The sequence below is a fragment of the Lentzea albidocapillata subsp. violacea genome (assembly GCF_900100275.1).
In the GTDB taxonomy this organism is placed as follows: domain Bacteria; phylum Actinomycetota; class Actinomycetes; order Mycobacteriales; family Pseudonocardiaceae; genus Lentzea; species Lentzea violacea.
The window spans coordinates 115,225-230,567 of the sequence record NZ_FNET01000001.1; the positions used below are offsets into that span (position 1 = coordinate 115,225).

The 115,343-nt window shown below is 69.3% G+C and carries 83 protein-coding genes (2 of these 83 only partly in view); 50 read left to right on the plus strand and 33 right to left on the minus strand.

The window, feature by feature from the left end:
- The 5 genes from BLR21_RS00465 to BLR21_RS00485 form a co-directional block, all read left to right on the plus strand.
- Nucleotides 1–1,135, plus strand: the 3' portion of a protein-coding gene (locus BLR21_RS00465) for an ABC transporter substrate-binding protein (protein ID WP_090003648.1). Its footprint begins 176 nt before the window's first position; only the last 1,135 of its 1,311 coding nucleotides appear in the window; the start codon falls outside the window, past its left edge; its stop codon occupies nucleotides 1,133–1,135.
- Nucleotides 1,132–2,214, plus strand: coding sequence for a Gfo/Idh/MocA family protein (locus tag BLR21_RS00470; protein WP_090003649.1), 1,083 nt, complete (start codon nucleotides 1,132–1,134; stop codon nucleotides 2,212–2,214). Before BLR21_RS00465 ends, BLR21_RS00470 begins: the two co-directional genes overlap by 4 nt.
- Nucleotides 2,196–3,089 (plus strand): DUF6807 domain-containing protein, encoded by an 894-nt coding sequence (locus BLR21_RS00475; protein ID WP_090003650.1) that lies wholly within the window; start codon nucleotides 2,196–2,198, stop codon nucleotides 3,087–3,089. Before BLR21_RS00470 ends, BLR21_RS00475 begins: the two co-directional genes overlap by 19 nt.
- On the plus strand, nucleotides 3,089–3,796 hold the full coding sequence (locus tag BLR21_RS00480) for a cupin domain-containing protein (protein WP_090004398.1): 708 nt from the start codon (nucleotides 3,089–3,091) through the stop codon (nucleotides 3,794–3,796). Before BLR21_RS00475 ends, BLR21_RS00480 begins: the two co-directional genes overlap by 1 nt.
- A 74-nt stretch (nucleotides 3,797–3,870) precedes the next feature.
- Nucleotides 3,871–4,653 carry a family 16 glycosylhydrolase gene (locus BLR21_RS00485; RefSeq protein WP_090004399.1) on the plus strand — a complete coding sequence of 261 codons (783 nt, stop codon included), beginning with the start codon at nucleotides 3,871–3,873 and terminating at the stop codon, nucleotides 4,651–4,653.
- 43 nt (nucleotides 4,654–4,696) lie between these two features.
- Here BLR21_RS00485 and BLR21_RS00490 read toward each other — a convergent pair whose 3' ends face one another.
- Nucleotides 4,697–8,347, minus strand: a complete 3,651-nt coding sequence (locus BLR21_RS00490; RefSeq protein WP_256334349.1) for a glycoside hydrolase family 2 TIM barrel-domain containing protein — start codon at nucleotides 8,345–8,347, stop codon at nucleotides 4,697–4,699.
- A 278-nt stretch (nucleotides 8,348–8,625) separates the two neighbouring features.
- Between BLR21_RS00490 and BLR21_RS00495 the strand changes: the two genes are divergently transcribed.
- The 3 genes from BLR21_RS00495 (at nucleotide 8,626) to BLR21_RS00505 (ending at nucleotide 14,755) form a co-directional block, all read left to right on the plus strand.
- On the plus strand, nucleotides 8,626–10,026 hold the full coding sequence (locus tag BLR21_RS00495; RefSeq protein ID WP_090003652.1) for a BNR repeat-containing protein: 1,401 nt from the start codon (nucleotides 8,626–8,628) through the stop codon (nucleotides 10,024–10,026).
- Between the two features lies 1 nt (nucleotide 10,027).
- Nucleotides 10,028–12,865 (plus strand): glycoside hydrolase, encoded by a 2,838-nt coding sequence (locus BLR21_RS00500; protein ID WP_176929390.1) that lies wholly within the window; start codon nucleotides 10,028–10,030, stop codon nucleotides 12,863–12,865.
- A gap of 126 nt (nucleotides 12,866–12,991) precedes the next feature.
- On the plus strand, nucleotides 12,992–14,755 hold the full coding sequence (locus tag BLR21_RS00505) for a rhamnogalacturonan lyase (protein ID WP_090003653.1): 1,764 nt from the start codon (nucleotides 12,992–12,994) through the stop codon (nucleotides 14,753–14,755).
- A gap of 71 nt (nucleotides 14,756–14,826) precedes the next feature.
- On the opposite strand, the gene BLR21_RS00510 is transcribed toward BLR21_RS00505, so the two are convergent.
- Both BLR21_RS00510 and BLR21_RS00515 read right to left on the minus strand, forming a co-directional pair.
- On the minus strand, nucleotides 14,827–15,828 hold the full coding sequence (locus tag BLR21_RS00510) for an SGNH/GDSL hydrolase family protein (RefSeq protein WP_090003654.1): 1,002 nt from the start codon (nucleotides 15,826–15,828) through the stop codon (nucleotides 14,827–14,829).
- Complete coding sequence (locus BLR21_RS00515) at nucleotides 15,825–18,068, minus strand: rhamnogalacturonan lyase (RefSeq protein ID WP_090003655.1); 2,244 nt, start codon at nucleotides 18,066–18,068, stop codon at nucleotides 15,825–15,827. The genes BLR21_RS00510 and BLR21_RS00515 overlap by 4 nt, the downstream gene beginning before the upstream one ends.
- A 184-nt stretch (nucleotides 18,069–18,252) precedes the next feature.
- Here BLR21_RS00515 and BLR21_RS00520 point away from each other — a divergent pair, with 184 nt between their 5' ends.
- Nucleotides 18,253–20,412, plus strand: a complete 2,160-nt coding sequence (locus tag BLR21_RS00520) for a glycosyl hydrolase family 95 catalytic domain-containing protein (protein WP_176929391.1) — start codon at nucleotides 18,253–18,255, stop codon at nucleotides 20,410–20,412.
- Nucleotides 20,413–20,472: 60 nt separating this feature from the next.
- On the opposite strand, the gene BLR21_RS00525 is transcribed toward BLR21_RS00520, so the two are convergent.
- The gene (locus BLR21_RS00525; RefSeq protein WP_090004401.1) at nucleotides 20,473–21,765 is read right to left on the minus strand and encodes a jacalin-like lectin; all 1,293 of its coding nucleotides are present in this window, start codon (nucleotides 21,763–21,765) and stop codon (nucleotides 20,473–20,475) included.
- Nucleotides 21,766–22,142: 377 nt separating this feature from the next.
- On the opposite strand from BLR21_RS00525, the gene BLR21_RS00530 reads away from it, so the two are divergent.
- Nucleotides 22,143–24,407, plus strand: coding sequence for a cellulase family glycosylhydrolase (locus BLR21_RS00530; RefSeq protein WP_090003657.1), 2,265 nt, complete (start codon nucleotides 22,143–22,145; stop codon nucleotides 24,405–24,407).
- A gap of 141 nt (nucleotides 24,408–24,548) precedes the next feature.
- Nucleotides 24,549–27,668, plus strand: a complete 3,120-nt coding sequence (locus tag BLR21_RS00535; protein ID WP_090003658.1) for a family 78 glycoside hydrolase catalytic domain — start codon at nucleotides 24,549–24,551, stop codon at nucleotides 27,666–27,668.
- 56 nt (nucleotides 27,669–27,724) lie between these two features.
- On the opposite strand, the gene BLR21_RS00540 is transcribed toward BLR21_RS00535, so the two are convergent.
- The 9 genes from BLR21_RS00540 to BLR21_RS00580 all read right to left on the minus strand — a co-directional run bounded on the left by BLR21_RS00540 (nucleotide 27,725) and on the right by BLR21_RS00580 (nucleotide 38,678).
- Complete coding sequence (locus BLR21_RS00540) at nucleotides 27,725–28,960, minus strand: SGNH/GDSL hydrolase family protein (RefSeq protein ID WP_090003659.1); 1,236 nt, start codon at nucleotides 28,958–28,960, stop codon at nucleotides 27,725–27,727.
- A gap of 109 nt (nucleotides 28,961–29,069) precedes the next feature.
- The gene (locus tag BLR21_RS00545; RefSeq protein ID WP_090003660.1) at nucleotides 29,070–30,365 is read right to left on the minus strand and encodes a rhamnulokinase; all 1,296 of its coding nucleotides are present in this window, start codon (nucleotides 30,363–30,365) and stop codon (nucleotides 29,070–29,072) included.
- Nucleotides 30,362–32,386, minus strand: coding sequence for a bifunctional aldolase/short-chain dehydrogenase (locus BLR21_RS00550; RefSeq protein WP_090003661.1), 2,025 nt, complete (start codon nucleotides 32,384–32,386; stop codon nucleotides 30,362–30,364). Before BLR21_RS00550 ends, BLR21_RS00545 begins: the two co-directional genes overlap by 4 nt.
- Nucleotides 32,386–33,540, minus strand: coding sequence for an L-rhamnose isomerase (gene rhaI, locus BLR21_RS00555; protein WP_090003662.1), 1,155 nt, complete (start codon nucleotides 33,538–33,540; stop codon nucleotides 32,386–32,388). The genes BLR21_RS00550 and rhaI overlap by 1 nt, the downstream gene beginning before the upstream one ends.
- An 18-nt stretch (nucleotides 33,541–33,558) precedes the next feature.
- A complete protein-coding gene (locus tag BLR21_RS00560; protein WP_030478608.1) occupies nucleotides 33,559–33,870 on the minus strand; it encodes an L-rhamnose mutarotase in 312 nt (103 codons plus the stop codon).
- 1 nt (nucleotide 33,871) lies between these two features.
- Nucleotides 33,872–34,933 (minus strand): rhamnose ABC transporter substrate-binding protein, encoded by a 1,062-nt coding sequence (gene rhaS, locus BLR21_RS00565; RefSeq protein WP_218130694.1) that lies wholly within the window; start codon nucleotides 34,931–34,933, stop codon nucleotides 33,872–33,874.
- Nucleotides 34,930–35,889 (minus strand): ABC transporter permease, encoded by a 960-nt coding sequence (locus BLR21_RS00570; RefSeq protein ID WP_090003663.1) that lies wholly within the window; start codon nucleotides 35,887–35,889, stop codon nucleotides 34,930–34,932. Before BLR21_RS00570 ends, rhaS begins: the two co-directional genes overlap by 4 nt.
- Nucleotides 35,882–36,931, minus strand: coding sequence for an ABC transporter permease (locus BLR21_RS00575; protein WP_090003664.1), 1,050 nt, complete (start codon nucleotides 36,929–36,931; stop codon nucleotides 35,882–35,884). Before BLR21_RS00575 ends, BLR21_RS00570 begins: the two co-directional genes overlap by 8 nt.
- Before the next feature lie 229 nt (nucleotides 36,932–37,160).
- Complete coding sequence (locus BLR21_RS00580; protein ID WP_143027606.1) at nucleotides 37,161–38,678, minus strand: sugar ABC transporter ATP-binding protein; 1,518 nt, start codon at nucleotides 38,676–38,678, stop codon at nucleotides 37,161–37,163.
- Between the two features lie 108 nt (nucleotides 38,679–38,786).
- Here BLR21_RS00580 and BLR21_RS00585 point away from each other — a divergent pair, with 108 nt between their 5' ends.
- A complete protein-coding gene (locus BLR21_RS00585; RefSeq protein WP_256334351.1) occupies nucleotides 38,787–39,800 on the plus strand; it encodes a LacI family DNA-binding transcriptional regulator in 1,014 nt (337 codons plus the stop codon).
- Here BLR21_RS00585 and BLR21_RS00590 read toward each other — a convergent pair whose 3' ends face one another.
- Entirely contained in the window at nucleotides 39,801–40,262 is a 462-nt protein-coding gene (locus BLR21_RS00590; protein ID WP_090003666.1) for a hypothetical protein, read from the minus strand.
- A gap of 169 nt (nucleotides 40,263–40,431) precedes the next feature.
- Here BLR21_RS00590 and BLR21_RS00595 point away from each other — a divergent pair, with 169 nt between their 5' ends.
- A complete protein-coding gene (locus BLR21_RS00595; RefSeq protein WP_090003667.1) occupies nucleotides 40,432–41,544 on the plus strand; it encodes a serine/threonine-protein kinase in 1,113 nt (370 codons plus the stop codon).
- 3 nt (nucleotides 41,545–41,547) lie between these two features.
- On the opposite strand, the gene BLR21_RS00600 is transcribed toward BLR21_RS00595, so the two are convergent.
- The 5 genes from BLR21_RS00600 to BLR21_RS00620 all read right to left on the minus strand — a co-directional run bounded on the left by BLR21_RS00600 (nucleotide 41,548) and on the right by BLR21_RS00620 (nucleotide 48,127).
- On the minus strand, nucleotides 41,548–43,134 hold the full coding sequence (locus BLR21_RS00600; RefSeq protein ID WP_090003668.1) for a CocE/NonD family hydrolase: 1,587 nt from the start codon (nucleotides 43,132–43,134) through the stop codon (nucleotides 41,548–41,550).
- Nucleotides 43,131–43,703, minus strand: coding sequence for a TetR/AcrR family transcriptional regulator (locus BLR21_RS00605; protein ID WP_090003669.1), 573 nt, complete (start codon nucleotides 43,701–43,703; stop codon nucleotides 43,131–43,133). The genes BLR21_RS00600 and BLR21_RS00605 overlap by 4 nt, the downstream gene beginning before the upstream one ends.
- A 40-nt stretch (nucleotides 43,704–43,743) precedes the next feature.
- Entirely contained in the window at nucleotides 43,744–44,739 is a 996-nt protein-coding gene (locus tag BLR21_RS00610) for a TerC family protein (RefSeq protein WP_090003670.1), read from the minus strand.
- Nucleotides 44,740–44,808: 69 nt separating this feature from the next.
- On the minus strand, nucleotides 44,809–47,106 hold the full coding sequence (locus tag BLR21_RS00615) for a beta-xylosidase/alpha-l-arabinosidase (protein ID WP_090003671.1): 2,298 nt from the start codon (nucleotides 47,104–47,106) through the stop codon (nucleotides 44,809–44,811).
- 7 nt (nucleotides 47,107–47,113) lie between these two features.
- Nucleotides 47,114–48,127 carry a LacI family DNA-binding transcriptional regulator gene (locus BLR21_RS00620; RefSeq protein WP_090003672.1) on the minus strand — a complete coding sequence of 338 codons (1,014 nt, stop codon included), beginning with the start codon at nucleotides 48,125–48,127 and terminating at the stop codon, nucleotides 47,114–47,116.
- Between the two features lie 121 nt (nucleotides 48,128–48,248).
- On the opposite strand from BLR21_RS00620, the gene BLR21_RS00625 reads away from it, so the two are divergent.
- The 4 genes from BLR21_RS00625 to BLR21_RS00640 are packed head-to-tail and all read left to right on the plus strand — an operon-like array spanning nucleotide 48,249 to nucleotide 52,328.
- On the plus strand, nucleotides 48,249–49,526 hold the full coding sequence (locus tag BLR21_RS00625) for an extracellular solute-binding protein (protein WP_090003673.1): 1,278 nt from the start codon (nucleotides 48,249–48,251) through the stop codon (nucleotides 49,524–49,526).
- Nucleotides 49,526–50,497, plus strand: a complete 972-nt coding sequence (locus tag BLR21_RS00630; protein WP_090003674.1) for a carbohydrate ABC transporter permease — start codon at nucleotides 49,526–49,528, stop codon at nucleotides 50,495–50,497. Before BLR21_RS00625 ends, BLR21_RS00630 begins: the two co-directional genes overlap by 1 nt.
- 1 nt (nucleotide 50,498) lies before the next feature.
- Nucleotides 50,499–51,314, plus strand: a complete 816-nt coding sequence (locus BLR21_RS00635; protein ID WP_090003675.1) for a carbohydrate ABC transporter permease — start codon at nucleotides 50,499–50,501, stop codon at nucleotides 51,312–51,314.
- An 18-nt stretch (nucleotides 51,315–51,332) separates the two neighbouring features.
- Nucleotides 51,333–52,328: an endo-1,4-beta-xylanase gene (locus tag BLR21_RS00640; protein ID WP_256334352.1), complete on the plus strand. Its 996-nt coding sequence runs from the start codon at nucleotides 51,333–51,335 to the stop codon at nucleotides 52,326–52,328.
- A gap of 6 nt (nucleotides 52,329–52,334) precedes the next feature.
- Here the strand turns inward: BLR21_RS00640 and BLR21_RS00645 are convergent, their stop codons facing one another.
- Together BLR21_RS00645 and BLR21_RS00650 are read right to left on the minus strand one after the other, a co-directional pair.
- Nucleotides 52,335–53,234, minus strand: coding sequence for a cellulose binding domain-containing protein (locus BLR21_RS00645; protein ID WP_090003676.1), 900 nt, complete (start codon nucleotides 53,232–53,234; stop codon nucleotides 52,335–52,337).
- A gap of 154 nt (nucleotides 53,235–53,388) precedes the next feature.
- A complete protein-coding gene (locus BLR21_RS00650) occupies nucleotides 53,389–54,390 on the minus strand; it encodes a LacI family DNA-binding transcriptional regulator (RefSeq protein WP_090003677.1) in 1,002 nt (333 codons plus the stop codon).
- A gap of 202 nt (nucleotides 54,391–54,592) precedes the next feature.
- Here BLR21_RS00650 and BLR21_RS00655 point away from each other — a divergent pair, with 202 nt between their 5' ends.
- Nucleotides 54,593–55,624: a LacI family DNA-binding transcriptional regulator gene (locus BLR21_RS00655; RefSeq protein ID WP_090003678.1), complete on the plus strand. Its 1,032-nt coding sequence runs from the start codon at nucleotides 54,593–54,595 to the stop codon at nucleotides 55,622–55,624.
- A gap of 154 nt (nucleotides 55,625–55,778) precedes the next feature.
- Nucleotides 55,779–56,468 carry a GH12 family glycosyl hydrolase domain-containing protein gene (locus tag BLR21_RS00660; RefSeq protein ID WP_090003679.1) on the plus strand — a complete coding sequence of 230 codons (690 nt, stop codon included), beginning with the start codon at nucleotides 55,779–55,781 and terminating at the stop codon, nucleotides 56,466–56,468.
- A gap of 8 nt (nucleotides 56,469–56,476) precedes the next feature.
- Here the strand turns inward: BLR21_RS00660 and BLR21_RS00665 are convergent, their stop codons facing one another.
- The gene (locus BLR21_RS00665) at nucleotides 56,477–57,451 is read right to left on the minus strand and encodes an acetylxylan esterase (protein WP_090003680.1); all 975 of its coding nucleotides are present in this window, start codon (nucleotides 57,449–57,451) and stop codon (nucleotides 56,477–56,479) included.
- A gap of 30 nt (nucleotides 57,452–57,481) precedes the next feature.
- Nucleotides 57,482–60,301, minus strand: coding sequence for a glycoside hydrolase family 3 protein (locus BLR21_RS00670; protein ID WP_218130695.1), 2,820 nt, complete (start codon nucleotides 60,299–60,301; stop codon nucleotides 57,482–57,484).
- A 160-nt stretch (nucleotides 60,302–60,461) separates the two neighbouring features.
- On the opposite strand from BLR21_RS00670, the gene BLR21_RS00675 reads away from it, so the two are divergent.
- The 9 genes from BLR21_RS00675 to BLR21_RS00715 all read left to right on the plus strand — a co-directional run bounded on the left by BLR21_RS00675 (nucleotide 60,462) and on the right by BLR21_RS00715 (nucleotide 74,135).
- Complete coding sequence (locus BLR21_RS00675; protein ID WP_090003681.1) at nucleotides 60,462–62,144, plus strand: type 2 periplasmic-binding domain-containing protein; 1,683 nt, start codon at nucleotides 60,462–60,464, stop codon at nucleotides 62,142–62,144.
- Complete coding sequence (locus BLR21_RS00680) at nucleotides 62,141–63,097, plus strand: ABC transporter permease (protein WP_256334353.1); 957 nt, start codon at nucleotides 62,141–62,143, stop codon at nucleotides 63,095–63,097. The genes BLR21_RS00675 and BLR21_RS00680 overlap by 4 nt, the downstream gene beginning before the upstream one ends.
- 5 nt (nucleotides 63,098–63,102) lie before the next feature.
- Nucleotides 63,103–64,071 carry a carbohydrate ABC transporter permease gene (locus BLR21_RS00685; protein WP_090004407.1) on the plus strand — a complete coding sequence of 323 codons (969 nt, stop codon included), beginning with the start codon at nucleotides 63,103–63,105 and terminating at the stop codon, nucleotides 64,069–64,071.
- A gap of 6 nt (nucleotides 64,072–64,077) precedes the next feature.
- Nucleotides 64,078–65,106, plus strand: coding sequence for a LacI family DNA-binding transcriptional regulator (locus BLR21_RS00690; RefSeq protein WP_090003682.1), 1,029 nt, complete (start codon nucleotides 64,078–64,080; stop codon nucleotides 65,104–65,106).
- Between the two features lie 39 nt (nucleotides 65,107–65,145).
- On the plus strand, nucleotides 65,146–67,182 hold the full coding sequence (locus BLR21_RS00695) for a glycoside hydrolase family 31 protein (RefSeq protein WP_090003683.1): 2,037 nt from the start codon (nucleotides 65,146–65,148) through the stop codon (nucleotides 67,180–67,182).
- Nucleotides 67,179–69,146 (plus strand): beta-galactosidase, encoded by a 1,968-nt coding sequence (locus tag BLR21_RS00700; protein WP_218130696.1) that lies wholly within the window; start codon nucleotides 67,179–67,181, stop codon nucleotides 69,144–69,146. Before BLR21_RS00695 ends, BLR21_RS00700 begins: the two co-directional genes overlap by 4 nt.
- A complete protein-coding gene (locus BLR21_RS00705) occupies nucleotides 69,143–70,597 on the plus strand; it encodes a glycoside hydrolase family 43 protein (protein WP_256334354.1) in 1,455 nt (484 codons plus the stop codon). Before BLR21_RS00700 ends, BLR21_RS00705 begins: the two co-directional genes overlap by 4 nt.
- Before the next feature lie 12 nt (nucleotides 70,598–70,609).
- Entirely contained in the window at nucleotides 70,610–72,607 is a 1,998-nt protein-coding gene (locus BLR21_RS00710) for a cellulase family glycosylhydrolase (protein ID WP_090003684.1), read from the plus strand.
- Nucleotides 72,608–72,716: 109 nt separating this feature from the next.
- Nucleotides 72,717–74,135: a cellulose binding domain-containing protein gene (locus BLR21_RS00715; protein ID WP_090003685.1), complete on the plus strand. Its 1,419-nt coding sequence runs from the start codon at nucleotides 72,717–72,719 to the stop codon at nucleotides 74,133–74,135.
- Between the two features lie 3 nt (nucleotides 74,136–74,138).
- Here the strand turns inward: BLR21_RS00715 and BLR21_RS00720 are convergent, their stop codons facing one another.
- The 6 genes from BLR21_RS00720 to BLR21_RS00745 form a co-directional block, all read right to left on the minus strand.
- Complete coding sequence (locus BLR21_RS00720) at nucleotides 74,139–74,564, minus strand: nitroreductase family deazaflavin-dependent oxidoreductase (RefSeq protein WP_090004410.1); 426 nt, start codon at nucleotides 74,562–74,564, stop codon at nucleotides 74,139–74,141.
- 29 nt (nucleotides 74,565–74,593) lie between these two features.
- Nucleotides 74,594–75,400 carry an expansin EXLX1 family cellulose-binding protein gene (locus BLR21_RS00725; protein WP_256334355.1) on the minus strand — a complete coding sequence of 269 codons (807 nt, stop codon included), beginning with the start codon at nucleotides 75,398–75,400 and terminating at the stop codon, nucleotides 74,594–74,596.
- Nucleotides 75,397–76,359, minus strand: a complete 963-nt coding sequence (gene yjfF, locus BLR21_RS00730; protein ID WP_090003686.1) for a galactofuranose ABC transporter, permease protein YjfF — start codon at nucleotides 76,357–76,359, stop codon at nucleotides 75,397–75,399. The genes BLR21_RS00725 and yjfF overlap by 4 nt, the downstream gene beginning before the upstream one ends.
- Nucleotides 76,356–77,339, minus strand: coding sequence for an ABC transporter permease (locus tag BLR21_RS00735; RefSeq protein WP_090003687.1), 984 nt, complete (start codon nucleotides 77,337–77,339; stop codon nucleotides 76,356–76,358). Before BLR21_RS00735 ends, yjfF begins: the two co-directional genes overlap by 4 nt.
- Nucleotides 77,340–77,391: 52 nt before the next feature.
- Nucleotides 77,392–78,924 carry a sugar ABC transporter ATP-binding protein gene (locus tag BLR21_RS00740; protein WP_090003688.1) on the minus strand — a complete coding sequence of 511 codons (1,533 nt, stop codon included), beginning with the start codon at nucleotides 78,922–78,924 and terminating at the stop codon, nucleotides 77,392–77,394.
- Between the two features lie 144 nt (nucleotides 78,925–79,068).
- Entirely contained in the window at nucleotides 79,069–80,034 is a 966-nt protein-coding gene (locus BLR21_RS00745; protein WP_176929392.1) for an ABC transporter substrate-binding protein, read from the minus strand.
- 165 nt (nucleotides 80,035–80,199) lie between these two features.
- Here BLR21_RS00745 and BLR21_RS00750 point away from each other — a divergent pair, with 165 nt between their 5' ends.
- From BLR21_RS00750 to araA, 6 genes are all read left to right on the plus strand, one after another.
- Nucleotides 80,200–82,668: an alpha-L-arabinofuranosidase C-terminal domain-containing protein gene (locus BLR21_RS00750; protein WP_218130697.1), complete on the plus strand. Its 2,469-nt coding sequence runs from the start codon at nucleotides 80,200–80,202 to the stop codon at nucleotides 82,666–82,668.
- Nucleotides 82,665–84,101, plus strand: a complete 1,437-nt coding sequence (locus BLR21_RS00755; RefSeq protein ID WP_090003689.1) for a family 43 glycosylhydrolase — start codon at nucleotides 82,665–82,667, stop codon at nucleotides 84,099–84,101. The genes BLR21_RS00750 and BLR21_RS00755 overlap by 4 nt, the downstream gene beginning before the upstream one ends.
- A gap of 108 nt (nucleotides 84,102–84,209) precedes the next feature.
- Nucleotides 84,210–85,196 carry a LacI family DNA-binding transcriptional regulator gene (locus BLR21_RS00760; RefSeq protein WP_090004414.1) on the plus strand — a complete coding sequence of 329 codons (987 nt, stop codon included), beginning with the start codon at nucleotides 84,210–84,212 and terminating at the stop codon, nucleotides 85,194–85,196.
- Between the two features lie 797 nt (nucleotides 85,197–85,993).
- The gene (araB, locus tag BLR21_RS00765) at nucleotides 85,994–87,667 is read left to right on the plus strand and encodes a ribulokinase (RefSeq protein WP_090003690.1); all 1,674 of its coding nucleotides are present in this window, start codon (nucleotides 85,994–85,996) and stop codon (nucleotides 87,665–87,667) included.
- Nucleotides 87,667–88,320 (plus strand): L-ribulose-5-phosphate 4-epimerase, encoded by a 654-nt coding sequence (locus BLR21_RS00770; RefSeq protein ID WP_030478566.1) that lies wholly within the window; start codon nucleotides 87,667–87,669, stop codon nucleotides 88,318–88,320. Before araB ends, BLR21_RS00770 begins: the two co-directional genes overlap by 1 nt.
- A 17-nt stretch (nucleotides 88,321–88,337) precedes the next feature.
- Nucleotides 88,338–89,840: an L-arabinose isomerase gene (gene araA / locus BLR21_RS00775; protein ID WP_090003691.1), complete on the plus strand. Its 1,503-nt coding sequence runs from the start codon at nucleotides 88,338–88,340 to the stop codon at nucleotides 89,838–89,840.
- Here the strand turns inward: araA and BLR21_RS00780 are convergent.
- Nucleotides 89,813–90,637 carry an alpha/beta fold hydrolase gene (locus tag BLR21_RS00780; protein ID WP_090003692.1) on the minus strand — a complete coding sequence of 275 codons (825 nt, stop codon included), beginning with the start codon at nucleotides 90,635–90,637 and terminating at the stop codon, nucleotides 89,813–89,815. The genes araA and BLR21_RS00780 overlap by 28 nt on opposite strands.
- 154 nt (nucleotides 90,638–90,791) lie before the next feature.
- Here BLR21_RS00780 and BLR21_RS00785 point away from each other — a divergent pair, with 154 nt between their 5' ends.
- The 3 genes from BLR21_RS00785 (at nucleotide 90,792) to BLR21_RS00795 (ending at nucleotide 94,732) form a co-directional block, all read left to right on the plus strand.
- Nucleotides 90,792–91,601 (plus strand): hypothetical protein, encoded by an 810-nt coding sequence (locus BLR21_RS00785; protein WP_090003693.1) that lies wholly within the window; start codon nucleotides 90,792–90,794, stop codon nucleotides 91,599–91,601.
- Between the two features lie 156 nt (nucleotides 91,602–91,757).
- Entirely contained in the window at nucleotides 91,758–93,734 is a 1,977-nt protein-coding gene (locus tag BLR21_RS00790; RefSeq protein ID WP_090003694.1) for an RICIN domain-containing protein, read from the plus strand.
- Between the two features lie 59 nt (nucleotides 93,735–93,793).
- Complete coding sequence (locus tag BLR21_RS00795) at nucleotides 93,794–94,732, plus strand: cellulose-binding domain-containing protein (RefSeq protein WP_090003695.1); 939 nt, start codon at nucleotides 93,794–93,796, stop codon at nucleotides 94,730–94,732.
- Here BLR21_RS00795 and BLR21_RS00800 read toward each other — a convergent pair whose 3' ends face one another.
- Nucleotides 94,733–95,716 carry a LacI family DNA-binding transcriptional regulator gene (locus BLR21_RS00800; RefSeq protein ID WP_090003696.1) on the minus strand — a complete coding sequence of 328 codons (984 nt, stop codon included), beginning with the start codon at nucleotides 95,714–95,716 and terminating at the stop codon, nucleotides 94,733–94,735.
- A gap of 73 nt (nucleotides 95,717–95,789) precedes the next feature.
- Between BLR21_RS00800 and BLR21_RS00805 the strand changes: the two genes are divergently transcribed.
- From BLR21_RS00805 to BLR21_RS00830, 6 genes are all read left to right on the plus strand, one after another.
- Nucleotides 95,790–96,962 carry an MFS transporter gene (locus BLR21_RS00805; protein WP_090003697.1) on the plus strand — a complete coding sequence of 391 codons (1,173 nt, stop codon included), beginning with the start codon at nucleotides 95,790–95,792 and terminating at the stop codon, nucleotides 96,960–96,962.
- 207 nt (nucleotides 96,963–97,169) lie between these two features.
- On the plus strand, nucleotides 97,170–99,353 hold the full coding sequence (locus tag BLR21_RS43085; RefSeq protein WP_218130698.1) for a pectinesterase family protein: 2,184 nt from the start codon (nucleotides 97,170–97,172) through the stop codon (nucleotides 99,351–99,353).
- A complete protein-coding gene (locus BLR21_RS00815; RefSeq protein WP_218130699.1) occupies nucleotides 99,350–100,225 on the plus strand; it encodes a carbohydrate ABC transporter permease in 876 nt (291 codons plus the stop codon). The genes BLR21_RS43085 and BLR21_RS00815 overlap by 4 nt, the downstream gene beginning before the upstream one ends.
- The gene (locus tag BLR21_RS00820; RefSeq protein ID WP_090003698.1) at nucleotides 100,222–101,103 is read left to right on the plus strand and encodes a carbohydrate ABC transporter permease; all 882 of its coding nucleotides are present in this window, start codon (nucleotides 100,222–100,224) and stop codon (nucleotides 101,101–101,103) included. The genes BLR21_RS00815 and BLR21_RS00820 overlap by 4 nt, the downstream gene beginning before the upstream one ends.
- Nucleotides 101,104–101,113: 10 nt before the next feature.
- Nucleotides 101,114–102,385 (plus strand): ABC transporter substrate-binding protein, encoded by a 1,272-nt coding sequence (locus tag BLR21_RS00825; protein ID WP_090003699.1) that lies wholly within the window; start codon nucleotides 101,114–101,116, stop codon nucleotides 102,383–102,385.
- Nucleotides 102,382–103,527, plus strand: a complete 1,146-nt coding sequence (locus BLR21_RS00830) for an enolase C-terminal domain-like protein (protein ID WP_090003700.1) — start codon at nucleotides 102,382–102,384, stop codon at nucleotides 103,525–103,527. Before BLR21_RS00825 ends, BLR21_RS00830 begins: the two co-directional genes overlap by 4 nt.
- 34 nt (nucleotides 103,528–103,561) lie before the next feature.
- Here BLR21_RS00830 and BLR21_RS00835 read toward each other — a convergent pair whose 3' ends face one another.
- Entirely contained in the window at nucleotides 103,562–104,326 is a 765-nt protein-coding gene (locus BLR21_RS00835; RefSeq protein WP_256334357.1) for a pectate lyase, read from the minus strand.
- Between the two features lie 173 nt (nucleotides 104,327–104,499).
- Here BLR21_RS00835 and BLR21_RS00840 point away from each other — a divergent pair, with 173 nt between their 5' ends.
- The 7 genes from BLR21_RS00840 to mmuM all read left to right on the plus strand — a co-directional run bounded on the left by BLR21_RS00840 (nucleotide 104,500) and on the right by mmuM (nucleotide 114,394).
- Nucleotides 104,500–105,432 (plus strand): pectate lyase family protein, encoded by a 933-nt coding sequence (locus BLR21_RS00840; protein WP_090003702.1) that lies wholly within the window; start codon nucleotides 104,500–104,502, stop codon nucleotides 105,430–105,432.
- A 241-nt stretch (nucleotides 105,433–105,673) separates the two neighbouring features.
- Nucleotides 105,674–108,550: a glycoside hydrolase family 48 protein gene (locus tag BLR21_RS00845; protein ID WP_090003703.1), complete on the plus strand. Its 2,877-nt coding sequence runs from the start codon at nucleotides 105,674–105,676 to the stop codon at nucleotides 108,548–108,550.
- Between the two features lie 11 nt (nucleotides 108,551–108,561).
- Nucleotides 108,562–109,833 carry a lytic polysaccharide monooxygenase gene (locus tag BLR21_RS00850; RefSeq protein ID WP_090003704.1) on the plus strand — a complete coding sequence of 424 codons (1,272 nt, stop codon included), beginning with the start codon at nucleotides 108,562–108,564 and terminating at the stop codon, nucleotides 109,831–109,833.
- A complete protein-coding gene (locus tag BLR21_RS00855; RefSeq protein WP_090003705.1) occupies nucleotides 109,818–110,285 on the plus strand; it encodes a hypothetical protein in 468 nt (155 codons plus the stop codon). The genes BLR21_RS00850 and BLR21_RS00855 overlap by 16 nt, the downstream gene beginning before the upstream one ends.
- A 20-nt stretch (nucleotides 110,286–110,305) precedes the next feature.
- Nucleotides 110,306–112,054 carry a glycoside hydrolase family 6 protein gene (locus BLR21_RS00860; protein WP_090003706.1) on the plus strand — a complete coding sequence of 583 codons (1,749 nt, stop codon included), beginning with the start codon at nucleotides 110,306–110,308 and terminating at the stop codon, nucleotides 112,052–112,054.
- Between the two features lie 235 nt (nucleotides 112,055–112,289).
- Entirely contained in the window at nucleotides 112,290–113,315 is a 1,026-nt protein-coding gene (locus BLR21_RS00865; RefSeq protein WP_218130700.1) for a LacI family DNA-binding transcriptional regulator, read from the plus strand.
- A 182-nt stretch (nucleotides 113,316–113,497) separates the two neighbouring features.
- A complete protein-coding gene (gene mmuM, locus BLR21_RS00870) occupies nucleotides 113,498–114,394 on the plus strand; it encodes a homocysteine S-methyltransferase (protein WP_256334358.1) in 897 nt (298 codons plus the stop codon).
- Nucleotides 114,395–114,493: 99 nt separating this feature from the next.
- On the opposite strand, the gene BLR21_RS00875 is transcribed toward mmuM, so the two are convergent.
- A protein-coding gene (locus tag BLR21_RS00875) for an extracellular catalytic domain type 1 short-chain-length polyhydroxyalkanoate depolymerase (RefSeq protein WP_090004416.1) crosses the window boundary here: on the minus strand, nucleotides 114,494–115,343 show its 3' portion. The gene runs 479 nt beyond the window's last position; only the last 850 of its 1,329 coding nucleotides appear in the window; its start codon lies off the right edge, out of view — the gene reads right to left on this strand; its stop codon occupies nucleotides 114,494–114,496.

The window sequence follows — 115,343 nt, forward strand, 5'->3', positions numbered from 1 at the left end:
CATCGAGATGTTCCAGAAGAAGCACCCGAACATCACCGTCAAGGGTGAGTTCAAGGAGTGGAACGGCTACTGGGACAGCCTCGCCACCACCATGGCGGCCAACGACGCGCCGGACATCATGCAGATGGACGAGCAGTACATCGCCTCCTACGCCGAACGCGGCGCGCTGCTGGACCTCAACGAGGCCAAGAAGCACCTCGACACGGCGGACTTCGACCAGAAGGCGCTCGCGACCGGCGCTGTCGACGGCAAGCAGTACGGGCTGCCGGTGGGCCTGGCCATGTACTCGATGGTGGTCAACACCGACCTGCTCGCGAAGTACGGCATCCCGGTTCCCGACGACACGAAGTGGACGTGGGACGACGTGAGGTCGATCGGGGAGCAGGTGTCCAAGGCGGGTGGCGGTCAGGTGTTCGGCGTGCAGTCGCCGGGGATCAACGACACCGCGGGGTTGAGCATCCGCGCGCGGCAGCAGGGCAAGGCGTTGTTCGATGCCGAGGGCAAGGTGGTCCTGCCGCCCGAGATCGCGACGAAGTACTGGACCTACATCCAGGACCTCGCGAAAGCCGGGATCGCGGCACCGCCGTCGGTCACCGTGGAGAAGGCCTCCGCCGGGCTGAACCAGTCCGCGACCGCGACCAACACCGCGGCGTTCGGCCTGTGGTGGAACACCCAGCTGACCGCGCTGACCGCCGCGAGCGGTGCGAAGCTGAAGCTGCTGCGGCTGCCTGAGGAGTCGCAGGCCAAGTCGCCCGGCGCCTACTACAAGCCGTCCATGTTCTGGTCGATCTCCTCGCGGTCCGAACACCCCGCGGAAGCGGCCGCGTTCGTGAGCTTCCTCGCCAACGACGAGGAGGCGGCGAAGGTGCTGCTGACCGAGCGTGGCGTGCCCGCGAACGTGAAGATCCGCGCGGCGATCGCCGGTCAGCTCAAGGAGACCGACAAGGCCGCCAAGGAGTACCTCGACACGGTGCCGGTCAGCGACCCGCCCAGGATCACGCCGAACGGCGCCAGCACGACCGACGCGATCCTCAAGCGGCACACCGAGGACGTCCTGTTCGGCCGGACCACGCCAGAGGCCGCGGCCGCGTCGTTCATCAAGGAAGTCCAGTCCGAAGTGGACGCGGCGAAGTGAGGCGCGCTGCCATCGTCGGCACGGGCGGGATCGCCACGTCCCACGCCAGGGCGTTGCGCGCGGCGGGAGACCGCATCGAGCTGGTAGCCGTGGTGGACGTCGACGACCAGCGTGCGGCCGCGTTCGCCAAGGAGTGGGGTGTCGCGCGCGTCTACCCCGGTGTGGCGGCGTTGCTCGCCGTGGAGCCGCTGGACGTGGTGCACATCTGCACTCCGCCGCGCGCTCACGTGCCGCTCGCGCTCGAGTGCCTCGCGGCGAACGTGAACGTGCTCGTGGAGAAGCCACCGGCGTTGTCGCTGAGCGAGATCGACATGCTGGTCGCGGCCGAACGAACCTCGACCGGCCGGGTCGCGACGGTGTTCCAGCACCGCTTCGGTCCCGCCGCGATCCGGTTGCGGCGGATGATCGGGGAAGGTGTCCTCGGCAGGTCGCTGGTGGCGAAGTGCGACACTCTCTGGTACCGCGACGACGCCTACTTCGACGTGCCGTGGCGCGGTTCGTGGGACAGCGAGGGCGGTGGCCCGACGATGGGTCACGGCATCCACCAGTTCGACCTGATGCTGTCCGTGCTGGGCCCGTGGCAGGAGATCCGTGCCTTGGCGGTGCGGCAGGTACGTGACGTCGCGACCGAGGACGTCTCCATGGCGTTGGTGACCTTCGCCGACGGCACGGTGGCCTCGGTGATCAACTCTGTGCTGTCGCCCCGGGAGACCTCGGAGCTGCGGTTCGACTTCGAGCACGCCACGGTCGAGGTCGAGCACCTCTACGGCTACACCGACGCTCAGTGGACGGTGACTCCCGCGCCCGGCCACGACGACGTCGTGACGCGCTGGCGGGAAGAGCAGTCCGAGATCGTGAGCGGCCACCAGTGCCAGATGGCCGAGTTCCTCGACGCACTGGACAGTGGTGAGACGCCACCGGTGACCCTCGCGGACACCAGGAACACCATGGAGTTCATCGCGGCGCTGTACGCCTCGGCGTTCACCGGCACCGTGGTGAAGGCCGGCCAGATCGGACCGGACAGTCCGTTCTACGCGACGATGGAAGGAATCGGTGCTCCATGGGCGAACGACCGGTGATCACCAGGCAGGACGACGAGGCGCTTGTCGTGTCGGTGGGTGACGTCGAGCTGTTCGAGTACGTGTTCCGGCCGTCGACACCCGCGTTCGAGGGCCCGAAGCCCTACCTGCATCCGGTGCGCACGCTCGCCGGTGACGTGGTGACGGCGTTCCGGCCGCATGACCACCGCTGGCACAAGGGCCTGCAGATGACCGCGACCGACGTGTCGGGGGAGAACTTCTGGGGCGGCAACACGTACGTCCGCGACCAGGGGTACCTGGCGCTGCCCAACGTCGGCACCATGCGGCACGAGGACTTCACCGTCGCCTCGCCGGAAGGCGAGGTGCGGATCGACGAACTGCTGTCCTGGTTCACCGAGTCCGGGCAGCACTGGGTGCGCGAGATGCGCCAGTTCACCGTGCGCGACGTCGAGGACGACTCGTGGACGCTGGATTTCGCCACCACCCTGACGAATCTGCGTGCCGAGCCGCTGGTGTTCGGCAGCCCGACCACCAACGGGCGTGAGCTCGCCGGCTACACCGGGTTCTTCTGGCGCGGCCCGCGTTCGTTCACCGACGGCCAGGTCATCGCGGCCGATGGGGGAGCCGGCCAGGAGATGATGGGCAGGGCCGCGCGGTGGCTCGCGTTCGTCGGGCACCACGACGAGGTGGAGCGCTCGTCGACGATGCTGTTCCTGGACCACCCGGACAACAAGGGCACGCACTGGTTCGTGCGCAGCGCTCCGTTCGCCGCGGTCAACCCCTCGTTCGCCTTCTTCGAGCCGGTGGAGGTGGCGCCCGGCGAGGCGCTGACCCTGCGCTACCGGCTCGTCGTCGCGAACGGCGAGTGGAACCGCGACCGACTGGAGTCCTATGTGGAGGTGCACCCGTGGTGATGCCGTTTCCTGGGGGGATCGGCATCTCCGGTCTGCGGGTGTACGACTGGCCGACGGTGGACGGGCTGTGCGGCGGCTCGCCGCACGTCCACCTCACCTGCGCGGAGTGCTACTACGTGATCGGCGGTCAGGGCAGCGTCCAGACCCTGACCCGGCGCGGGTTCGCCGAGACACCGCTGCGCGAGGGCACGGTCGCCTGGTTCACGCCCGGCACGATCCACCGCCTGGTCAACGACGGCGACCTGCGGATCATCGTCGTGATGCAGAACAGCGGCCTGCCGGAGGCGGGAGACGCGGTGTTCACGTTCCCCGCCGAGGTGCTGGCCGACGCGGAGAACTACCCCGCGCATGCTCAGGCCGGTGACGAGGAGTCCGCCCGTCAGCGCAGGGATCTCGCTCTCGAAGGGTTCCTGGAGTTGCGGCGACGCGTCGAGGAGGGCGAGGGCGCGGCGCTGGACGACTTCTACCGTTCCGCCGTGCAGCTGAAGCAAGACGTTCTGGACGCCTGGGAGAAGCGGTGGCGCGCCGGCGCGCTGGCGTCGGCCGAACGCACCGGTGAGCAGCTGGACCGGTTGCGGGACGGCGACATCGGCCACCTCGGCGCGGCGGACATCCACGTGATGCGCGCGGAAGGACCGCAGCGGTTCGGCATGTGCGGCCGGCTCGACGTCCACGACCCGGCCGAGGGCAGCTCGCCGCACGACTGATGCCGTCGATCGAACCGTCCGTCGAATCGACGGAACTGTTGTGTGGCAACGAGTCTGTCCAGGACAGTAAGGTGATGAGAATCGCAGCAGGCGCACTCGTCGTCGTCCTCACCGCCGCCTCCACGACCTCCGCGAACGCGGCGGCGTGGGAAGAGGTGATCGGGACAGGTTCCTTCAGCGGCTACGGCGCGCTGGAGTCGGAATGGAACTACCGTTACCCGTGGGGTTCCGACCACAACGGCACGGCCAGGATGTACGCGAGCTCCAGCGACCACAACCACGTGTCGCTCTCCGGCGGCGTGCTGACGGTGAAGGCGACGCGCATCTCCTGGGACGAGGGCTACAGCTCGGCCGATCCGCACCTGCCCATCCGCTACCACTCCGGCGCGATCCACGCGAAGGAACACGTGGTGGTGAACGACCAGTTCCCGAACTGGGAGGTGAAGGGCGACTTCCAGGCGCCGTCCACCCGCGGCACCTGGCCCGCGTTCTGGCTGACCGGCGTAAACAGCTGGCCACCCGAGAGCGACATCCTGGAGTTCAAGGGGGACAACCGGAACTGGTTCAACACCTTCCGGACGTCCAGTGACGTGTCGAGCTCGATCGTCAGCGTCTCGTCGCCGGGCTCGTGGCACACCTACCGCGCCTGGATGACCAAGGTGAACGGCACCGACGTCGACATCCACTACTACCTCGACGGCAGGTGGATCGCCAGGCACACCGCGAGGAACTTCGTGGGCAAGCGGCTCTGGGTGATCATCAACCTGCAGATGGAGGGCTCGTCCGGCAGCCCGGGCCCTACCGCGGAGACCGTCTACCGGGCCCGCAACGTCTACATCGGACGCACGCGGGCGTGAAAAGTGAGGTGGCCCCGGCGAACACCGGGGCCACCTCCACCGGTCAGGCTCCCGCCGGAAGGCCGGACCTGGCTTCCTGCGAGGTCAGCGGCCGCATCGTGATCGTGTACTCGTAGGTGCTGTCAGGCCGGACCTGGCTGCGCTGCCGCACCGGGTTCGGCGTGTCGCCGACACCGGTCACGGCGTGGTCGGCGTGCAGCGTGAAATGCCCCTTGTTGCGCTGCAACATGAACGGGTACGCGGCTCGCTCGATGTCGTCGTACTGCGTCACGCTGACCTCGGGGGCACCCGACACCAGCAGACCGGACGTGCGTCCGTCGGTGAGCAACGCCCACCGGGTGTCGGTGTGGTTGCCGTGGTCCTGCGGGCGGTGGTACTCGACGTACTGGTCGGCCACGGAGGTGGAGTGCACCCCGATCGGCGTGCCGTCCTTGCGGTCGACGTAGCTCTCCGCCTTCCTGCCGTACCAGGAGAACTCGGAGAAGCGGTCGGGCACGGACAGCTGGACGCCGATGCGCGGCAGGTACGGCAGCGTCCGGATGGAGCCCTGCGGCGTCACCCGGTGCCCGAGTCGCAGCACACCGGCCGAGTCCACCGAGTAGACCATCGTCTGGTCGAACCACGCCCCGCTCACACCGGGCGCGGCCACCTTGCTGTCCACGATGATGCGGGTGGTCTTGTGCCCGTCCTTCTCCACGCGCACACCGGACACCGTGGTCTCGAGGCGGTCCAGGCCTGCCTTGCGCCAGTCCTCGCCTTCCGCACGGCCCCACGTGTAGGTCTCGTTGCTGATCGGCGCACGCCACGCGTCGAGCTTCGGACCGCTGGCGAGCAGCTCGCGGCCCCACGACTTCATGGATGTCAGCGCACCGGACTTCTTGTCCACCGTGTAGGCCGCACCTGCTGCCGTGGCGGTGACCTTCTGGGCGTCCTCGTGGGTGAACACGACGGCCCAGTCGAGCGGCGCCTTGTCCAGACCGGGAACGCGGCTGCCGCCCAGTGTGAACTGGTCGTGCGCGAGCACGTGCCCGGCCGGGAGCAGCGGTGCCGCCGACGACGTGACCGTTTCGACGGTCAGGAACCGTTCCCGGTCGGCGTCGTTGACCGGCACCGGCAGCGAGATCGTCGCGGTCGATCCGGCGGCGACCCGCAGCGGCTGTTCACCGCTCTTGACCACCCGCGAGCCTTCGGTGACGCGCCAGCGCAGGGTGAGGTCGTCGGTGCCGGTGAACTGGCGTTCGTTGGTCACCGACAGCACGCCGCCGGAGTAGCCGAACCGGATCGGCTGGTGCGCCCACGCCATCTGCGTGGTCTCCGGCTGGGGCTTGCGGTCCGTGCCGATCAGACCGTCCACACCGGACAGCGTCGACCCGTACGCGAAGTGCGTGCCACGTTCCCGCACGCTGTCGAAGTCGAGCGCCAGCACGGCGCCGCCGGCCGGGGCGGAGGAGACACCGAGTTCGGCTGCGGGCAACGCCCGGTCGTAGACGCGGACGTCGTCGACCTCACCGCGAGCCATCCAGCCGACGGTCGACGGGTCGTTCCACGACATCTCGAAGTCGCGGCCGATGTTCACGTCCGCTGCCGAGTAGTCGATCGCGCCGGTGAACGGCAGGGTGCCGACCTCGGTGCCGTCGATGTACAGCCGCAGCGCGGTGCCGTCGTAGGTACCGCTGACCCGGTGCCACTTGCCGTAGAAGTCGGCGGGCACCTTCGCCTGCACGGCGCGCCATGTGCCGCTGTGGATGAAGAACTCGAGCGTGGTCTCGTTCTTCATCTTGAGCGTCCACTGGTGGTCGCCTTTGGCGATGACGGGGAACTGGCCGGTCCACTTGCCGGGCTTGATCCACGCGTCGAGGGTCAGCGCCGTGCCGGTGATGTCGAGCTTACGGTCGCGGTAGACCTCGACGAAGTCGTCGAGCCCGGACAGCGACAGCGCCTTGCCACGGTGACCGTCGACGAGCTTGGGCGCACCGGACAGCAGAGCCGTGATGTCGTTGCCGGAACTGTCCGGTGCGATGCGGGTCTTCTGCTTGATGTTCTGCTCGGCCCAGTCCCAGATGAAGCCGCCCTGGGTCTGCGGGTTGGCCCGGATGATGTCCCAGAACTCCCGGAAGTTGCCCAGGCTGTTGCCCATCGCGTGGGCGTACTCGCCGAAGATCAGCGGCTTGGTCGTGCTCTTCGCCTGCTCGGCGAACCGCTCGGGCGAGGGGTAACGCGGTCCCCAGATGTCGGCGAACGGCGCGTCACCGTCGGGGTTGTTGGACTGGTGGTAGATCGGCCTGCTGGGGTCGTTGGCCTTGAGCCACTTCGCCATCTCGAAGTGGTGCGCGCCGAGCCCCGCCTCGTTGCCGGTGTCCCACAGGAAGACGCTCGGGTGGTTCTTGTCCCGCTCGACCATGCCGATCAGCCGGTCCAGGAACGTGTCGCGCCACTCCGGCTGGTTGGCCTGGCACCACCGGGCGCAGTTCTCGTGGTTGTGGGTCTCGATGTCGACCTCGTCGCCGATCCAGATGCCGTGCTTGTCGGCGAGGTCGTAGAAGTACGGGTCGCTCGGGTAGTGCGAGGTGCGCACGGCGTTGACGTTGAGCTGCTCCATCAGCGCCACGTCGCGTTCCTGCGCCGCACGGGGAATGTGCCGGCCGTGGTCCGGGTTTGTCTCCGCGCGGTTGACGCCCTTGAACAGCACGCGCTTGCCGTTGATCAGCAGCGTCCTGTCCCGGATCTCGATCTCGCGGAAACCGGTGGTGTCACTGGTGATGTGCGTGATCCTGCCGTCGGGCGCGGTCAGCGTCAGCACGACGGTGTAGAGGTTCGGCGTCTCGTCGGTCCACTTGGCCGGGTTGCGCACCGGCAGGGTGAGACGGGCGGTGCTGCCGTCGGTTTCCTGGCTCGCCGAACCGACTTCGGCTCCACGGGAGTCACGCAGGCTGGCGGTGACGCGGTGCGTCCCGGTGGTGCCGCCGGGTTTGTGGCCGAGCTCGACGTCCGCGGTGAGGGTCGCGTCGGTGTAGGTGGCGTCGAGGTCGGTCTTGAGGGTGACGTCCTGGATGAACGTGGCGGGCGTCGAGTACAGCGACACCGAGCGGAAGATGCCCGAGTACCGCCACTGGTCGTAGTCCTCGAGGTAGGAACCGGCGCTCCAGCGGTGCACCTGGACGGCGATCTTGTTGTGGCCGGGCCGCAGCGCGGAGGAGATGTCGAACTCGGCCGGGGTGTAGCCGCCCTGGTCGTAGCCGATGTAGGTGCCGTTGACCCACACGAAGTAGCCGGACGTCACGCCCTCGAAGCGCACGAACGTGGCGCGCTTCGTCCAGTCGGCCGGCACGTCGAAGTCGCGGACGTAAGCACCGGTCGGGTTCACGTCGCGGGGCACGCGGGGCGGGTCGTCCGGCTGCACCTCGGTGGCGATGTTGCGGAAGATCGGGTGGTCCAGGCCGTCGGTCTGCCAGGTGTGCGGCACGGTCACGGTGCGCCAGCCGGACGTGTCGTGGTCGTCGGCGTAGAACCGCGCCGGAACGTCGGCGGGCCTGTCCGCCATGGAGATCCGCCATCTGCCGTCCAGCGACTGCGTGAACGGGGTGCGCTCGTCGCCGCGAACGGCCGAGGCGACATCCGCCTGCGGGAGCAGCAACGCGTGGTGCGGCTCCTGCCCCTCGGCGATCCTGCGCGGATCCTCCAGGTAGGTGTGCACGTCCGGAGGTGGATCGACTGCGGAGGCGACCGGTGTCGTCGAACCAACCGCAACTAACAGCACCGTGGCAAGAACAATCGCGCGCCGCACGCTGAACCTCCATGTTCAGACAGAACTGAACACAAGTGAACAGCCGGGGCGGAGGGGCGACAAGAGGCCACGAGGTCCGTGCCGTTCACAGGGCGTCCACTGTTATCGAACAACTCGACGCTTGCGTTCGATTTTGTTCGACCTCACGCTCCGTGGAACATGCCGAACCGCGACCAGCCGGGGGAACCGTGAAGAGGATCGTTCTGAGCTTGGTGACGGTGCTGCTGGCGTCGTCCGGAACCGCGGCGGGTGCGCCCGCGGCGGCACCGTCGGTGAGCCTCGTGGCCGACACACTGCTTGATCCTTCGGCGCTGTACTTCGTGTCCTACGACGGGGTGGTGAACAACAACTCGTTCCAGCAGGACGCGATCCTGACCTACCAAGGACGTCAGTACGCCACCTGGTACACCGCGAGCCGCAACGCCGTGGTGGCGCGGCGAACCGTGGGCAGCACGCGGTGGGAGAGCGTGGTGCTGCCGCACCGGCTCAGCGCCAACGACTCGCACAACGTGATCTCGCTGGGAATCTCCCCGCAGGACAACACGATCCACGTCGCGTTGGACACGCACAACACGCGATTGTTCTACTTCCGGTCCCAGCCCGGCCTCGCGACCGGCGCCCAGCAGTGGAACGCCGCCGCGTTCGGTGCTGTGCAGCGCACGCTCGGCGGCGTCGAGCTCGGTTCCATGACCTACCCGCAGTTCGTCGTGACACCCGAGGGCAGGCTGCAGTTCAGCTACCGCACCGGTGGCTCCGGCAACGGCGTCAACGAGCTGGCCGAGTACTCCGGCGGCACCTGGCGCAAGCTCGGCGGCTGGTCGTCCGCGACCGGTTCGTACACCGGCCCGAACGGCGTGGTGTCCACGACCCGCAACATGTACCTGCACGGCCTGACCTATGACCGAAGTGGACGGTTGCACGCCGCTTTTACGTGGCGTGAAGGCAACACCGGCGTGCTGTGCAACGCGGGCGGCCTGACCAACCACGACACCGGCTACGTCTACAGCGACGACCGCGGCCGGACGTGGCGCAACGGTGCCGGAACCGTGGTGGGCACGACCGGTGGCGCGCGGGTGAGCGTCAACTCGCCCGGTCTGGTGGCGGATCCGCTCGACCCGAACCACGGCCTGATGAACCAGGAGAGCCAGGCCGTGGACGCGCAGGGCCGGCCGCACGTCGTGATCAGCTATGTACCCGGCCGGTTCACCCAGTGCGTGTCGAACTACGCGCAGCAGCGCACGCAGTACGGCCGCACCTTCCACGTCTTCCGCGGAGCCGACGGCAGGTGGACCAAGATGGAGGTGCCGATCCCGCCGAACCACACCCAGCGCACGAAGATCGTGTTCGACCGGGCCGACAACGCGTACCTGGTGCTGCCACGCGGGAGGATCGTGGCGGCGAGCAAGGCCAGCGGCTGGACGGACTGGACGACGTTGTTCGACCGCCCGTCACTGCGGGCGTTCGGCGAGGTGAACGTGGACACGTCCCGCGTCGCGTCCCAGGGAATTCTGTCGGTGCAGTACCAGCAGACCTCCAGCGGCACCACGCCGTCGCCGATCCGCGTCGCCGACTTCCGGCTGGGGGCCTGACATGGCGCGACTTCTGCTGGTTCTCGTCCTACTGACCGCCGGTCTCGCCACGCCGGCAGCCGCGGAACCGTTGCCGCAGAACGGGGTTACCGTTCGCGTCGACCCGTCCTACCAGCAACCGGAGTTCGAGGGCTGGGGCACCAGCCTGGTGTGGTTCGCGAACATCACCGGGGGCTATCCGGAGCCCATCCGCCGCAAGCTCGTCGACCTGCTGTTCGGTGAGGACGGACTGCGCCTGAACATCGCGCGGTACAACATCGGCGGCGGCAACGCGCCCGACGTCCGCAAGGATTACATGAAGAAGGGCGCGACGATGGAGGGCTTCTGGAAAGCCCCTCCTGGCACCACGCGCGCCGATGTGGACTGGTGGCAGCCGGACAACCCGGACCACTGGGACTTCGCCGCGGACGCCAACCAGCGCTGGTGGATCGACCAGATCAAGCGCGAGGTCACGAAGTGGGAGGCGTTCAGCAACTCGCCGCCGTGGTTCCAGACCGTCAGCGGCTACGTCTCCGGCGGGTTCGACGCGAACACCGACCAGATCCGCCGCGACCGCGTCGAGGACTTCGCCACGTACCTGGCGCGGGTGACCCAGGAGATGGAACGCGCGCACGGCATCAAGTTCGACACGCTCGCGCCGTTGAACGAGCCCAACACGAACTACTGGGGCACGCAGATCGGCCCGGACGGCCAGCCGACCGGTGGACGCCAGGAGGGCGCGCACGCCGGACCCGAGTTGCAGCAGGAGGTTCTGCTCGCTACCCGACGCGCGCTCGACGAGTTGCGGTCGCGGGTGAAGGTGTCCGCGATGGACGAGACGAACCCCGGCACGTTCGTGCGCAACTGGAACGGCTACGGCCCGGCGCGGGACGTGGTCGACCAGCTCAACGTGCACACCTACGGCACGGGCCAGCGCACCAGCGTCCGCGACATCGCCAAGGGCGCCGGCGAGAAGCTCTGGATGAGCGAGGTCGAGGGCACCTGGGGCAACGGCACCACGGACTACACGAGCATGGAACCCGGTCTGGGCATGGCGACCAGGATGCTCGAGGACATCCGCGAGCTCGAACCGTCCGCCTGGGTGTTCTGGCAGCCGGTCGAGGACACCATCCCGCAGACCGCCGCCGGCAAGAACTGGGGCAGCATCCACATCCCGTTCGACTGCACGGCGGACGACACGCTGGAGTCCTGTCCGATCAGGACCAACACCAAGTTCCACACCATCCGCAACTTCACCCACTTCGTCCGTCCGGGCGACCGGTTCGTCAAGACCGACGACCCGTCGAGCGTCGCCGCGGTGAAGCGGTCCGGTCTGGACGCGACGGTCGTGCACGTGAACAGCGGCAACACCGGCCGTGCGGTGACGCTGGACCTCTCGCGGTTCGGGCTCGTCTCGCCGTTGGCGAAGGTGACGCCGGTCGTCACCGACGCGTCCGGGGCCCTCGTGCGTGGCAAGCCCGTGCGCGTGGCCGGGAAGTCGGCGACGGTCACGGTGCCGGCGAAGTCGGTCACCACGTTCCTCGTCGACGGTGTGGCGGGGGTGTCCGGTGACGCCGCGCTCGTCCAGCCCGGTCACGTGTACCGGATCGCCACGGGCGGGAGGTCCCTGCAGCCGTCCGACGACTGGGCGAAAGCGGTCCTGCGGACCACCGACACCGCGAGTGCCCGACAGCTGTGGGCGGTGCGGAAACTGGGACACGGCAACGGAAACCGCGAGCGGTACGAGATCGTCAGCGCCGTGACCGGAACCCGGCTGGCCGCATCGGGTGACGCCGTCGTGCTGCGGTCGGCCAGGGGCACCGCCGCTCAGTGGATCATGTCGACGACCGGTGACGGCAGCTGGACTTTTGTGAACGTTGCCACCGGCATGCTGATCGAGGCGACCGGTGAGGCGGTGTCGGCGAAAACCCCGACCTCGGGCGCGAGCCAGCGCTGGACCCCGGTCGACGAGACCGTGCAACGGGTTCAGGACACCGCTGTGTTCACGGTTCCCAAGCTTCGGCCCGTGCTGCCGCAGACCGTGACGCCGGTGTACCCGGACGGAGCGCGAGGTGCTCTGCCCGTGGTCTGGAACCTCCCGCCGGACTGGCGCTGGCAGCAACCCGGCACCGTGCGAGTCCACGGCACGGCGACGGACGTGCTCGGGCGCAAACTGCCCGCACTGGCCGTGGTCACCGTCGACACGATCGCCACGACACTGCCGGCTCGCGCGAAGACCTACGTCGGCGGACGGCCCGAGTTGCCGGCCACCGTCACGGGCATCGGCAAGCGTGGCGGCAGGGCCGAACTCCCCGTCGTGTGGGACAGCGCGGTGTTCGACCACGTCGGGACGGTGACGGTGACCGGGCGTGCCCAGGTCGTCGACGGCAGCACGGTCGCCGCTACCGCGGTGGTGCAGGTGACCGAGCCCGTGGAGGTGAACGCGGCGCTGGACGCGGCTGTCGCGGCGACCTACACCGAGTCCGGCTACTCGGCGGAACGGCTGCGCAACGGCGTCACGGAGGAGAAGGCGTGGTCGAACTGGAGGTCCGGCACCAAGAACCCGTCCGACACGATCACCTTCACCCTGCCCGGAACCCGTGATCTCACGCGCGTGGCCGTGCATTCGCATCGCGACGGTGAGGGCGGCATCGCCCAGAGCCTCAAGGTCCAGCTGCGCACGGCCGAGGGCACGTGGGTCGACGCGAGCGGCGACGTCGAAGTCACCGCGCTGCGGACAGAGGTCGTGCTGAACCCCTCGCCGCCGGCGACCGCCGTGCGAGTCGTCCTCACCGCGCGTCCGTCCGGATACCTCACCCTCGGCGAGATCGAGGTTTTGGCGAAGGCACCTGCTTTGTGAGCGTCGAATTCAGGTCGAAGAAATTACCCTCCGCGCATTCGACCTGTTCGACGCTACTGTTTCTCGCAGTGAAACGTTTCAATTCTGCGAAGGAACAATTGTTCGGTGTCAGGAGGGTGATCGACAATGAGGCGGACAACGATGTCGGCGCTGCTCGCGGCGATACTCGTCGCGAGCGGCGTTCCGGCGGTCGCGGCCGAACCGGCGGGTGCGGCCGACCGCGGACTGGTCAGCATCCGGTCGGTGCGCGGCGACGGCAACTTCGTGTCGTGGCGGCTGCTCGGTTCCGACGCCACCGATGTGGCGTTCAACGTCTACCGCGACGGGGTGAAGGTCAACCGCGCGCCGGTGACGACGGCGACGAGCTATCTCGACGCGGGTGCGCCCGCGACGGCGTCGTACTCGGTTCGTCAGGTGAGCGGAGGCGTGGAATCGGCGGCGGCCACGCGTTCCGTGGGCACCCTGGCGACGAGCAGGGACGTTCCGATCCAGAGTCCGGGCTCGGGCTATGTGGCGAACGACGCGTCGGTCGGCGACCTCGACGGCGACGGCGAGTACGAGATCGTCCTGAAGTGGGATCCCGCTGACGCCAAGGACAACTCGCAGGCGGGTCGCACGGGCAACGTCTACCTGGACGCGTACAAGCTGAGCGGCACCCGGTTGTGGCGGATCGATCTCGGCCGCAACATCCGGGCGGGCGCGCACTACACGCAGTTCCAGGTCTTCGACTACGACGGTGACGGCAGGGCCGAGATCGCCGTGAAGACCGCGGACGGCACGCGGTCGGGAACTGGTCAGGTGATCGGCAACGCGAACGCCGACCACCGCAACAGCAGCGGTTACATCCTGACCGGGCCGGAGTTCCTCTCGGTGTTCCGCGGCACGGACGGCGCGGTGCTCGACACCGAGAACTACGTGCCACCACGCGGAAACGTCTCGTCGTGGGGTGACAACTACGGCAACCGGGTCGACCGCTTCCTGGCCGCCACCGCGTATCTGGACGGCGCGCGGCCGAGCATCGTGATGGCCCGCGGGTACTACACCCGCAGCGTGATCTCGGCATGGGACTTCCGGGGCGGCCAACTGACCCGGCGCTGGACGTTCGACTCGGCGTCCCAGTCGAACCGCTCGGCCTGGGAGGGCAAGGGAAACCACAACCTCTCGATCGCCGACGTGGACGCCGACGGCCGCGACGAGGTCGTCTACGGCTCGATGACCATCGACGACAACGGCCGCGGCCTGTGGCAGAACAACACCCACCACGGCGACGCCCTGCACGTCGGCGACTTCATCCCGGGAAGGCCGGGACTGGAGGTCTTCAAGCCGTCGGAGTGGAAGACCGAGGTCACGCACTGGATGGGTGACGCGCGCACCGGCCAGATCATCTGGAGCGCGCCGTCGTGCGGCTGCGACAACGGCCGTGCGGTCGCCGCGGACGTCTGGGCGGGCAACCCCGGCGCGGAGGCGTGGTCCTCGTCCGTCGGAGGTCTGCGCAGTGCCACCACGGGCGCCCAGGTCGCCGCGCGGAAACCGGGGTCGACCAACTTCGTGATCTGGTGGGACGGTGACGCGCAGCGCGAGCTGCTCAACGGCACCACCATCGACAAGTACGGCCCCAACGGCGACACGCGGCTGCTCACCGGTTCGGGCGTGGCCTCCAACAACGGCACCAAGTCCACGCCGGCGTTGCAGGCGGACATCCTCGGCGACTGGCGCGAGGAGGTCATCTGGCGGACCTCGGACAGCCGGGCGTTGCGGATCTACTCCACCACCGAGCCGACGACCATCCGGCGGGCCTCGCTGATGGAGAACCGGCAGTACCGGGAGGCGGTGGCGTGGCAGAACACCGCCTACAACCAGCCGCCGCACCCGAGTTTCGCCTCGCCCTGATGTGACGGAATGCCGAATTCGCGAACGGGGACGCCCCGTTCGCGAATTCTTTTGGTTCCTGTGAATTGCTTTTAGATTCTTGCTGCCACGATCGGTGCCAGCCGGTCGGCGATCTTGCGGTGGCCCTGGTCGTTGGGATGCACGTTGTCCGTAGTGTCGGTGGCCTCGTTGATCCAGCCCAGGGTGTCGACGAAGTGCACGTTGCGGTCGCCGCCGTCGGTGAGCGTCTTCACCGCCGCCTGGGTCTCCGGGACGTACCGCTTGCGGAACGTGGCGAGGGCGAAGATCGCCGCTGTCGGGTACTTCTCCCGCGCACGCCGAAGAAGCGTGACGTAGGAGGAGCGGAACTGGTCCTTGGTGACGCTGTGGCCTACGTCGTTCGTGCCGAGGTTGATCACGACGGCGTTCGCCCGGTACCGGCCGAAGTTCCACGCGGGGGCGTTCAGTGCCAGGCCGGTGCGCAGGAAGCCCTCCCGCATGCTCAGGCACCCGTCCGCCGCCGGGTGCAGACAAGCGCCGCCCACCGCGATCTGCGTGTGGCCGGCCTTGAGCTTCTCGCCGGTCAGCCAGCCGTACGCGGTGAGCGCCTGCTTCGACGACCGCTGGCCGACGGTGATCGAGTCGCCGACGAACTCGATGGTCTTCGAGGGCACGGCGGGTGTGAACGTGCGCGCGCCGGTGTCGATCTCGATGCCCTGGTACACCGCGTCGCCCCTGTAGGAGCCCGCGATCGGGCGGTAGGAGACGCGGAGGGTGTGGTTGCCCGCGGCCAGTGGTGTCGGGGTGAGGTTCACCGTGCCGGTTCGGTTCACATAGGACACGTCGGGCCCGCCGTCGATGCTCACGAAGAAGTCGATCGCGCGGCGTTGCTTGAGCTTCACCGTGCGGCCGGTGAAGCCGACGACGAGGTAGGCGCCCGCCCATTCGGAGACGTAGGCGCTCGACGAGCTCGTGTTCCAGCGGCCGAAGTACTTGACGTTCGGGTCGGTGGGCGAACTCGTGGTGGCGGCGGACGCCGGCGGGGCCGCGGTGCTGACGAGCACCGCCACCGTGACGAGAAGTACCTTGATCATGATCCGGCCAATCGGTGCGAGGGCAGGGGAACGCGCGACCAGTCGACGTCCGAGGCGAGGTAGAAGCCCGGGTACGACGGCTGGTTGTAGGTGGTCTGCTGACGGGCGACATCGACGCGGTACTGGCGGTCGTGCATGAGCGTGTACATCTTGTGGTTGGTCGGTTCGGTGCTGAGGTAGAAGCGCAGCGCGGTGCTGTCCTGCGTGCGCACGACCAGTTCCTCGCGCCAGTCGCCGAACACGTCGGCCACGAGCGACGGGTTTCCCTTGGTGCCGTTGTTGGTGCGCGTTCCGGTGGCGGTGAGCAGCGTGCCGCGCCGCCAGTCCTCGACGGCCGGTGTCGCGTCCTGGGCTCCGGTCACGATCTGGGTGGTCAGGTCACCGGCCCAGCGGATGCTCATGTTCGTTCCGGGAGAACGGGTGTCGATCCGGCGGCCGTCCGCGCTCCAGAGGCCTGCGGACGCGGAGCCGTTCGGCATGGACGCCCACGTCTCGATGCCGGGCACGTCGGGGCGGACGTCGCCGATCATGCCGCGGCCGGTGTCCATTCCGGAGTAGGCGCCGTAGATCGTCGCGCCGGTGCGGGCGTCGCGCATCGCGTAGCCGTACGGGGCGGAGCGGGCGCCCTCGTGGACCATGAAGATCTCGAGGCCGGGACGGTTCGGGTCGATGTCGGTGACGTGCAGGGCGTCACCGTGCCCGACCCGGACCGTGGCTCCCGGTTCCACGCTGCCCGGTGGCAGCACACCGACCGAGCTGTACAGCAACGAGCCGTCGTCGTCGAGTGTCGCGCCGCCGTAGATGATCTCCTGCTTGCCGTCGCCGTCCACGTCGGCGACGCTCAACGAGTGCGAGCCCTGCGTGGTGAGCTTGGCATGGCTGGGGTTCGTGCCGTCGCGGCCGTGCGGGGAGTCGCGGAACGGGTTCGTCATCGGCACCCAGCCGCTGTCGGCGAGCCAGCGCTTCTTGAGCCGCCTGCCGTCCCAGTCGTAGGTCGCTACCGTGGAACGGGTGTAGTAGCCGCGCGCGAAGATCGCGGACGGGCGCTTGCCGTCCAGGTAGGCGACTCCCGACAGGAACCGGTCGACGCGGTTGCCCGGTTCGATGCGGGACATCGCGTAGTCGCCCCACAGGAGCCCGTCGTCGGTGCGGCCGGGTTCGTAGCGGACGGTCTGCAGCTCGCGTCCCGTGGCGCCGTCGAACACGGTCAGGTACTCCGGGCCGTCGATGACGAACCCGGCGAACTGGCGCAGTTTGTTGTTGGCACTGCGGGACGGCGCGTACACGTCGATGAAGTGGTCGGCCAGCGCGGCTGCGTCCTCTGTGGACAACGGATAGGGGTACCGCTGCTCGATGCCGAACGCCTGCTCCAGCGTCGCGGGCCACCGGCCGGCGACCACCTCGGGATGGGAGTCCCAGCCGCGGAACACGCCGACGAGGTGGTCGCGGTAGCCCTCCGGGCTGAGCCGGTAGTCGTCGGTGTGCCGGTACCCGGCGCGCACGTCCTCGCGCGGCATCGTGATGAACCGCTCGCGGCCGTCACGCGTGCCCGGCGCGGTCTTGGTCATCAGCTCCGCGCGGCCGTCACCGTCGAAGTCGTAGAACAGGAACTGGGTGTAGTGCGCGCCCGCCCGGATGTTCACGCCGAGATCGATCCGGTGCAGCAACGTGCCGTCGAAGCGGTACGTGTCGAGGTACACCGGCCCGGTGTAGCCGACCTGTGAGACGTCCTTGGAGTTGCTGGGATCCCATTTGACGACGTACTCGTACTGGCCGTCGCCGTCCACGTCACCGACGCTGACGTCGTTGGCGGAGTAGGTGTAGTGCTCACCGGCCGGCGTCACGCCGTCCGCGGGCTTGCGCAGCGGCAGGTCGTGGTGGGACCCCGTCCACGCCGTCACGGGCCTGCTGCGCCCCAGCGGGACACCGCGTCGTACGGGAGCGACCTGGTACCGCGCACCAGGTGCCGCGCCGGTGTCGACGTACGTGGTGCTGTCGGTGACGGTCGCGATGCGCTTGCCGTCCCGGTACACCGCGAAATCCGGACCCGACAGGCCCGTGGCGGTCGCGCCGGTGGCCTCCCGGCCCAGCAGGCGCCAGCTCAGGTGCACGCCACCCTCGACGGAGGCCGCGACGAGCCCGCGGTGTTCACCCGGTGTGGGGTGCGCGGCCGCCGGCAGTTGCCCGGCCAGGACGGCTGTGAACACCAACGGCAGCAGAACCCCTCGTCGCAGATCCACGACGGCTACGATGGACCCTGTCCAGCACCTGACGCAAGGGCCTGAATGTGTTGCTACGTAATACGGAAAGCGTTTTCCAGATCGCCTGTCGAATCGAGCCCGCCGTTCGACGGAAGAGGTGTCGAACGAGTCGAATCGACGTCATCGCCTCCGCGAACCGTCCACGCACAGAGATGGTGCCGCGGTGACCCGCCTGTGGTTCGAGGCCCCCGCCGAAGCGTGGGAGGAAGCGTTGCCGCTGGGCACCGGCAGGCTCGGCGCGATGTGCTTCGGCGGCGTCGGCACCGAACTGGTGCAGCTCAACGACGACCGGCTGTGGACAGGGTCGCCGCTGCCGGCGCCCTCCGGTGATCCAGGTCTGATGGAGCAGGCCCGTTCGCACGTGCTGGCCGGCTCACCTCGTGCGGCGGAAGAGGTGTTGCGACGCGTCCAGGGCCCTGACACCGCGAAGTACCTGCCGCTGGCCGACGTCTCGCTCGTCGGTGGGCCCGGCCCGGCCGAGGCCTACCGGCGTGAGCTCGACCTGCGCACCGGCGTGTACTCGGTCTCCTACCGGACCGGGGAGACGGTGGTGCGGCGGGAAGCCGTGTGCCACGCGGGCCTGCACGTCCTGGCACTGCGGGTGACCGGTGCCGCCGTGAGTCCGGTGCTGAGCGGGTCGTTGCCCGGCGAGCACTTCACCGCGTCCGGCGGGATCGTCGGCGTGCGGGGCGTGGTGCCGTCCGGAATGGCCTGGGCGGCGGTCGTGGCGGTGGACGGCGACACGGTCTACGTCACCACGGAGGCCGGCTACCGCGGGCCTGGCACCGCGCCGGTGGACGATCCCGCCGAATGCTCCCGCGTGGCGGTCGAGCGGGTCGAACAGGCGCGCGGGCTGGGCTGGCCGACGTTCCTCGACCAGGCCGTCCAGGCCCACCGGACGTTGTTCGACCGGGTGAGCCTCCAGCTGGGCCCGGTGCCGGACCTGCCGACCGGCGAGCGGATCGCGCGGCCGGACCGGGCGTTGCCCGCGTTGCTGTTCCAGTACGGCCGCTACCTGCTGATCACGAGCTCCCGGCCGGGCACGCTGCCCGCGAACCTGCAGGGCATCTGGAATCCGCACACCGATCCGCCGTGGCGCGGCAACTACACGCTCAACATCAACCTGCAGATGAACTACTGGCCGGCCGAGGTCACCGCCCTGCCCGAGTGCCACGAGCCGCTGCTGGAGTTCGTCGCGCAGCTGGCCGGACCCGGTGCGGCGACGGCGAAGGCGCTCTACGGCGCGCCGGGCTGGGTGGCGCACCACAACAGCGACCCGTGGTGCCTCACCACCCCGGTCGGCGCCGGCGATGGCGACCCGGCGTGGGCGAACTGGCCGATGGCCGCGGCGTGGCTGTGCCGGCACCTCCGCGACCACTACGCCTTCACCGGTGACGTCGACTGGCTGCGTGACCACGCGTGGCCGGTGCTGCGCGGAGCGGCCGAGTTCTGCCTGCACTGGCTGATCTCGCGCGACGGCGTGCTCACGACGGCGCCGTCGACGTCACCCGAGAACCACTACCTGGCCGGGGGAGAGCCGGTCGCGGCCGGCATCGGGTCGACGATGGACCTGGCGTTGACGGCGGACCTGTTCGCCGGTCTGGTCGAGATCGCCGAGGTGCTAGGGCTGCGCGACGACGTGGTGGACGCGGTGCGCGAGGTCGAACTTCCGCCACCGCCGATCGGATCGCACGGCGGGCTGCTGGAATGGGCCGACGAGGTGCCCGACGCGGAGCCGGACCATCGGCACGTGTCGCACCTGTTCGGTCTCTACCCCGGTGATCAGATCGATCCCGTGCTCACCCCGGAACTGGCCGAGGCCGCACGGCGTGCGCTCGTCGCCAGGGGAGACGCGGGCACGGGCTGGTCGCTGGCCTGGAAAGCCGCGCTGTGGGCCCGGCTCGGTGACGGCGAACGCGCGCACGCGTTGCTGTCGATGTTGCTGACGGAGGCGACGGACGGCAGCCCGCACGGGGGAGGGGTGTACCGCAACCTGCTGTGTGCGCACCCTCCGTTCCAGATCGACGGCAACTTCGGCGCCACCGCCGCGATCGCGGAGATGCTGCTGCAGAGCCACACCGGCGAGCTGCGCCTGCTGCCCGCGCTGCCTTCGGCGTGGCCGACCGGGGTGGTGCGCGGACTGCGGGCGCGGGGCGGCGTGGTGGTGGACCTGTGGTGGGACGGAGGGGAGTTGCAGGCTGTCGCGTTACGGGGTCTGCACGCTTCGAAGACAGTTGTCGTGACGTGCCAGGGCCATGCGGCGGAAGTGACGGTTCGGCCGGACGTTCAGCTGATGCTCGGCGAGAAGCTCGTCCCGCGGTGACGAACGGCCGCGCCCCGCATGGGGGCGCGGCCGTCTTGTGCGAAACACCGCGCGGGTCTGTCAGGCGGGCACGAAGATCGCGCCGAGCCGGTCGATCTCGGTGCCCGACCGGCCGGTGAACCCGGCGATGCGCCAGCCCGCGGGTGCGGTGACGGTGACCGTCTCCCCGGTCGGCTGCCCCGCCGAGAGCGTGCGCCCCCGGCTGGTGGTGAAGGCGGCCGAGAACACCCGCGTGTGGCCGTTGTGCTTGCTCTGGCTCAGTTTCGCGGACACGAAGTGTTCACCCGGCTCGAGCGTGAGCGACGTCGCCGTGCCGCCGGAGCCGCCGTGGGTGAGCGTCGTGCCGTTCGTGAGCGTGGCCGCGATCTGGTCCAACCTGCTGCCACCGCGCAATGTGAGCGTGCGCACGGCGCCCAGGTCGACCGCCGCGATGTCGGTGAACGGGCTTCCGTGCGGACCGCCGGCTTCGGCACTGAGCTGGATGTTGTCGTCCGCCGTCCAGTCGAACCGGGTGGCGATCGGGTAGTGGTCGGACAGCGGCCTGCCCTGGGAGTCGAGAAAGGCCGCGTTGTCGTTGCGGTAGTCCCGCGCGGTCAGGGTGATCTGCCGGTTGCCGCGGTAGAGGATCTTGTCGACCACCTCGCAGGAGTCGGTGACCGCGGCCGGGTCGCACACGAGTGCCGGAGCGCCCGCCGCAGGTGCCTGGCCACCGCGTTCGAGCTGGACCCACGCGTCGGTCAGGTCGTTGGTGGTGACGAGCTCGCGGATGTTGTCGTCGGCACGGGTGTAGCGGGTGTTGGTGTCGCCCATGACGATGACCGCGTTGCCCGCCGAGTTCGCGGCGATGTACCGGGAGAGCTGGGTGATGTTCGACCTGCGCGCCGCGAGGTCGGCGGTCTCGACGCCCGCGTTGGGGTGCAGGTTGTACAGGTCGACGCTCACCCCGGCCGCCAGCGTGATCCGCTTGTAGGTGAACCCCTTGGGCGTGAGGCAGTCCGTGCCGTTGCAGGACGACCACTTCGTGCGTTCGAGGTCGCTGTACGGCCGGTGCGACAGCGTGTTCAGGCCGCTGCCGAACGGGACGCCACCGCTAGTGGGCGTGCGATGGGCGTGGTTGTCGCCCGCGTACAGGGCCGCGTGGTAGTTGAAGTCCTCCTGGACGTTGACGACGTCATACGGCGCTAGACGCGGGCTGATCAACGGAGTGTTCACGGCGGGGTCGCCGGACGACAGCGGCTCCGGCAGACCCGCCACGTTGTAGGTCAGCACCTCGAAGCTGCCACCGGTGGCAGCGTGGGCCGGCGTGGTGAGTGCTGCCAGCACCACGGGGATCAGGAGCAGGGGTCTGATCATCAGTTGTGCGTCCACTTCTGATTGACGGCGCCGTCGCGAGTGAGCGTTAACAGCATTGGTGCAGGCCGACTTTCATTTTGCAGGGAGTTTCGAGAGAGAAGCGTTCTGAAAATGATGTGAGCGCTGACATACTGAGGCGGCGGAGTGGGGCCGTCAACCGCCTGGCGGACGTTCGCGAAAGATTCGACGGACGCCTTCGACGGTGTGGCAGAGGTTGTCCGGCAGGACAAACCCGACGTCAGCCGCGTGTCCGCACCGGACAGGTTCCGGCGGTGGGCCACTCGGCGGTGTCCTCGGGTGATCGGCTGGCTAGTGTCCGGATTCTGGGAGCGCTCCCAGAATCCTTGAGTTCAGCGAACATTTCCCTGGAGGTCGTCGTGACCTTGCGATTTCTCCGAGCGGTGGTGACCGGTCTGCTGCTGGCGGCCTGTGTGGTCATCGCTCCCACCGCGGCGAACGCCGCCGCTCCCGCACGAGTGATGGCGCTCGGTGACTCCATCACCGGCTCCCCGGGGTGCTGGCGGGCGCTGCTCTGGAAACACCTGCAGGACACCGGGTACACCGACGTCGACTTCGTCGGCTCACTGCCGGCGCCGGGCTGTGGCTTCACCTACGACGGCGAGAACGAGGGCCACGGCGGCTATCTCGCGACTAACATCGCGCGGGACAACCAACTTCCCGGCTGGCTCTCCTCGGCGCGGCCGGACGTCGTGCTCATGCACCTGGGCACCAACGACGTCTGGAACAACATCCCCGCGAGCACGATCCTGAACGCCTACAGCACGTTGCTCGGTCAGATGCGAGCGAGCAACCCGGCGATCAAGCTGGTCGTCGCCCAGATCATCCCGATGAACCCGTCGAACTGCTCCGCGTGCGGGCAGCGCGTGACCGACCTGAACGCCGCGATCCCCGGCTGGGCACGGGCGAACAGCACGGCGGCATCGCCGATCACGGTGGTGGACCAGTGGACCGGGTTCAGCACCGCGGCCGACACCACCGACGGTGTGCACCCCAACACCTCCACCGGTATCCAGAAGATCGAGAGCCGCTGGTACCCGGCGCTCGTGTCCGCGCTGGGGGCCGAACCCCCGGCCGCCGTGGGCCTGCACGTCGAGGGCGCGCGGGTCGTCGAGGGCGACGGCACGCCGTTCGTCATGCGCGGCGTGAACCACGCCCACGTCTGGTACCAGTCGCAGACGAGGGCCTTCGCGGACATCAAGTCCTTCGGCGCCAACACGGTGCGTGTCGTGCTCGGCAGCGGTCAGCGGTGGGGCCCGACCCCGGCGGCGGAGGTCGGCAGCGTCGTCGGGCTGTGCAAGCAGTCGAAGCTGATCTGCGTGCTGGAGGTCCACGACACCACCGGTTACGGCGAGCAGAGCGGGGCCGCGACCCTCGACCAGGCGGCCAGTTACTGGATCAGCGTGGCCAGCGCGCTCAAGGGACAGGAGAACTACGTCGTCATCAACCTGGGCAACGAGCCGTTCGGCAACAACGCCCAGGTCAGTGCCACGTGGGCGAGCGCGACGAGCAGCGCGATCAGCCGGTTGCGCGGAGCCGGGCTGCAGCACCTGCTGATGGCGGACGCGCCGATGTGGGGCCAGGACTGGGGGAACATCATGCGCGACAACGCGGCGTCGGTGCTCAACGCCGATCCGCAGCGCAACACCGTGTTCTCCATCCACATGTACGGCGTCTACAACACCGCGGACAAGGTCAACGCCTACTTCGACGCGTTCAGGTCGGTGGGTCTGCCCCTGGTGGTGGGGGAGTTCGGGCACAACCACAGCGATGGTGACCCGGACGAGGACACGATCCTGGCTCAGGCGCAGGCCCGCGGCCTCGGTTACCTCGGCTGGTCGTGGAGCGGCAACAGCAGCGACGTCGGCTACCTCGACATGGTCAACTCCTTCGACCCGGCGAGCCTGACCTCGTGGGGTCAGCGGATCCTCAACGGCACCAACGGAATCCGGCAGACCTCGAAGGAGGCCACGATCTACGGCGGCGGCAACCCGGGTGACACCCAGCCGCCGTCGACGCCGGGCACTCCGACGTCGTCGGGCGTGACGTCCACGGGCCTGACGCTGAACTGGACGGCGTCGACGGACAACGTCGGCGTCACCGGTTACGACGTGCTCCGCGCCGTGGGCAGCGGGTCCTTCACGCAGGTGGGCTCGACGGCGACGACCTCGTTCGCCGACAGCGGCCTCACCCCGTCGACCACCTACCGGTACCAGGTGCGGGCGAAGGACGCCGCCGGCAACGTGTCGGCCAGTTCCGGCATCGTGTCGGTGACGACCAGTGCGGGTGGCGGCACCGGTGCCTGCAAGGTCGGCTACTCGGGCCAGAACTGGGGCGGCGGCAACGGCTTCACCGCCAGCATCGCCGTCACCAACACCGGCACGAGCGCGATCAACGGCTGGACGCTGGCCTTCAGCTACGCGAACGGCCAGCGCGTGACCCTGCCTGGGTGGGGCGCGACGTTCGCCCAGTCCGGCGCTGCCGTCACCGCGACCAACCTGACCTGGAACGCCACTCTCGCACCGAACGCGTCCACGACCATCGGGTTCAACGGCACGTTCAGCGGGTCCAACCCGGCACCGTCGTCGTTCACACTCAACGGGAGCACCTGCACGGTCGGCTGAGTCTGCGTTTACACGATTCAACAGGCTGTCCGATTGCGGACAGCCTGTTGTCGTGTGCCTTGACACACCTCCTCTCACCCAACACGCTGGGCCCGCTGCCGCGATTGAAACGTTTCATCCAGCGACGAAGGTGGAGGCGACGTGCGCAGACGGGTGTTCCTCAGGACGTCGGCGGTCGGGCTGACCGCCACCGCACTGCCGGTCGGGACGGCACACGCCGCACCACCGGAGCGCGCCGGTGGGGTGCGCGTGGTGCGCACGAGCGTGGAGTACGCGGAAACGTTGCTGGGCACGGACGTCACCGCGCCCCGGCTCGGCTGGGTACTCGCGGCCGGTGGCACCGGTGCCCGGCAGACCGCCTACCAGATCGAGGTCGGCACCGCGCCCGGCCGCGCGGACGTCTGGCAGTCCGGCAAGGTCGGCTCCGACCACACCACGGGAGTCGCTTACGCGGGCAAGGAACTGCAGCCGCGCACCCGCTACCACTGGCGCGTCCGGGTGTGGGACGGCGCGAACCGGCCGTCGGCATGGAGCACCACGAACTGGTGGGAGACGGCGCTGCTCGGCACGCCGTGGCAGGCGCGGTGGATCGGCGCCACGGACACGTCGATCGGCTTCACCGGCGCGAGGTGGATCTGGTCGGCCACGACACCGGCCGCGAGCCGGTGGTTCCGCACGTCGGTCGAGCTTCCGGCGGACGCGGTCAGGGCCAGGCTCGTCGCGACGGCGGACGACGACTTCACCCTGTACGTCAACGGGTCCGAGGTCCTGCACGTGCCCGAGCAGGTCGACGTCTGGAAGGTCGGGCAACGCGCCGACGTGACCCGCCTGGCCGGCCGGCGGATCGTGCTGGCCGCCCGTGCCACCAACAGGTCGGCGGGACCGGCCGGTTTCCTGCTGCGCCTGCTGGTCGATCTGGCCGATGGTCAGCGCGAGGTGGTCACCGGCCCCGGCTGGAAGGTCGCCGAGACAGAGCAACCCGGCTGGCAGGCACCGGACTTCGACGACTCGGCGTGGGGTCCGGCGACGGTGCTCGACCCGTACGGCCAGGGCCCGTGGGGTGCGAACGTCACGGTGAAGGAGCAGCCGGCGCCGTTGCTGCGCAGGGAGTTCGCGCTCACCAAGCCGGTCAGGCGGGCCCGGCTGTACGTCAGCGGCCTCGCCTACCACGAGACCGAGATCAACGGCCGCCGCGTCGGCGACCGAGTGCTCGACCCCGGCTTCACCGACTACGACAACACGGTCCTCTACGCGACGCACGACGTCACGAGTCTCGTTCGCAGTGGCCGCAACGCGATCGGCGTGACGCTGGGCCGCGGCTTCTACGGCATGAAGACGCCGAACGTGTGGCGGTGGGAGCGCCCGCCGTGGCACGACGAGCCGAAACTGCTGGCACAGCTGGAGATCGACCACCCGGACGGCACGCGCACCACCATCACGTCGGACGACCAGTGGCGCCTGACCGACGGCCCCACGGTGTCGAACTCGCTCTACACCGGCGAGACCTACGACGCCCGCCTCGCCCCGCGCGACTGGACAAAACCCGGCTTCGACGACGGTGCGTGGCAGCGCACTTCCGTCAGGCCCGCACCGAAGGGCACGCTGAAAGCCCAGGAGCACGAACCGATCCGCGTGATCGAGTCGATCAGGCCGACTGTGAGCGTTCTCAAGCCCGGGGTCTTCGTGGCCGACATGGGCCGCACGATGTCCGGCTGGACCCAGCTCACCGTCACCGCTCCCGCGGGCACGACGGTGCGGCTCAAGCACGGTGAGACGCTGAACTCCGATGGCAGCGTTCACATGGAGAACGGTCACGTCAGCGGTGGCCGGATCCAGCTCGACGAGTACATCTGTGCCGGGGGCACGGAGACCTGGGAACCGAAGTTCTCCTACAAGGGCTTCCGCTACGTCGAGGTGACCGGCCTGACGGAGGCACCGAAGCTGGTCGGGCGCCTGGTGCACTCGGACGTGCCGCAGGTCAGCACGTTCCGCTGCTCCGAGCCGTTGTTCGAGCAGTACGACGCCGCGATGCGCCGCACGGTCGCGAACAACCTGCACGGCATCCCCACCGACACCCCGACCTACGAGAAGAACGGCTGGACCGGCGACGCCCAGGTCGGCGCGCCGTCGATGCTCGCCGAGTTCGGCATGGCGAAGTTCTTCACGAAGTGGCTCGGCGATCTCGCGGACAGCCAGGACGCGGCCGGCCAGCTACCGGTGATCGTGCCGAGCGGCGGCTGGGGTTACCGCGAACTCGCGCCCGCGCCCGAGTGGACGACCGTGTACCCGTTCGTGCTGCGGGAGATGTACCGGACCTACGGCGACGACCGGTTGCCCGCGCAGCACTGGCCGATCCTCACCCGCTACCTGGACTGGGAGATCGGCAGGCTGCGCGACGGCCTCGCGGTCACCGCGCTCGGCGACTTCCTGCCACCCGGCTCCGGTGGCATCCCGCCGGAGGACACCCGGCTCACCGCGACCGCGTACCTCTACCGGGCGCTGCTGCACACCGCCGAACTCGGTGACGTGATCGGCAAACCCGTCCCGCGCTACCGCGAAGTGGCGGCCGGCCTGTTGTCAGCGTTCAACAAGGCGTTCCTGGACGGCCACTACCGCACCGCCAAGGACAAGGACTACCGGCAGACGTCCAACGCGATCCCGCTCGCGTTCGGCATGGTGCCCGCAGGCTCCGTCCAGACCGTCGCGGACAAGCTAGCGAGCGAGGTCCGGGCGAACGGCAACCACGTCAACGTCGGCTGCCTCGGCGCCAGCGTGCTGCTACAGGCGTTGGGCGACAACGGTCACGCCGACGTCGCGCACGCCATGGCCACCGAGCGGTCGTACCCGAGCTGGGGCCACTGGTTCTCGAACGGCGCCGACACCATGTGGGAGATGTGGGACACCGGTACCCGTTCGCGCAACCACTACTTCAAGGGCACCATCGCGCAGTGGCTGTACGAGCACGTCGCCGGTCTGCGACCGGGCGACGCGGGCTACCGGACGTTCGTGGTCCGGCCTTCCGCGACCGCCCTGTCGTGGGCGCGGATCGAGTTCGAGAGCGTGCGCGGACGCATCAGCGTGGCGTGGGCGAAGGTCGACGGCGTGCTGCGGCTGACCGTCGAGGTGCCCGTGGGGTCGACCGCTGAGGTGCATGTCCCGCATGCCGGTGGTGTGGCGGTGGTGAAGGTGCCGCATGGGCGGTGGAGGTTCAGCGGGGGAGGTAGTGCTGCAGCGGCTGCGACCGCTGTACCGGCTTCCTGAGGTCGGCGGCACCGCGAGGTTCCGTCCGCCCCTCATCTGCTCCGGTGGAGGATCGGCTACCGGAACAGCCGGGCCGGCACCGCCTCTGCGAGCATCCGGTAGCCGGCCGGGTTCAGGTGCAGGTGGTCACCGGCGTCCGCGGCGGCCAGGAGTCGCCGCGGATCGGCCGGATCGCGCACGGCGGCGTCGAAGTCGACGACCGCGTCGAAGCGGCGGCTGGTGCGGATCCAGCGGTTGACGGCCTGCCTGGCCGACTCGCGGAAGCCGCCGGGGTCGTCGTAGCCGCTGCCGCCGAACGGGAGCAGCGTGGCGCCGTAGACCTTGATGTCGTGGGCGTGGGCGCGGTCGGTGATCTGCCGGTAGGCGGCGATCAGGTCGTCGGATACCTGCTTCTGCGCCGTTTCGTCCGGTGCGGCGGTGCCGATGTCGTTGACGCCCTCGAAGAGGATCAGCCACCGGACGGCGCACTGTGCGAGTAGGTCGCGGTCGAGCCGGGCCAGCACGCTGGGACCGAGGCCGTCGTTCAGCACGCGGTTGCCGCCCGCGGCCTGGTTGAGGACCGCGATGTCCTTGCCCCGCAACCGGTCGAAGAGCTGGTTGGGCCAGCGGTCGTTGCCGTTGGTGGTCGAGCCGCGGCCGTCGGTCAGCGAGTCGCCGATCACGACCACGCTGGAGGCGTCCGCGCGCACCTCGACGCCGCTGAGGAAGTACCAGTGGTCGGTGGGAGTCGCGTCCGGCAGGCCGGGGGAGTCGACGTGGTTGCCCGCCATCAGGTGGGACGTGGTGCGGGAGCCGGGGTGCGAGGTGATCGCGGTGGACGCCTGGCCGTTCGCGAGGTAGACGGTCACGGTGATGTTGGTGCCCGGAACCAGCGTGAAGGCGAGCGGATCGGACAGGACCAGCGCGCCGACCGGAACGTTCGCCGAGGCCCTGCCGTTGAACGTCACGGGCCGTACCGTGCCCGGCTGGATGGCGCTGACGCCCGCGCGGCCGTCCGCCGGCAGTGCGACGGTGACCGCGGTGATCGGCAGCACCGCCCCGCCGAACGCGTTGGAGAACCGCAGCCGCATCCGCCGCCCGCCGACCGAGACCTGAACGGTCTGGCGCAGCGTGGCATCCGCCAGCACCAGGCCTTCCTGGGTGAACGGCGGCGGTGGCATGTTGTGCGGTTCCGTCAGCTGTGGCATCGACGTCCACGTGGTGACCCAGCGTTCGCTCCGGGCATCGGCCGGGGCGACGGTGGGGACGAGTACGCCGGTGGCGGCCAGGCCGAGGAACGAACGCCTGCGCATGTCTCACATCCCTTTCGAGAAGGGGTTGGAAGACGAACGTAGGAGCGGGCGCGAACGGGAGTCAATCGCTTGGGCCGTAAGAATAAGTTTCGAAACTTCTCGGGGAGGATCAACGCGGGAGGTAGCGGCGCAACGCCTGTGATCGCTGGACGAGCATCCTGAGGTCCGCGAGCGTGCCGCGGGCGGCGCCCATGGCACGCGCCTGCACCAGGACGTTGCCCAGTGCGGTCGCCTCGGCCGGACCCGCGACCACCGGGAGGCCGCACGCGTCGGCGGTGAGCTGGCACAGCAGCTCGTTGTGTGAGCCGCCGCCGACGATGTGCACGACCTCGACCTCCTTGCCGGACAGCCGTTGTGCGTCGACGATGGCGTCGCGGTGGGCGAGCGCGAGACTGTCCAGAATGGATCGGACGATCTCGGCCCGAGTCATGCTCTTCCCGCACCACCGCTCGATCCGGGCGGGCATGTCGCCGGGCGGGAGGAACACCGGGTCGTTGGGGTCGAACACCGAGCCGGCCGCGTGCGCGGCTTCGCGCAGCAACGGTGCCAGCTCGGTGTCCCAGGTCTGCAGGCATTCCTGTAGCAGCCACAAGCCCATCACGTTGCGGAGGTAGCGAATCGTGCCGTCCACGCCGCCCTCGTTGGTGAAGTTGGCGGCACGGCTTTCGGCGGTGAGGACCGGTTCGGAGAGTTCGACGCCGACCAGTGACCAGGTACCGCAGGAGATGTAGGCGAACCGGTCCGTCTCGGCGGGCACGGCGACTACGGCGGACGCGGTGTCGTGCGATCCGACCGCGATGACCGGGACTCCGTTGTACGTACCGGCGGGGTCGCCAGGTCGGCGCAGCGCAGGGAGAAGGCCCGGCAGTGCACGGGTCAGCTCGGGTGACCACTGTCCTGTTCGGACGTCTATCAGGCCGGTCGTGGTGGCGTTGGTGTACTCGGCGCCACGTTCGCCGGTGAGCCAGTAGGAGATCAGGTCGGGGATGAGCAGCAGCTGGGAGGCCTGGGGGAGCAGCGGTTCGGCCATGAGCTGGAACATCGTGTTGAACGGCTGGAACTGCAGCCCGTTGATCTCGTACAGGCCGTCGGGCGGCTCGATCCCGTCGGTGCGGGAGTCGCGGTAGTGCACCGGGTCGTCCAGCAGTCCGCCGGACGCGTCGAGCAGGCCGTAGTCGACCGCCCAGCTGTCGATGCCGATGCTGTCGATCTCACCGGCGAGCCGCAGCCCGGCCAGCACCTCGCGGTACAGGCCGGGCAGGTCCCAGTGCAGCGAGCCGCGCCGGTGCACCGGACCGTTGGCGAACCGGTGCACCTCCTCGATGTGAACGTGGCCATCGGTGACGACGCCTCGCACCACCCGGCCACTCGACGCACCGAGGTCGACCGCCGCGACCGCCGTCATCGCAGGAACGCCGCGGCGACACCGGCGTCGACCGGCACGTGCAGGCCGGTCGTGAGCGACAGGTCTCCCGCTGTGAGCGCGAACACCGCCGCGGCAACGTGTTCGGGCAGCACCTCGCGCTTCAGCAGGGTGCGCTGGGCGTAGAACTCGCCGAGCTTCTCCTCGGGCACGCCGTAGACGGCGGCGCGCTGGGCGCCCCAGCCGCCGGCGAAGATCCCGGAGCCGCGGACCACGCCGTCCGGGTTGATGCCGTTGACGCGGATGCCGTCCTCGCCGAGTTCGGCCGCCAGCAACCGGACCTGGTGCGCCTGGTCGGCCTTGGCCGCCCCGTACGCGACGTTGTTCGGGCCGGCGAAGACCGCGTTCTTGCTGGAGATGTAGATGATGTCGCCGCCCATGCCCTGAGCACGCATGACCCTGGCGGCCTGCTGTGAGACCAGGAACGAGCCCTTGGCCATCACGTCGTGCTGCAGGTCCCAGTCGGCCTCGGTGGTCTTCTCGAGCGGCTTGGAGATCGACAGGCCGGCGTTGTTGACCACCAGGTCCACGCCGCCGAACGCGAGTGCCGCCGCGCGGAACGCCTCGGCGATGCCTGCCGCGTCGGTGACGTCGACGGTCACCGGCACCGCCACGTCGGAGGAACCGATGCCTGAAGCGACCTCACGTGCGGCGTCAGCGTTGCGATCGGCGACCACGACGCACGCGCCCTCGGCCGCCAGCCGTTCGGCGACCGCCCGGCCGATGCCCGAACCGCCGCCGGTGACGAGTGCGACGCGGGTGGCCAGGGGCTTGGGCTTCGGCATCCGCCGCAGCTTGGCCTCTTCGAGGGCCCAGTACTCGATGCGGAACTTCTCGCGCTCGTCGATCGGCGCGTACCGCGAGACCGATTCGGCGCCCCGCATGACGTTGATAGCGTTCACATAGAACTCGCCCGCCACCCGCGCGGTCTGCTTGTTCCGGCCGAAGCTGAACATGCCGACGCCCGGCACGAGCACGACGGCTGGGTCTGCGCCGCGCATCGGCGGGCTGTCCGGTTCGGCGTGCCGCTCGTAGTACGCCCGGTACTCCTCGCGGTAGGCGGCGTGGAGTTGTCGCAAGCGTTCCACGACTTCTTCGACCGGCGCGCTCGGCGGCAGGTCGAGCACCAACGGCCGGACCTTGGTGCGCAGAAAGTGGTCGGGGCAGGACGTGCCGCGCGCGGCCAGTTCCGGATGCCGTTCCCGCGACAGGAAGTCCAGCACCACGCCGGAGTCCGTGAAGTGGCCGACCTGCGGAGTGTCCGCGGAGGCCAGGCCGCGGATCACCGGCGCCAGTTCGGCGGCCCGCACCCGGCGCTCCTCTGTGGACAGTGGCTCATGGACCACCGGTCCGAACGGCTCCGCGCGGCCGTGGTCGTCGAGGTAGCGCTGCGCGGTCTGGATGATCTCCAGCGAGTGCGCCTCGCACTCCTCGCTCGTCGCACCCCACGCGGTGATGCCGTGCCCGCCCAGGACGACGCCGATGGCCTGCGGGTGGTCCCGCCTGATGGCCGCTATGTCCAGTCCCAGCTGGAAACCCGGCCGCCGCCACGGCACCCAGGCCACGCGGTCGCCGAAGCACGCCTTGACCAGTGCCTCGCCGTCCGCCGCCGTCGCGAACGCGATACCGGCGTCCGGGTGCAGGTGGTCGACGTGCGCCGAGTCCACGAGACCGTGCATGGCCGTATCGATCGACGGCGCCGCGCCTCCCTTGCCGTGCAGGCAGAAGTCGAACGCGGCGACCATCTCGTCCTCGCGCTCCACACCCGGATAGACCTCGGTCAGCGCGCGGAGCCGGTCGAGCCTCAGCACCGCGAGCCCGGACTCCTGAAGCGTCCCCAGGTCACCGCCGGATCCCTTGACCCACATCAGTTCCACGGGCTGCCCGGTGACCGGGTCAGTCTCCGAACCCTTGGCCGAGGTGTTGCCACCCGCGTAGTTGGTGTTGCGCGGATCGGCGCCGAGCCGGTTGCTCCGCCCCAGCAGCGCTTGGACCTGCTCCATCACGCACCCCACCCGGCGGCCTCGCCACCGACTCGTTCCCGGACGATCTGCTCGGCGTACCCGGACCGCCGGTACGCGGCCATAGGATCGGGATCCAGCCCCATGTCCTCGCGCAACTCCCGCAGAAGTGGCCGCACGTCGGTGTTGTAGGCGTCCATCAACGCGGCGTTCGCCTCCAGCACGTCACCGGCCCGCTGGGCCGCGTCCAACGCGCTGTGGTCGACGAGCAGCGCCTTCGCAGTGGCCTCCTGGACGTTGAGTACGGACCGGATGATCGCCGGGATCTTCGGCTCCAGGTTGTGGCACTGGTCGAGCATGAACGCGATGCCGGCGGCGGGCTTCAGCGCGTCGGCCAGCACGATCTCGTGCATGATCCGGAACAGCTGGAACGGGTCGGCCGCCCCGGCCATCAGGTCGTCGTCGGCGTAGAAGCGCGAGTTGAAGTCGAACGCGCCGAGCTTGTCCGCCCGCAGCAGGAACGACACGATGAACTCGATGTTCGTGCCGGGGGCGTGGTGCCCGGTGTCGATCACGACCTGCGCACGTTCGCCCAGCTGCAGGCAGTGCGCGAACGCCGTGCCCCAGTCCGGCACGTCCGTGGCGTAGAAGGCGGGCTCGAAGAGCTTGTACTCCAGCAACATCCGCTGATCAGCGCCGAGCCGGTCGTAGGTCTCCCGCAACGCCTCGGCAAGCCGGTCCTGACGCGCGCGGAGATTGTCCTGGCCGGGATAGTTGAGGCCGTCGGCGAACCACAGCTTGAGATCGCGCGACCCCGTCTGGTCCATGATGTCGACGCACTCCAGCAGGTGCCCGACCGCCTTGCGCCGCACCGTCGCGTCCGGATGGCAGACGCTGCCGAGCTTGTAGTCGTCGTCCTGGAACACGTTCGAGTTGATGGCCCCGAGCGCGACACCCCGGTCCCGCGCGTAGGAGGCTAGCTTGCCGTAGTCGTCGACCCTGTCCCACGGGATGTGCAACGCGACGGTCGGCGCGACGCCGGTGAGCCGATGCACCACGGCGGCGTCGTCGATCTTCTCGTACGGCGTGCGCGGAACTCCCTGCTGCGCGAACACCTTGAACCGGGTACCGGAGTTGCCGTACGCCCACGACGGCGTCTCGATCCGCTGCTCGCGCAGCGCGTCCTTCACGCTCATTGTTCTCCCCAAAGCTTTTCAGTCGAGGTGGAAGACCTCGTCGAGCGGGCGCATCCGTTCGTCGGCGTTGCCGTCGCCGACGAAGAACTCCGCCATCTCGGTCTGCCAGCGCGCGTTCACCTCGGTGCGTGCCATCTCCGCGAGCGCCGCGTCGAAGTCGTCGCACTCGAGGTAGCCGACGAGCAGGCCGTCCTCAGCGAGGTAGAGGGAGTAGTTGCGCCATCCCGCTTCGCTGAGGGCGGCCCGCATCTCCGGCCACACCTCGCGGTGCCGCGCCCGGTAGTCGTCGAGACGATCCGGGCGGACCCGCAAGGTGAAGCAGACGCGCATGTCAGAAGTCGAACTTGTCGATGTTGTCCTTGGTGAACACCGTCGGCGGGCCGAGCACGACCTCGCCCTTGGCGCCGACCGTGTACTCGCCGAGCTCGCCGGCCTGGTACTTCTCGCCCTCCGCGCCGGTGATCTGCCCGGACGCGAGCGCGGCGGCGGTGTGGGTGGCGAGGTAGCCGAGCTTCGTCGGGTCCCACAGCGAGAACGACTTCACCGTGCCGTCCTGAACGAACTTGCGCATCTGGTTCGGCGTGCCGAGACCGGTCAGCTGCACCTTGCCTTTGTACTCCGACGAGCTGAGGTAACGGGCGGCCGCCGCGACACCGACGGTGGTCGGCGAGATGATGCCCTTGAGGTTCGGGTGCGCCTGCAGCAGGCCCTGGGTCTTCTGGAACGACGTCTGGTCGTCGTCGTTGCCGTACGCGGTCTCCACCAGCTTCAGGCCTGCGTACTCGGGCTTCGCGAGCTCGGTCTTCATGACCTCGATCCACGCGTTCTGGTTGGTGGCGTTGGGAGTCGCGGACAGGATCGCGATCTCACCGGACCCGCCGACGGCCTCGGAGATCAGCTTCACCTGGCCCGCCGCGATCTCGGTCGAGGTGGCCTGGTTGATGAACACGTCGCGGGCGTCCGGGGCGGCGTCGGAGTCGAACGTGACGACCTTGAGCCCTTGTGAACGTGCGCTCTTCAGCGCGGGCGCGACGGCGTTGGCGTCGTTGGCGGAGATCACCAGCGCGTCCTGCTTCTGCTGCGCGGCGGTGTTGATGTAGGTGACCTGCGAGGAGGCGGCCGCGTCGGATGGTCCGGTGGCCTTCACCTCGGCCTTGATCGCCGTACCCGCCTGTTCGGCACCCTTCTGCGCCACGGTGAAGTACGGGTTGTTGACCTGCTTGGGCAGGAACGTGATCTTCAGACCCTCTTTGAGCGCCGCGTTGGGATCACCCTTGGCGGCGTTGGTGGCGCCGCCGGTCTGATCGCCGGCGCTGTCCTTCGTGGTGCCACCGCAGGCGGTGAGCGCGACGGCCCCGGACATCACCAGGGCGAGCACTAGACGTGTGTTCATGGCGCGGCCTTTCTCAGACTTCCGACGCGACGGGTGACGGACGGGGCGAGCACGCTCACCAGGAGCAGGAGCCCGGTGACGATGGTGAGGACCTCGGTGGAGGTGTCCTGCAGGATCAGGAGGTTGCGCAGGCCGCCCAGCAGCAGCACGCCCGCGAGCACGCCGAAGAGCGATCCCTTGCCACCGAAGATGGACACGCCGCCGAGCAGCACGGCGGCGACGACGGCCAGTTCGAGCCCGACGCCGTTGTCCGCGCGGGCGCTGGAGAAGCGGAACGTGTAGACGATGCCCGCGATCGCGGCCACGGCTCCGGCGAGCACGAACAGGCTGAGCTTCACGCGCTTGACCCGGATGCCGGAGAAGCGCGCACCCTCTTCGTTGGCGCCGATCGCGAAGACGGACCGGCCGAACGAGCTGGCGTGCAGGGCGACGCCGAACAGGACGGCGAGGACAGCGGCCAGCACGATCGGATACGGGATGTCGGTGCCGGGCACCGGGGTCGTGCCGAACGACGTGTAGCTCGCCGGGAAGTCGGCGACCGCGGTGTCGCCCAGGACCACCAGCGCGAGGCCGCGGTAGAGCGCGAGCGTGCCGATGGTGACCGCGAGCGACGGCAGACCGAGTCTCGTGACCAGCAGGCCGTTGACCGCTCCGCACACCGCGCCGGCGACGATCACGGTCGGCAGGATCGTCTCCAGCGACCAGCCCGCGTTCCACAGCCAGCCGATCAGCGCGCTGGACAGGCCCAGCACCGACGCCACGGACAGGTCGATCTCGCCCGCGACGATCACCAGCGTGAGCGGCAGCGCGATCAGCGCGATCTCGCCGATGTCGAGGCCGAGGTAGAAGAGGTTGCCGCCGGACAGGAACGAACCGTCGGTGCTGATCTGACCTGTCAGCGCTACCACGACGAGCAGGAACACCAGCGCGGTCTCCCACCGCAGGAGGTTACGCATGGCTGGTCCCTTCGGAGGTGCGCAGGGCTTTGGCCAGCCGCAGTGCCAGGAGCCGGTCGACGGTGATCGCGCTGAGCAGGAGCGCGCCCGCGATCGCCTGCTGCCAGAACGCGGGGATCTGCAGCACCACCAGGCAACTCGTGATCGTGCCCAGCAGGAGCGCGCCCAGCGCGGCCCCGGTCACCGTGCCGGACCCGCCGAAGATCGCGACGCCGCCGACGACGACCGCCGCGACGACCTGGAGTTCGAGGCCGGTGCCCGCCGCCGCGTCGACGGTGCCGTAACGGGCCACCCACAGCGCACCCGCGAGCCCGGCGATCAGTCCGGAGACGGCGAACGTTGTGAGCGTGCGCCTGGCGACCGGGATGCCCGCGAGCGTGGCGGCCTCCGGGTTCGAGCCGATCGCGTACAGCTCGCGGCCGGACCGGTAGGAACGCAGGTAGACGGCGGCCACCACGATCACCACGACGGCGACCAGCACGAGGATCGGGATACCGAGGATGCGGCTGCTGCCGAGGTCCAGCAGGGCGTCGGGCAGGTTGGCGGCGTTGACCTGCTTGCCTTGGGCCAGCGCGTAGTCGATGCCCCGGAACACGTACAGCGTGCCGAGCGTGACGACGAGGCTGGGCACGTTGCCCAGCGCCACCAGCAGTCCGTTGAGGAGCCCGCAGGCGAGGCCGACCGCGACGCCGAAACCGATGCCCAGCAGGAGCGGGGTGCCGGGGTTGTCGGCGAAGTGCTGGGCGGTGAGGAACGCGGACAGGCCCAGGACCGAGCCGACGGACAGGTCGACGTTGCGGGTGATGACCACGAGAGTCTGGCCCACCGCGAGGAGAGCGACGATCGAGGCGTTCAGGAGGAGGTCGCGCAGGCTCTGCGGCTGGATGAACCGCGGGTTGACGATCGCGGTGGGGATGACCACCAGGGCCAGCGCCACGACGATGCCGAGCTCGCGGACCCGGCCGACGCGGGTGGTGAGACGGCGGGCGGCGGTGCGCCGGGAGGTGGGTGGGGTGGCGGTGGGGGTGAGTTGGGTGGTCATGGCGCCACCGCCCGCCCGCAGGAGCGACGACGCGCCGGTGCTGCGGTCATTTCGCCGCCGGCTGTCCGGCGGCGGGACGTGGTGCGTCGGGCGGGTGGGGTGGCGGTGGGGGTGAGCTGAGTGGTCATGGTGCCACCGCCTGTCCGGAGGCCGCCATCGCCACCGGCTGTCCGGCGGCGGGACGTGGTGCGTCGGGCGGGTGGGGTGACTGTGGGGGTGAGTTGGGTGGTCATGGCGCCACCGCCTGTCCGGCGGCCGCCATCGCCACCCGTTCCTCCGTCGCCTCGGCCCGTGCCAGCTCCTTGACGAGCCGGCCCTCGTGCATCACCAGCACGCGGTCGGCCATGCCGAGCACCTCCGGCAGTTCCGACGAGATCATCAGCACCGCCACGCCCTGCCCGGCCAGTTCCGACAGCAGCCGGTGCACCTCGGCCTTCGTGCCGACGTCGATGCCACGCGTCGGTTCGTCGACTATCAGCACGGACGGGGTGCGCGCCAGCCACTTCGCCAGCACGACCTTCTGCTGGTTGCCGCCGGACAGCACGCCGACGGGGTCGCTCAGCTTCGAGAACTTCAGCCGCAGCTTCACCGCCCAGTCCTGCGCGAGTGCACGTTCACTACGACGGCGCAGCAACCCGAACGTCGACAGCCGGCCCAGCGAGGCGAGCGCGGTGTTGCGTTCGATGGACGCGTCCATCACAAGTCCCTGCTGGCGGCGGTCCTCCGGCACGAACCCGATGCCCGCGGCCATCGCGGCGGTGGGTGAGCCGTACTTCAGCCGCCTGCCGTCCACGTGCACGGAACCGGCGTCGGGACGGTCGATGCCGAAGATCGCCCGTGCCACCTCGCTGCGTCCGGCGCCGACCAGCCCGGACAGGGCGACAATCTCGCCCGCGCGGACGTCGAACGACACGTCGGTGAACACGCCCTCGCGGGTCAGCCGTTGCACCGAGAGCAGTACGTCACCCGCTGTCGTGTCCTGCTTGGGGAAGAGTGCCGACAGCTCACGGCCGACCATCCGGCGCACCAAGGAGTCCGGTGTCTCATCGGTGAGTTCGCCGGACCACACGAACTCGCCGTCACGCAGCACCGTGGCGCGCTGGCACAGCTCGAACACCTCGCCGAGCCGGTGCGAGACGAACAGCACGGCGGCGTCCTGCGCGCGCAATGCCTGCACCACACCGAAAAGCCGCTGCACCTCGTGCGCGGACAGGGCGGCGGTGGGTTCGTCCATGACGATCACGCGGGCGTCGAACGACAACGCCTTGGCGATCTCGACGAGCTGCTGGTCCGCAATGGACAGTCCGCGCGCCGGACGTGCCGGATCGAGCCTGACTCCCAGCCGGGAGAACAACTCCGAGGTGCGGGCGTGCATCTCGGCGACGTTGATGCGACGGCCGAACCCGAGCGGCTGACGGCCCATGAACACGTTCTCGGCCACCGACAGGTCGCCGAACAGCGTCGGCTCCTGGTAAATGATCGCGATGCCCGCCGCCAGTGCGTCGGCCGGACCGGAGAACCGCCGCGCGGAGCCGTCGACCAGCACCTGGCCCGCGTCCGGGCGGTGGACCCCGGCGAGTGTCTTGATCAGCGTCGACTTGCCGGCGCCGTTCTCCCCGAGCAACGCGTGGGCCTCGCCGGGCAGCAGTCGCAGCGACACCCCGGACAACGCGCGGACGGCGCCGAAGGACTTGCTCACCTCGTCCAGTGCCACCACGGGAGGTCGGTCCACGTCCGTCTCCTCGATGTTGAAACGTTTTAAAGCCTGAGTTACGAGCACTCTGGGTGTGTTACGCCATTGTGTCAAGAGTTCCGGGGTACGATCTGTTGTCACGTTTCAACAAAGGAGCCACCGGTGAGGCCGTCAGTGGGCATCCGCGACGTCGCGCAGCACGCCGGCGTGTCCAACGCGACCGTTTCGAACGTGTTGAACCGGCCCGATGTCGTCGCTCCCGCCACGCGCCAGCGGGTGCTGGCCGCCATCGAGGAACTTGGCTTCGTGCGCAACGAGTCCGCGCGCCAGCTGCGCGCGGGCAGCAGCCGGGTGATCGCCTACGTCGTGCTGGACGCGGCGAACCCGTTCTTCACGGACGTGGCCCGCGGCGTCGAGGACGCGGCACGGGAAGCGGGCCTCGCGTTGTTCCTGTGCAACAGCGCCTCCGACGGCGGCAGGGAACGCGAGTACCTGGAGCTGCTGCACGAACAACGCGTCGAGGGCATCCTGATCACCCCGGTCGACGCGGAGAGCGCGCAGATCGCCGAACGCGGCACGCCCGTCGTGCTGGTCGACCGCGAGGCGACGGACGGAACGCGCTGTTCGGTGGCCGTGGACGACGTGCTCGGCGGCGAGCTGGCGGTCACCCACCTCATCGAGAACGGCCATACCCGCATCGCGATGGTCGGCGGACCGCTGTCCATCCAGCAGGTGCGCGACCGGCGCCAGGGCGCGTTGCGAGCGCTAACAAACGCCGGCCTGCCTGCGGATTCACTCACGTTCCTCGAAACGAGGAGCTTGCAGGTAGCGGAAGGCCGGGGTGCGGGGGAGCGGCTGGTGGGCCTGCCCGCCTCCCGGCGCCCCACGGCGGCGTTCTGCGCCAACGACCTGCTCGCGCTCGGCCTGCTGCAGTCGATGACGCAGCAGGGCCTGCGCGTACCGGACGACCTCGCCGTCGTGGGCTACGACGACATCGAGTTCGCCGCGGCCGCCGCCGTTCCGCTGACGTCGGTGCGCCAGCCGCGCGAGCAGCTCGGCCGCACCGCCGCCCAGTTGCTGTTGACGGAGAACGAGCCGGACCACGAGCACCGGCACGTGAAGTTCCAGCCGGAGCTCGTGGTCCGCGCGTCCACCGCGATCAAACGCCGGCCGTGACTACCGGACGAGCATCATTTCCCGGTCACTTTCGACAATGCTCGAACTGTCCGGCGGAAGATAGACGTTCAGCGAAGCTGAAGTGAATGCGATGCCCGGCCGGAACGCTTTCGTGCGGGCCACCACGGTCACGTCGACCTGGTGGTGATCGCCGGTGCACGGAACGTTCGCCGTGTATTTGTCACCGGTCGCGAGCTCACCCCGCACGTTCTGCGTGACCTGCACCCACAACGACCCGGTGGCGCCGTTCTGGCACATCACCCGCAGTGGCACGACGACCGCGGCGCCTCGCGCCTCCAGCCTGCCCTGGGACTGGAGGGCCACCGCGGCCTCCACCGTCCCTGCCGACGCCGGCAATGCGGTGGCCAGTAATGCGGCCGCGGTCAGCACGAACGCCGAAATTGCACGCACGATTTTCACCTCGTTCTTGTGGAAGAGCGGAATGCGGCCGCACACCGACATTAGCCACGGGGTGTTCAGCTGTGCGAGGGGCCATTGATCGTCGAGCGAATCCAGTCCGTGCCGGCACGCCCGAGGAGTGATCGACGAGGGCAGCGGTCATGCTCCACGGTTGGATCCCGATCGGGTGGGCACCCCACAGCGGTACCGCCCGAACGGAAAGGCCGCGCCCATGTCGAACACGAGTCTCCTGGCCGACCGGTACCGGCTGGGCGAGGTGCTCGGCACCGGCGGGGTCGCGCAGGTGCGCCGGGCCAGGGACGTGCTGCTGGCGCGTGACGTCGCGGTCAAGCTGTTCCGGCCGGGCGAGGACCTCTCCGACGCACGCCGGATCGACAACGAGATCTGCGCGCTCGCGGGACTGTCCCATCCCGGCCTGGTCACGGTCTACGACGCGGATCCCGGCGGCGAGACGCCGTACCTGGTGCTGGAGCTGATCGAGGGCCGGACGCTGCGCGAACGCGTCGAGGACGGGCCGATGGCCGTCGAGGACGTGCGCCGGCTGGGGGCGGCCCTGGCCGACGCACTGGCCCACGTGCACGCCCGCGGTTTCATCCACCGCGACATCAAGCCCTCCAACGTGCTGCTCGACGACGACGAGATCCCCCGCCTCGCCGACTTCGGCCTGGTGAGCATGGCGGGCGGGGCCGGTCTCACCAGGACCGGCCAGGTCGTCGGCACGGCCGCCTACCTCGCGCCGGAACAGGTGCGCGGTCAGGAGGTCACCGCCGCGGCCGACGTGTACGCGCTGGGGCTGGTGCTGCTGGAGTGCCTGACCGGGCACCGCGAGTACCAGGGCACGGGGGTCGAGGCCGCCGTCGCCCGCCTGCACCGGCCGCCGGTGGTGCCGGACCACCTGCCGTTCGACCTCGTGCGGCTGCTGTCCAGGATGACGGCTCTGACCGTGGCCCGTCGCCCGACGGCGCGCGAGTGCGCCGAGGCCCTGGGTTCTCCGGTCGCGGAACCGCCGACTGTCGTCGTGGCCCGGCCGCCCCGCGCACGAGGACTGCTCGCGGCCGCGTCGGCCGTGGCGCTGATCTCGGCCATCGGCACGGGGATCAACGCGTGGAACGGCGTCACCTCGTCGGGTTCCGAGCCGCCGGCCACGAACGCGCCGGCGTCCAATCCCGCGCGCACCGCCGACTTCGTTCCCACGCCCGTCGTGGTGCAGCCGACCGCTCCGGTCGTCGCGCCGCCGGCGGTCCAGGTCGTGGACAGGGACACGCCGGCCGGAGCGGGCAACAGCGGAAAGGGCAAAGGCAAGGGCAAGAAGGGCGGAGACTGACCGTCAGCGCACGGGTAGCACGATGGCGGACGGCCTCTCCGGTCCGGAATGGACGGACTGGGTGGCCGCGACCATCCTCGTGGCCGTTGCGCGTGGTTCACCGGTGCCGGGATTGCGGGCGTACCGGGGGAACGCGCCACTGGAGACCTGCACACGGATGCGGTGCCCGCGCCGGAAGCGGTACGCCGTCGGCCACAACCGGACTGCGGCGCGCTGCGCTTCCTCCGCCGACGTAAGACTCACCAGCCCGTCGCAGACGTTCCACGAACGTCCCTCCGGATCGACGTCGCACAGCCGGACGAACACGTCGGCGTGCGCGAGGCTGGACGAGAACCAGATCTCGGAGCTGACCTCACCGACCACCTCGACGTCCTCGCCGAGAACGGGTGTGGTGTAGGTGAGCACGTCCGGCCGGGCTTCCAGGGCGGTGTTGTCGACGCGCCCGCCGTCCCGAGCCAGGCGCACCCCTCCGGACGCCGGGGTGGGGTCGGCCGGGTCGTAGCGGAATCTGTCCACTGAGGACTCGTCTGGCGTAGGACCGAGCACACCGCCCGAACCGAGGTGGAAGCGCGTGGGCGAGTAGCCGGCGGGCGGCCAGGAGTCGAACGGGCGCCACGCGTTCTCGCCCATCACGTACAGCTGAACGGGAGCGCGGTCCGGAGGCTCCTCGCCGCGAGCATGCGCCAGTCCGAACTCCACGGCTTCGCGGATCGGCGCTGCCATGACCTCCGTGTGGGTCCACGGCCCGACGGTCAGCCGCGCGGAACGGCCGTTGTCCTGCAAAGTCCGGAAGTCACGCAGCTGGCCCGGCAGGAAGATGTCGTACCAGCCGCCGATGGAACTGACCGGCACGGTCACGCCGGCGACCCGGTCGCTGTGGTCGAACTCCTCCCATCGCGTGGAATTCGCGTCGTGGACCAGGATGTCCTGCACGTAGCCGGAACGCGAGCCGAACGCCACGACGTCGGCGTCCCGCAACGGCAGCGTGTGCATCGCCCGTGCGGTCTTCCTGTCCTGGAACGGTTTGCGCAGCATCGACAGCGGGCGTTGCTGGGTGCCGACGAGCACGCCCCACTCGAACGGCGTCTCCAGCGACATGCCGTCCGCGCGCAGGAACTCCAGCGTCAAAGCGGATTCCGTCACCACCGGGATCATCGCCTTGACCTGCGGCGGCAGCCGGTCGGCGACCGCCCACTGCACGTGGCCGAGGTAGCTCAGCCCGTACAGCACGATCGCGTCGCTCCACGGCTGCTCCACCAGCCACTCGAGGGTGGCGAGGCCGTCCGCGCGTTCCTGGCGCATCGGGTCGAACGTGCCGCCGGAGCCGAAGCCGCCGCGCACGCTCTGCATCACCACCTGGTAGCCGCGCTCGGCCAGTGGCCTCGCGATCACCGCGCCGAACATGCGCCGCCCGTACGGGGAACGGATCAACGCCGTCGGCAGGCCGTCACCACCTGAACGCGGCATCCACCGGTCGGCGAGCAGGTCCACGCCGTCGGGCATGGGAACGCGCAGATCCCGCTGCACCACGACATCGCGGGTCAGCGGCGGCGAGAGCCTGAGCCCGCGCTGGAGGAGACGGCTGATCATCGATGCTCCAGGAGTAGGGAGAGCACACCCAGCAGGCGGTCGGTGAACGTCTCCGGATCGGGCGCTCCCGCGACCACCCAGGACGTGACGAACGATCCGGCGCCGCCCGTGATGAACGCGGCGAGGTCGTCGGCGGTCTGGTCAGAGAGACCGCGCAGGTGCTCGACGGCCTGCCGGTTGACCGGCAGGAGCAGGCTGATGAGCCCCCGGTCCAGCGCGAACGCGCACGAGCCGGTGAACAGGGCGCGGTAGAACACCCGGTGGCCGGCGAAGTGCCTGGCCACGGCGAGCGTCTCGGACCGTGCGTCCACCGGCGGGGTGAGGTCGGAGAGGCGGGGCAGCAGTTCACGGCGGGCGAGATCGAGTCCCGCCTCCAGCAGCAGCGAGTCCAGGTCTCCGAAGTGCTGGTAGACGACCCGCCGGCTGACGTCGGCCGACTCCGCGACCTCGGACACCGTGATCGCCGTCGTGCCCCGTTCCGTCACCAGGCCGACCACGGCCGCCAGGACGGCCGCGCGGGTGCGGCGCACCCGGCGGTCGCGTGGCGGCTCGACCTCGCGCAGTTCCATGCGCCAGATCGTGTAACAGCTGTTACTAATTAGTCAAGTGTTACTTATCGTCGTCGCGGTGACCGCGCAGCGAACCGGCGTGCGCCTTCGCCGAGGGGTCGTTGCGCGTCTTGACGAGGCTGGCGACCGTGACGACGACCAGGATCGCGATGATCACGCCGAGGCTCACCGGCGTCGGGATCTCGGGCACGCTCGCGGAGATGTCCACGTGCGCCCAGTGCAGGATCAGCTTGACGCCGATGAACGCGAGGATGATCGCCAGCCCGGCCGACAGGTAGACGAGCCGGTCGAGCAGGCCCTTGACGAGGAAGAACAACGCGCGCAGGCCGAGCAGCGCGAAGGCGTTGGCGGTGAAGACGATGTAGGGCTGCTCGGTCACGCCGAACACCGCGGGGATCGAGTCGAGCGCGAAGAGCAGGTCGACGCCGCCGATCGCGACCAGTACGACGAACAGGGGAGTGGCCATCCGCCTGCCGTCGACGCGGGTGAAGATCTTGCCGCCGACGTAGTCGTCCGTGACGGGCAGGAGCTTGCGCGCGGTCTTCACGACGACGTTGTTCTCGACGTCGGGATCCTCGTCGCGGTGCCGGAACAGCTGCACCGCCGTGAAGATCAGCAGCAGCCCGAACAGCAGGAACATGAACGAGAACAACGACAGCAGCGTCGCGCCGACCGCGATGAAGATGCCTCGCATGATCAGCGCGAGCACGATGCCGAACGTCAGCACCTTGTGCTGGTGCTCCTCGGGCACGAGGAACGTGGTCATGATGATCACGAAGACGAAGAGGTTGTCGACCGACAGGCTTTTCTCGACGATGTAGCCGGCGAAGTACTCCGCGCCGAACCCGCCGCCGTGCGCGCTCGCGAACCACACGCCGAAGCCGATGGCCACGAGGATGTAGAACACCGACCACAGACTGGCTTCGCGGAAGCCGATCCGGTGTGGCCGCCACGCCGCGAGCACGAGGTCGACCGCCAGCAGCGCGACGATCACCCCGATCGTGACCGCCCACGTCAGTCCGCTGATCTCCAGCACCGCAAGTCCCTCCAGCCGCCCGGTCCGTCCGCAATGGACGTTACCGGGCGGTGAAGGCGGGCCACACCCCTAGGGTGTGTCGAACTCGGGAGTCAGGACGCGGTCGAACCCGACCTGCCGCGCGGGCCCGGTCAGCGTGAGCTTCAACGAGGTGTGGATGTTCGCGCTCGACGTGCCGACGTGCAGCTCGGCGTCGCCGGGGTCGACCTGGCGGCGGCCCGCCCGGCCGGTGTAGGAGGTGAGGTCCGCGTGCAGCCGTGCGGTCACCGTGCGGGTCTCGCCGGGAGCGAGGTCCACCTTCACCGCGCCGATCAGCTGCCGCACGGGCCGGGCGACCTCCGCCACCGGGTCGTGCAGGTAGATCTGGACGACCTCGGCGGTCGCGACGTCCGTGTCGTTGCGCAGGACGACGTGCACCGCGCAGGTGCCGTCGGTCGGCCACTCGCGTTCCTCGCACCCCGCCGTCACCCACGTGACGGGCACGTAGGACAGGCCGTGGCCGAACGGGAACAGCGGGGTCGGGTCGACCGTGCTGACCTCGCTGCGGGTGCCGAGCGGGGCGCTGAGGTAGGTGGACGGCTGGGTGGAGCCGGCGCCGGGGAAGCTGACCGGGAGCCGGCCGGACGGGTCGACGCGTCCACTGAGGACATCCGCCAGCGCCGCCGCGCCCTCCTGGCCGGGGTAGAAGCCGCACACGACGGCGGCGAGCCGGTCGACCTGCCGGGACAGGTCGTAGGGCCGGCCCGACAGCAGCACGAGCACCACCGGCTTTTCGGTGCCGAGCACCGCTTCCAGCAGTTCCTCCTGGCGGCCGGGTAACTTCAGGTCCGCGACGTCGCAGCCCTCACCGGACGTGCCCTTGCCGAACAGGCCGGCCTGGTCGCCCAGCACCACGACGCAGGTCTCCGCCTGCCGCGCGGCCTCGACCGCTTCGGCGATCTCGTCGTCGGTCCCGCCGAGCACCGGACATCCCCGCGCGAACACCACGTCGTGGTCCGCGCGCAACGCCTCCAGCACGGTGGCGACCTCGATGCCCATCTCGGCGTCCGGGTGGTGCACGCCGACGTGCAGCGGGAACGAGTAGCAGCCCATCATCGCGCCGGGCTCGTCCGCGCGCGGGCCGACGACGGCCAGTCGCCGGCCGGTCAACGGCAGCACGCCGTCGTTCTGCAGCAACACGATCGAGCGTTCCGCCACCTCGCGGGCGAGGGCGCGGGACTCGGGGTCGTCCAGGTCGAGGTCCGCGTCGGGCGCGGGGGAGTAGCCGGGGTCGAGCAGGCCCAGTTCGAACTTCTGCGCCAGCACCCGGGACAGCGCCCGGTCGACGACCGCCGTGTCCACCCGGTCGGAGCGGAGGCCTTCGAGCAGCGGCTCGCCGTAACAGTCCACAGTGGGCAGTTCGACGTCGATTCCGGCGGTCAGAGCCTGTACGGCCGCGTCCTCGCGGCCCGCGGCGACACCGTGCAGCTTGTGCAGGAACGCCACCGAGAAGTAGTCGGCGACCACGGTGCCGGTGAAGCCGTACTCGCCGCGGAGCAGCTCGGTGAGCATCGCCGGATCGGCGGCGACGGGCACACCGTCGTTGTCGGAGTAGGAGTTCATCACCGACCTGGCGCCGGCGCGCAGCGCCATCTCGAACGGCGGCAGGATCACGTCGGCGAGTTCGCGCGGCCCGATCGACACCGGCGCGAGGTTGCGTCCCGCGCGCGAGGCCGAGTACCCGGCGAAGTGCTTCAGCGTCGACACGATCCCGGCCGACTCCAGGCCCGCGACGTAGGCGGCGCCGATGGTGCCCACGAGGTGCGGGTCCTCGCCGATGGTCTCCTCGACCCGGCCCCAGCGCAGGTCGCGCGCGACGTCGAGGACGGGGGCCAGGCCCTGGTGCACGCCGAGGCGGCGCATCGAGTCGCCGAACCGCGCGGCCATGCGCCGCACCAGGTCCGGTTCGAAGGTCGCACCCCAACACAGCGGTGAGGGGTACACGGTCGCCTGCCACGCGGCCAGCCCGGTCAGGCACTCCTCGTGCGCCACCGCGGGAATCCCGAAGCGGCTCGCCTCGATGATCTGCCGCTGGGTGCGCGCGAGCGTGCGCGCGCCGACCTCCGGCGCGATCGGCCGGGTGCCGAAGACGCGGGTGAGCTGGCCGATGCCGTGGCGGATCAGCTCGTCGAAGTCCTGTGGTGTCACGGCGAACTCGTGCTGGTGCGGGGCCATCTCGCCGGCGGCGTCGATGCCGGCCCAGATCCCTTGCAGCTGTGCGATCTTCTCCTGCGGGGTCATCCGCGCGACGAGGTCGCGCACACGGTCTGCCACGGGGGCATGCGGGTTCCGCCAGAGTTCGTCCGGCGTGGTGGCTTCTGTCGTCACAAGAACCTCAGGGGGTCAGTGGGCGGGTCGACTGCCGGACGACCAGTTCGGTGCCCAGGGTGATGTGGGTTTCGTCGGGCTCGGTGCCGTTGATGAGTCGCACCAGCAACTCGACGGCGCGGTGGCCCATCTCGCGGATCGGCTGCTGCACCGTCGAGAGCGGCGGTGTGCACAGCGCGGACTCGGGGATGTTGTCGAAGCCGACCACCGACAGGTCCTCCGGCACCCGCAGGCCGAGCTCGCGGGCGGCGTCGATGGCGGCGATGGCGGTGGTGTCGTTGGCGGCGAAGATCGCGGTCGGCCGGTCGGGACGGCTCAGCAGGTACCGCGCGGACGCGGCGGCCACGTCCGCGTCGTAGTCGCCGCGCCGGACCAGGGTCTCGTCCACCGTGACGCCCGCGCTGGCGAGGGCTCCCCGGTACCCGGTTTCGCGCTGCTGCGCGGATTTCAGGTCCTCGCGGCCGGTGAGCAACCCGATTCGGCGGTGGCCGAGTTCGAGCAGGTGCTCGGTCGCGAGCCGTCCGCCGTGCAGGTTGTCGGAGTCGACCGTGGGCAGCGCCGCGCGCCCGGTGTGGGGGTCGACGGCGACGACGGGTGTGCCGGGCAGGCCTTCGAGGTCGACGGCCGGCGTGACCAGCACGGCGCCGTCGACGAGGGTGCCGCTCAGCCGCGTGAGGTACCGCTGCTCCCAGCCGTGGGGGTCGCCGGTGCGGCCGCCCGCCGAGTACACGACCAGCTCGAAACCCGTGCCGCGGATGGCATCCGCCGCACCCTTGAGCAGTTCGGTGCTGAACGGCTCTATGTCGGCGACCAGGATCCCGATGACGTTCGTGCGGTGGTTGCGCAGGCTCTGCGCGACGAGGCTCGCCTCGTACCCCAGGTCCTTGATCACGGCGGTGACCCGCGCGAACGTCTCCGCGGAGACGCCGTACCGCTGGTTGAGGACTTTGGACACGGTGGCTACCGAGACGCCGGCCTGAGCGGCGACGTCCTTGATCGTGACGCGAGAGCGTGGAGGCACCGGGACAGGCTAGCCGTGTAAAACGTTATCGACAACGATTGACACGAGCCGGATTTCGCGCCAGTCTCTGGCCCCAACACAGCAGTCCAACTCGGCCGACGTCGTCAGGAGTGGACCTGAAATGCGTTCGAGAAAGCCCCTTGCCCTCTTCGCCGCCGCGGCTTTCGTGCTGGCCGGATGCGGTGGTGGTGGCGGTGACGCCTCCACGGAAGGTCCCGTCACGCTCACCTGGTGGCACAACCGGACCACCGAGCCCATGAAGTCGAAGTGGCAGCAGATCGCCGACGACTTCCACAGGACCCACCCGAACACCTCGTTCACGATCGAACCGCTGCAGAACGAGCAGTTCCAGACCAAGGTGCCGCTCGCCCTGCAGGGCAACACCCCGCCGGACCTCTTCCAGCAGTGGGGCGGCGGAGCGCTCGCCGACCAGCTGAAGTCCGGCAAGCTCGCCGACATCACGCAGGCCTCGTCGGGCTGGATCGGCCCGCTGGCCAAGAACGCCGACGGCTGGAAGGCCGGCGGCAAGCAGTACGGTGCGCCGTACCTGATGCACGCGGTCGGGTTCTGGTACCGCAAGGATATCTTCGCCACGGCGGGAATCACCTCGGCACCGACCACTGTGGACGAGCTGAACGCGGCGGTCACGAAGCTGAAGGCCGCGGGCGTCGTGCCGATCGCGCTCGGCGGCAAGGACCGCTGGCCCGACGCGTTCTACTGGGCCTACTTCGCGGTGCGCCAGTGCTCGGTCGACACGCTGAAGAAGGCGGTCGAGAAGACCGAGCTCACCGACCCGTGCTTCCTCAAGGCGGGCGAGAACCTCAAGAGTTTCCTGGACACGAAACCGTTCCAGGACGGGTTCGTCGGGACGCCCGCTCAGCAGGGGGCGGGCAGCTCGGCGGGCCTGGTGGCCAACGGCAAGGCGGCCATGGAACTGCAGGGCGACTGGAACCCCGACGTGATGCAGGCGCTTACGGAGGACAAGGAGATCGGCTCGAAGATCGGCTGGTTCCCGTTCCCGAGCGTGCCGGGCGGGCAGGGCGATCCGAGCGTGCTGCTCGGCGGTGGTGACGGGTTCTCCTGCACCACCCGCGCTGCCAAGGCGTGCGCGGAGTTCCTCGGGCACCTCGTCGGCGACGACGTGCAGAAGATCCTCGCCGAGACCAACTCCGGTCTGCCGGTGACCCCTGCCGGGGTGGCCGCGCTGAAGAGCGAGCCGCACAAGACGATCGCCGAGGCCATGACCAAGGCGTCGTACCTCCAGTTCTACTTCGACACCGCGTTCCCGACCAAGGTCGGTCAGGCCCTGAACGACACCATCGCGAACTTCTTCGCGGGTCAGGGCGGACCCGACACCATCGTGAAATCGGTGAGCGAAGCAGCAGCCGGGAACAAATGATGAGTGCCGCGATCACCACGCGGCCGCCGACCGCCCCCGTGCCGCACGCGCCAGCGGCCGGGGGCACCCGGCGGCGGTCCCGGCTGCGGACCCGCCTCGAACTCGCCCTGCTGCTCGTCCCGGCACTGGTGCTGTTCGTCGGGTTCGTCCTGATCCCCATCGGCGTCGCCGGGTACTACAGCCTCTACTCGTGGAACGGCTTCGGCCCGCTCACGGACTTCGTGGGGCTGGACAACTACGTCGAGGCCTTCTCCGGTGACGTCTTCCAGGGCGCCATCGGGCACAACCTGATCATCGCCACGCTCTCGATCGTCGTTCAGCTGCCGCTGAGCATCGGTCTCGCGTTGCTGCTCAACCGGAAGCTGCGCGGCCGGACGTTCCTGCGGATGGTGGTCTTCGCGCCGTACGTGCTGTCCGAGGCGGTGACCGCGGTGATCTGGCTGCTCATGTTGCAGCCCGGCGGGTTCGTCGACGAGATCCTGCGCGGTGTGGGCCTGGGCGGTTTCGTGCAGCTGTGGCTCGCCGACCAGTCGCTCGTGCTCTACACGCTCTTCGTGGTGATCACGTGGAAGTACATCGGGTTCGGCGTGATCCTGCTGCTGGCCGGCCTGCAGGGCGTTCCGCCCGAGCTTCGGGAGGCCGCCGCGCTGGACGGCGCGAGTGCCTGGCAGACCACCCGGCACGTCGTGCTCCCGTTGCTGGGACCGACGATCAGGATCTGGGTGTTCCTGTCCGTGATCGGGTCGCTGCAGCTCTTCGACCTGGTCTGGATCATGACGCTCGGCGGTCCCGCCAACGCGTCGACGACCATGGCCACCTACCTGGTCGACCACGGCTTCAAGCGCTACGAGTTCGGTTTCGGCAGCGCGGTCGCGGTGATCCTGTTCATCATCTGCTTCCTGTTCGCGTTGCTGTACCAGAGGTTCGCTCTGCGTCGCGACACCCAGGGCGCGTTGACGGGAGTGCGCTGAGATGTCACGTCGTAACACCGTCGGCTACCTCGCCGCGTTCGCCGTCATCGGCGTGACGGTGGTGCCGCTGTTGTTCGTGGTGCTGGGCGGTTTCCGCACCACGGCCCAGATCAACTCCTCACCGGCCGGGTTGCCCGGCCCGTTCGTGTGGGACAACTACATCGAGGTCGCGACGTCGCTGCAGTTCTGGCGCCTGCTCGGCAACAGTATGCTGATCGCGGTGATCGCGACCACGCTGGCGGTCGTGCTCGGGTCGATGGCGGCGTTCGCGTTGTCCCGCTACGTGTTCCGGGGCCGCGAGGCGTTCTACACGTTGTTCACGCTGGGTCTGCTGTTCCCGCTCGGCGTGGCCACGCTGCCGCTGTACCTGTGGTTGAGAGAGCTGAACCTGCTGGAGAACCCGCTCGGGGTCGCGATTCCGGAGGCGGCGTTCTCACTGCCGGTCACGATCGTGATCCTGCGGCCGTTCATGAACGCGATCCCCGGTGAGCTGGAGGACGCCGCCCTGCTCGACGGCGCGGCCAAGCTCGGCTTCTTCTGGCGGATCCTGCTCCCGCTCTCGCGGCCGGCGCTGATCACGGTGTCCGTGCTCGCGTTCGTCACCAGCTGGAACTTCTACCTGTTGCCGTTGCTGGTGTTCAACGACTCCACGAACTTCACGCTTCCGCTCGGCGTGGCCATGTTCCAGTCCGAGCACACCCAGGACACCGCGAAGGTGCTCGCCTTCACCGCGCTGTCCATGATCCCCGCGCTCACGTTCTTCGTGTTCGCCGAACGTCGGATGGTCGGGGGCCTCACCGGTTCCGTGAAGGGCTGACTCACAAGGGAGTGAATCGTGCGTACCCGCTTAGCTGCCGGCATCGCCGTTCTGGTGGTGCTGTCGCAGACAGTTCCCGCTTCGGCGGCAGGGCCGTTGAAGAGTGTCACGAACAGGTACGTGGGCAGCGCGGTGGCCGCCCAGCACCTGAACGCCGAGGCCGACTACAGAAAGGTGCTGACGCGCGAGTTCGACAGCGTCACGCCCGAGAACGAGATGAAGTGGGGCGTGGTCGAAGCCGTTCGCGGCCAGTACGACTGGTCCGGCGCGGACGAGATCGTCAAGTACGCCAAGAAGACCGGCAAGTCCGTGCGCGGGCACACGCTGGTCTGGCACAGCCAGCTGCCCGACTGGGTCGACGACCTCGAAGCCGCGGAGCTGCGGGACGTGGTCAAGAACCACATCAGGACCGAGGCGGGCCGCTACCGCGGGAAGATCCGCGCGTGGGACGTCGTCAACGAGGCGTTCAACGAGGACGGCACGCGCAGGCAGACGGTGTTCCAGGAGAAGCTCGGCGACCGCTACGTCGCCGACGCGTTCCGCTGGGCCCACGCGGCCGACCCGAAGGCGAAGCTCTACATCAACGACTACAACGTCGAGGGGCTCAACCCCAAGAGTGACGCGGTGTACGAACTGGTGAAGTCGTTGAAGAGGCAGGGCGTCCCGATCCACGGCGTCGGCATCCAGGCACACCTCTCGCTGATGTACGGCTTCCCGGCGGGCGTCAGGGAGAACATCGCCAGGTTCGCCGCGCTCGGGCTGGACGTCGCGATCACCGAGGCGGACGTGCGGATCCCGCTGCCCGTCACCCCCGAGAAGCTCGAAGCCCAAGCGGACTACTTCGAACAGGTCTGGGACGCCTGCCACGCGGTGCGGCGGTGCGTCGAGTTCACCACGTGGGGCTTCACCGACCGTCACTCGTGGGTGCCGGACGTGTTCCCCGGTGAGGGCGCGGCCTGCCTGTTCGACGAGAACCTGAGGCCGAAGCCGGCCTATGCCCGGCTGAACTCCTAGCGGGTTTCAGGCGAGCGAGCAGGCGTGCCCGTTGAGAGTGAACGCGCGCGGCGTGGTGCTGCTTCCGGACGCGGTGAAGCCCATCAGCAACGACGATCCCGCGGGAATCGTGACGTTGTACGGCACGGCGGTCGCGTAGACGTCCCTGCCTGTCTGCCGCTGGGTCGCGTTCCACATCTCGGACACCGTCTGCCCGCCCGAGAAGGTCCACCGCAACGTCCAGCCGTTGATCTCCGCGGTACCGGTGTTGCGGAGGGTGACGTCGGTGCGGAAGCCGCCCTGCCAGGTGTGGGTGACGACGTAGGCGACCGAACAGCCGGTCACCGGCTTCGGCGCGGGCGGGGCGGCGGGTGTGGACGCGGCCGGGGTGGTGGGGGCCGGTGCCGGGGTGGCGCTCGGAGCGACGCACGGCGGCCCCCACCGCCCGAGCCGCTTGGTGGACGCGGACGCCTCCGCCTCCCGCATCGCGCGGTCGTCCGGATTCTCGTTGCGCGTCATGCCCATCTCGACGGCGAGCGTCGCGTAGTCGGTGCCGTCCGCCAGGCGTAGCGACGCCACCGGTTCGCCGTCCGGGGTCCGCTCGACCGGCTTTGCGAGCAGCATCGTCTTCGCGAACGTCGTCGACGCTTCGGCCCAGCACGCGTCCGCCGCGGCGAGTCCCTGGACGCGCACCTCCTCACCGTCGGAGAACCGCACCGTCCGGACGTCCACGACGTCCTGCACGGTCGAGGAGTACGCGGTCTTGCGCGGCGGCTCGATGATCGAGGGGAACGCGGGCGGCGTCGTGGTGGAGACCGGTGGGGCCGGCTCCCCGCCGCAGCCGGCGACGCCGATCAGCAGAACCGCGGCGATCGCCGGCAGCCTGGTCGCCCGAGCGGGCCGCGCGTCGCCTCGTGATCGTCTCATTGTTCCTCGTGTACGCCCGAACGGTCGATGTGGTCCCGGGAGGCTACGACCTTTCGGAGGAACACGGAAGATCTTTCGGGTCGACGAAAAGTGTTCTTCGACGCTTTTCAGTCGAATTCCGGTCGAACGCGTGGCGCGCGTGAAAAACGCGGGTTCAGCGGACGGCGGTGCTGCCGCGATCGGTGAGCAGCGGCTGGAGGAGACGCACCTCCGGCGCGAGTTCGCGGCCCAGGCGGGCCATCACCATCTCGACGGCGATAGCGCCCAGTTCCTCCGCGGGAACGGCGATCGAGGTGAGCGGGACGGGCAGGGTCGCGGCGACGTCGTCGGGACACAGCGTGATCACCGACAGGTCGCCGGGGACGTCGAGCGACCGGCGCCGCAGTTCGAGCAGCAACGGGCCGAGGACCGCCTCGTTGTGCACCACCAGTCCGGTGGTGCCCCGGTCCGGGTGCAGCACGTCGTCCAGGCACCCGGACACCGCGTCGTAGCCGGCCGCGCACGAGTGGACCGAGGTGAGCACACCGCGTTTGGCGGTCTCGCCCTGGAACCCGGCCAGCAGCCGCGCGGCGAAGCTCGTGCCGCGTTCGTAGACCGGGGGAGGCGAGCCGATCAGCGCGATCGAACGGTGGCCGCGATCCGCCAGGTGGCCCGCCAGCTGCCTCCCGGCGGCGGTGAAGTCGAGGTCGAGGCAGCTCAGGCCCTCGTGGTCGTCCGGCACGCCGAGCAGGACCACCGGCGCGTCGACGGCACGCAGTTCCGGCACGCGCGGATCCGCGCTCTCGACGTCCATCACGACGATCGCGTCCGCCATGGACCGCGCGATGACGCGGTGGGCCTCGCCGGGGCCCGCCTCCTTGGTCAGCAGCAGCACGTCGTAGTCGTGGTCACGGGCGCGTGCCACGATCGACGACACGAACCGCATGATGATCGGCAGGTTCTGGTCGGAGTGCAGCGGCACGACCAGGCCGACCACGCGCGACCGGTTCGAGGCGAGCGCCCGCGCGCCGGCGTTCGGGTGGTAACCGAGGGCCACGATGCTCTGCTCGACGCGGCGCTTGGTCTCCTCGGAGATGCTGCGCTTGCCGCTCAGCACGTACGAGACCGTGCTCATCGAGACGCCGGCGTGGTGGGCGACCTCCTTGATCGTGATCATGCCCGCCCTTCGCGCCGGTTCGTCGCGAGCATCGTAGTGCGGTGGTCGAACAGCTGTCGAACGCCCGCGCGAATTTGGTCGAACTCGTCGAACAGCCGGAGTGTGCTTGACGTGCGGGTTTCGCCTGTGTCACATTCTGAAACCACGTTCGAAGCGCTTCGATTCAATTCTGCTCAGGCGCTGCGGGACCGGAGGTGTCGGCGTGGTCACCATTGTGGACGTGGCGAAGCACGCGGGTGTCGCGCCCAGCACGGTCTCCTACGTGCTGACCGGCAAACGCCCGGTTTCGGCCGAAACCCGAATGCGGGTGGGGGAAAGCATTCGGCAGCTCGGCTACCAGCCGCACGCGGGAGCGCGGGCCCTGGCGGGCAGCCGGACGAACGTGCTGGCCCTCGTCCTGCCGCTGCGGGAGGGCGTGCACCTGCCGGTGGTGATGCGGTTCGCCTCCTCGGTCGTCACCACCGCCCGCGAGCACGACATGGACGTGCTGCTGGTGACCGCGGACGAGGGCGCCGCCGGCCTGCGACGAGTGGCCGGCACCGCCAGGGTGGACGGGTTCCTCGTGATGGACGTGGGGCTGGACGACGAGCGGGTGCCGGTGCTGCGCGATCTCGGCCGCCCGGCCGTCCTGCTCGGGCATCCCACCGTGGCGAACGGCCTGACCTGCGTCGATCTGGACTTCGAGGCGGCGGGCGCGCGGTGCGTCGACCACCTCGTCGAGCTCGGGCACCGCACCATCGGCTTCCTCGGGGCGCCGGGAGCGGTCTACGCGCGCAACACCGGCTTCGCGCAGCGCACCCTCGCGGGGTTCAGCAGCGCGGCCATGCGGCGTGGTGTCGCCTCGACCGCCCTGCCCGCCGAACGGCAGCGTGAGGCCGTGCGCGCCGTGGTCGGGACGCTGCTCAGGGAACTGACGCGGATGACCGCGCTGGTCGTGCACAACGAGGCGGCGCTGGGCTGGGTCGTGGAATCCCTGCGGGCCGAGGGGCGCCGCGTGCCGGAGGACGTCACCGTGGTCGCGATCTGCCCGGACGAACTGGCCGAACAGCTGCGGCTCACCTCGGTGCAGCTGCCCGCCGACGTGCTGGGACGGCGCGCGGTCGAGCTGCTGATGGCCAAGTTGAACGGGCAACGGCCTCCCGCGCTCACGTTGCTGCCGCCGAAACTGTTCAGCCGGACGGGTCAGGCCGGTCCCAGACTCGTGGTGGCGCCCCCGCCCCGGCAGGTCGGCTGAGCCGCGAATCGGATTCGGGTGCGCACTGCATTCCCGTCGAATTTTTTCGCTCAGGTGTGTTCGATGATTTCGATGTTAGGTTCAATTCGACGAACCGCTTCGGCTTCTTGGGCGGTGCGAATTCCGTTCAATGGTGTGCGGAAGGAAAACAAAGATGAAAATCGTGCGTGCACTTGTTGTCGTGATGGCCGCCGTCCTGACCGTCCCGCTGGCGGCCGGCTCCGCGTCCGCCGCGGCCTGGAGTTCCTCGGACAGGTGGGGAACGTGGTCGAACGGCGGCTACACGGTGCGCAACAACATCTGGGGCAGCGGGTACGGGCCGCAGACGGTCTGGGCCAACTCCTACAGCAACTGGGGCGTCTGGGCGAACCACCCCAACACCGGTGGCATCAAGTCCTACCCGCACTCGGAACGGCAGGTGAACCGGCGGCTCAGCTCTCTCGGGAGCCTGTCGAGCAGCTTCAACGTCTCCTATCCGAGGTCCGGCGCCTACACGACCGCCTACGACATCTGGGCCGACAACCACGCCTACGAGATCATGCTGTGGATGAACAAGGTCGGCCCCGTCGGCCCGATCGGGGCGCGCCAGACGACGGTGTCGGTGGGCGGCCACACCTGGGACGTCCACCGCGGCTCGAACGGCTCGAACCAGGTGTTCTCGTTCGTCCGCACGTCCAACACCGGGTCCGGCACGGTCAACATCAAGGCGGTGATGGACTGGATCCGCAACCGCGGCTGGTTCGGTGACGTCACGGTCGGCACCGTCCAGTTCGGCTACGAGATCACCTCGTCCAGCGGCGGTCTCAACTTCAACACCAACAGTTACTCCGTCTCCTTCCGCTGACGCCGGGATCACGGAGCCAGCGCCCGGTCGCGCAGCCACTCCAGCTGCGTGACCGGGTTGGACCCGTATCCGCCACCGTGGTCGGCGAACGGCCACACGGTCATGGTCCGGTCCTCGCCCGCGTAGTGGTTGAAGGCGGCGTACACAGTGGACGGTGGGCAGATCGGGTCCATCAGCCCGACGCTGAACAACGCCGGAGCCGTCGCCCGCTGCGCGAAGTGCACACCGTCGAAGTAGGACAGCGTGGTGAAGGCCGGCTCCACCCCGTGCCTGCTGTGCCAGCGCAGGTACTCCGCGATCTCCACGTACGGGCCCTCACCGCACAGCTCGGCCCCCCGCCGGAAGTGGCACAGGAACGGCACGTCCGGCAGTGCGGCCGCGACGCGGTCCCGCGCCAGCCCGGCGACGGCGATCGTCAGCCCTCCGCCCTGGCTGCCACCCGCGACGACCACCCGTTCCGGGTCCACGCCAGGCAGGTGCCCGACCGCGTCCACGGCGCGGACGCAGTCGGTGATGAGCCGGCGGTAGTAGTAGTCGTCCGGAGAGTCGATGCCACGGGTCATGAAGCCCTTGGCCCACTGGGTGCCGCCTGCCGTGCGGTCCGGGGTGTCGTGGCCCTGGCCGCGGCTGTCGACCACGAGCTGGGCGTATCCGGCGGCGGACCACAGCAGGTGGTCGGTGGGCAGGCCGCGACCGCCGCTGTAGCCGATGTACGTGATGACGACGGGCAGTGGGCCGGCGCTGCCGCGCGGGCGCAGCAGCCAGGCGGCCACCGGCTCGCCGCCGAAACCGGGGAAGCGGACGTCGGCGACCTCGACGGTGCGCAGCAGGTGCCGGTCGGTGACGTCGGCGGCCTCCACCACGCCACCGGCCGACCGCGCCTCGGCGAGGGTCCGTTCCCAGAACTCGTCGAAGTCCGGCGGTGCCTGCGTTTCCGGGCGGTAGACGACGAGTTCGTCGAGCGGGGCGTCCGTCAGCGGCATCGAGGCTCCTTCAGGCGGGTCTGGTGGATCTCATTCTGCGGACATGCGGAAGGACGTGAGCCGGAAGGAGCCGTGCAGAACCACCCGCAGGTCGTGGACCCCGGTCACCGGTGAGGGCAGTGCCGCCGAGATGGTCGTCCACTCGTAACGGCCTCCGGTGGTCGGCACCGGAAGTTCCGCCAGCACTCCCTCGTCCGTCCTGAACTCCAATCGTGCCAAGGAGTTCTCCGAAGAGACCTCCGCCTCGACGCGGACCGCACCCGACAGATCGGTCCGCCCGAACCACAGCGTGGCCGGCCGGTCGGCGTCGGCGGGGGTGACCGCGTCACCGGTCACGCGCGTCGCGTCGACGAGGCTCACGTTGTCGTAGTCGTCGAAGTCGGCGGCGATCACATGGCGGCCGGCGCGAGGTGAGGGCGCCGGTCCCGCCACCGTGAGCGGGGCGGTGAGCACGACGTCCCCGGCCGAACGGGCGACGAGAACCTCGTAGGCGCCTGGATCCACCGTGAAGGCACCGGTCGCGACGTCCCAGTGGACGAGCCGGTCCATGGGCAGCCGGAAGGACAGGACCGTGCTCTCGCCGGGATCCAGCGTGACCTTGCGGAAGTCGGCGAGCCGCAGCAGTGGGGCCTCGTACCGGGCTTGCAGCGCGCGGACGTAGAGCTGGACGACGTCGCTGCCGGTCCTCGTGCCGGTGTTGGCCAGCGTCACCGAGAGGTCGATGGCGCTGCCCGGGGTGGCGGTGTTCGACGACAGGATCAGGTCGCGGTGGGCGAAGCCGGTGTAGGACAGGCCGTGGCCGAAGGGGTACAGCGGCGTGGCCCGGTGGTACTGGTAGGTCCAGCCCGCCTTGATGACGTCGTAGTCGAGCGGGTGCGGCAGCGCGTCGTCGCCGCGGTACCAGGTCTGCGGCAGGCGCCCGCCGGGATCGGCCTCGCCGAGCAGGACGGCGGCCAGAGCCCTGCCCGTCTCCTGCCCGCCGTGCGACGTCCACACCACCGCGGGCAGGTGTTCGTCCGCCCAGTCCAGGGCATAGGGGTAGCTGCTCATCACGACCAGCGCCGTCTCCGGCCGGACTTCCGCGACCGCGCGCAGCAGCGTGTCCTGGGCTGCCGGGAGCGCGATTCCGGCGCGGTCCTCGGTCTCCCGGCCGTGGATCAGCGGGTGGTTGCCGAGGACGACCACGGCGACGTCTGCCGACAGTGCTGCGGTCAGCGCTGCCGCGGTGCCGTCCCGCAGGACCTCGCGCTCCCAGCGTTCGGCGGCGTCGGCGGTCTCCGCGGTGACGGTCACCCGGCCGTCGACGGGATCGACGACGGCGTACCGGCCCGTGAGCACGTTCTGCAGCAGCACCGAGTCCTCGACGGGCACGAGGCGGAACGTCTCGCGCACCTCCCAGCTCTTGATCCGCTCCTGGTCGGCGGCGAGCGAGGTGTCCTGGAGGCTCAGGTAGCGCCCGGACTCCACCGAGCGCAACGTCAGCACGCCGTCGCCCCAGTCGACGACGTCGAACGCCGTCTTGCCCAGCAGTTCACCGCTCGTGTGCGAGCGCAGCGCGATCCGGTCCGAGCCGTCCGCGACGACCACCTCGCCGCCTTCGCCCAGGACGGACCGGAGTCCACTCGCGACAGTGACCTCGTACGGAAGTGTGCCGCTGTACCAGTCCTCGCACACCATGTCGGCGAGCGGGCCGATCACCGCGATCCGCGACGCCTTGCCCGCGTCCAGCGGTAGCAGGCCTTCGTTGCGCAGCAGCACGACGGACTCCGTCGCCGACCGCAACGCCAGGGCGCGGTGTTCGGTGCAGCCGACGACCTCGGGGCCGATGGTGGCGTACGGGTCGAGATCGGGGTCGAACTCGCCCAGGCGGAAGCGGAGCTCCAGCTGCCGGCGCACGGCGCGGTCCACGTCCTCCTCGTCGATCAGGCCACGCTCCAGCGCCTCGCGGAGCCTGCCGATCGGGACGGCGCTGTCCTGCCCGTGATCGGTGAAGCTGTCGATGCCCGCCTTGAGCGCGGCGGCGTGGGACTCGGCGTGGTCGTCGAAGTAGTGCTCCGGGTCCACCAGGTTGGATGGCGCCTCCGCGTCGCTGACCACGAAGAGCTCGCGCCCGGTCGGCTCGGCCCAGCGGCGCAGTTCCGTCTCGATGAGCGGCGTGACGTGGCACGGGCGGCCGTTGACGAGGTTGTAGCCGGCCATGGCACCGGTGGCGGCGCCCGAGGCGACCACGGGACGGAACGCCGCGAGGTCGTACTCCTGCAGCACGCGCGGGCGCAGACCGGAGGAGGTGACGCAGCGGTCGTCCTCGTTGTTGTAGGCCAGGAAGTGCTTGAGCACGGGGGCCGTGCGCAGGAACCGGTGGTGGTCGCCCGTGAGGCCGAGGCAGAACGCCGTGCCGATCCGCGCGGTGTGCACCGGGTCCTCGGAGTAGCCCTCCTCGTTGCGGCCCCAGCGCGGGTCACGCAGCAGGTTCAGCACCGGAGCCCACGCCTGCAGGCTGTTCCGGCCCGTGCCGACGGCGGCCGGGCGGTGGTAGTGGAACGCCCTCAGCTCGACCGAGGTGGCCTCGGCGACGCGGCGCACCAGTTCCTCGTCCCAGGTCGCGCCGAGCCCGACCGCCTGGGGGAACACCGTGGCGGGACCCAGCCACGCGACGCCGTGCAGTGCCTCCGATCCGGTGCGGAACGCGTCCACACCGAGCCGGGGCACGGCCGGTGAGTACTGGTGCAGCATCGCGATCCGCTCGTCGAGCGTGAGTCGCCCGAGCAGGTCGTCGACGCGCTTGCGCATGGACAGCGCGGGGTCGCGAAAAGGCAGCCGATCGACGGCGGGCACGGACTCGGAAACCACGTGGTGACCCCTCAGCTCAGAGCTAGCGTTGAAGCGTTTCGACGGTGTCACGCTGTGGTTTCTGCTGTCAACGGTCTTGTTTCAAGCGACCTGCGTCACTAACCTCCCCGACATCTGTTTAAGCGCTTCGACACTTCAACGATGAAGGATCGGTTCCGCCATGGGCAACGAGTTGAACCGCAGAAGCTTCCTGAACGTCGCCGTCTCGGCGGCCGGGCTCGTCGCGATGGGACCACTGCTGTCCGCCTGCGGGAGTGGCCCGGCGCAGCGGGCCGGAGTCGGTTCGGAAGCCGCCCTCAAGGCCGTGTTACCGGCGTACGTGCCGAACACGGCGATCAAACCGGACATCGCCTCCATCGCGGGCGGTCCCGACGTGATGACGAACCCGGGCTTCCTCAGCTACCCGGCGAACCGGGTCGCCACGGTGTCCGGCATCCCGGGCAAGGGCGGCACGTACTCGGCGGTCACGCCGCTGTGGGGAACCATCCCGCCCGCCGACAACGCGTTCTACACGGCCATGAACAAGGCTCTGGGCGTCCAGCTGCAGATGAAGCCGGCGGACGGCAACAACTACAACACCATCATCCCGACGATGACCGCCTCGAAGCGGCTGCCGGACTGGATCCAGCTGCCGACCTGGTGGAACTCCCAGATGAACGTCGGCGGGCTGGTGGGGAACCAGCTCGCGGATCTGACGCCCTACCTGTCCGGCGACAACATCAAGAAGTACTCCAACCTCGCGGCCATCCCGACCGCCGCGTGGCGCGCCGGCGCGTGGGGCGAGAAGCTGTACGGGATCCCTTCCTTCGCCACCGGCTTCCAGATCGCGGGCACTCTCTACTACCGCCGTGACATCCTCGAAGCCAAGGGCATCACCGCCGACCAGGTGAAGTCGGCCGACGACCTGATGAACCTCGGCAAGGAGCTGACCGACGCCAAGAACGGCGTCTGGGCCTTCGACGACGTCTACCGGTACCTCTACACCTCCTTCGGCGCACCGCTGAAGTGGCGGGTGGACAACGGGAAGCTGGTCCACCTGTACGAGACCGAGGAGTTCTACGCGGCGCTCGACTGGAACAACCGGCTCGCCACCGCCGGGTACGTGCACCCCGACGCGCTGGCCGGCGACAACGCCAACGGCAACACCCGGTTCTTCGGCGGGAAGACACTGATCTCGAGTGGTGGCACGGGGACGTGGAACCTCGCCGACCACCAGTCCGGCCAGGCCGCCAACCCGAACTACCGGCGCGGGGCCCTGAACATCATCGCCGCCGACGGCAAGAGCGCACTGCGGGTCGACATGGGCCCAGGCGCCAACATCATGAGCTACCTCAACATCAACCTGAAGCCCGAACAGATCGAGGAATGCCTGGCCATCGCGAACTACCTCGCCGCGCCGTACGGCTCGGCCGAGTTCACGATGGTCAACTTCGGGGTCGAGGGCACCCACTTCACCGTGGTCGACGGCGTGCCGACGGCCACCGAGGCCGGCAAGAAGGAGGTCCAGGCGCAGACCTTCCCGTTCCTGGCCGCACCGGCCGCCGCGACCAACAGCCCCGGCGTGCCGGCCGTCACCAAGGACTACCTCGCCTGGCAGGCCGCCAACGTGAAGGCGCTGGCCAAGCCGGTCTTCTGGAGCATGAACATCAGCATGCCCCAGGCGCAGGCCACGGCGGACGCCGGACAGCAGGTCGAGGACGCGATGAAGGACTGCATCCACGGCAAGAAGTCGGTGGCCGAGGTCAGGGAGGCCGTCGCGAGCTGGAAGACCAGTGGTGGCGGCGACAAGCTGATCCAGTGGACGAACGACAACGTCCTGCAGAAGCACGGCACCGGGCAGTGACCACGGCGACCCCGACGCGGCCGGACCGCGGAACGCGACCGGCGCGGCAGAACTGGCGGGTGAGGTTGCGCCGCGACCGGTCGCTGATCCTGATGACGCTGCCCGCCGTCGTCCTGCTGCTGGTCTTCAACTACGTCCCGCTGTTCGGGCTCGTCACCGCGTTCCAGGAGTACGACCCGCTGGCCGGGATCTGGTACAGCACGTGGGCGGGTCTCGACCAGTTCCAGCGGCTGTTCGGTGACGCGCTGTTCTGGAACGCGGTGCGGAACACGCTGTACCTGAGCTTCGTCCAGCTCATCCTGTTCTTCCCGGTGCCGATCGCGCTGGCCCTGTTGCTCAACTCCGTGCTGTCCCAACGGGTGCGCAACTTCATCCAGTCGGTCGTGTACCTGCCGCACTTCTTCTCGTGGGTGCTGGCCATCACGATCTTCCAGCAGATGCTCGGCGGCGCGGGCGCGCTCAACCACTTCCTGCGCAACAACGACATCGGTACCTGGGACGTCATGACGAACCCGGACACCTTCGCGTTGCTGGTCTCCGCCCAGGTGATCTGGAAGGAGGCGGGCTGGGGGATCATCGTCTTCCTGGCCGCGCTCGCCGCCATCAACACCGACCTCTACGAGGCGGCGGCGGCGGACGGTGCCGGGCGGTGGCGGCGGCTGTGGCACATCACGCTGCCCGGCCTGCGCGGCGTCATCGTGCTGATGCTGGTGCTGCGCCTGGGCAACGCGCTGACCGTCGGCTTCGAGCAGTTCCTGATCCAGCGCGACGCCGTGGGCTACGACACGGCCGACGTGCTGGACACCTTCTCGTTCTACTACGGCATCGCGACCGGCGACTACAGCTACGGCGCGGCGGCAGGGTTGTTCAAGAGCGTGATCTCGCTGTTGCTCATCTGGGGTGCGAACAAGCTGGCGCACGCCTTCGGCGAAGACGGGTTGTACCGGAGGTGACCGACATGCTCACGATCGAACGCACGCTCGAGGCCGCGGAAACTCCTGCACCGCAAGCGGTGCGCAAGAAGAAGCGGAACACGAGGCCGGCGTGGGAGGAACCGCCGACCATCGCCGGCGAGACCGCCAAGGGCATCACCCTCGGCGTGGTGCTGCTGGTGATGCTGGTGCCGTTGTGGATCATCGTGGTGACCAGCCTGTCCACCCAGGGGGCGGTCAACCGCGCCGGTGGGCTCGTGATCTGGCCGGACGGACTGACCTTGGAGGCCTACCGGGTCATGCTGGGCGACACCACGGTGCGCACCGCGCTGCTGGTGAGTCTCGGCATCACCGCCGTCGGCACCCTCGTGTCGATGGCTGTCTCGGTCATGTGCGCCTACGGCCTGTCCCGTTCGCGTTCGTTCGCGCACCGCTTCCTGCTGACCCTGCTGATCCTCACCATGTTCGTCAACGGCGGCCTGATCCCCACCTTCCTGGTCGTCACCGGCCTGGGCGGCTACGGCCAGTGGTGGTCACTGATCCTGCCGAGCGCCATCTCCGTCTTCAACATCCTGATCCTGCGGTCGTTCTACTCCAGCACCTCGGCCGACCTGATCGAGGCCGCGCGCATCGACGGCGCGGGGGACTGGCGGATCCTGTGGTCCATCGTGCTGCCGACCTCGCGCGCGGTGACCGCCGTGATGGCGCTGTTCTACGGCGTCGGCTACTGGAACTCCTTCTTCAACGTCATGTTGTACATGCCGACGGACAGTGAGAAGTGGCCGCTGCAGTACGTGCTTTACACGTACGTCAACCGCGGCAACGGCATGCCGGGCTCGGTGAACGCGGGCTTCGGCACGGCGCTCTCCCAGACGGCGCCGCTGTCGTTGCAGATGGCCGTGGTGGTGCTGACGCTCGTGCCGTTGCTCATCGTTTACCCGTTCGTGCAGAAGCACTTCCGCACGGGCGTCCTGACCGGCGCGATCAAGGGCTGAACATCCATGGTGACCATTGCCGACGTGGCCAGGCACGCGGGCGTGTCGTCCAGCACGGTCAGCTACGTGCTCAGCGGCAAGCGTGCGATCTCCGAGGAGACCCGCCGCCGGGTGCGGAGTTCCGTGCGGGAGCTCGGGTACCACCCCAACGCCGGTGCGCGGGCGCTGGCCGCGCGGCGGTCGCACATCATCGCGTTGATGGTGCCGTTGCGCACCGACGTCTACGTCCCGGTCATGATGGAGATCGCGATCTCGGTGACCACGGCGGCCCGTCAGCACGGGTACGACGTCCTGCTGATCACCAACGACGAGGGGCCTGGCGGCGTCCGCAGGATCGCCGCCAGCGGCCTGGCGGACGGCCTGATCCTGATGGACGTCGAGCTGGACGACGAGCGCATCCCGGTGCTGCGCGCGCAGGGCACCCAGGCCACGCTCATCGGGCTGGCCGACGACGCGCGCGGACTGTCCTGTGTGGACCACGACTTCGTCGCGGCCGGCGCGTTGTGCGCGGACCACCTCGCCGATCTCGGCCACCGTGAGATCGCGTTCATCGGGTACGGCTCCGGGGTCTACCACCGGCACGCCGGGTACGCCGAACGTACGCTCGCCGGATTCCGCGACAGGGCGGGGCAGCGCGGTCTGCGCTTCCTGCACCGGACCTGCGAGGGCACCTACGAGAGCACCGCGGGCACGCTCGCGCGCGTTCTCGCGGACCGTCCCGGCACGACCGGGTTCGTGGTGCAGAACGAGGGCGCGATCGGCCCGTTGCTCACCCTGTTGCGCACCAGCGGGCGGACGGTCCCCGAGGACGTCTCGGTGATCGCGTTGTGCCAGGACCAGCTCGCCGAGCAGTTCGCGCCGAGGCTCACGGCGGTGACCGGGTCCGCGCAGGAGCTCGGCCGGGTCGCCGTTGAGCAGATCGTGGGCAGGCTCGCCACGTCGAGCGACGGCGGCCGTCCGGACGATGACCGGGCGCTGCTCACCCCGACGCTGACCGTGCGCGAGAGCACGGGATCCGCGCCACTGCTTCCCTGACCTTCTCCGCACTCATCCAGGAACGTGAGGAGCTTCCGCATGCCCCAGTACTTCCGAGACCTCGGCACCGCGCTCGAATGGCGGGCCAGGGGCGAGACGCTCCGAGTCGAGGCGTGGGGCTCCGACGGGGTCCGCGTGCGCGCCACTCCCGCCGGTCCGCTGCTCGACGACCTCCCCGGCGCGTTGCTCGGCACGCCACCGGACGGCGGCGCGGTGGAGATCAAGATCTCCGAGCACCACGCCACCCTCGTCCACGGTGCGCTCACCGTGCGGATCGACGCCGGCACCGAAGGCGCCCTGACCCCGGAACTGGGGGCGACCGCGGGCACGCTGACGTTCACCAGGACCGAGGACGGCACCGAACTGCTCGCGGAGGAACCGGCGCACTTCTGGTGGCCGGGGCCGCGGCTTGCCACCGCGACGGGCAACGGCCACCACCGGCTGGAGCAGCGTTTCCGCGCATACCTTGGGGAACGGCTCTACGGCCTCGGCCAGCACACCCACGGCATGCTCGACCAGAAGGGCGCGGTCATCGACCTCGTCCAGCGCAACGCCGAGGTCACCATCCCGTTGCTGGTCTCCGACCGCGGCTACGGCCTGCTGTGGAACTCACCCGCCATCGGACGGGTGGAGCTCGCGGAGACCGGCACCCGCTGGGTGTCCGACAGCGCCCGCCAGATCGACTACTGGATCACCGCGGGCAAGCCTGCCGACGTGCTGCGGCGCTACGCGGACGTGACGGGGCACTCGCCCGGCCTGCCCGAGTGGGCCTCCGGTTTCTGGCAGTGCAAGCTGCGCTACCGCACCCAGGAGGAACTGCTGGAGGTCGCCCGCGAGTACCGGCGGCGCGGCCTGCCGTTGTCCGTGATCGTGTGCGACTTCTTCCACTGGACGCACCTCGGCGAGTGGGAGTTCGACCCCGCCGAGTGGCCGGACCCGGCGGCGATGGTCCGCGAGCTGGACGAGATGGGCGTCAAGCTGATGGTCTCGGTCTGGCCCTCGGTCAGCCCGGCCAGCGAGAACTACCACCCCATGCTGAACCAGGGCCTGTTCGTCGGCACCGAGTTCGGGCCGATGGCGCACGCGGACTGGCCGGACAAGGGCCTCGGCGCCTACTCCGCCCAGGTCGCGTTCTACGACGCCACGAACCCCGAGGCGCGCGAGTACGTCTGGGACCGGATCCGGCGCGGCTACCACGACCTCGGCATCACGGTGTTCTGGCTGGACGCCGGCGAACCCGAGCTCAAACCCGGTCACCAGTACAACCTGCGCTACCACGCCGGTCCCGGTCTGGAGGTCGGCAACCTCTACCCGCGCGAGAACGCCCGCACCGTCCACGACGGACTGCGCGCGGCGGGGGAGACCGAGATCATCTCGCTCAACCGCTCCTCGTGGGCGGGCGCGCAACGGTACGGCGCCGCGCTGTGGTCCGGTGACATCGGCACGGACTTCGCCACACTGCGCACCCAGATCAAGGCCGGGCTGAACGTGATGATGTCCGGCATTCCCTGGTGGACAACGGACATCGGCGGCTTCCACGGCGGTGATCCGGACGATCCCGCCTACCGCGAGGTCCTCGTGCGCTGGTTCCAGTACGGCACCTTCTGCCCGTTGTTCCGCCTGCACGGCTTCCGCGGCGACGAGCAGGTGCTGGAGCCCGCGATGACCGGCCTGGCCAACGAGGTCTGGTCCTACGGCGACGAGGCGTACGAGATCCTCGCGGGGCACCTGCGGCTGCGCGAACGTCTGCGCCCGTACGTGATGGAGCAGATGCGCACGGCCTCCGAGACCGGCGTGCCACCGATGCGGCCGGTGTTCCTGGAGTTCCCGGACGACCCGGCGGCGTGGCAGGTCGAGGACGCCTTCCTGCTCGGCCCCGACCTGCTCGTGGCTCCGATCACCGAGGCAGGCGCCCGCGAACGCGACGTCCACCTGCCCGCCGGTGCGCGGTGGACCGACGCGTGGACCGGCGAGGAACACGACGGCGGCCGGACGGTCACCGTCGCGGCCCCGCTCGACCGCATCCCGCTGTTCCTGCGCGACGGTACCCGGCTGCCCGTGCGGGAGGAGGCGTGATCGCGGATCGGCTGGGCGGCTTGGCGTTCGGCGGCGACTACAACCCCGAGCAGTGGGACGAGCCGGTGTGGAAGGAGGACGACGAGCTGATGCGCGAGGCCAGGGTCAACCTGGCCACGGTCGGCGTCTTCTCCTGGGCCCTGCTCGAGCCGGAGGAAGGCCGTTACGACTTCGCGTGGCTCGACGCGCACCTGGACCGCCTGCACGCCAACGGGATCGCGGTCGACCTGGCCACACCGACCGCCTCCCCGCCGCCGTGGTTCACGCTGGCCCACCCGGACGCCATGCCGGTCACCCGCGACGGCACCAGGCTGGTGCACGGCAGCCGTGACACCTACTGCCTCAGCGCCCCGGCCTACCGCACGGCGGCCCGGCGCATCGCCTCCGCACTCGCGGAACGCTACGGCGACCACCCGGCGGTCGCGATGTGGCACGTGCACAACGAGTACGTGACGTTGTGCTGGTGCGAACACACCGCCGCCGCGTTCCGGGTCTGGCTGCGCGCCCGGCACGGTTCGCTCGACGCGCTCAACGAGGCGTGGGGGACGGCGTTCTGGAGCCAGCGGTACGGCAGCTGGGAACAGGTCCTGCCGCCGCGCGCCACCCAGTGGCACCGCAACCCCGGCCTCACGCTGGACTTCAGCCGGTTCTTCTCCGACGAGGTGGTCGCCGCCTACTCCGAGCAGCGGGACGCCATCCGCGCGCACAGCGACCGGCCCGTGACGACGAACATGATGCAGCCCGGCTACCAGAACGTGGACCTGTGGGCGCTGAGCCGTGAGGTCGACCTGGTCGCGATCGACCACTACCCGGACCGGCCGGGCCTCGACGCGGCGGCCGACGTGGCGTTCGCCGCGGACCGGGCCCGCTCGTTCGGCGGCGGCAGGCCGTGGCTGTTGATGGAACAGGGCACCAGCACGGTCTACGAGCAGGGCCGGACGCTGGCCAAGGAACCTGGCGAGATCCTGCGGCACTCGCTCGGCCACATCGCCCGCGGCTCGGACGGGGCGCTGTTCTTCCAGTGGCGCCAGTCGAAGGCGGGCGCCGAGCAGTGGCACTCGGCGATGGTCCCGCACGCCGGTCCGGACAGCCGTGTCTTCACCGAGGTGAAGGCGACAGGCGAGGCCGTGTCCCGGCTCGGAGACCTCGCGGGCTCGACCGTGACCGCCGACGTGGCCGTGCTGCACGACTCCGACGCCTGGTGGGCGTTGAACTCGGACGGCCTGCCCTCGTCCGAACTGGGCTACCACTCCGCGCTGCGCAACGCGCACCGGGCGTTGTGGGACAACGGGGTCGTCACCGACTTCGCGCACCCGGAAGCGGACCTGAGCCGGTACCGGCTCGTTGTCGCCCCGGCGCTGTACCTGCTCTCCGACGCGGGCGCGGAGAACCTGCGCCGTTACGTCGTCGACGGTGGAACGTTGCTGGTCCAGTACTTCAGCGGAGTCGTCGACAGCCGCGGGCACGCCCGTCTCGGCGGCTACCCGGCCGCCCCGCTGCGTGAGGTGCTGGGCATCCGGGTCGAGGAGTACCGGCCGCTGCGGCACGAGGAACGGATCGTCCTCTCCGACTCCTCGCACGGCACGGTCTGGAGCGAGTCGGTGCGGGCGCAAGGCGCGGAAGTCATCGCCGCCTACACCCACGGCGCGCTCGCCGGTTCTCCCGCGCTGACCCGGAACCACTGTGGCACAGGCGATGCCTGGTACCTGTCCACCCAGCTCGACGACGCGGACTACACGGCACTGATGTCCAGGCTGCTGGACGCCGCCGGTGTCGGCCCGGTCCGGCCGCCCGGGATTGAAGTCGTTGTCCGCCAAGGCGAGGACGGCCGCTGCTGGCAGTTCGTGCTCAACCACCTTGCCGAACCCGTGCCCCTGCCTGAGGCCCACGACGTGCTGACCGGCGGACCGGTGCGGGAGCTCCCACCCGGTGGGTGCGCTGTGCTGACGGGAGGTCCGCTGTGAACCCCGTGATTCCGGGGATGCACCCCGACCCGAGCGTGTGCCGGGTGGGGGAGGACTACTACCTGGTGTGCTCCAGCTTCGAGTACTTCCCCGGTATCCCGGTCTTCCACAGCCGGGACCTGCGGAGCTGGACCCAGATCGGCAACGCCCTGGAGCGCCCGAGTCAACTGCGCCTGACCGCCGAAACACCGTCGTCGGCGGGGATCTACGCGCCGACGCTGCGCCACCACGACGGCCGGTTCTGGCTGATAGTCACGAGTGTGAGCCACGGCGGTGGCAACATGGTGTTCACCGCCACGGATCCGGCCGGACCGTGGTCCGATCCGGTCCCGCTGCCCGGAGTCGCCGGCATCGACCCGGACCTGGCCTGGGACGACGACGGCAACTGCTGGTGCACGGTCGCCGGGGTGCAGCAGTACCGCGTCGACCCGGCCACCGGCGAGACGTTCGGTGAGCCGCGACGGCTGTGGTCCGGCACCCCCGGCGCCAAGGCACCGGAAGCGCCGCACCTGTACCGGATCGGCGACCACTGGTACCTGCTGATCGCCGAGGGCGGCACCGAACGCGGCCACGGCGTCTCGATCGCCCGTGCCACGTCGCCGAACGGCCCGTTCGAGCCGTGCCCGGCCAACCCGATTCTGAGCCACCGCAGCACTGACGAGCGCGTCCAGAACACCGGTCACGCGGACCTGGTGCAGGCACCGGACGGCGCGTGGTGGATGGTGCTGCTCGGCGTGCGGCCCGGCGGCGGCACCCCCGGCTGGCACGTGCTCGGCAGGGAGACCTTCCTGGCACCGGTGACCTGGATCGATGGCTGGCCGGTGGTCGGCGAGCTGACGTCCGGCGAGCCCGGTTCCCCCGCGCCGGAACGGGACGACTTCGACCTCACCGAACTCCGGCCGTCCTGGATCTCCCTGCGTGACCGCTCCGAGCAGCACTGCACGACGAAGGAACGCCCTGGCTGGCTCACGCTGCGCGCCCGCGGGTCCGGAATGGACGATCCCGCCGTCGTGTTCGCCGGGCGGCGCCAGCAACACCTGTCCTGCCTCGCCCGCACGCTGCTCGACCCGGCGGAGGGTCGCGGTGGTCTGGCGGTCCGGCTGGACGAGGAACACCACTACGAGATCGAGGCCGCGTACGGAGGGGTGCGGGTTCTCGCCCGCATCGGGCCGGTGGCCACCGTGGTCGCGTCCCGGCCGGTGCCGGAGGGACCGATTGTGTTGGTGGTGCGGGTGGATGAGGCCCGAACGCTGCAGGACGCGCGTTCCGGGCCCGACACCCTGTCGTTCGGCGTGGAGGAGCCCGACGGCACCTTCACCGCGCTCGCCATGCTCGACGGCAAGTACCTCTCGACCGAGGTGGCCGGCGGGTTCACCGGCCGCGTCATCGGTCTGTACGCCGCGGCGGGGACCGTCCACTTCGACTGGTTCGAGTACCAGCAGCTCAACTGAGAGCGAGGGTTCATGAACGGATCACGCAGGGCAGTGCTCGGCGCGGTGGTCGCCCTGGTGGCCACCTTCGTGCCGGTGACGGCGTCCGCGGCCGCCGAGACCGGGTGCGAGATCACCTACTCCACCACGAGCCAGTGGCAGGGCGGCTTCGTCGCCGACGTCGCCGTGACCAACCGCGGCGCGGCTCTCGACGGCTGGGAGCTGAGCTGGGAGTGGCCGTCCGGCCAGCAGGCGGGCCACGGCTGGAACGCGAAGATCGTCGAGTCCGACCACCAGGTCACCGCCGAGGACGCCGGGTACAACGCCAGGATCGCGACCGGTGCGACGGTGAAGTTCGGCTTCTACGGCACCTGGGCGGAGGCCAACACGGCGCCGTTGTCGTTCTCGCTCAACGGAGTCACCTGTGTCCACGGCGGCCCGCGCCTCAGCGCGATGCAGCACACCGCGGCGATGCAGCCGGGATGGAACCTCGGGAACACGCTCGACTCGACCGGCAGCGACGAGACGTCGTGGGGCAACCCGCGCATCACGGAAGCCTTGCTGGACAACGTGAAGGCACAGGGCTTCAAGAGCGTGCGCCTGCCCGTCACGTGGAGCGCCCACCTGGGTTCCGACGACGTGATCGAGCCGGCGTACCTGGCCCGTGTCAAGGAGGTCGTGCGCTGGGCGTTGGCGCGCGACCTGTACGTGATGGTCAACATCCACCACGACTCGTGGCAGTGGATGCTGAACATGCCGGCGGAGCACGACCGCGTGCTCACCCGGTTCAACTCGATCTGGACGCAGCTGGTGGGCGCCTTCGCGGAGTTCGGGCCCAAGCTGACGTTCGAGAGCTGGAACGAGCCGCAGTTCACCGGCAGCACCGGCAAGCCGCAGGAGATCGAGCTCAACCGCGAGCTGAACGCGTCGTTCCACGACATCGTGCGCCGGTCGGGCGGCAACAATGCCACCCGACTCCTGGTCCTGCCGACCCTGCACACCTCGTCCGAGCAGACGTACGTCGACGCGCTGGGCGAGCAGATCCGCGCGCTCGCCGACCCCAACCTGATCGCGACCGTGCACTACTACGGCTACTGGCCGTTCAGCGTGAACGTGGCCGGTGGCACGCGCTTCGACGCGACCGTGCAGAAGGACGTCACCGACTCGTTCGACCGCGTGCACGACAGCTTCGTCGCGCGCGGCGTCCCGGTGATCATCGGTGAGTACGGCCTGCTCGGCTTCGACCGGCACACCGGCACCATCGAGCAGGGCGAGAAGCTCAAGTTCTTCGAGTACCTCGGCCACTACGCCCGCGCCAAGCGGCTCACCACCATGTTGTGGGACAACGGTCAGCACCTCAACCGCACTTCTGGGCAGTGGAACGACCCCGAGCTCTACGCGCAGATCAGGTCGAGCTGGACGACCCGCTCCGGCACGGCCTACACCGACCAGATTTTCAACGAGAAGTCGAGCCCTATCACCGACAGGACCATCGCGCTCAACCTCAACGGCACGAAGTTCGCCGACCTCTGCCACGGCTCCACGAAGCTGACGCGCGGCCGTGACTACACGATCTCGGGCGACCAGCTGACCCTGACCGCGCCGGCGCTGACGAGGCTGAGCGGGTCCCGGGGCTACGGCACGAACGCGGTGCTGACGGCCCGTTTCTCCCAGGGCGTGCCGTGGCGGCTCTACGTCATCACCTACGACACCCCGGTGCTCTCCAACGCCTCCGGGACGACGGAGAAGTTCGAGGTCCCCACAGCGTTCCGCGGTGACCAACTCGCCACCATGGAGGCCAAGTACGACGACGGCACCAACGCGGGACCGCACGACTGGACGTCCTTCAAGGAGTACGACCGGGCCTTCCGCCCGAACTACACCGACGGGCACACCACTCTGACGCCGGACTTCTTCGCCGCTGTCAGGGAGAACGCGCGGGTGACGCTGACGTTCCACTACTGGAGCGGCGTCAAGGTCACCTACTTCGTCGTCAAGTCGGGCAGCTCGGTGACGGGCACGACCGCCTGACCCGTCGGGGCGTCGAACGGGATCGCTCTCCCGTTCGACGCCGTTCGACACTACCGTTGGTCTGCAACGAGGTTCGCGCAGCAATCCACAGTGGACTCTAGGAGCACAGGTGTACCGGTTCAAACCGGCGGCGGCCGCCGTCCTCACCGCCGCACTGACCGCGGCGGTCACGCTCGGCAGCGTTCCGCAGGCCGGAGCCGCCGCGGGCTGCCGAGTCTCCTACGAGGTCACCCACGAATGGCAGGGCGGCTTCAGCGCGGACGTGAACGTCACGAATCTCGGCGACCCGGTCACCGGCTGGCGGCTGACGTGGTCGTTCGGCGCCGGGCAGACGGTCACCCAGCTCTGGAACGGGACCGTGCGCCAGTCCGGCGCGGACGTGACGGTCGGCAATGCTGGGTACAACGGTTCCCTCGGAACCGGGGCGAGCACCGGCCTGGGGTTCACCGGCACCAAGAGCGGCGCGAACCCCGTCCCCGCCGGCTTCGCGCTCAACGGCACGGCGTGCACGGGGACGACGCCGGACCCGCTGACCCAGGCGCATACGGCGGGCCGGGTCACCGCGTCCGGTCAGTACACCTGGCCGGGGATCTACTTCGAGGGCCGCTTCCGGGGCACCGGTGTCGGGATCGTCCTCAACGACTCGGTGAACGACTACGACGTGCAGATCGACGGCGCCACCGTCGCGACGCTGGTGACGCCGGGCAGGACGACGCACTGGGTCCGCGACCTGAGCAACACCGACCACCGCGTGCGACTGGTCAAGCGGACCGAGAGCACCTGGGCGGCGGGGGAGTTCGGCGGCTTCGTGGCCGCGAACGGCGGGTCGATCCTCGCCAAGCCCGCCGCACGGTCCCGGCAGATCGAGTTCATCGGCGACTCGCTGACCGCGGGCTACGGCAACCTCTCGACCACCCGTGACTGCTCCGCGAACGGCGGCGTCGCCCGCAACACCAACACCGACATCAGCTTCGGAGCTCTCGCCGCGCAGGCGCTGAACGCCGACTACCAGGTCAACGCGTTCTCCGGGCTGGGCATGGTGCGCAACTACAACGGTCACACGCCCGGAACCAGCTACCGCACCTACTACGACCGCGCGTTGCTGCACGTCGACGGCGACGTGTGGCGCAACCCCGGCACGTGGCGGCCGCAGCTGGTCGTGGTCGGCCTGGGCACCAACGACTTCTCCACCGCGCTCAACCCCGGTGAGCAGTGGCCCACCCAGGAAAGCCTGGTCACCGCGTACAAGTCCGCGTACCAGGGCTTCCTCGACAAGCTGCGCACCCGGTACGGCCGGGCCACGACGATCGTCGTGAGCGTCCCCGAGGCGTCCGGCGCGTTCGCCGACGCGGTCCGCCAGGTCGTGCAGGACCGCAACGGCCAAGGAGACAGCCGGGTCCGCCACTGGAACTACAGCGATCCGGCGCTGGACCGCCTCGGGTGCGACTGGCACTTCTCCGCGCGCGACCACCGGCTGATCGCGGGGAAGCTCGGCGACTACCTCGCCGCGCTTCCCCTGGCCTGGTGACGCCTACTTCGGGTCGAGCACGAACACCGGGATCTGCCGGTCGGTCTTCTCCTGGTACTCGGCGTAGCTGGGGTAGGCCGCGACAGCGCGTTCCCACCACTCGGCCCGCTCGGCGCCGTCGACCTCACGGGCGACGTAGTCCTTCACCGCGGTGCCGTCCTGCAGGACGATCTCCGGGTGGGCTTTGATGTTGAAATACCAGGTGGGGTGCTCGGGCGCGCCGCCCTTGGAGGCGACGACCGCGTAGCTGCCGTCGTGCTCCACGCGCATGACCGGGGTGTAACGCAGGGCACCGCTCTTCGCGCCGCGCACAGTCAGCAGCACGATCGGTTTGCCGAGGACCTTGATGCCCTCGGTCGTCCCGGTCTCGAGGATCTTCTTCGTCTGCTCCTGGACCCACTCGGTCGGGCTGAGCTTCACATCTGCCATGTCCAGGATCAACGACGTCCGCGCCGGTCTCATTCCCCGGCGCGGGCGAACTGCACGTTCGTGGCCTGGACCGCGTCCGGCCTGACCGGCAGGGCGTTCACCACCAGGCGTTCGCCGTGGATGTCGGTGACGGCGATGGCCCCGCCGCAGCCGGCGCCGTTCTCGGAGAGGAAGTAGTTGTACTCGAATCGTTTCAGCTGCCGCCACTGCCCGCCCGCCTTGACCTCCAGCCGGGCCACGGGGTTGCGGTGGTCGAGCACCTGGATCCCGCACCAGTACTGGCTGGAACCGGTCTTGTAGCGGATCGCGATGGTCTTGGCCGTCTCCGGGCTGACCAGGGTCCAGCTGACCGGGATCTCGCCCTTCACGGGTGGTGCCAGCAGTGCGAACGCCTCCGCGCTGAGGTCCAGCTGCCCTGGACGGCACGGCGCGGGGCAGAGGTTCGTGATCCGCACCGTGATGCTCTTCCCGCCGGCCTGAACCAGGACGTGCGCGCCGCACGCGGCCGAGCCCTCGTAGTCCGCCTCGTTCATCGCGGCGGTCAGCGGGTCGGGGCCCGGATCGTACGAGCACGCGCCGCCACCGTCGGAGTCGTAGAACGTCGCGACTCCCTGGCGGGGCTCGCCCGGCTTGATCTTCCCGGCCAGGGGAGCGCCCGTCCGAGTGGTGGTCGTCGCCGGACTTGGGGCCGACGTGGTCGTGGTGGTTGTGGGCGCGGCGCTGGGGCCGGCCACGGGGGTGCCCGCGACGCCCTGAGGATCACGCAGCACGACCACGCCGACGGCCGCCACCAGCAACGCGAGCAGGACGAACAGCAGTGGGCGGGTGCGTCTCACCGCCGAACCATAGTCCGCTGCACGGCGATGAACACCAGCAGCAGCACACCGATCACGATCTTCGTCCACCACGAGCTGAGCGTGCCCTGGAACGAGATCAGCGTCTGGATCGTGCCGAGCACCAGCACACCGGCCAGCCCGCCGAGCACGTACCCGACACCGCCCGCCAGCAGCGTCCCGCCGATCACGACGGCCGCGATGGCGTCCAGTTCCATGCCGACGGCGTGCAGGCCGTAGCCGGACAGCATGTAGAGGCTGAACAGCAGACCGGCCAGCGACGAGCACAGGCCGCTGATGACGTAGACGCCCACCTTCACGCGGGTGGTCGGCAGGCCCATCAGCAGCGCGGACGACTCGTTGCCGCCGACGGCGTAGACCGTGCGGCCGAAGCGGGTGCGGTGCAGCACGTACATCGCCGCGGCGACGACCAGCAGTGCGATCACCACGTTGTAGGTGATGGTCACGCCGCCGGGCAGTTCGATCGCGGTGGTGGCGACGTCGCGGAACGTCCTGTCCTTGATGGACACCGATTCCACGCTGATCAGGAAGCACAGGCCGCGCGCGAGGAACATGCCGGCGAGCGTGACGATGAACGGCTGGATGTCGAACTTGTGGATCACCAGGCCCATCAGCAGACCGAGCGTGGAGCCGGTGAGCAGCACCGCGAGGATCACCAGCGGCACGGGCCACCCGGCCTGCAGACCCGAGGCCGTGACCATTGTGGACAGTGCGACGACCGAACCGACGGACAGGTCGATGCCGCCGCTCAGGATCACGAACGTCATGCCGGCGGCGAGCACGATCAGGAAGGCGTTGTCGATGAACAGGTTCGCGATCACCTGACCGGACGCGAACCCGTCGTAGCGCACCGAGCCGAAGCCGAACGCCAGGACGAACAGCACGACGGTCGCGAGCACCGGCAGGAACCGCGAGGGCACCCGTTGGGTGAGAGTGGTCATGATGGGACGGCCACCTTCCGGAAGCTCAGTGCGGCGCGGGCCTTCGGTGCCTGGACCAGGCACACGGCGATGACGACGATCGCCTTGAAGACCAGCGTCACCTCCGGGGCGACGCCGATCGTGTAGACGGTGGTGGTGAGGGTCTGGATGATCAGCGCGCCGATCAGCGTGCCGGTGAGCGAGTAGCGCCCGCCGGCGAGAGACGTGCCGCCGATGACGACGGCGAGGATCGCGTCCATCTCGATCCACAGCCCGGCGTTGTTGGCGTCGGCCGCGCTGACGTTGGAACTGATCATCAGCCCGGCGATGCCCGCGCACACCGCGGCGAACACGTAGACGGTCCAGATGATCGTGCGGGACCGCACCCCGGCCAGCCGCGACGCCTCGGGGTTGACGCCGACCGCCTCGATCAGCATGCCGAGCGCGGTCCGCCGGGTCGCGAACGCCACCAGCCCCAGCACCAGCAGGGCGATCAGGATCGAGACCGGCAGCACCACGAACCCGGCGCCGACCTGCCGGTAGGCGGTGTTGTTGACCGTGACGATCTGCCCCTCGGTCACGAGCATCGCGACGCCACGTCCCGCGGTCATCAGCACCAGCGTCGCGATGATCGGCTGGATGCCGAGCCCCGCCACCAGGAACCCGTTCCACAGGCCCAGCACCGCGCAGAGCACCAGCGCGAGCGCCATGCCGGCGAACGCGGTGGCGGCGCTGCCCGACGTTCCGATGTGGACACACGTCACGGCCCCGGCGATCGCGGCCACCGCGCCGACGGAGAGGTCGATGCCGCGGGTGGCGATCACCAGCGTCATGCCGAGGGCGATCAGCAGGGTCGGCGCGCCGTTCTTCAGCACGTCGACCAGGCCGCCGTAGAGGTGGCCGTCCTGCATGCGCAACGCGAAGAAGGACGGCGTCACGGCGAGGTTGAGCAGCAGCAGCGCGACCAGCGCCAGCAGCGGCCACAGCAACCGGTTCTTCATGGGGTCACCTCTTCCGGTGCGGTCTGGCTGTGGGCGGGTTCGTCCGGGCGGTTCACGACACGACCTTCTCCGGTGCGGCCCCGCCCGCGATCAGCTCGACGACCTCGTCCACGCCGGTCACCGCACCGTCCAGCTCGGCGATCTTGCGCCGGTCGCGCAGCACGACGATCCGGTCGGCGATGCGCACGACCTCCTCCAGTTCCGCGGAGATGAACAGGATCGCGGTGCCCTCCGCGGCGAGCGTGGTGACGAGCTGCTGGATCTGGGCCTTCGCCCCGATGTCGATGCCCCTGGTCGGCTCGTCCAGGATCAGCAGCCGCGGCTCGGTGACGAGCCAGCGCGCGAGGAGGACCTTCTGCTGGTTGCCGCCGGACAGGGTGCGCACCAGCGCGTCCGGGTTGGCGGGCCGGATGTCCAGTGCCTTCAGGTACTTCTCGACCAGGTGGTCCTTGGTCCTGCGCGGCAGCGGACGGGTCCAGCCGCGGGCCGCCTGCATCGCGAGCACCAGGTTGTCGCGGATCGACAGGTCCGCGACGAGGCCCTCGCCCTTGCGGTCCTCCGAGCTGAACGCGATGCCCGCCGCGATCGCCGAACGCGGCCCGCGCAGCCGCAGCGGTGCGCCGTCCACGAGCAGCCTGCCCGAGTCCGCGCGGTCGGCGCCGAACAGCAGCCGGGCCAGTTCCGTGCGGCCCGACCCGAGCAGACCGGCGAGGCCGACGACCTCACCCGCCCGGATGTCGAGGTCGAACGGTTCGATCGCGCCGCGCTTGCCGAGTCCTTCGGCCCGCACCAGCGCCGGTCCACCGGGCCTGCGCTTCTCCGCGGCGTCCTCGATCGCCTCCAGCGTGCCGAGGTCGCGGCCGATCATCTGCGCGATGAGCGAGCGCCGGTCCACGTCGGCGGTGAGGTGCTCGCCGACGAGCGTTCCGTTGCGCAGCACCGTCATCCGGTCGGAGATCTCGTAGACCTGGTCGAGGAAGTGCGACACGAACAGGATCGCCACGCCCTCGTCGCGCAGCACCCGCATGATCCGGAACAGCTCCGCGACCTCACCGGCGTCCAGACTGGACGTTGGCTCGTCGAGCACGAGCACGCTGCAGTCGACCGCGATCGCACGGGCGATGGCGACCAGCTGCTGCACCGCGATCGGGTGCTCGCTGAGGCTCGACGCCGGGTCGATGTGCACGCCGATGCGCGCCAGCACCTCCGCGGCACGGCGCCGCATCGCCGGGAAGTCGATGCCGCCGAGGCGGCGAGGTTCCCGGCCCAGCAGGATGTTCTCCGCGACCGTGAGGTTCGCGCAGAGGTTGACCTCCTGGTACACCGTGCTGATCCCGGCGTGCTGGGCCTCGCCGGGGGAGGAGAACGCCACGTCCTCGCCCGCCAGCACGACCTGGCCGGCGTCGGGCCGGTGCACGCCGGTCAAAGTCTTGATGAGGGTGGACTTCCCGGCGCCGTTCTCGCCCATGAGGGCGTGCACCTCACCGGGGAACAGCCGGAAGTCGACGTCCTGCAACGCCTTCACGCCGGGAAACGCGAGGCTGATGCCCCGCATCTCGACGACAGGTGGCGGTGACTCGGTCATGTGCTCTGGCCTTCGTCGCTGGGGCCGCGGAACCCGTCACGCGGATGCGCGCGAATGACGGGCCCCGCGGGGTCTTTGGGGGTCAAGGTCCTGTCCTGCAAGTCTCGTTCGAGACTTACAGGACAGTGCCCAACTGCCGAGAACTCAGTACTGGCGCTGCGGGAGCACGGTCTTCGCCTGCTCCTGCGTGAACGTGCCCTCCTCGGTCACGACCCGCTCCGGCACCTGCTCGCCGGCCACGACCTTCTTCGCGAGCTCCATCAGCTGCTTGCCCAGCAAGGGGTTGCACTCGACGATAAAGTTGATCTCGCCGTTGGCCAGCGCCTGCATGCCGTCCTTCACCGCGTCCACGGTGATGATCCTGATGTCCTTGCCGGGCACCTTGCCCGCGGCCTTGATTGCCTCGATCGCGCCCAGGCCCATGTCGTCGTTGTGCGCGTACACCACGTCGATCTTCGGCTGGGACTTGAGGAAGGCCTCCATGACCTGCTTGCCGCCGGACCGCGTGAAGTCACCGGTCTGCGACGCCACGACCTTGATGTCCGGCTTGGAGGCGATCTTCTCCTCGAAGCCCTTCTTGCGGTCGATCGCCGGCGCCGCGCCGGTGGTGCCCTGCAGCTCCACGACGTTCGTCGGGCCGGAGGTGTTGGCCACCAGCCAGTCGCCGGCCTTGCGACCCTCCTCGACGAAGTCCGAACCGAGGAACGTCTTGTACAGCGACGTGTCGTCGGAGTCGATCGAGCGGTCGGTGAGGATCACCGGGATGTTGGCACGCTTGGCTTCCAGCAGCACGGTGTCCCACCCGGTCTCCACGACCGGGCTGAACGCGATCACCGACACCTTCTGCTGGATGTAGGAGCGGATCGCCTTGATCTGGTTCTCCTGCTTCTGCTGCGCGTCGGAGAACTTCAGTTCGATCCCGGCCGCCTTGGCCTCGTCCTGGATCGACTTGGTGTTGGCGGTGCGCCAGCCGCTTTCGGCGCCCACCTGGGCGAAGCCCATCGTGATGGTGCCACCGGTCGAACCGGTCTCCGCACCGCCTCCCGAGCCGCACGCTGTGAGCGCGCTCAGCAGGACCACGCTGGCGACTGTCGTGATCTTCTTCAGCACTGGGATTCCTCCGGGGTGACGACGGTGTCGCGGAGCTCGACCGCGTGTCCGCGGTTGTCAGGTGGACAAGAGTGAACGCTCACAACTGTTGTCGTCAAGGCCTTGCTCGTAACGAGTTCGCAGCCCTATGTTAACGCTCACTTCCGAGCCAGGGGAGGAAACCCCGTGCCCCGCAGACACGTCCTGTTGAGCGCCGCACTCGCGGCCAGCCTGCTCGTCGCCGTTCCCGGATCCGGAGCGGCTGCCGAAACCGACTACACGCTCAAGATCGACGCCACGAAGAAGGGTCCGTCGATCGACGACTCGATGTACGGCGTCTTCTTCGAGGACATCAACCGCGCCGCCGACGGCGGCCTGTACGCCGAGCTCGTGCAGAACCGCTCGTTCGAGTACGACCCGGCGGACAACGCGAGCTACCACGGCCTGACCTCCTGGGCACCGCACAGCGGCACCGTAGACCTCGCCGACGACACCGGCCGGATGAACGAACGTAACCGCCGTTACCTGAAGCTGGGCCTGCCGGCCGGGGTCATCAACTCCGGCTACAACAGCGGCATCGCGGTCCAGAGCGGCCAGCGCTACGACTTCTCCGTCTGGGCCCGAGCCGATCAGGCGGCGCAGCTCACCGCCACGATCACCGATCCCGCCGGAGCCGCCCTGGGCGACCCGGTGAAGGTCCAGGTCAACGGCGACGGCTGGGCCCGCTACACCGGAACGATCCGCGCGAAGAAGTCCACCACCACGGGCAGGCTGCTGGTCACCGGCGGCGGCACCGGGACCCTGCGCCTCGACATGGTCTCGCTGATGCCGCAGGACACCTTCAAGGGTCACGGCCTGCGCCGCGACCTGGCCGAGAAGATCGCCGCGCTCAAGCCCGGCTTCGTCCGGTTCCCCGGCGGCTGCCTGGTCAACACCGGCAGCCACTACGGCTACGACGCGCCGGACTTCGAGCGCCGCCGTTCGTACCAGTGGAAGGACACCATCGGCCCGGTCGAGCAGCGTGCCACGAACTGGAACTTCTGGGGCTACAACCAGTCCTACGGGCTCGGCTACTACGAGTACTTCCAGTTCTCCGAGGACATCGGCGCCATGCCGCTGCCCGTCGTCCCCGCGCTGGTCACCGGCTGCGGCCAGAACCGAGCCACGGACGACCCGGCGTTGCTGGCCAGGCACGTCCAGGACACGCTCGACCTGATCGAGTTCGCCAACGGTCCCGCCGACTCCACCTGGGGCCGCAAGCGCGCCGAGATGGGGCATCCCAAGCCGTTCAAGCTGACCCACGTCGGGGTCGGCAACGAGGAGAACCTGCCCGACGAGTTCATGGCCCGCTTCACCCAGTTCCGCGACGCCATCAACGCGAAGTACCCGGACATCACCGTCGTCAGCAACTCCGGCCCCGACGACACGGGCGGCAACTTCGACCGCCTGTGGCAGCTGAACAAGCAGGCCGGCGTGAAGATGGTCGACGAGCACTACTACAACAGCCCGAGCTGGTTCCTGGAGAACAACAACCGCTACGACTCCTACGACCGCAACGGCCCCAAGGTGTTCCTCGGCGAGTACGCCTCGCAGGACAACAGGTACTTCAACGCGCTGAGCGAAGCGGCGTTCATGACCGGTCTCGAACGCAACGCCGACGTCGTGAAGCTCGCCTCGTACGCACCGCTGCTGGCCAACGAGGACTACGTCCAGTGGCGTCCGGACATGATCTGGTTCAACAACCACGCGTCGTGGGGCTCGGCCAGCTACGAGATGCAGAAGCTCTTCATGACCAACGTGGGCGACCACGTCGTGCCGAGCACCGCGTCCGCCACGCCGTCCACCCAGGCACCGATCACGGGCGCGATCGGGCTCTCTACCTGGGCGACCGCGGCCACCTACGACGATGTGAGCGTTACCAGCGCGTCCGGTCAGGCGTTGTTCAGCGACGACTTCTCCGGCACCGACGCGCAGTGGACGAAGTCCGGCCGTGGCGCGTGGAACGTCGTGAACGGCGCCTACGTCCAGTCCGACGCGGCCGCCGAGGACACGCTGGTCACGGCGGGAGACAGGACCTGGCGTGACTACACGCTGAACCTCAAGGCCACGAAGCAGTCCGGCCGCGAGGGCTTCCTCGTCGCGTTCGGCGTGCAGGACACCGGCAACTACTACTGGTGGAACCTCGGTGGCTGGAACAACACCCAGTCGGCGGTCGAGAAGGCCGTCGGCGGGGCCAAGAGCACGCTGATGACCAACGGCACCCGCATCGACGCCGGCCGCACGTACGACGTGCGCGTCGAGGTCCGCGGACGTCACGTCGCGCTGTTCCTCGACGGCCAGAAGTGGGGCGAGTTCACCGATGACAAGCTCGCCGAGCCGTTCCGGCAGGTCGTCACCCGCGACCTCGCCACCGGGGAGCTGATCGTCAAGGTGGTCAACGCCCAGGACAACGCCGCCCGCACGCGTATCGACCTCGGCGTCCCGGTGGCGTCGACGGCGCGGGCGACCGTGCTGCAGGGCCGTCCCGACGACGTGAACACCGAGTTCAGCCAGCCGATCCGCTCGCGTGCCGAGCAGGTCAGGGTGGCGAGCAGCTTCACCCACACGTTCCCGCCCAACTCCGTCACGTTCCTCCGGATCAGGAGCCGCTCGTGATCACCCGACGATCTCTGCTGGCCACGGGCGGCGTGCTCGCCGCGACCGGGGCGCTCAGCTCCGCCGCGCCCGTCGCCACCGCCGCCGAACCCGAGGCAGGGCTGCCGACCCGCAACCCGCTCGTCGAACAGCGCGCCGACCCGTTCGTCACGCCGCCGACCGACGGCATGTACTACCTGACCGGGTCCGTGCCCGAGTACGACCGCGTCGTCATCCGTGGCGCATCCACTCTGGACGGTCTGTCCGCCGCCCGTGAGCGCACCATCTGGCGGCGGCCCGCGTCGGGCAGGATGGGCGGCTACATCTGGGCGCCTGAACTGCACCGCATCGACGGCAAGTGGTACGTCTACTTCGCCGCCGGCGACAAGGACGAACCGTTCCGGATCCGTACCTACGTGCTGGAGTCGCCGAACGCCGACCCCCGCGAGGGCGGCTGGGTGCTGCGCGGGCAGATGGTGACGGCGTGGGACACGTTCACACTGGACGCGACCACCTTCACCCACCGGGGCAAACGCTACTTCCTGTGGGCGCAGAGCGAACCCGGCATCGCCACCAACACCAACCTCTACATCGCCGAGATGGCCTCGCCGCTCGCGCTGAAGACCGCCCCGGTGCGCATCGCGACGCCGACGCTGCCCTGGGAGGTGCAGGGCTTCAAGGTGAACGAGGGGCCCGCGGTGCTGGTCCGCAACGGCCGCGTGTTCGTGACGTTCTCCGCGAGCGCCACCGACGCCCGTTACTGCATGGGCCTGCTGACCGCCGATGAGAACGCGAACCTCCTCGACGCGCGGTCGTGGACGAAGTCGCCGAACCCGGTGTTCGCGACTCACGTGCCGACATCGCAGTACGGGCCGGGGCACAACTCGTTCACCACGGTCGGTTCCACCGACGTGCTCGTCTACCACGCCCGCGACTACCGCGACATCACCGGCGACCCGCTGTTCGACCCGAACCGGCACACCCGCGTTCAGAAGCTCCACTGGAACGCGGACGGCACACCGTCGTTCGGTGTTCCCGTCGGGCGTGGCGGGCCGATCGTGCGGCTGTCGCCGGTGGATGCGCCCTCGCTGGTGGTGCGGCACTACGAGTACCGGCTGCGGGTCGACGGCAACGTCCGGGACCTCGGCGACAGCCAGTTCCGCTTCGTACCGGGGTTCCTCGGGGCCGGCACGGTCGCGGTGCAGTCGGTGAACTTCCCGGACCGGTACGTGCGGGTGGACGGCGACATGATCCGCATCGACCCGTTCGAGGACACCGACGCGTACGGCCGCGCGGCGAGTTTCGTTCGTGTACCGGGACTTGCGGATCGTGGCGCGGTGTCGCTGCGGGCCGGCGCGGACACGTACCTCGCCCACGACAACGGCCGTGTCGTGTTGTCCAGACCAGGAAGCGACCGCGACGCGCGCCGACGTGCCACATTCCGACTCGAATAAGTGGACAATGAGCACTGCATCGAAGCCGACCTGGTGTTATCGCTAACATCACCGGCTCAGATCGAAGATCGGAGACCGCTCGTGGAGAAGACGTCGCGTGACGCCGCGATGACCGATGTGGCACGACTTGCCGGGGTGTCGCACCAGACGGTCTCGCGTGTGCTCAACAACCACCCGAACGTTCGCGAGCAGACCCGGCTGCGGGTGAAGGCCGCCATCAAGGAGCTCGACTACCGGCCCAACCGCGCGGCCCGCGCGCTCGTCACCGGCAAGACGCAGCTCATCGGCGTCGTCGCGCAGAACTCGACGCTGTACGGCCCGGCCTCGTTGCTGTCCGCCTTCGAGGAGGCGGCGGGCGAGGCCGGGTTCGCGGTCAGCGTCGGCAGGGTGAAGGTGCTCGACCGCGACTCCATCGCCGCCGCCGTGGAACGGCACCGCGACCAGCGCGTGGCCGGCATCGTGGTGATCGCGCCGAACTCGTCCGCGGCCGACGCGCTCGCCGACGTACCGGCCGGCGTGCCGCTGGTGACCGTGGACGGCGACCCGGACCGCTCCACCCCACTCGTCACCGTCGACCAGGCGAAAGGCGCGTTCGAAGCCACGAAGCACCTGATCGACGCGGGCCACGAGACCGTCTGGCACGTGTCGGGCCCCGCCGACTGGTTCGACGCGGCTGGCCGAGTGGAGGGCTGGCGCGCGGCACTCGACGCCACCTCGGCCGAGGTGCCCCCGGTCGTGGCGGCCGACTGGAGCGCGGCGTCGGGCTACCGGGCAGGGCAGATGCTGGCCAGGATGCCCGAGGTGACGGCGGTGTTCTGCTCGAACGACCACCTCGCCCTCGGCGTACTGCGGGCGATGAGCGAGCGCGGCAGGAGGGTGCCGCACGACGTGAGCGTCGTGGGCTTCGACGACGTGCCCGAGGCGGCCTACTTCATCCCGCCGCTCACCACCGTGCGCCCGGACTTCGCCGCGGTAGCGCACGAGACGCTCGGCCTGCTGCTCGAGCAGGTCAGCGACGGGGAGACGACCCGGCCGCGGCGGACGGTCGCGCCGACCCTGGTGAAGCGGGACAGCGTGGCGCCGCCACCCCGATAACCCACACCGAACCGCGCCGCTGCTTGCCGCACGCGGGGTCTTTCGTCCCGCAGTACGACGGCTCCCCGGGTACTCGCTTCGCGGCGGGCGCGGGTCGGTTGGTTCGTCCCGTCTTGACTGGCGTGTCGTGTCGTTGACACGCCAGTCGGGGATTGCACGCGGGGTCTTCCGTACGGCAGTACGAAGGCTCCGTGTACTCGCTTCGCGGGGGGCGCGGCTCGGTTGGTTCGTCCCGCCTTGACTGGCGTGTCGTGTCGTTGACACGCCAGTCGGGGATTGCACGCGGGGTCTTCCGTACGGCAGTACGAAAGCTTCCCGGGTACTCGCTTCGCGGCGGGCGCGGCTCGGTTGGTTCGTGCTGTCCCGACTGACGTGTCGCGTTGTTGACACGCCGGTCGCGGATTGCATGCGGGTCCTTCCGTCCCGTAGGAGAGTACGAAGACTCCTCGCGTACTCGCCTCGCGGCGGGCACGGGATAGCTCCTCAGCTTCGCCCGGCGAGTCGCGGTCTCGACACGCCGTTTCGTACCCCCGCGTGAGCCGCGGACAGCGGGGCTTGGGGGTGCGCGGCCGGAGCAGGCCACCCCATGGGCGTGGCCCTCGCGGCATCGGCCACGCGGGCGCCGCTGCGCGGCCAGGCGGTCCCAGCGCGGCGCCTGCGCCGTACCGGTCCCGGAGTGGACCGGTTTGTCGTGCGCTCACGTCGCACCCATTTCCCTCCCTCACAGGGAAATCACGATGTTTCGGGCACGTCTTGACTCCCTGATTGTTAGCGATAACACTCAGGTCGTGACTGACATGACGATCGACCGCGACGCGTGCGTGGTGGGTGTCGACTTCGGCACGCTGTCCGGCCGCGCCGTGGTCGTGCGCGTCCGCGACGGCGCCGAGCTCGGCACCGCTGTGCACGAGTACCGCCACGGAGTGGTGGACCAGGTGCTGCCCGCCACCGGCCGGCCGCTGCCGCCGGAGTGGGCGCTGCAGGTCCCGGCCGACTACCTCGACGTCCTGCGCACCGCCGTCCCGCAGGCTGTCGAGGCGGCCGGGATCTCCGCGGACCAGGTGATCGGCATCGGGACCGACTTCACCGCCTGCACGATGGTGCCGGTCACCGCGGACGGCACGCCGCTGTGCGACCTGCCGGAGTTCGCGGAGAACCCGCACGCCTACATCAAGCTCTGGCGCCACCACGCCGCCCAGCCGCAGGCGGACCGGATCAACGAGCTCGCCCGTCAGCGCAAGGAGCCGTGGCTCGCGCGCTACGGCGGGCTGATCTCCTCGGAGTGGGAGTTCGCCAAGGGGCTGCAGGTGCTGGAGGAGGCACCGGAGGTCTACGCGGCGATGGCGCACTGGGTCGAGGCCGCCGACTGGATCGTCTGGCAGCTCACCGGCACCTACACGCGCAACGCCTGCACCGCCGGCTACAAGGGCATCCTCCAGGACGGCCGGTACCCGAGCGACGACTTCCTCGCCGAGCTCAACCCCGAGTTCGCGGCCTTCGTCGCGGACAAGCTCGACCACCCGCTGTCCGCGCTCGGCGACCGGGCCGGCGCACTGACCGCGCAGGCCGCGGAGTGGACCGGGTTGTCCCAGGGCATCGCGGTGGCGGTCGGCAACGTCGACGCCCACGTCACGGCGCCCGCCGCGCAGGCCGTCGGGCCCGGCCAGATGGTCGCGATCATGGGCACCTCCACGTGCCACGTGATGAGCGGAGACGTGCTGCGCGAGGTGCCGGGCATGTGCGGCGTCGTCGACGGCGGCATCGTGCCGGGGCTGTGGGGGTACGAGGCCGGGCAGAGCGGTGTCGGCGACATCTTCGCGTGGTTCCTGCGCAACCAGGTGCCGCCCGCCTACCACGAGCAGGCGAGCGAACGCGGCATCACGGTGCACGAGCTGCTCTCGGAGCTGGCGGCCGACCAGCAGGTCGGCGAGCACGGGCTCGTCGCGCTCGACTGGCACAGCGGCAACAGGTCCGTGCTGGTCGACCACGAACTGTCCGGTGTGGTCGTCGGTCAGACGCTCGCCACGAAGGCCGAGGACGTCTACCGCGCGTTGCTGGAGGCCACGGCGTTCGGCACGCGGATGATCATCGACACCTTCACCGACGCGGGCGTGCCGGTGACCGAGTTCGTCATCGCCGGCGGGCTCGTCAAGAACACGCTGATGATGCAGATCTACGCCGACGTCGTGAACCTGCCGCTGTCGGTGATCGGTTCGGAGCAGGGCCCTGCGCTCGGCTCCGCGATGCACGCCGCGGTGGCGGCGGGCGCGTACCAGGACATCCGCGCGGCGGCGGACTCGATGGGATCGGTGCGGCGCAACGTCTTCACTCCCGTTGAGGAGAACGTCGAGGCGTACGAACGGCTCTTCCACGACTACCTCGAACTGCACGACTACTTCGGCCGGGGTGCCAACGATGTCATGCACCGGCTGCGTGAGTACCGCCGCGCCGCCCTGGAGGGGAAGAGCTGATGTCCGCAACGGCAGAACTTCGCCGCACGGTCGCCGAACTCCACCGCGAGCTGACCCGCTACGAGCTGGTGAGCTGGACGGCGGGCAACGTGTCGGCGCGGGTGCCCGGCCACGAGCTGATGGTGATCAAGCCGTCCGGGGTGTCCTACGACGAGCTGGGACCGCACGCGATGGTCGTGACCGACCTGCACGGCACCCTCGTCGAGGGTGAGCTCGCGCCGTCCTCCGACACCGCGGCCCACGCTTACGTGTACCGGCACATGCCCCACGTCGGCGGCGTCGTGCACACGCATTCTCCTTACGCGACAGCGTGGGCGGCGCGCGGCGAGCCCATCCCGTGCGTGCTCACCATGATCGCGGACGAGTTCGGCGGCGCCATCCCCGTCGGGCCGTTCGCGTTGATCGGCGACGACTCGATCGGCAAGGGGATCGTGGAAACCCTCAGTGCCAGCAGGTCTCCTGCCGTGCTGATGCGCAACCACGGCCCGTTCACCGTCGGCGCGACCGCCCGCGCAGCCGTGAAAGCCGCGGTGCTGGTGGAGGACGTCGCCCGCACCGTCCACTTCGCACTCCAGCTCGGCAAGCCGGACGTGATCGAGCAAGAGCACGTCGACCGGCTCTACGAGCGCTACCAGAACGTTTACGGCCAGTGAGCCCAGAAGGAGAGCACATGCCGGACAAGCCCCAGATCTGGTTCCTCACCGGCAGCCAGCACCTCTACGGCCCCGAGACGCTCGACCAGGTCGCGGCCCAGTCCCAGCAGATCCAGCGGATGCTCACCGAGTCCGGCCGGATCAGCGCGGAGATCGTGTGGAAGCCGGTGCTGACCGACTCCGGCGCCATCCGCGCGATCATGCAGGAGGCGAACAACGACCCGTCGTGCGTCGGCGTGATCGCGTGGATGCACACGTTCTCGCCCGCGAAGATGTGGATCACCGGGCTGGACCTGCTGCGCAAACCGTTGCTGCACCTGCACACGCAGCTCAACGAGGCGCTGCCGTGGTCCACCATCGACATGGACTTCATGAACCTCAACCAGGCCGCGCACGGCGACCGCGAGTTCGCCTACGTGCAGACCCGGATCGGGGTGGCGCGCAAGACGGTCGCCGGGCACGCGAGTGATCCCGTGGTGGCCGAGCGGATCGACGGCTGGGCCCGTGCCGCCGCCGGTCGCGCGCACCTGCGCGGCCTGAAGCTGGCGCGGTTCGGCGACAACATGCGCGACGTCGCCGTGACCGAGGGCGACAAGGTCGAGGCGGAGCTGCGGTTCGGCGTCTCGGTCAACACCTACGGCGTCAACGATCTCGTCGCCGTGGTCGACGCCGTGCCCGACGCGAGCATCGACCTGCTCGTCGCCGACTACGCCGAGACCTACCGGCTTTCGGCGGAGCTGGCGCGCGGGGGAGAGCGGCACGACTCACTGCGCTACGCGGCCCGGATCGAGATCGGGCTGCGGTCCTTTTTGGACGACGGCGGGTTCGGGGCGTTCACCACGAACTTCCAGGACCTCGGCGGGTTGCGGCAGCTACCCGGTCTCGCCGTGCAACGGCTGATGGCGGACGGCTACGGCTTCGGCGGCGAGGGCGACTGGAAGACCTCGGCGCTGCTCGCGGCCGTGAAGGCGATGGGCACCGGCACCGGCCGCGGCACGTCGTTCATGGAGGACTACACCTACCACTTCGGGCCGGGCGAGCCGAAGATCCTCGGCGCCCACATGCTGGAGGTCTGCCCGACGATCGCCGCGGCGCAGCCGTCCTGCGAGATCCACCCGCTGGGCATCGGCGACCGCGAGGACCCGGTGCGGCTGGTGTTCGACGCCCAGCCCGGACCTGCCGTGGTGGTCGGTCTGGCCGACATGGGCGACCGGTTCCGCCTGGTGGCCAACGAGGTCACGGTGGTCGAGCCGGACGAGCCGCTGCCGAAGCTGCCGGTCGCACGGGCCGTCTGGAAGCCGGCGCCGTCGCTCTCGACGTCCGCGGAGTGCTGGCTCACCGCGGGCGGCCCGCACCACACGGTGATGACGCAGGCGGTCGGGGCCGAGGTGCTGCGCGACTTCGCGCAGATGGCCGCCACGGAGCTCGTGCTCATCGACTCCGCGACGACGCCGGCCTCGTTCACCGACCGGCTGCGCTGGAACTCCGCCTATCACCGCCTGGCGCTGGGAATCAGCTGACGAGCGTGGAACTCGGCGATCTGCCGCCACGTCGCGACGGGGTTGGAGTACAGGGGGAGATGCCCGCTGTGGGGGATCTCCGCCAGCTCCACCCCGTTCGCGTCGAGGATCGGCAGGTAGGACAGACCGGCGCACTGCTCGCCGTAGAGGTACATCTTCGAACAGGGCAGTGACAGGAACTTCTGCAGCAGGTTCCCGTGGTCGGCGAGCTCCACCATCGACCGGAAGAGGGTGGGCACGGCGCCGCGCTGGACCTTGCCCGGCAGGTTCGCCGCGTACAGGCCGCCGCCGTAGCAGGACGTCTCCCGGCTGCGTTCCGCGAGCTTGAAGAGGAAGTCACCGGGATCGCGGTGGTTCAGCGCCTGTCTGCTCAGCACGCAGTCCTCCGGTGCCAGCACACCCTTGATGTTGACGAAGCTCAGCACCCGGCCCGGTTCCTTGTGCGCCAGGAGAAGCGCCGTGAGGGCTCCCGTCGAGTGCCCGACGACGTGGAACCGGCCGATGCCCGCGCGGTCGAGCATCGCCCGCGCGGTCTCCGCCAGGAACGGCAGGTCCACCTCACCCAGGTCGGCGCACTCCGTGGCGCCCGCACCGGGTGTGTCGTAGGCGAGGAACGGGCGCCCGGCGAACTCGTGCCGCTGCAGGACGTCGAGGTAGTCCTCCTTGCTCGTGCCGAACCCGTGCAGGAAGACGACGGGGGCGTCGACGCCCCCGCGACGCAAAGACGCGACCTTGAGGTTCACGCCGTGGACGCGCAACGGGACCTGCTCGTGGACGACTCTGTCTGCCGATGGCATGGCTGTTCCCCGGTTCTTCGCAGGTGCGGGACTGCGGAATGAGTCGAGAGCATGCCATTTGCTGTGAACGCTCACAAGTAGTTGAACTTTTTGCTTTCCCGGTCCGTATCCCGTTGTGCCGGCACAAACCATCCCCTAGTCGTGAGGTTCGAATATGTCGAGAGCGCATGCACGACCCCAGCGAGGCAAGCGGGTGCTCGTGGCCGGAGTCGCCGTCGCCGCGACGCTCACCGCGGTGACCGCGGCCGTCGCCTTCGCCGGTGGGGAGACCGCCACCGGCGCGATCGCGTGCCCGCAGCCGGTCGTCCCGGCGGTGCCGGCCGCGGCGCAGGCCGAGGTCCAGCGAGAGCTGGCCAACCTCGACAAGCAGATAGCGGAGGCGAACAACCGGCTGCGCACGTCGGCCGGTGAAGGCGGGCCGAACTTCGTGCAGAACGCGATTCTCGGCCCCTTGGCGAGCAAGCGGGTCGCGGCGCTGAACCGCATCGAGACCGCCATCGGCCGGGTCGCGGACAAGCCCGAGGGGCTGGAGAGGTTCGCGACCTGCGGGCTGGGCCAGGCGCCCGCCGTGTCGGCACCACCGACGACGACGCGACCGGCGTCTACGAGCGGGAACGCCGGCACCGGTTCGGGCACCGGCACCGGCACCGGCACCGACACCGGCACCGGTTCGGCGGCCGGGCAGGTGATCGAATGCCCGCTTCCGGTCGTGCAGAACGTCCCCGCGGCCGCGCGCGCCGAGGTAGACCGCGAACTCGCCAACCTCGGCAAGCAGCTGCTGGAGGCGAACGAGCGGTTGCGCACGTCGGCCGGTCAGGGTGGGCCGAACTTCGTGCAGAACGCGATCCTGGGCCCGCTGGCGAGCAAGCGCACCGCGGCGCTGGACCGGATCGCGATCTCCATCGGCCGCGTGGGGGCGCGGCCTCAAGGGCTGGAGCGCTTCGCCACCTGCTCGCTCAAGTAACTCTCCTCGGGGTTCGAGCGTGCGGGCCCGTCTCCTCGGGGCGAGCGTTCCCACGGGTCCTGCCGGGCGGGCGCGCCTCCGCCCGGCAGGACCTTGACGTGCCAGCGGGTTGTCGATAGATGTTAGCGTGAACATCGCGCGTTCAACGGAGAACCGATGACCAGAATTGTCGCTCTGCTCGCCGCTTCGGCGCTCACGCTCTCCACTGCGGTGCCTGCCACGGCCGCCGTCGAATCCGTCACGGTGAGACCGGATCCGACCTATCAGCAGGAGCCGTTCCAGGGCTGGGGCACGAGCCTGGTGTGGTTCGCCAACGCCACGGGTGGTTACCCGGACGAGATCCGCAACCAGCTGGCGGAGCTCCTGTTCGGCGAGGACGGTCTCAACCTCAACATCGCGCGGTACAACGTCGGCGGCGGCAACGCCCCGGACGTGCCGGAGTACCTGCGCGCGGGTGCCGCGGTGCCCGGCTGGTGGAAGGCGCCTGCCGGTACCACCCGCACGGACACCGACTGGTGGAAGCCGGGCGATCCGCGTTTCTTCGACGCCGGCGCGGATCCGCGTCAGCGGTGGTGGGTCGACCGGATCAAGCAGGACGTGACCCGGTGGGAGTCGTTCAGCAACTCGCCGCCGTGGTTCCAGACCGTCAGCGGGTACGTCTCCGGAGGCTTCGACCCGAACGCGGACCAGCTGCGGGAGGACCGGATCGGCGACTTCGCCGCCTACCTCGCCCAGGCCACCGCCGAACTGGAACGGGCCCACGGCATCAAGTTCGCCACGGTCGACCCGTTCAACGAGCCCAACACCCCCTACTGGCGCACGACGCTCGGCCCGGACGGCAACCCGACGGGCGGGCGGCAGGAAGGCGCCCACATCGGGCCCGCCCTGCAGGCGAAGGTGGTGCCCGCGATGGCGCAGGCGTTGCGCGCCAACAGGGTGAAGGCCACCGTGTCCGCACCGGACGAGACCAACCCCGGCCTCTTCGCCGAAGACTGGGCGGCCTATCCCGCCTCGGTGCGCGCGCAGGTCAGCCAGCTGAACGTGCACACGTACGGCACGGCACGCCGCACGTCTGCCCGTGACATCGCCAAGGGCTCGCACAAGCCGTTGTGGATGAGCGAGGTCGACGGGCACTGGGGTACCGGGCAGAGCTTCACCAGCATGGAGCCCGGCCTCGGCATCGCCGAGCGCGTGATCGACGACCTGCGCGAGCTGGAACCGCGCGCCTGGCTGCTGTGGCAGGCGATCGAGGACTACAACAACATGACGCCCGGTGCCGAGTCGCCGGACGGCATGAACTGGGGCGTCATCCAGATCCCGTTCGACTGCGACCGGCAGGACACGCTCGCGACGTGCCCGGCGCGCGTCAACACGAAGTTCCACGCGCTGCGCAACTTCACCCACTTCGTCAAGCCCGGCGACCGCCTCGTGAAGGTCAACACCACGACCGACGTGGCGGCGGTGCGCAACACCGAGCTGAAGTCCGTGGTGCACTTGAACAAGTCCGATCAGGCGCAGTCCGTGACGCTGGACCTGTCAGCGTTCGCGTCGGTGCGGAAGAACGCTTCGGTACGTCCGGTGGTGACGGACCAGCACGGCGCACTATTGAAGGGCGCCGCAGTGCGGGTGAAGGACCGCAAGGCGACGCTCTCCGTGCCGGCGAAGTCGGTCACCACGTTCGAGGTGACCGGTGTCAGCGGGGTGAACCGCGCGGCGGCGCTGGGCGGGGAGTACCGGCTCACCGGGGTGCAGAGCGGTAAGTCGCTTGCGCCCTCGGGCACCTCGCTCGTCCAGCGCACCACCGATCCGGCGGCGACGAACCAGGTGTGGCGCGTGGAACGCCGGTCCGGCGGCTACGACAACCGTGCCCAGTTCTCCATCGTCAACACCGCCACCGGCCAGAGGATCGCGGCGGGCGGCGGGAACGTCGTGCTGAGCACTTCCGACGGCCCGGCCGCGAGGTGGGTGCTGTCGTCGACCGGGGACGGCACGTGGACTTTCGTCAACCAGGAGAACGGAAGTTTGCTCGACGTGGTCGGCGAGTCGCGTGAGGACGGTGCCAGAATTGGTTTGTACCAGGCGACATCCGGTGCCAACCAGCGTTGGTCGATGACCGCCGTTCCGCGCAGGTAGTCCACTCCGAACGGTCGATTGAACCTGGCCCGTGACGCTCTAGGGTTGTTGAGGGTTCAATGACAATTGGGGTAGTGGTGGCGCGCAAGCACTGGCTCGTGGTTCTGGTCCTGCTCACCGGAGCCTGCACGGCAGGGCCGCCGTCGCCGACGCCTCCCGCCAGGACGCCCTGGAAACCGCCCTCCCTCGTCAACGAGGAGGCGCGGTACCAGGGTGTGCTGCACTTCGTGCGCGACGTGATCGACGGCCGGACCGTCGAGCTGGCGGACGGGACGAAGGCCCGCATCGCGCAGCTGGCGGAACCTCCGGCCTGCTGGGCCGAGGGCGCGGTGTCGTTCGCCAGGACGACGCTGCTGGCCAGCGCCGTCCGCATCAGTCCCGTCGTCTCCGGTGACGTGAACCTGGCACTGGAGGACGGCACCGACTACGCGTTGCTCGCGGTACGGCAAGGCGTGCTGCGGGCGGAAGGCGTCGACGGTGGTGCGCTGCTCACGGCGGAGTCCGAGGCGGCCGGGGCGAACAAGGGCCTGTGGGGACCGCCCTGTGACGGTCTCGACGCGCCCCTGCCTCCTGCCACCACGGATCTCCCGGCGCCCGGCACGACTGCCGTGCCGCGCCCGGCTCCCACCACCACGGTGCCTCCCCGCCCGGCACCCACGACGACGGTGCCGCCCGCACGGGCGTGCGCGGTCGCTTATCGCATCTCCGGCCAGTGGCCGGGTGGCTTCCAGGCGAATGTGAGCGTGCGCAACACCGGTTCCACGTCCGTCCACGGCTGGACGCTGCGGTGGAGTTTCGCGAACGGGCAGAACGTCACCGACATGTGGAATGCGAAAGCACGGCAGTCCGGCGCGACCGTGAACGCCGCGAACGCCGACTACAACCCGCAGATGCAGCCCGGCGATTCGGTGTCGATCGGGTTCAACGGTTCGGTCCGGGGCGGGAACTCCGTTCCCGGCTCGTTCACGCTCAACGGCCAGTCCTGTTCGGTCGAATGATCACGCGCTCTCCCGCACGACGAGAGCGGAGGGGTAGAACGTCGCCCCGGAGGTCTCACGGCGGTCGAGGACGGCCTGGGCCGCCGCGGCGGCGATGTCCTCCACCGGGTGCGTGCTCGTCGTGAGCGCCGGGCGGCTGAGCCCGGCGAACGCGATGTCGTCGAATCCGGCGACGGCCACGTCCCCCGGCACCCGCACGCCCAGCGCGTGAAGTCCGTCGAGGACGCCCAGCGCGGTGAGGTCGCTGAGCGCGAACACCGCGTCGGTGTCCGGCCACCGCGCCATGATCTCGGTGGCCGCCTCGGCGCCGCGGGCGGCGGTGAAGTCGCCGGTGACGACCCGGGGTTCGCCGCCGCTGTCGCGCAGTACCCGCCGGTAGGCGTCGACGGCGCGGTCGCAGCACAGCAGCCAGGACGGTCCGGTGACCATCGCGATCCGTTTCCTTCCGGTGCGCACGAGGTGCCGCACGACCCCGTCCGTGCCGGCGCGGTTGTCGACGTCGAACGACGGCACGTGCCGTGCCCCGACCCCGACCGCGGCGACCCGGCCGCGCAGGGTCCGCGGCACGCTCTCCAGCGCCGGTCGCGTCGGGTTCACCACCACCAGGCCACCGAGCCCGCGTCCGTCGGCGAGCCGGGCGAGCGATCCGGGATCACGCAGGGGCAGCCAGTGCAGGGAGACGCCGACCTCGCGCTCGGCGGCGACGTGCGCCGCCGACGTCAGGACGCGGCCGACGTAAGGATCGTCGAGCACGGCGGCGGTGTGGCCGATGACGGCGATGGCGAGACGTGTGCCGGTGCGGGTGACCAGCGCGCGGGCGGAGGCGTCCGGCACGTAGCCCAGTGCCGCCACGGCCGCGGTCACGCTGTTCCGTGCCCTCGGCGATGCCGGACCCTGGCCGGTGACCACGCGCGAGGCGGTGGCCCGGGACACGCCTGCGGCCCGTGCCACGTCGTCGAGTGTCGCGGTGCGTTCTCCCGTCATCTCAGCAGTATTGCGGTGGAAGCGCTTCCATGTATGGGGTAGGTACTTCATGTATCGAGAAAGGAGGGCCGGGATGTCGGTCACGGTGCCACGCAGTCAGGTCCGAGCCGCCGCCGCTGGGGTCGCGGTCACCTTCGGGCTGAACGGCGTGGCCGTGGCGACGTGGTTCGCCCGTGTGCCCGCCGCCCGTGACGCGCTGGGTCTCACACCGGCCGCGCTGGGGTTGCTGCTGCTGTCGATGTCCGTGGGCGCGTGCCTGGCGATGCTCACCGCGGGCGAGGTCACGCACCGGCTCAGGCCGAAACGGACGGTCAGCCTCTCGGCGGTGACGGTCGCGCTGGGACTTGCGGTGGCAGGTGTCGGCATCGGCGCCTACCCGTCGCCGGTGGTGACGGCGATCGGGATCTTCGTGCTCGGTTACGGCTCGGGGTTGTGCGACGTCGCGATGAACGTCGAGGCCGCGGAGGTGGAACGCGCTCTCGGCAAGACGGTGATGCCGCGCTTCCACGCCATGTGGAGCCTCGGCACGGTCGCCGCCGCGGGCCTGGCGTCGCTCGCGGCGTGGGCGGTCCTGCCCGTCACCGCACACCTCGCCGTCGTGGCCGTGGTGGTCGCCGGCGGCACGCTGCTGGCCGCGCGCAGGTACAGCCTGGCCGCCGAGGCGGAGCACGGCAGCGGCAGCGGGGTCATGGCGGCGTGGCGCGAGCCCCGCACGTTGCTGATCGGACTGCTGGTGCTGGTGCTGGCGTTCACCGAGGGCACCGCGAACGACTGGGTGGCGGTGGCGTTCATCGACGGCTACGAGGTCGACCCGGCCCTGGGCGCGCTGGTGTTCGGCGTGTTCGTCACGACGATGACGTTCGGCAGGATCTTCGGCACCATCGCGCTGGACCGCTGGGGCCGCGTCCCGGCGGTGGTCCTCTCGATGCTGCTGGCCGCTTCGGGCGTGACGCTGGCCGTGTTCGCCGGGTCGTTCGGTCTGGCGGTCGCGGGCGTGGCCGTCTGGGGCCTCGGGACGGCGCTCGGCTTCCCGGTGGGTATGAGCGCCGCCGCCGACGATCCGGACCGTGCCGCGGCTCGGGTCAGCGTTGTCGCCGTGATCGGCTACACGGCGTTCCTGGCGGGGCCGCCGCTCGTGGGGCTGCTCGGCAACCAGTCGGGGGTGTTGCGGGCCTTGCTGATCGTGCCGCTGTTGTTGCTGCCCGCGCTGGTGCTCACGCCTTCGCTGCGACAACCCAAGAGCTGAGGCTCTACGGAACACGAACGCCGCGATCAAACTTGATCGCGGCGTTCGCGCTGTTCGACGGTATTCGATTCGAAGAATAGTCGAACACCGTGCCGAATCATCGAATGAATTCACTTCGTTGACGCATGCCGGAAGCATTCGTAATACTCGGTTCACGATCGTGGACCTTGTTCAAGAATGTGAATCCTTTCCGAAGGGTATTCCGTCATGCGGCTTTTCGTTGGCGCGCTGGTTCTGGCCTGCGCATCCGCCGGGGTGGTGAGCCTTCCCGCGCACGCCCGTCACGACCCCGCGCGGCAGGTGCTGCCCGCGGGGGACGGCTGGGCGTCGGCCGGGCCGGGTACGACCGGGGGAGCGGCGGCCCCCGCCGCGAACGTGCACGAGGTGCGCACGCGGGCCGAGCTCGTCGCGGCACTTGCCTCGCCGGCTCCGCGGATCATCAAGGTCAGGGGTGTGATCGACGCGAACACCGGCGCCGACGGGAAACCGTTGCGGTGTGAGGACTACGCGACCGACGGCTACACGCTGGCCGGTTACCTCGCGGCCTACGACCCGGCGGTCTGGGGATGGGAGCGCGAACCCGAAGGGGTGCTCGAGGACGCTCGGGTGGCGTCGGCGAAGAAGCAGGAAGCGGTCATCGGGCTGACCGTCCTCGCGGACACCACGATCATCGGGGTCGGTCGCGGGGCCGGGATCACCGGCGGCAGCCTCAGGATCCACAACGCGCGCAATGTGATCGTGCGCAACCTGACCTTCCGCGACACCCGTGACTGCTTCCCCCAGTGGGATCCCACCGACAACAGCCCCGGCTCGCCGCCCGGCAACTGGAACTCGCGCTACGATTCGGTGTCGGTCCAGCGGTCCGAGCACGTGTGGGTCGACCACAGCACGTTCACCGACGAGCCGAACGTCGACAGCACCCAGCCGCTCCACTTCGGACGGCCGTACCAGGTGCACGACGGGCAGCTCGACATCACGAACGGCTCCGACCTCGTCACCGTGTCCCGCAACGTCTTCGCCGAGCACGCCAAGACCATGCTGATCGGCTCGTCGAACTCCTCGACGACCGATCCGGGCAAGCTGCGGGTCTCGGTGCACCACAACGTCTTCCGCAACGTGCTGGAACGCACGCCCCGCGTGCGGTTCGGCCAGGTGCACGTCTACAACAACCTGTACGAAGGCGCGCAGACCTACAGCTGGGGCGTCGGCGTCAAGTCCCAGATCCACGCGCAGAACAACTACATCAAGGGCATCGCGCCGGAGAAGATCGTCTACAACTGGGGCGGTACGGCGATCACCGACACCGGCAACCTGGTGGACGGCAGGCCGGTGAGCCTGGTGAACGCGCACAACGCGGCGTTCCCCGACAAGGCCCTCGGCACCGACGCCGGGTGGACGCCGACGCTGAACCGCGGTCTCGAGCCCGCGCACCGGATCAGGCACCTCCGGGCGGGCGCGCCACCGGCGGGACACCACCTCGTGGTGGGCAGGGATTTCCCCACCGTGCAGTCCGCGATCGACGCGGCACCGGCGGGAGGCGTGATCACGCTGCCGAAGGGCGTGTACCGGGAGGTCGTCAGGATCCCGGCGATCAAGAAGGACCTCACCCTGCGCGGCGCCACCGGCCGTGCCCAGGACGTGGTCATCGACTTCGACAACGCCAACGGTACGAAGAAACCCGACGGCACCACGCACGGAACCACGGGCAGCGCCACGGCGACCATCGCCGCGGACGGGTTCACCGCCCGTGACGTCACCTTCCGCAACTCGTTCGACCGGGCGAAGCATCCGGAGATCACGGCCACGCAGGCGGTCGCGGTCAAGGCCACCGGCGATCGAATGCTGTTCGACCGCGTGCGCTTCGAAGGCCACCAGGACACCCTGTACGCCGACACACCGGCCGTGAACACGCGGTCGCGGCAGTACTACCGGGACTGCGCGATCACCGGCGACGTCGACTTCCTCTTCGGCAGGGCGACGGCCGTCTTCGAACGGGCGACCATCACCGCGCTCAACCGCGGCCGCGACCCCAACGGGTACGTGACCGCCGCCAGCACCCGCAGGGACAACCCGCACGGCTTCCTGATCGTCAACTCGAAGATCCGCAGCGATGCCCCGGCCGGCACGTACTTCCTCGGCAGGCCCTGGCATCCCGGCGGTGACCCGGACGCGATCGCCCAGGTGGTCATCCGCGACACCGAGCTGCCCGCGGCGATCAAACGCCAGCCGTGGACCGACATGTCCGGGTTCCCGTGGCGTGCAGCCAGGTTCGCGGAGTACCGCAACACCGGGCCCGGCGCGGGCACCGGAACCGACCGTCCGCAGCTCACCGACGAGCAGGCGCGGCAGCACACGAAGGCCACCTACCTGAGCGGGTGGAACCCGGCGTGAGGACCCGCACGTGGGCGCCGTACGCCCTGATCGCCCCGACGCTTGTGCTGATGGCGGTGTTCCTGGTCTACCCGATCGCCAGCGTCGGGTGGTTCAGCCTCCGCCAGCACACCGTCACGCAGCCGTGGAAGAACGGCTTCATCGGGTTCGAGAACTTCCGGCGGATGCTGTTCGAGGACCAGCTGTTCTGGCAGAGCCTCGCGTTCAGCGCCAAGTGGGTGGTCGTCGAGGTCGGACTGCAACTGGTGCTGGGACTCGTCCTCGCGCTGATCGTCAACGAGACGTTCATCGGCCGGGGGTTCGCGCGGGCGCTGGTGTTCTCGCCGTGGGCGGTGTCCGGGGTGCTCACCACCGGCATCTGGATCCTGCTCTACAACCCGTCGACGGGGATCTTCCAGCAGCTCGCCCAGTGGGGCATCGGTGATCCCGGCACCTCGGTGCTCGGTGATCCGGCGACCGTGTTCCCCGCGACCGTCGTCACCGAGCTGTGGCGCGGGGTGCCGTTCTTCGCGATCCTGCTGCTCGCCGACCTGCAGACCATCCCGAACGACCTGTACGAGGCCGCCTCGGTCGACGGTGCCGGGCGGTGGCGCCAGTTCGTCAGCGTCACGCTGCCACACCTGCGCGACGCGATCGTGCTCTCCACGTTGCTGCGCGCGGTGTGGGAGTTCAACAACGTCGACCTCATCTACACGCTCACCGGTGGTGGACCGGCGAACCAGACCACCACGCTGCCGCTCTACGTGGCGCGCAAAGCCGTCGACTCGCACGACTTCGGGTACGGCTCGGCGCTGACGATGGCCGGCTTCGTGATCCTGCTGTTCTTCTCCATCCTCTACCTGAGGCTGTCCAAGTTCGGGAGCCGGACGTGACCCAGACCCTCATCCGCCCGGCGACGACGGTCGAGCCGCCACCGGCGCCGCCGCGACGCAGGAAGCACCGCGACCCGAGCCGGTACTTCCGGCTGCACCTCCCGCTGGTGCTCTACCTGCTGTTCACGCTGATCCCGTTCTACTGGATGCTCGTCTTCGCGTTCCGGCCGACGGGCCAGACCTCGCTCGTGCCGTGGCCGATCACGTTCGAGCACTTCGACACGGTGTGGAACGGCATCGGGTTCGGGTTGTTCTTCCAGAACAGCCTGATCATCGGGGTCGGCACGATGATCGTCGTCACCGTGTTCGCGCTCATGGGCGGCTACGCGCTGGCGCGCTTCAAGTTCCGCGGTCAGCGGGTGTTCCTGCTGGCGTTGCTGTGCACGCAGTTCATCCCGGGCGCGATGATGCTGATCCCGTTGTTCGTGATCTTCAAGTCCGCCGGGCTGCTGAACAGCCTCACCGGCCTGGTGATCGCGGACACCGCGTTCCAGCTGCCGCTCGCGCTGATCCTGATGAGCGGCTTCGTGCGCAACGTCCCGATCGAGCTCGAAGAGGCCGCGATGGTCGACGGGTGCTCGCGGCTGCGCGCGTTCTTCGCGGTGACGCTGCCGCGGCTCAAGCCCGCGCTCGTGGCGGTCGGGTCGTTCGCGTTCATCGGTGCCTGGAACAACTTCCTGTTCGCGCTGATGTTCGCGAGCAAGCAGGACAAGTTCACGCTGCCGGTCGGGCTGAGCTACGCGCTGGGGGAGTTCAACACCGACTTCGGGGCGCTCGCGGCGGGCGGAGTCATCGCCGCGGTGCCGGTCGTACTGGTTTTCGCCGTGGTGCAACGGTTCCTGGTGCAGGGGCTCAGCGCCGGCGCGGTCAAGGGATGAGGAAGAGGACATGAAGAGACTGCTGGTCGCGCTGGCGCTCGTGCTGAGCGCGTGTTCCGCGGGAGGACAGGACGGACCCACGACGGTCACGTTCTGGGACAACAACGGCGGCCCCGGCCGCACGCCCATCTACCAGGAGCTGATCAAGCGGTTCGAGGCGGCGAACCCCGACATCAAGATCGAGTACGTCGGCATTCCGAGCTCGTCGGTGCAGCAGAAGTACGACACGGCCATCGCTGGTGGGTCCACTCCGGACGTTGGTGGCGTCACGACGTCCTACCTCGCGCACCTCGTCGGCCAGGACGCGCTCGAACCGGCCGACGACCGGATCGAGAACGGCGCGCTCAAGGACAAGTTGTTGCCGGGGCTGCTCGAGACCGTGCGGCAGACCGCGCCCGACGGCAAGCTCTACGCCGTTCCCGCGTCCGGCAACATGGACATCATCTGGTACCGGTCCGACCGGTTCGAGGAGAACAAGATCCCGGAACCGTCCACCTGGGACGATCTGACCAAGGCCGCCACCCAGCTGACGAGGCCGGCGGACAACCAGTACGGCTTCACCATCCGCGGTGGTGCGGGGTCCGTCTTCCAGCTGCTGGCCGAGGCCTACTCCTACTCCGGCGTCGAGAAGTTCTACGACGGCGGCAGGAGCACGGTCGCCGACCCGCGCAACGCCGAGCTCGTGCGCAAGGTGGCCGAGCTCTACAAGAAGGCCACGCCCGAGGCCGACGTGAACAACAGCTACACGCAGATGGTCGCGCAGTTCACCGGCGGTACGGTGGCGATGATGCACCACAACCTCGGCTCGACCGCGGACGTGATGAAGGCGCTCGGCCCGGAACGTGTCGCCGCCATGCCGTTGCCCAAGGGGCCGTCCGGCAAGCGCACGGTGGTGCCGAACCCGACCGACGGTTTCGCGGTGTTCAAGGGCGGCAAGAACCGTGAGGCGTCCTGGAAGTTCGTAGAGTTCCTGACGTCGGCCGAGAGCAACGGCTACTGGAACGAGAAGGTCGGCCAGATCCCGGCGAACACGGACGTGCGCGGCGCCGAGTGGATCCAGAAGAACCCGGCCGTGAAGATGGCGCTCGGGGTCCTGGAGGACCCGGCCACCGTGCTCGTGCCCGCGCCGGTCTATCTGCCCGAGTACTCGTCGATCACCAAGACGGACACCGAACCGCTCTACCAGAAGGTGTTGCTGGGCCAGATGTCCGCGCAGGAGTTCCTCGACCAGCTCGCGGCCAAGCTCACCACCGCCCAGCAGGACTGGGAGCAGCGCAAGTGATCGAACGGGTGGTGGTGCGGACGTTCAGGACCACGGCAGCCACGTCCGTCGACCCGGAGGGGCACCGGCATCCGGCGCCCGAGCACGAGGTGGTCGAGGCGCTGCTGGAGATCACCGACACCGACGGCGCCACGGGGTACTGCCAGGTCCAGCCCGACCAGCTGCGGCCCGCCGTGCTGGACAAGCACGTGCGGCCGGTGCTGCTGGGTCAGGACCCGTGGGACCGGGAACGGCTGTGGCGGCTGCTCGGGCGAAGGCAACGGGGCGCGCACGGCGGGTTCACCGACCGCGCGCTCGGGTTCGTCGACCAGGCGCTGTGGGACCTCGTCGCGCGGAAGGCAGGGCTCCCGGCGTGGAAGCTCGCCGGGGGCGCGCGGGACCGGATTCCCGCCTACGGCAGCACGATGTGCGGTGACACGGACGGCCTCGCGACACCTGGCGACTACGCGGACTTCGCGAAGCACCTCGTGTCGGTGGGCTACCGGGCGATCAAGCTGCACACGTGGATGCCGCCGGTGCCCGGCGCGCCCAGCGTCTCCAGGGACGTCGAGGCGTGCCAGGCGGTGCGGGACGCGGTGGGGCCGGACATCGCATTGATGCTCGACGCGAGCCACTGGTACTCGCGGACCGAGGCGCTGCGGCTCGGCAGAGCGTTGCAGGAAATGGACTACTACTGGTTCGAGGAGCCGATGGAGGAGGCGTCGATCAGCTCCTACCGGTGGCTCGCCGAGCAGCTGGACATCCCGGTGATCGGCCCGGAGGTGGCGTGGGGCAAGCACCTGACCCGCGCCGAGTGGATCACCGCCGGGGCGTGCGACATCCTGCGAGCCGGTCCCGCCGGCAGTGGCGGCATCACGCCGGTGCTCAAGACGGTGCACCTCGCGGAGTCGTTCAACATGGACTGCGAGATCCACGGCAACGGGGCGGGCAGCCTGACCGTGCTCGGCGCGACCGATGCCGGCCGGTGGTACGAACGGGGTCTGCTGCACCCGCACGTCGACTTCGACCAGGTCCCGCCACACCGGAACTCCATCGCCGATCCGCTGGACGAGAACGGCGAGGTGGCGCTTCCGCTGATACCCGGAATCGGGGACGACTGGAATTTCGAACACATCGGAGTTCACACTCTTGAAGTGAGGTGAGAAATGCCCCGGCCAGGCGGCCGGGGCATTTCTTCTAGCGGTAGGTGATGTCCGAGGGCTTGAACAGGCAGTGCGTGCTGTCCGCCCCGGTGCCGATTTTCTTCGGTTCACCGCTCGTGACACCCTTGTACTTGTCGCAGATCGCGATCTTCTTGCTGCTGTCCCCGACGATGGTGATCCTCGAGAACCGCGCGGTGTCGCCGTAGTTGGTGTTGATGCCGACCAGCGTCTTGCCGGGGGAGAACGCGGTGACGTTCTCCAGCACGACGTGCCGCTTGTGCTGCGTCCTGCAGTTGCCGCAGGACCGGTAGAGCTTGCCGAAGTCGTCCACCTGGAAGTTGCGGATGACCATCGTGCCGGGCCCGTTGTGCTGGAACACCTTGTCCGACGCCTTGCGCGCGCCACCACCGCTGATGGTCATGGTCTGCGACGACGACGTGCCCTTGAACGTGGCCGCGTCCTCGCCGACGTCCTCCCACCAGACGTTGGTGAGCGTGCACGTGCCGAGGCAGTGGACGCCGTCCGCGGCCGGCGAGCCGAGCACGACGTTCTTCAGCGTCGCGCCGTTCGCCAGCTGGAAGATCGGGCCCTGGTCTTCGTTCTGACCGCCCGAACCGAGGTTGCCGGTGCCGTAGAACCGTTGCATGCCACCGTCGTAGCCGCTCGATCCGACCTTGATGGTCGTGCCGACCGGTTTCGATCCGGACGGGGTGGGGAAGGTGCTGCCCGCAGCCTGTGCCTGAGGTGCGAGAAACGCGGCCAAGGCCGCGGCCAACACCAATGGTGCCATTTTCTTCATGTGCGCTCCGCTTGCAGGGGGATGCGCGGCGGTAATTCGATGGTAGGGCGGAGATCTTTCCTGTCAACCTCTATTCGAACGTTCGAATCGAATATCGTCGAATTGGTTGACCGTGCTGCCGGGTACTGGTTGTGTTGGTTCTACCGCCGCTCACTCTCATTGGGAGCGAGTAAATGATTCCAAAGCGCACAGCATTGATTTCCGCCGTCGCGCTGGTCCTGGGTGCGATATCCGTTCCCCAGGCGGCCGCCGCTCCGTTCGGGCTGGTCGGCTGGGCCACTCAGGGTGGTGGCACGACGGGTGGTGGCAGTGCCTCTCCGGTCACCGTCACCACGGCGTCCGCGTTCGTCGCGGCCGCGAAGGCGTCGGGCGCGGCGGTGATCCGGGTCTCCGGCACGATCTCGCTGTCGAGCATGACGAAGGTCGCCTCGAACAAGACCATCGAGGGCGTCGGCTCGAGCGCGACGATCACCGGGCATGGCCTGAACATCGCCAAAGCCTCGAACGTGATCGTGCGCAACCTCAACTTCCGGAATTGGGGTGACGACGCGGTCAACGTTCAGTACTCCACCCGCGTGTGGATCGACCACAACACCTTCTCCAACGGCTACGACGGTGCGGTCGACGTCAAGCGGGCCTCGGACTACGTCACGGTGTCCTGGAACAAGTTCAGCAGTCACAACAAGGCGATGCTGCTGGGCCACAGCGACGGCAACGGCTCGGAGGATCGCGGCAAGCTCCGGGTGACCTACCACCACAACTGGTTCGCCGGCACTCAGCAGCGCCACCCGCGCGTGCGGTTCGGCAACCCGGTGCACGTCTACAACAACTATTACGGCGGTGTGACCGACTACGGCGTCGCGTCGACCGTCGAGGCCGGGGTCCTGGTCGAAGGCAACTACTTCGAGAACACCGAGGACCCGTTCCACCGCGGTGAGGGCAGCTCGCCCGGTGGCTCGCTGGTGGCGCGCAACAACCACTTCGTCAACTCCGGAACGGGCGACCAGGGCGGCTCGGTCAAGAGCCTTCCCTATTCGTACCCGCTGGACAGCGCGAGCAGCGTGAAGAGCGTGGTCACGGCCGGTGCCGGAGCCGGGCACGGCTGACGAGACCAGGGGGCGCCCGAAGTGGCGTGGGCGCCCCCACCCTCTTCTGGGACCGCTCCCACAATTCCACTCGAAGGGAGTAGTAAGAGGAGCCGGTAGACCAACGGGTGTTGTGCCGAATGCCGTAATGCCAAGGGCTTTTCGGCCCAGAATCGGTTACACCTCTAAACCTTTGATCCCTGTGGGCCACGTTACAGTGCCGTGAACTCTGGGAGCGCTCCCAGGTCGAGAGGGCGGCGGCATGACTCGACGAAAAGTGGCGTTGACGGTTGCGGCGGTGGTGCTGGTCGGCGGAACTCCCGCCGTCGCGGCACCGGCCGCGGTGGCCTGCACCGTCACCTACCAGATCACCAACGAGTGGAACACCGGATTCGGCGCGGCCGTGTCGATCCGCAACGACGGGGAGGCGCTGAACGGCTGGAACCTGACCTGGACGTTCCCGGACGGGCAACGCGTCACGCAGGGCTGGAGCGGCAACTTCACGCAGACCGGCGCGGTGGTGAGCGTGACCAACCCTTCCTGGGCCCCCACGCTGGCTTCCGGCGGCACGGCGCAGGTCGGCTTCAACGGCAGCAAGGGCTCGACGAACCGGCCACCGACGGACTTCGCCGTGAACGGCGTGTCCTGCACCGGCCCCAACCAGTCGCCCTCGGTGGCGCTGACGGCGCCCGCGAGCGGCAGCAGCTACACCCTGCCCGCGCAGATCCCGCTGGCGGCGACCGCGCAGGACACCGACGGCACGGTGGCCAAGGTCGACTTCTACGCGGGGGACACCCTGATCGCCACCGACACCAGCGCGCCGTTCAGCGGCACGTGGACGTCGGCGCCGGCGGGTGACCACGGCATCACCGCACGGGCGACGGACAACCGCGGTGCCACCACGACCTCGGCACCGGCCGCGGTCAAGGTCCTGTCCGGACCGGCGGTGCTGGCCTCGCCGAGCACGGTCTCGGTCAAGCAGGGCCAGACGGCCACGTTCGACGTCTCCCTGGCCACGGCACCGAGCCAGCCAGTCACCGTCACGCTCGCCCGCAGCGGCAGTGCGGACCTGACGGCGACCCCGGCCACGCTCACGTTCTCCGGCACCGCGAAGCAGACGGTGACGGTGACGTCGGCGAACAACGGTGGCGCACTCGGCACCGCCACGTTCACGGCGTCGGCCACCGGGTACAGCCCGGCGAGCGTCACGGTGAACGAGATCGACCCGTCCACATCGGACTTCAACAAGGCGTTCCTCGACCAGTACAACAAGATCAAGGACCCGGCGAGCGGCTACTTCCGCAAGTTCGGCGACCTGCTCGTGCCTTACCACTCGGTCGAGACGCTGATGGTGGAGGCACCGGACCACGGTCACCAGACCACGTCCGAGGCGTTCAGCTACTACCTGTGGCTGGAGGCGAGCTACGGCCGGGTCACCGGTGACTGGGCGCCGTTCAAGTCCGCGTTCGCGTCGATGGAGAAGTTCATCATCCCGGCGACGGCCGACCAGCCGACCAACGACAAGTACGACCCGTCGAAGCCGGCCACCTACGCGCCCGAGCACCCGAGGATGGACGCCTACCCGTCGACGCTGGACGGCACCGTTCCGGTGGGCCAGGACCCGATCGCCGCGGAGCTGAAGTCCGCGTACGGCAGTTCGGACGTCTACGGCATGCACTGGCTCATCGACGTCGACAACACCTACGGCTTCGGCCGGTGCGGCGACGGCACGACGGCGCCCGCGTACATCAACACCTACCAGCGCGGCTCGTCGGAGTCGGTGTGGGAGACCATCCCGCAGCCCTCGTGCGACACGTTCAAACACGGTGGCCCCAACGGCTACCTGGACCTGTTCACCAAGGACGCCTCCTACGCCAAGCAGTGGAAGTACACCAACGCACCGGACGCGGACGCCCGCGTCGTGCAGGTGGCGCTGCTCGCCCAGCAGTGGGCCACGGCCCAGGGCAAGGCCGGGGACATCTCCAGTGAGATCGGCAAGTCCGCGAAGATGGGCGACTACCTGCGGTACGCCATGTTCGACAAGTACTTCAAGCGCATCGGCAACTGCACCAGCCCCTCGTCGTGCCCCGGCGCGACGGGCAAGAACAGTGCGCACTACCTGATGTCCTGGTACTACGCGTGGGGCGGCGCGACCGACACGTCCGCGGGCTGGGCGTGGCGCATCGGTGACGGTGCCTCGCATCAGGGCTACCAGAACCCGTTGGCAGCGCACGCTCTGGCGAACGTGCCGGCGCTCAAGCCGTTGTCCGCCACCGGGCAGCAGGACTGGGCGACGAGCCTGAGCCGGCAGCTCGAGATGCTGCAGTGGCTGCAGTCGGCCGACGGTGGTCTCGCCGGCGGCGTCACGAACAGCTGGGAGGGCCAGTACGCCTCGCCTCCCGCTGGCACGCCGACGTTCTACGGCATGTACTACGACGCACACCCCGTGTGGCGCGACCCGCCGAGCAACCGGTGGTTCGGCTTCCAGGTGTGGGGGATCGAGCGCACGGCCGCGCTGTACCGGCTGACCGGTGACGCGCGCGCCAAGAAGATCCTCGACAAGTGGGTGCCGTGGGCGATCGCGAACACCACGACCGGCACGAACTTCCAGATCCCCTCGGACCTGGAGTGGTCGGGAGCACCGGACACGTGGAACGCGACCAACCCCGGCGCGAACGCGAACCTGCGGGTCCGCGTGCTCAACCACAGCCAGGACGTCGGTATCACCGCGTCGTACGCCAAGGTGCTGCTGAACTACGCGGCGCGGTCGGGCAACGCCCAGGCCAAGACCACGGGTGAGTCGTTGCTGACCTCGTTGCTCTCGCACCAGGACAGTCTGGGCATCGCGACGCCGGAGACCCGCGCGGACTACAACCGGTTCGACGACGTCTACAACACCTCCACCGCCGAGGGCCCGTACGTGCCCGGCGGCTGGACCGGGCGCATGCCCAACGGTGACCAGATCGGGCAGGGCTCGTCGTTCCTGTCGATGCGCTCGATGTTCCGCAACGACCCGCAGTGGCCGAAGGTGCAGTCCTATCTGGACGGTGGACCGGCACCGACGTTCACCTACCACCGGTTCTGGGCACAAGCCGAGATCGCCACGGCGTTCTCCCTGCACGCCGAGATCTACGGGTGAGGAGTCCCGCGATGAGGAAACGCATAGCGTTGTTGGCGGTCGCAGCCGCGGTAGGCGCCGTTCTGGTGCACACCGGTGGCACGGCCGTCGCGCACGGGTCGATGGTCTGGCCCGGCAGCCGCACCTATCTCTGCTACGAGGACGGCCGCGCCGGCGGCGGTGGCGGTGACCTCCAGCCCACCAACCCGGCGTGTGCCGCCGCCGTCGCCCAGGGCGGTAAGCAGCCGTTGTGGGACTGGTTCGGCAACCTGATCAGCAACGCCGCCGGGCGCCACCGGGAGATCATTCCCGACGGCAACCTGTGCGGTCCCACCACGAAGTACTCCGCCTACAACCTGACGCGGGCCGACTGGCCCGTGACCCAGGTGCAGGCGAACAGCACGGTCACGTTGCGGTACAACGCGTGGGCGCCGCACCCCGGCACCTGGGAGCAGTACGTCACCAAGGACGGCTTCGACCCGACGACGCCGCTCAAGTGGTCCGACCTCGAGCCGGCCCCGTTCGACAAGGTGACGAACCCGCCGCTGGCGAACGGCGAGTACGCCTGGCAGGCCCGCCTGCCCAACAAGTCCGGCCGGCACATCATCTACTCGCTCTGGCAGCGCTCGGACAGCCCTGAGGCGTTCTACAGCTGTTCGGACGTCGTGTTCGGCGGTGGCACCGGTACGCCCGACACCAGTGCGCCCTCGACGCCCGGCACGCCGGTCGCGTCCGGCATCACCGGCACCACGGTGCAGCTGGACTGGCCCGCGGCGACGGACAACGTGGGCGTGACGGGCTATCGCGTCTACAGCGGTAGCCAGGTGGTCGCCACCTCCGCCACCAACTCGGTGACGGTCAGCGGCCTGACCGCCGACACCCAGTACTCGTTCACGGTCGTGGCGACGGACTCGGCGGGCAACGCCTCGCCGGCGTCCTCCGGCGTCACGGTCAGAACGGCGACAGGTGGCGGCGGTACCGGTTCCTGCACGGTGGCGTACACGCGGCCGAGCACGTGGAACGGCGGCTTCACCGCGAACGTGACGGTGTCCAACAGTGGCACCAGCGCGATCAGCGCGTGGCAGCTCGTGTGGGCCTTCCCTTCCGGACAGCAGCTTTCGCAGGCCTGGTCGTCGACGGTGACCGTCGCGAGCGGGCAGGCGACCGCGAAGGGCGTGTCGTACAACGCGGACATCCCGGCCGGAGGCTCGGTGACGTTCGGGTTCAACGCCACGACGACATCGACACCACCGGCTGATCCGACGTCCTTCACGCTCAACGGGTCGGCGTGCGCCATCCGGTGACGAGGGCCCTGGCCGCCCTCCTGGTGGTGGGTTCGGTCGCGTTCGTCCTCCTCGTCGGACGCGCCGAACCCGCCCCGGACCTCAGCAAAGGCGTCGACGGCGTCGCCGCGTGGCTGCACGACCTGACCGACGAGTGCACGACCGTCAGGCGGGACGACGACTTCGCGGGCTTCGCCGGTCCGGTGCGGTCGAAGGTCTACGCGCCGTTCGTCGCGGAGTGGGGGACCTGTGCCAAGGCGCCCTACGAACGGCTCGGGCTGCTGATCCTGAAGCCAGGACTCGAAAAGGCCTGGCGCACCGCGCTCGCCAACGGCGAGGTGCGCGGCGATCCGGACCTCGCCTTCGGGGACGGTTTCGCACTCACCGGCTCGATCGGCATGGAGTACCTGGGGCTGAAAAGACTTGAGTGCACGCCCACCGCGTGTTCGCTCATGGAGATAGAACATCATTGACAGACAGGAGATCCGGAGCAATGAAGCTCAACGGACAGAGGCGGTGGGCCGCGACTGGAGTCGTGGTCGCCACCACCGCGGCGACGATCGCGGTGGCGCTTGGTGCGCCACCCGCGGGCGCCGCACCCGGTTGCCGTGTGGACTACACGGCGAACCACTGGGGCGGCGGAGGGTTCGGCGCTTCGGTGAAGATCACCAACCTGGGTGACGCGATGACGGGCTGGAGCCTGAAGTTCGCGTTGCCCGGCAGCCAGCGCGTGGCGCAGGGCTGGAGCGCGACCTGGTCGCAGTCGGGCGCGGACGTGACCGCTGCGAGCATGTCGTGGAACGGGAACCTGGGCACCAACGCGTCCATCGACATCGGTTTCAACGGCTCCAACGCCGCCAGCGGTGACGTGAACCCGACGACGTTCACCTTGAACGGCACGGTGTGCACCGGTCAGCAACAGCCGACGAGCACCACGACCACCACCACGACCACGACCACCACGACGACGACCGGCAACCCGGACCCCGGCAACCGCGTCGACAACCCGTACGCGGGCGCGAAGGTCTACGTGAACCCGGACTGGTCGGCCAAGGCGAGTGCCGAGGCGGGCGGCAGCCGGATCGCGAACCAGCCGACCGGCGTGTGGATGGACCGCATCGCTGCGATCAACGGCACCACCGGTGCCCGCGGGCTGGCCGCGCACCTGGACGAGGCGGTGCGCCAGGCAGCGGGCACGCCGCTCGTCATCCAGCTCGTGATCTACAACCTGCCCGGTCGTGACTGCGCGGCGCTCGCGTCCAACGGCGAGCTCAAGGCCACGGAGATCGACCGGTACAAGACGGAGTACATCGACCCGATCGCGTCGATCCTCGCCAGGCCCGCGTACGCGAACCTGCGCATCGTGACCGTGGTGGAGATCGACTCCCTGCCGAACCTGATCACCAACGTGACGCCGCGGCCGACCCAGACGCCGCAGTGTGACGTGATGAAGGCGAACGGGAACTACGTCACCGGTGTCGGCTACGCGCTCGCGAAGCTGGGTGCCGTCCCGAACACCTACAACTACATCGACATCGGCCACCACGGCTGGCTGGGCTGGGACGACAACTTCGGCGCGACGGCCGACCTGCTGTTCCAGGCGGCCAACGCGTCCGGCAGCACCAAGGCCAACGTGCACGGCTTCATCGCCAACACCGCCAACTACGGCATCCTCACCGAGCCGAACTTCTCGATCGACGAGTCGATCAACGGCACGTCGGTGCGCCAGTCGAAGTGGGTGGACTGGAACCGCTACACCGGTGAGCTGCCCTACGCGCAGGCGTTCCGGCAGCGGGCCGTGCAGGCGGGCTTCGACGCGAACGTCGGCATGCTGATCGACACCAGCCGCAACGGCTGGGGTGGCTCCGCCCGTCCGACCGGTCCCGGACCGAGGACGACCGTGGACGCCTACGTCGACGGCGGCAGGCTCGACCGGCGCATCCACCTCGGCAACTGGTGCAACCAGGCCGGCGCGGGCATCGGCGAGCGCCCGAAGGCCGCACCTGCGGCGGGCGTCGACGCCTACGTGTGGATCAAGCCGCCGGGCGAGTCCGACGGCGCGAGCGAGGAGATCCCGAACAACGAGGGCAAGGGCGCGGACAAGATGTGCGACCCGACCTACACCGGAAACGCACGCAACGGCAACAGTATGTCCGGCGCGCTGGGCAACGCACCGTTGTCCGGACACTGGTTCTCGGCCCAGTTCCAGGAGCTCATGCGCAACGCCTACCCGGCGCTCTGAGCCTGAGCATGTGAGCGTGCCCACGCGGCCGGCCTCGCGGCTGCGGTTCCGGACGCGTGGGCACCCTCTTCTTAATTGATACGGACTTCTGTCCGGCAACTTTCCAGACGGTGCAGAATTCGTCTGGACCACCGTTGACGCGCAATGTTAACGCGCACATCTCTCTTGATGTCATCAGAAGGTGCTCCCTATGGTGTCGGCACGCTCGGTGAGTGAAAGTGTGAATGGAGGCTGTGTGGTCACCATCGCGGATGTCGCGCGGCACGCGGGGGTCGCCCCGAGCACAGTCTCCTACGTGCTCACAGGCAAGAGATCGATCTCCGCGGACACGAAGACGAGAGTTCGGGAGAGCATCAGGGAACTGGGTTACCAGCCCCACGCCTCGGATCGCGTGCTGTCCACCGGCAGGACCAACGTGATCGGGCTGGTCCTCCCGTTGCGTGCGGGCACCCATCTGCCGGCGGTGATGCGCTTCGTCACGGCGGCGGTGACGACAGCGCGCAGGTACGACATGGACCTCCTGCTGTTGACCGCGGACGACGGCGCGGCGGGCCTCCGTCGTGCCGCGAACAGTGCCCAGGTCGACGGTTTTCTGGTGATGGACGTGGAGATGGACGACGACCGCGTGCCGTTGCTCCGCCAGCTGTCCAAACCGTCCGTCCTCATCGGACATCCGGCGGCCGCTCGCGGCCTCACCTGCGTGGACCTGGACTTCGAGGCGGCGGGCGCGAAGTGCGTCGACCACCTCGCCGACCTCGGGCACCGCTCCATCGGTTTCCTCGGCGCGCCGAGCGCGGTCTACCGCCGCAGCACCGGCTTCGCCCACCGCACCATGAACGGGTTCAGCGCGGCCGCGATGCGCAGGGGAGTCGCCGCGACGGCACTGGCCGTCGAGGGCGACCACGACTCGGTGCTCAGGGCGACCAAGGCCCTGATCCGCGCGCACCCGTCCATGACGGCGCTGGTCGTGCACAACGAGGCGGCACTCGGCTGGATCACCGCGTGCCTGCGCGCGGCCGGCCGCCAGGTCCCCGGTGACGTGGCGGTGGTCGCGATCTGCCCGGACGAACTGGCCGAGCAGACGTCACCGCTGCTCACCTCGGTGCGCCTGCCCGCGGAGGAGCTCGGCAGGCACGCGGTCGACCTGCTCGTCGCCAAGCTGGAAGGCAAGCAGCCGCCACCGCTGATGCTGTTGCCCCCCAGGCTCTCCCGGCGGGCGAGCACACCGGACCACGCCGCACACCGCGGCGCGACGGGCTGACCGGTCCGCCACGGCGGACCGGGACATGACGGGCGGTCGCTGGGACGGCCTCCGCGCGTGCGGAAATGCGGCGCGCACACGCGGAGGCCCCCGAAAGATCGCCCCGGAGGGGTGCGCGACACCACGGCGGAGCGGCCGTCGCGCACCCCTCCCTTCGTTTCGGTGGCCGTAGACTCGCCGGGGTGGAACTGGCAGAGGCTTTGGCGCGCAGGGCGGTCGTGCTCGACGGCGGGATGTCGACGGCCCTGGAACTCGCCGGACACGACCTGTCCGACGAACTCTGGTCGGCCCGGCTGCTGCTCACCGACCCGGACGCCGTGCGAGCCGCACACCTCGCCTACTACCGGGCAGGCGCCGAGGTCGCCATCACCGCGAGCTACCAGGCGAGCTTCGAGGGCTTCGCCCGCCGCGGCATCAGCGAGGCCGAGACAGCCCGGCTGCTGCGCTCCAGCGTCGAGCTCGCCCGTTCCGCCGCGTCCGAAGTGGACGGACCCCGCTGGGTCGCGGCGTCGGTCGGACCGTACGGCGCGGTGCTGGCCGACGGCTCGGAGTACCGGGGCCGCTACGGCCTGAGCCGGCAGGAACTGGTCCGCTTCCACGCCCCGCGCGTCGAGACGCTCTGCGAGGCCGGTCCGGACGTGCTCGCGGTCGAGACCGTCCCCGACGTCGACGAGGCCGAGGCCGTGCTGGAGGTGGTGCGCGGCAGCGGCGTGCCGGTCTGGCTTTCCTACACCGTGCGCGGCGACCGGACCTGCGCAGGACAACCGCTCGAGGAGGCGTTCGCCGTCGTGTCCGGCGTGGACGAGGTCATCGCCGTCGGCGTGAACTGCTGCGCACCGGAAGACGTGGCGGGCGCGGTCGCCGTGGCCCGCCGGGTGACCGGGCTACCGGTCGTGGTGTACCCGAACAGCGGCGAGCAGTGGGACGCGGCGGCGCGGTCGTGGTCGGGGGACGGGGGCGGGTTCGCCGCGCGGGCCGAGGGGTGGGTCGACGGTGGCGCCCGGTTGGTGGGCGGGTGCTGCCGGACCGGGCCGGACGCGATCGCGGTGCTGGCGGAAGGGCTTGCGGCGGGTCGGTGAGTGGTGGGACGGGCCGGAGACAAGGCGAGAGGGCTTACACCGGCCTCAGCCGGTGAAAGCCCTCTCGTGCGGGTGCGTGTCAGCGCTCCCTGTGGACGGTCAGGCGACTGAGCACGTGTTGCCGTTGAGGCTGTACGACGCCGGCGCCGAGTGGTCACCGGTGTGCGTGGCCTGGAAGCCGATGGTGATCGACGCGTTGGGCGCGATGACGCCGTTGTACTGGACGTTTCTCGCGGTCACCTGCCCGGAGCCGGGGGAGTAGGTGGCGCTCCAGCCGGACGTGATCGTCTGCCCGCCGGGCAGCGTGAACTGCAGTGACCAGCCGTTCACCGGTGTCGAGGACGTGTTGGTGATGGTGATCGTCTCGGTGAGGCCGGTGTTCCAGGCGTTGACCACCGCCTTGACCGAGCAACCCTGGGACGGCGGCGGCGTCGTAGTCGTTGTAGTGCTGGTGGTCGTCGTGGGCGGACGATCGAGGCCGAGGAAGGTGATGGCGTGGGCGACCATTCCCGCGGTCGGCACGTCGTGCCCGGTGCCCTGGGCACTGATGCCCTCGACGACGGCCGGTGTGCCGGTGCCGTAACGGGTGCGGGTCCAGTTCGGCTGCGGCTGGTCGGTGGTCGTGGGCGTCCTGCTCACCCCGTGCACGTTCGTCCACTGGTCGAGCGCCTCACCGAAGTTCGGGTACGCCAGCGTCGTGTCGGCGGTGCCGTGCCACAGCTGCATCCGCGGGTAGCGCCCGGTGTAGCCGGGGTACATCGCCCTCGCCTGGTCTCCCCACTGCTGCGGGGTCTTCAGCAGGGTTCCGCCCGAGCACTGGCTGTTCCACATCGACCCGTCCGTCGTCGCGAAACAGCCCGCCGGGACACCGGCGAAGGCCGCGCCGGCGCTGAACACGTCCGGGTACTGGGCGGCCAGCACGTTGGTCATCATCGCGCCGGACGAGATG

Bases quoted from the DNA above. Each gene is read 5' to 3' on its own strand.
- BLR21_RS00475 (WP_090003650.1), top strand. From the start codon at position 2,196: ATGGGCGAACGACCGGTGATCACCAGGCAGGACGACGAGGCGCTTGTC.
- BLR21_RS00480 (WP_090004398.1), top strand. From the start codon at position 3,089: ATGCCGTTTCCTGGGGGGATCGGCATCTCCGGTCTGCGGGTGTACGAC.
- BLR21_RS00485 (WP_090004399.1), top strand. From the start codon at position 3,871: ATGAGAATCGCAGCAGGCGCACTCGTCGTCGTCCTCACCGCCGCCTCC.
- BLR21_RS00500 (WP_176929390.1), top strand. From the start codon at position 10,028: ATGGCGCGACTTCTGCTGGTTCTCGTCCTACTGACCGCCGGTCTCGCC.
- BLR21_RS00505 (WP_090003653.1), top strand. From the start codon at position 12,992: ATGAGGCGGACAACGATGTCGGCGCTGCTCGCGGCGATACTCGTCGCG.
- BLR21_RS00510 (WP_090003654.1), bottom strand. From the start codon at position 15,828: ATGATCAAGGTACTTCTCGTCACGGTGGCGGTGCTCGTCAGCACCGCG.
- BLR21_RS00525 (WP_090004401.1), bottom strand. From the start codon at position 21,765: ATGATCAGACCCCTGCTCCTGATCCCCGTGGTGCTGGCAGCACTCACC.
- BLR21_RS00540 (WP_090003659.1), bottom strand. From the start codon at position 28,960: ATGCGCAGGCGTTCGTTCCTCGGCCTGGCCGCCACCGGCGTACTCGTC.
- BLR21_RS00545 (WP_090003660.1), bottom strand. From the start codon at position 30,365: ATGACGGCGGTCGCGGCGGTCGACCTCGGTGCGTCGAGTGGCCGGGTG.
- BLR21_RS00550 (WP_090003661.1), bottom strand. From the start codon at position 32,386: ATGGAGCAGGTCCAAGCGCTGCTGGGGCGGAGCAACCGGCTCGGCGCC.
- rhaI (WP_090003662.1), bottom strand. From the start codon at position 33,540: ATGAGCGTGAAGGACGCGCTGCGCGAGCAGCGGATCGAGACGCCGTCG.
- BLR21_RS00560 (WP_030478608.1), bottom strand. From the start codon at position 33,870: ATGCGCGTCTGCTTCACCTTGCGGGTCCGCCCGGATCGTCTCGACGAC.
- rhaS (WP_218130694.1), bottom strand. From the start codon at position 34,933: ATGAACACACGTCTAGTGCTCGCCCTGGTGATGTCCGGGGCCGTCGCG.
- BLR21_RS00570 (WP_090003663.1), bottom strand. From the start codon at position 35,889: ATGCGTAACCTCCTGCGGTGGGAGACCGCGCTGGTGTTCCTGCTCGTC.
- BLR21_RS00575 (WP_090003664.1), bottom strand. From the start codon at position 36,931: ATGACCACCCAACTCACCCCCACCGCCACCCCACCCACCTCCCGGCGC.
- BLR21_RS00590 (WP_090003666.1), bottom strand. From the start codon at position 40,262: ATGTCGGTGTGCGGCCGCATTCCGCTCTTCCACAAGAACGAGGTGAAA.
- BLR21_RS00595 (WP_090003667.1), top strand. From the start codon at position 40,432: ATGTCGAACACGAGTCTCCTGGCCGACCGGTACCGGCTGGGCGAGGTG.
- BLR21_RS00600 (WP_090003668.1), bottom strand. From the start codon at position 43,134: ATGATCAGCCGTCTCCTCCAGCGCGGGCTCAGGCTCTCGCCGCCGCTG.
- BLR21_RS00605 (WP_090003669.1), bottom strand. From the start codon at position 43,703: ATGGAACTGCGCGAGGTCGAGCCGCCACGCGACCGCCGGGTGCGCCGC.
- BLR21_RS00625 (WP_090003673.1), top strand. From the start codon at position 48,249: ATGCGTTCGAGAAAGCCCCTTGCCCTCTTCGCCGCCGCGGCTTTCGTG.
- BLR21_RS00630 (WP_090003674.1), top strand. From the start codon at position 49,526: ATGAGTGCCGCGATCACCACGCGGCCGCCGACCGCCCCCGTGCCGCAC.
- BLR21_RS00635 (WP_090003675.1), top strand. From the start codon at position 50,499: ATGTCACGTCGTAACACCGTCGGCTACCTCGCCGCGTTCGCCGTCATC.
- BLR21_RS00645 (WP_090003676.1), bottom strand. From the start codon at position 53,234: ATGAGACGATCACGAGGCGACGCGCGGCCCGCTCGGGCGACCAGGCTG.
- BLR21_RS00650 (WP_090003677.1), bottom strand. From the start codon at position 54,390: ATGATCACGATCAAGGAGGTCGCCCACCACGCCGGCGTCTCGATGAGC.
- BLR21_RS00660 (WP_090003679.1), top strand. From the start codon at position 55,779: ATGAAAATCGTGCGTGCACTTGTTGTCGTGATGGCCGCCGTCCTGACC.
- BLR21_RS00665 (WP_090003680.1), bottom strand. From the start codon at position 57,451: ATGCCGCTGACGGACGCCCCGCTCGACGAACTCGTCGTCTACCGCCCG.
- BLR21_RS00675 (WP_090003681.1), top strand. From the start codon at position 60,462: ATGGGCAACGAGTTGAACCGCAGAAGCTTCCTGAACGTCGCCGTCTCG.
- BLR21_RS00685 (WP_090004407.1), top strand. From the start codon at position 63,103: ATGCTCACGATCGAACGCACGCTCGAGGCCGCGGAAACTCCTGCACCG.
- BLR21_RS00690 (WP_090003682.1), top strand. From the start codon at position 64,078: ATGGTGACCATTGCCGACGTGGCCAGGCACGCGGGCGTGTCGTCCAGC.
- BLR21_RS00695 (WP_090003683.1), top strand. From the start codon at position 65,146: ATGCCCCAGTACTTCCGAGACCTCGGCACCGCGCTCGAATGGCGGGCC.
- BLR21_RS00710 (WP_090003684.1), top strand. From the start codon at position 70,610: ATGAACGGATCACGCAGGGCAGTGCTCGGCGCGGTGGTCGCCCTGGTG.
- BLR21_RS00720 (WP_090004410.1), bottom strand. From the start codon at position 74,564: ATGGCAGATGTGAAGCTCAGCCCGACCGAGTGGGTCCAGGAGCAGACG.
- yjfF (WP_090003686.1), bottom strand. From the start codon at position 76,359: ATGACCACTCTCACCCAACGGGTGCCCTCGCGGTTCCTGCCGGTGCTC.
- BLR21_RS00735 (WP_090003687.1), bottom strand. From the start codon at position 77,339: ATGAAGAACCGGTTGCTGTGGCCGCTGCTGGCGCTGGTCGCGCTGCTG.
- BLR21_RS00740 (WP_090003688.1), bottom strand. From the start codon at position 78,924: ATGACCGAGTCACCGCCACCTGTCGTCGAGATGCGGGGCATCAGCCTC.
- BLR21_RS00760 (WP_090004414.1), top strand. From the start codon at position 84,210: ATGACCGATGTGGCACGACTTGCCGGGGTGTCGCACCAGACGGTCTCG.
- araB (WP_090003690.1), top strand. From the start codon at position 85,994: ATGACGATCGACCGCGACGCGTGCGTGGTGGGTGTCGACTTCGGCACG.
- BLR21_RS00770 (WP_030478566.1), top strand. From the start codon at position 87,667: ATGTCCGCAACGGCAGAACTTCGCCGCACGGTCGCCGAACTCCACCGC.
- araA (WP_090003691.1), top strand. From the start codon at position 88,338: ATGCCGGACAAGCCCCAGATCTGGTTCCTCACCGGCAGCCAGCACCTC.
- BLR21_RS00780 (WP_090003692.1), bottom strand. From the start codon at position 90,637: ATGCCATCGGCAGACAGAGTCGTCCACGAGCAGGTCCCGTTGCGCGTC.
- BLR21_RS00785 (WP_090003693.1), top strand. From the start codon at position 90,792: ATGTCGAGAGCGCATGCACGACCCCAGCGAGGCAAGCGGGTGCTCGTG.
- BLR21_RS00790 (WP_090003694.1), top strand. From the start codon at position 91,758: ATGACCAGAATTGTCGCTCTGCTCGCCGCTTCGGCGCTCACGCTCTCC.
- BLR21_RS00795 (WP_090003695.1), top strand. From the start codon at position 93,794: ATGACAATTGGGGTAGTGGTGGCGCGCAAGCACTGGCTCGTGGTTCTG.
- BLR21_RS00800 (WP_090003696.1), bottom strand. From the start codon at position 95,716: ATGACGGGAGAACGCACCGCGACACTCGACGACGTGGCACGGGCCGCA.
- BLR21_RS00805 (WP_090003697.1), top strand. From the start codon at position 95,790: ATGTCGGTCACGGTGCCACGCAGTCAGGTCCGAGCCGCCGCCGCTGGG.
- BLR21_RS43085 (WP_218130698.1), top strand. From the start codon at position 97,170: ATGCGGCTTTTCGTTGGCGCGCTGGTTCTGGCCTGCGCATCCGCCGGG.
- BLR21_RS00825 (WP_090003699.1), top strand. From the start codon at position 101,114: ATGAAGAGACTGCTGGTCGCGCTGGCGCTCGTGCTGAGCGCGTGTTCC.
- BLR21_RS00835 (WP_256334357.1), bottom strand. From the start codon at position 104,326: ATGAAGAAAATGGCACCATTGGTGTTGGCCGCGGCCTTGGCCGCGTTT.
- BLR21_RS00840 (WP_090003702.1), top strand. From the start codon at position 104,500: ATGATTCCAAAGCGCACAGCATTGATTTCCGCCGTCGCGCTGGTCCTG.
- BLR21_RS00845 (WP_090003703.1), top strand. From the start codon at position 105,674: ATGACTCGACGAAAAGTGGCGTTGACGGTTGCGGCGGTGGTGCTGGTC.
- BLR21_RS00850 (WP_090003704.1), top strand. From the start codon at position 108,562: ATGAGGAAACGCATAGCGTTGTTGGCGGTCGCAGCCGCGGTAGGCGCC.
- BLR21_RS00860 (WP_090003706.1), top strand. From the start codon at position 110,306: ATGAAGCTCAACGGACAGAGGCGGTGGGCCGCGACTGGAGTCGTGGTC.